Here is a 115,343-nt window from a genome sequence, read left to right on the forward strand (position 1 = left end):
ACAGAACCCTGAAGTTGTTCAAATAATTAATAAAAATCCTAATTCTTTAGTTATTAGTGATGCAATTTGGGATGAAGTAATGACCTTAAGCTATAGTCTTTCTCCTGAGATTAAATATCAATTAGTAAAGTCATCTAAAACAGCAAAAACTCCTGATAATTTTAGTAATTACTTTCTATATAAACCTTCTCAAAATTTACAAAAGCAATTCCAGGAAAATCCTAACTATAGAATAAAACCTAGTTATCAATCAGATGATCCTTGGCTTTGGGAAATCGAGAAAAAATAGACAGTTAAGAATTAATTCTAGCTGTCTTCTTAAAAACTATCAGTATAGGAGTAAAATGGCAATCAAAAAGATAATAGCCGTACTAACGACTTTAATGGGTAATAGATAGGCTCTCAGTTGTTCAATTAACTTTAGGTATCCTAAAAGTAAGTAGCTAATCCCTGCGATGAAGACAGCAATGATTAACTTAAAGACATTGGTGCGATCGGTATAAATAAGAAACTGTAAATTGTTAATATCATCAAACAGAGTCCTTTTAGCTGGTGGAATTGAAATCGTATTCCAAGTATTACCACCGTCTGTAGATTGATAGATTTCAGCTTCAGCAGATCCAAACCCATAAATTGTCTTATCAACCCCATAAGTCGGAGAAAATTGAATGGGAACAGAGGCCGAAGGAACGGTATCAATTCTTGATAAATAAATTTTATCTTCTCCAACTGGGGTAAAAGTTTTACCATCGTCAACGGTTTTAAAGGTTCCTTTTCCTTGAAGCGTTACTATAAAAGTCTGATCATTTTTGTAATTTGGTGAGATAGCGACAGCAGGAATTAAATCATTTCCTCCATAGGGTAAACTGTTTAATTTATTCCATGTTTTACCCGCATCTTTTGTGATAAAAACCCCTTGATTACTTCCTGCAATTAAGGTTTTATCTTCTTTATAATTAGGGGAAATCCCTAAACCCCACCAAACGAGATCTTTTAACGGGAGATTTTGTGTTTTAGATGTCCAAGTTTTTCCTTGATCAACACTCTGATAAATGCCATTAAAACCAGAGAAGTAAAGGGTTTTATCGGTTGAAAAATCAGGAGAAACCAACAAAGATGTAATCCTGGTGTCTAATTGTTTTAAAATAGAAAAATTATCTCCTCTATCGGTTGATTGATAAAGAGTTCCTGCATTGGTCGCAACATAAACGATTTTATCTGAACTAAGATCAGGAGAAGGAGCAAGAAATGTTCCTCTAACAAAGGTCTTCGGTACCTCTTGAAGATTAATAATTTTCCAATTTTTACCTTGATCAGATGATTTGACAATGTAGTCTCTTAAAAGTCCTAAAAATAGTGTTTTATCTTCTGCATAATTAGGAGAAAATGCGATATCAAAAAAGCGTCTCGGATCATCGACAGGAACCTTTAAACTTTTGGTAAAACGAGGCAACTCTAATCCATTTTTCATGGCAACCCATGTCTTGCCCGCATCATAGCTAATGTGGGCTGTTCCCACATAGTCAATAATTGCAAGGGTTGAATCTTTATTATAGTTAGGTGAGACGGCAATTCCAATCACAATGTGAGGGGATAAACTATTACTTTCTTGCCACGTTTCACCTCCATTAGTTGATTTGAATAAGCCATTAAATCCCGCTAAAAACAAGGTTTTATCTTGTGCAAAATTGCTAGAAATTCTAATTTCATTAAAATGGGGTGCGCTAAATTGTTTCTCATCAGCTTGATAAGATTTTGTCAATCCTTCGCTATGTTTTTTCCAAGTTTTTCCCCCATCCTGTGACCGAAATATTCCTTGATTCCAAGTGGAAATGAATAGGGTTGAATCTGTTTTATAATTGGGAGAAAAGGCAATGTCTCGAATGAGTTTATCTGATAGGTTTTGAGCTTGATCTACAAGGGAAAGTTGACCGTCAATTACTTTAAATAATCCTTGGTTTTCTGTGCCGATGAACATTGTTTTATCTGTCGTAAATTGGGGAGAAACGAAAACAGACGTTATCGGGACATTATTTTCAAATGTTAGGAATCTTTCCCAAGTTTTGCCTCCATCTTTAGATGTTTTTAAGTTACCAGAGTTATCTCCAATAAAAATCGTATTTTCTTGATCGTTAACAAAAGATATGGTGGTTATTTTAGTTTGATTTTTATTATCTAAAATTGGTATCCAAGTTTTTCCGCCGTCATCAGTTTTATAAACAGCTTGGTTACTATCCGCCGCTAAAACAACCTGATCTGAATAGGGAGAAATTGCTAGTAAATCAATTTTCGTTTTGGCTAAATCAAATCCATTATTGACCTTTTCCCAAGATTGACCCCCATCTTGAGATTTATAGATACCACCATATAAAGAAGAAGTAAATAGAACATTGTCATTTTGAGAAGATATACTAAGGGCGACTAAATTATCAAAATTATCTAACCCTTTCCATAATCTTTCCCAACTGTTTCCCCCATCTTGGGACTTAAATAAATTACCTCTAACAATGATAAATAAGGTTTGATTTTTGTCATAATTAGGAGATAATTCTAATTGATCAACCACATCATGAGGACGATGGGCAAAAACAGAAGGAATGTGAATTAAGGAACCATATATACTGAAGCTGACAACGATAAAAAACAGGAAAAAACGCCGAAGGAAACGATTAAAATGAAGCATAATATTAAACTTACATAAAATAGGGCAATTGACCTATTAAGCTGCCAATTTCATGGTTTCATCTTTTTTAATATTTGGCAAATGTCCAAGATAGCCTGACGAACCATTAATTCTGATTCTTTGCTTAACATCAAGGAAAAATATTCCCATAATTGTCTAATTTGCGTAGAATTTAATTGCTGTTTTTCTAAGAGATTAGAGAGATTTCGCACAGCAATTAATCGTTTTAAGGCATCGGCATCAGTTAAGGCTGATATCCATTGATGATATTGATTTTCTTGGTTTTTTATTTGAACATAAAAAATTTGCCAGCCTAATAATCCTAGGGTTAATAGGGTTCCTAAACCTTGTAAAATTAACCCGGTGGCTAACCAGCGATTTTGCGCCTCAGACCAAAGAGAAATGGCTATATAGCTACCCATAACCGCTAAACTACCACTTCCCACAGCGATAGCTAACTTACCCTGAGAACTTTTGACAAACTCCCGCCAATGATACCAACGACGTTGCCAGTTCCACTCTTGGAGTTGATACATAAATACCATTAAACCAATGCCAGTGGTGGTGGCTAAAACCAGTTTCCAGTTCCACGCCAACATTAAAGTTGCACCTGTTGACCCCAATAACCAGCGACCAATTTTATACAGTTTTTTTTGGGTAAGAAGATTGATGACTCCAGATTTGAAGCGAGTCAGAGAGGAGTCTGAAAGGAAGTGAGGGACTTGTTTAGACCGGAATGAAACTTGCATTACCGAGGGTGCCTAATAAACGTATGCTGATTTTTACTATATCGCTATTCTGTAGAATTACGGATAAGATATTACGAAGGTTTGACATAGGGCTTTATATAATTAAAGCAGCGATCGCATAGCATAGACTTCAAAATGGACTTAATTTTATGCCATCAAACGGCTGATTTCGACGCATTAGGGGCCGCTGTAGGACTATCCTGCCTAAAAGTTGGTAGTCGCATTGTTTTGACCGGTGGGGCCCATCCTGCGGTGAGGGATTTTTTAGCTTTACATCGAGATGAAATTGCCTTACTTGAATTAAGAAGTGTCAATGAGAAGAAAATTCGCAGTTTAATTGTGGTTGATAATCAGCAAATTGATCGCTTAGGAAAGGCGGCTGAATGGTTTAAGTTACCTCAGATTAATACTATCGAATTATACGATCATCATCTCAATACTGTTTCTGATATTCCGACCACTTTTAAACAACTGGAACCTGTTGGGGCTACCACCACTTTAATTGTGGAAAAGATGCAGCAAGAAAACATCTATCCTAACCCCATTGAGGCGACTATCATGGCTTTAGGAATTCATGTGGATACGGGGTCTTTAACCTTTCCTCAATCAACTTCACGGGATGCAAAAGCGTTGGCCTGGTTGATGGAAATGGGAGCAAATCTTAAGACTATTGCGGAATATTGTGATCCTGGTTTTTCCTTACAATTGCAACAGTTATTTACAGAATCTTTAGAAAAATTACAAACTAAAACTGTTAGAGGTTATCAGGTTGCTTGGGTTTTACTTTCTACTGAGAATTTTGTATCTGGATTATCGAATTTAGCAGAAAGATTAATCGAATTAACAGAAAGTGATGCTTTATTATTTGCCCATTCTTATCATAAACGACACAATGATAAACCCTATCCTGACGGGCGTTTAACTGTAATTGGACGGACAAAAATTGAAGGAACAAACCTCAGTCAATTATTTACTGTTTATGGAGGAGGGGGTCATAGTCAAGCGGCATCTTTAATGTTACGAGATGTGGAACCAGAAGAGATGTTAAATCAATTAGTCACAGAATTTATTGCCCAAATTCCTCAGCCCTTAACTGCTAGAGATTTAATGTCTTCTCCTGTGAGAACAATTCGTCCTGAAACAACTATAGAACAGGCCCAAAGAGTGTTATTTCGCTATGGTCATTCTGGGTTGTCTGTGGTGGATGAAAATGATTGTTTAGTGGGCATTATTTCCCGTCGAGATTTAGATTTAGCTCTACATCATGGGTTTAGTCATGCTCCCGTAAAGGGATATATGAGCAGACAGTTAAAAACCATAAATCCTGAGACTTTATTACCTGATATAGAGTCAATCATGGTAACTTATGATGTGGGAAGATTGCCTGTTATTGACGATAATAAATTAGTAGGAATTGTCACCAGAACAGATTTGTTAAGACAGATTCATCAAGAGAGAAAAGACGTTAAAGATGAAAATGGTCATCGAGTTCCCACGGTTTCTTGTTTATTACCTTCAATCCGCGATCGCTTAGCTCCTCCTATTTGGAAATTGTTGCAAAAAACAGCAAAATTAGCCCAAGAAAAAGGTTGGCATTTATATATTGTAGGTGGGGCAGTTCGAGACTTATTACTGACAGAAAAAGATGATAAAATTATGTTACAGGATATTGATTTAGTGGTAGATGGGTTTCATCGTTCTGCTGATGTAGGGGCCGGTGTAGAACTAGCTTCAACACTGCAAAAAATGTTTTCAAATGCCCGTTTATCAGTGCATGGAGAGTTTCAGACTGCAGCTTTATTATGGCATAAAGATCCGGAATTTGGGTCACTATGGATAGACATTGCAACATCGAGAACAGAATTTTATCCTTACCCTGCTGCTAACCCAGAAGTTGAAGCAAGTTCTATCCGTCAAGACTTATATAGACGCGACTTTACTATTAATGCTTTAGCGGTAAGATTAACGCCCCCAAGGGAAGGAGAATTATTAGATTTCTTTGGGGGAATTTTAGACTTGCGATCCCGTCAAATTCGGGTACTTCATGCTAATAGTTTTATTGAAGATCCTACCAGAATTTATCGTGCAGTGCGCTTTGCTGTGCGTTTAAAATTTGAGATTGACCCCCAAACAGAAGCCTATATTCGTTATGCTATAGAAAGCGGTGTTTATGAACGATTACGCCTTGAAAATCAGGTTGCTCCTGCTTTAACTACTCGCTTAAAAGCAGAACTAAAATATATTTTAGAAGCAAATTATTGGCAATCTGCCTTAAGATTATTGGCTGATTTAGATGCTTTACGCTGTTTACATTCTCAAATTACTTTAAATGAGGAAATATGGTGGCAAATTCGTTATGCTTCCCGTTGGTTAAAATATCTTGATCCTGATAATAATTTAGGACATTGGTTAATCCGTTTAGAAGTGTTGATTTCTCAAATAACCTCTAGAGAAAGAAGTAAAATAGCTGCTAATCTTCAATTGCCAAAAGATAGTATTGAAAGACTAAAACATCTATCACAAAATGAAATAGAAATCAAGACAAAGTTGCAAAAATGTCAGAAATCAAGTGAAAAAGTTAGGCTATTAAATACTTATAAATTACCCGATTTAATCCTTATAGCTGTTCAGTCTAATAAAAATATTCGCCATATTATTTGGCAATATTTAACGAAATGGTCAGATATTCATGCACCCTTAAATGGGAATGATTTGAAAACAATGGGATATCAACCAGGGCCAAAGTATAAAGCGGTTTTAAGTGAATTACTCAATAAAACCTTAGATGGAGAGATTTATAGCAAAGAAGAAGCAGAATTATTGGTTAAGGAAATGATGAATAATGAAACATGATTAACTCATTTATCCTTGTCAAATACAATTAACAACAAACCCTAAAATCACTTTCTAAACAGCAAATTACCAATTATTAAAGCTGATTTTAGGACGAACTTTGAGCCTCAGTAAAACCGCCGTAATATTATCATGACCATTATAACTATTGGCAAAATCAATTAACTTATTGAGTCCTTTTTCTAAGGATTGAGTCGAGTTCAATAAAGGTAATAGATAGGTTTCCCAGTGATCGTCTATTAAATCATTATCACATAAACCATCAGAACATAACAGAAATAAACTATCTTCATTGACCTCTAAAAATTGAATATCTGGCAAGACATAATTATTATCATGAGGCCCTAAAGCTTGAGTTAATTGATAAGCATCCGGTCGAGCATAAGCAAGTTTCGGATCAATGCCATTTTGAATCGCTCTTTGTCCCACTTCATGATCGATCGTCAGTTGTTCAATTCCCCCTTTGCGAGTCAAACAATAAACCCGACTATCTCCCACATGAGCCACCGCTACTTTAGTATTTTCAACTAACATTAAAACTAGGGTTGTCCCCATGCGTCCACTACCAGAACTCGAATTAGTTTGATTGACATCATAAAGTTTTTTATTCGCTAATAAAATTCCCTGCAAAATTGTTTCATAGTCCGGAAATTGCTCTTGCCAATGTTCTGCAAAAAAGTCTTGTAACGTCTCCACAGCCATTTTACTGGCAACTTCACCCGCCGCATGACCCCCCATACCATCGCAAACAATATATAAACCACGGCCTTTAAGAGTTGTCTCTTGATTACTTTGTTGACGATGAATCTCTGTATTCATGCCAAAATAATCTTCATTATGATGTCGTTGTCGTCCCCGATCAGTACATCCTAATTGACTAAAACCCACCAACTCCATGGGTAAAACTGCTGTGGCTAAGTCATTGCCTGTATCAGTAGCGGTTGGGGTTTCTTCTAGGCTACCACTTAGTAATTCATCGGAAAATTCTGGATGATTTTCTGATGAGAATGATGGTATTGTGGGGGATGAATCAGTGATTTTTGGAGGATCATTTTCAGGAATCATCTGTTGCTCACTGGCTAAATCTTGAAGATCTAATCTTAATTCAGTCACATTTTCAATCTCTCCACTAGCCACCCCTTGAATTAAGATCGCTAATTTTGTTGCAGAAGGATAACCTCCTTTTTCAAACCATTTTTGCCACAATTGTCCTAGGGCTTGCAATGAGGGGGGATTTTCCGAAGAATCGGGATATAATTGTCCTAACCCAAAACTTTGATCTTCATCAATTCGCAGGTTTTCTTCAATCAACAGACTTTGACAACAGTTAACAGTTGACAGTCTGCTCCAAAGGATGACAATTTGATTGAGCCAGTAAATAATTTGTAAGGTCAACAGAGATTCATTGATCAGTAAGTCTGAGATGGGTTGCCAAGGACGGCGATCAGGTAATAAAATCACCTCGATGTCATTTTCGAGCCAACCGTCATGAACTTCAGGCAAAATCGGCGCAAGGTCTTTGAGGGTAAAGTAAGGAAAGGCTAGAGCGGGAATTCCCATCTGTTCCCATAGGGGAGTAGGATCATGGGATTCAGCGTCACTCAAAAGGTCTGACGCTTGACTAAATAAGACTTGTAGGACAGGTTTTTGTAAGGGTTGACAATCAATGACTTCAGCTTGATAAAGGATATGGGTAGCTGTTGTGGCGATCGCCTTGAAGGGGGTTTCCCCTTCTCCATACCAAAGTTGATAGCGTTGTCCGAGATCCAAATATTTGCCTGAAGGGGTAAAGGGGGTTTGTTCCTCGTTGTTTGCCAAAGGTTGGGCTAAAATAGCTTGCCAAACTGTCCCAATAAAAGCCCCACATTCATTACAAGTCGCCTCATTTAAGGGAACCTTGTTTTGACACTGAGGACAAGATTTCTGAGTTAATGAGGTGCCACATTGCTGGCAAACTTGATGATTATTGGGGTTTTCTGACTGACATTGGGGACAAACAAGCATAGTTGATCAAATAGGGGTTAGGTGATAGGGGTTAAGTAATAGGCAATAAAGGCACACTCTCTATTTTTTATGATGCCCTTTTTTAAGACACAATTAAAAAATCGCTAATTTTTGCCAATAATCTCGTAATGCTTCGGCTACTTTTCCTGATAACAGCATACACCCCAAAAGATTAGGAATGGCTAGGGTTAGTAACATCATGTCACTAAAATTAACCACTGAGCCTAAATTAACCACTGAGCCAATAAAAATACAACCTAAAAAGAGAATTTTAAAGACAATTGAGCTAGGTTTCCCAAACACATAAGCCCAACATTGCTCCCCATAATAGCACCAGGTAATCATGGTAGAAAATCCAAATAAGCAGATAATTCCCACTAAAATGAAGGGAAACCAATCAATCACCTGAGAAAAGGCCATCGTGGCCAAAGTGGAACCACTGATATTTTCTCCTACTCTATCCCCATATATTCCCGTCGTCAAAATTACTAAAGCGGTCAAATTACAAATCAGAATGGTGTCAATAAATGGCTCTAAAATCGCCACAATTCCCTCTCGGATTGGTTCTTTAGTTTTAGCGACGGCATGGGCGATCGCCGCTGAACCCAACCCGGCCCCATTAGAAAAGGCACTACGTCGAATCCCCTGAACGAAAATCCCAATCATGCCCCCTTCTACTCCCGAAGGGGAAAAGGCTCCCTGAAATACTAACCCAAAGGCCGCCGGAATTGCTGTTAGATTGACCCCTAAGACCCACAAACAAGCCAAAAGATAAATTCCTACCATCAAGGGAACTAACTTGCTTGTCACCACCCCAATGCGGCTAATGCCCCCAATAATTACCAAGCCAACCAACAGAGCAACGAGCAAACCAAAGGCCCAATCATAATCTTTCATCCCAGGCACTACCGCCGCTAAAGCAGCAAAAGATTGATTGGCCTGAAACATATTGCCTCCCCCTACGGCTGAGCCTAAACCAGCGAGACTGTAAAAAATGGCCAGGCCTTGACCAAGTTTGGCCTGGCCCAATTCTTGCAACCCTTGGGAGAGGTAATACATCGGGCCGCCAATGATTGTGCCATCGGGGTAAACGATGCGATATTTGACCCCTAGGGTACATTCCACAAATTTACTGGACATTCCCAAAAATCCTGCCACCGTCATCCAAAAGACCGCTCCTGGCCCCCCTAATTGAATGGCAATGGCAACTCCGGCAATATTTCCCAATCCAACACTGGCCGATAGGGCCGTGGCCAAAGCCTGAAAGGAAGACACTTCCCCCAGCCCTTCCTCTTGAGTTAGTTCGTACTTACCCAAGGCAATCTCTAGGGCGTGTTTAAACCCTCGAATATTAATTAACCCCATGCGTAGGGTAAAAAAAATTCCCCCAGCCAGCAACCACAGGATAATCAGAGGAAAGCCACCTATATCGAAAAAAAGCACCTGTTCAATCAGGGTAACAAGACTGGAAAACAGGCGATCAATATTATCAAGGAATTGATTCACAGGGTTAACGAAGGAAGCTACTGCTCAACCAAAAGACAAAAAACACAACAATACTAATCAAGGATTGATGGGTTCCACCGATTAGATTAGACCCCTGTAATAATTGGGCGATTCCCATACCTAATCCTACTCCCAACAGTAACCCCACCAGGGTGATTAGGAGAGCGCGGCCAAATTTATTTTCTTTGCGGTTTAGAAAGTAAAGATTTGTAAAGACTCCCAAGGCAAGCAGTAGGGGTAACAAAGAGGACTGATCTGAGGAAAACCCTGCTAAGAGAGCTAACCCTAGAAAGATCCCTGTGGGCCAAACAAGTTCCTTAGAGGAAGGGGTATCAATAAACCTTTGTAACCAAGGAGGGGAATTATTAAGAGATAGGGAGGGGAGACTAGGGGGAACTTCCACTTTGCGGTCTGGAAAACGAATGCGATCGGGGACTTTGATTCTACCTTCTTGGCGCATTCTGAGGCGTTCCATAATAATCGCATCATAAGCGGCTTCGATACTTTCCACCACCTTAACGTCGTCCCGATACTCTTGACTTAAACGATTTTTGGCTTCCTGGATCTCCTCAAAGGAAGCTGCCTCAGTAATGCCCAGTTTTTCGTAGGGAGTTTGCTCGCTCATCTAAAACCTCCTGCCATAATTTCCCTCGTTAAATCACTGGATAATGAATCGGTTAATGAATTTTAAGGGGATTTACCAAAATTCTTAATTCTTGGCTTATCTTTATGCTTGAGTTCGTCAACCGAAATAGTGATTTTGACCTCGATTATAGCCTTACTCCAGTTAGTTTAGCTTGAGAACTGCAAAAGATTTCAGAATGATTCTTATCCTTGTTGAGAACTGTTACTTTTTGTCTTATCTACGTTTTGAGAGGAAGTCTCAGTCCCTTGATTTTCTTCTAGTTCTGCTTTCATTGTCACAGATTCTTCGATTTGTTGGGCTTCCCGTTTAAATTCATTCTCGAACTCTTTAGACGCATCTTGAAAACCGCGAATGGCCTTACCAAGACTGCGACCAATTTCGGGCAGTTTTTTGGGGCCAAACACTAAGAGCGCAATCACCAAGATTAACGCCATTTCAGGCAATCCAATGCCAAAAACATTCATAATTGCTCCTGATATTGATCTAATAATCCTATTTATCGGATTTTTGTGTAGATGAGAGGCAAAAAAACCCGGATAAACCGGGGTCAATGTAATTGTTTGTCTGTTTTAGGGAAGGTCATCAATTATCATCATCATGGTATTCCTGACAGAAGCAGATAAGACCAAAACCTGATAACTGATGACAGACAAGGGTATTAACCACCCCAATTTACACTAAACCCATCGAGTAATAGGGACGAGTTGTAAATTTGCAGAATGATTAACAAAAAGACCAAGAATAATCCCATGAAAACTCCCATCAGAGGGGTGGTTCCCCATCCAGGTACGACCTTTCCGTACTCAGAGTTCAGAGGTCTGAGTACATCTCCTAACCAAGTGCGTTGTGCCATAAGTTTGTAATCGTTGTCTCTAAATTTAGATGCTTTGACATTTGTCATATTATAAGAGAATCGGTATCATCTTCAAAAAATCCTATGGAACCTGCAACTGTTTTAAGTATCGCTATTGGCTCAATCCTTCTTTTAATCACGGGTTTCGCCGTTTATACCGCTTTTGGCCCTCCTTCTGCTCAATTGAGTGATCCCTTTGAAGATCACGAAGATTAAGCTGACGGTGTGTGATCGTTAGGTTTGTCAATGTTGGGTTGTCTTGATTGATTAACCCAACCACGAATAAAAGTAAAAAGTAATTAAAAATGTTTAAAGTGATTTGTTATGGGAAAAAGGCAACAATTTTCATGGGATTAATCATGACTTTGGCCAGTCTAACGCCCCTGAAAGCAATGGCACAATCGTCAATCAATCCCCTCGAAGGAGAATGGATTAAGTTAAGTTGTGATGGGGAACCTGGTATGAGTTTAACCCCTGATAAACAGGAAAAAATTAGGGCAGCTTTAGCTGAGAATGAACAACTGCAAAGTTTATTTGGAGAATTCGCCACACAAAGGTTAACGGGTAGTTTGTTGGATGGTTTTCTGGCAATGGCGCAGTATAGTTTAGGACAGTTTCGCCGTGAGTCTGAAGGAAAATCTATGGCCTTATTAACCTTGTTTTTTGATGACAAAACCTTAGACATGGTGTCTAAAGAAGTTAAGGCACAATGGCAACAGGAAATGCAACAAGCTTGTTCAAATCAGTAGGTTTTTTACTTGATCTTCACGAATCTTTTGGCACCCATTTGGGAACTTTGTTTCTGTTTTTTGTTTACAGTTCAATTTTTATCAAGAATTTATAATTGACTTACTTCAGGAATAGATTCTCCTTCAATTTGCCAAGATTCTAAATACATTTCGATTACTTCTTCACCGTTACGAATTGCTTCTTCACGGGTTTTTCCATGAGTACAAGGCATGAAAACAAGCTCAGCAAACTCTGGAATTGTTACTAGAAAAAGCTGATCTTCATCAGACCACTGAATGATCATACTATATTGACTCATTAATTGTTATCCTTCCTTATTTCTTCTAATTTAGCTAATAATGCTGTTAGCTGTTTTTCCAGATAAGGTGGTACATCGTCTCCATCTTTACCTGAAATGGTTAATGTTTTCCTCAACAGAGGATGTCGCCAACGTTCATGACTCCCTTTCCCACGCTTGGGTAAATAAATAAAGCCGTACCGTGCAATCTGAGTTTTCAACTCTCGAATTTTCCTGGGCATGGATATTCTATGATACTCTATTCTATTGTCTGACTCAACAACCATAAATAGATAATAACTGCTACCTTTAATAAAAAACTTATAATTACATCCCCAATATGATGAAACGCCGTAACTTTATCAAATACACTAGCCTAGGCATCGCGGGTTTAGGATTCACCGCTTGCAGCAATTTCGATATATTTTCCCCCAACAAGGCACAAAAAAATCTCGATCTCGGTTCTCTCGAAAAGTCTAACCTAACTCTCGGATTTGTTGCTACTCAAGATGCTGCCCCCCTAATTATTGCCCAGGAAAAGGGGCTTTTTGAGCGTTATGGCTTAACTGTCACCCTGAAGCGTTACGATACCTGGGAAGCGGTGCAAAAAGACCTCTTAGAATGGCGTTCTGATGCGGCACAACTTCCCTATTCCTTCCCCATGATGGCACAGTTAGGGGAAAAGAAAGCTCCCTTAATCTCTTTGATGAATCTTAACCTGAATGGGAGTGCGATCGCCTTAAACCAAAAAGCTTGGGAAGCGGGAATTCGTCCCTCGGTGGATTATTTTAATTTTGCTGATTTTGAAGGAGGAGTGCGAAACTATCTGAGAAATCGGGGAAAATCTGCTAAGTTTGCTGTAGATTCTAATTTTTCGATGGATGCTTATTTAACTCGTTATTGGTTGTCTGCGTTGGGAATAATGCCGGATGCTGAAGTGGAATTAGTGGAATTTCCGGCTTCTCAGATGGTTTATAAACTACAAGCAGGTATGATTGAAGGTGATAGTGTTTCTGCTCCCTGGAATCAACAAACGGTCTTAAATAAGTCAGGATTTATTACTCATATTAGTCGGGATATTTGGCAAGGACATCCTAACAAAATCTTAGCCACTATGGATGGTTGGACAAGAAAAAATCCCACAACAACAAGGGCATTAATGGCGGCATTAATTGAGGCTTGTCAATATTGCGATCGCCCTAATAATTATACAGAAGTTGCCGAAATTTTAGCCCAGCCTAACTATTTAAACTTAGATGCTAGTCTTATTCAACCAACTTTAGAAGGGAAATATTCTTACAGCAGTCAAGTTTCGGAAAAATATCAACAAAGTATTCCTGATTTTACGATTTTTCATCATCGGGAAGCTGCCTATTTAAAGAATAATGATCATGCCAATTATCCTTGGCGTTCCCATGCAGTTTGGATGTTAACTCAAATGGTTCGTTGGCATCAATTAGATAGTTCTGATTATCCTAAAGATGCGGATAAACTGTTAGATAAAATTTATCCAGTTACTTTCTATGAAGAGGTGGCCAAAGGGTTAAAAATTCCCCTGCCAAGTGATAACATGAAACAGGAACCAGTCACAGCTTTTATTGATGGCAGAGCATTTGATCCGAGTCAACCTGTCGCTTATTTGAATCAGTTTCCTATTCGTGCGAGTCGTCCTCAATTTTTCGGCTTCGCTTAACTCCCTAGGAGCAAGCAGCCATCATCGGTATAAACTTAATAATATAGCCTCTCAAATTTGTCAATGTAGAGAGGCTTTTTCTCTATGCTGCTTTTCCTATAATACCGATATTAACCGTAATTGGTAAATTATTTTTCAATTAACTTATCTATTTTTTCTTGAATCATTAATGTAAATAATGATTTGAATAACAACAAACAAAATAATCCTGCAAACCCGAAACAAACTAGGGATAATTTAAGATAAATAGTTGTCATTAAGATGGAAGCAGACAGTAATAAAAACCCGGTTAAACAAGTATAAATTAAACTCTTAATTCCTAAATTAATACGCTTTAATATTCTCTCACTTTCCAATGATCGAATGCGAAATTGTAATTCTCCTCTGTCTATTCTTTCCTCTAAACGCTTCAAAAACTTTTCCGATGTATTCGGTTTAATTAAGGTACTTTTGATCAGATCTTTTGCTTGCCTTGCTAAAGCAGTCACCAAACTTCCCCGACTACCACTTAAGGCTAAACTTTTGACAAAAGGTTGACTCGCTTCTAATAAATTATATTGGGGATCTAAGGCCCGTGCAATACCATCCAAAGTTGTCAAAGATTTGAGGATAAATGTCATTTGTGGAGGTAAACGAAAAGGTTGACTTTTGAACATTAAATATACTTCATCACTAATTTGTTCAAAGGCCCGAACATCTACAGGTTTATCTCGAAAATTATCTAAGAGAAACGCCACAATTCGCTTCACTGGGGTCATATCATTTAAAGGTTCAATTAACTCCATATAAACCAAGGTTTCAATCACTTTGTCTGTATCTTTTTTTAAGACAGCAAAAAAGGTTTGTATCATCTGATCTTTAGCAAAGGTTTTGACTTCGGCCATGGTGCCAAAATCATAAAATATCAAGTCTCCCCTTTGACTCACTGCCATATTACCAGGATGGGGATCGGATTGAAAAAATCCATCTAATAAGAGTTGTTTTAAATAAGAACAAATTCCTAATTGAATAATCCGGTCTAAGTTAATGTTATTCGCTTCTAAAGCAGCACGATCATCAATTTTAATCCCTGGTAAATATTCTAAGGTTAACACTTTCTTTGTGCTATACTTCCAGTAAACTTTAGGGACGATAATTTGAGAATAACCTCTAAAATTATTGCGAAATCTTTCGGCATTTTTCCCTTCATGAATATAATCTATTTCTTGGAATAAAAGCCCAAAAAACTCCTCATAAATTGCCTCTAAATCATACTTTTTAAAATCAGAAAAGTAACGAGTCAGAAAACGAATTAAACGATGAACTACTTCAAAATCTAAATTAAAAATTCTTTCTAACCCAGGTCGCTGTACTTTGACAACCACTTCCTCCCCTGTATATAATATAGCTCGGTGAACTTGTCCCAAACTAGCTGAGGCTAAAGGGTCGCTTTCAAAGGATTCAAATAAATCATAAACAGGTTTACCTAATTCTGCTTCAATAACTGCGATCGCTTCTTCAGAACTAAAGGGAGGCACTCGATCTTGAAGTTGACTTAATTCTTGGATATATTCTAAGGGAATTAAATCAGCACGAGTTGACAAAGACTGCCCAATTTTAATAAATGTTGGCCCTAATTGTAGCAAATTTTTAACTAGCCATTTTGCCCGTTTATGTCTTTGTCGAGATGAATTATTTCTTAGCAGTTTATCCCAAAAGAAGCCTAACAGAAATTGTAGCGTAATGGTAGAAATTTCCCATTGTCTTGTTAGGGGAGAATTATTGGAACGTTGCCAGCGCAGCGACTGAGACGATGCACTTTTCGTAAGCATAAAACCTTAGGATTGCTGTGAGGATAAAGACTGAGGGAGAATCAGTCTAAAGATAATTTTACAATGTTCAGGGGTATCTGTGGGGACACAATCAACTTTAATGGTTCCCTTGAGAAGTTTAACCCGATCTTTAATAATGCTTAAACCGAGTCCAATACCAGGAATAGCGGTATCAATAACAATTTGTTCACGATAAAAAGGATCAAAAAGATAAGTCAAATTTTTCTGAGAAATACAGTGACTAATATTAGCAATACTTATAATGATTTTAGGATCATGAATAGAATTTTCTTGATTAATGATGAGAGATACAGTAGAATCAGATAGAGAAAATTTACCGGCATTGATTAACAATTCCTGTAATACGATTCTTAAATGTTCCTCATCTGTATAAATTTCTCTCAAAGTTGTCTGGGAATTTTCTGGCTGTAACTTTTTTTCAAACTCAACCAGTAAATTAAGAGATATTCGCTTATCTTCTTGCCATTTACTACGATAAGGGGTGACAATTTCATTAATAAGAGTCTCTAGGTTAAGTAATCTTGGAGTCAGGGTAAATGTCTGAGATTTGAGATTTTTAAGTTGCAGAATTTTTTCATTGATTTCATTCAGTTTTTCCCATTGTTCTTCTAAAATATCTAATCGTTTTTGTAAGTCATCTGGTGATAATTCTCGCTTGCGTAACATGGTAATTCCCATCTTGAGTATCGCCAATGGATTACGAGTTTGATCGCTCATACTCGTAATCATATTATAAATGAGTTGTTTGTTCCATTCTAACTGTCTTTCTAATTGTTTCCTGGTTGTTTCCCACCAAAGTCTAAGGATAGGGTTTTCTTCTAATAATTGAGGAATATTACTCAAAGAAAAATTAGAATCTCGGACTGATAAATTATCATTAGATAAGTTTAATTGAATTAAATGACAGGCGATCGCTACAATATCTGCAACTTCTTTAAAAAGTTTTTTATCTGTTTGAGTCCAGGTATAATCTTGGGTTTTTCCTAGTAAAATGATGCCATTATGATTCCCTTGAAAATTCGTTGCTATTCCCAGTAAAGATTGTACATTTATTTCCTCAAACAAGCTACAGTTTAGTCTTGAATTATGATTTTGAGGACTATTAATTGATTGAATTTTTGAATCATTTAGTATTTTAGTAATTGCAGGTTGAGACATTAATTCTAAAATAATTTGAGAGGAAATTGTTAGTTGAGTTTCTTTTAAAAATGCCTTATAATTGAGAGGGTTTAACTCATCAATACCAATAATAATAAGACAAAAATCTACAGAAAAATTCTTGACAATAACCTTGGTAATTTCTTCTAAGATGATCGAGGAATCTGATGAATTTGAAATTGTTTGGATCAGGATTTTTCCTAGTTGCTTAGATTTTAAAGAATTGGGCATTTTACTGGCACTACTTTTTGAAAAGTTAGGGATAAATCAAATAATTTCTAAGACAATTATTTTGCTAATTTAATCAAAATAAAAACTATCTAAACTTAGACATTTTTATCTAAATTTTAGCTGCAAGGGATTCTTTCAGGATGATAGCATGAGCATTTACCAATATATAACCATCATCAATAATAACTGCTCAATATTCAACGGTAAATTCACGCAAGAAAACGCAAAGAAATGTAACAAAAATTAGGCTTACTTAGGAGGTATTTTTATAATCCTAAATCAACGGCAATGCGATGACTACAAGCAAAACCAGAAAAAGCGACAGCATTTAACCCCTGACCAGGAAAGGTACTATCCCCAACACAGTATAAGCCAGGAATCGCAGTACGATTGAAAGGCATTCCTAGCAACCCTAGCAACTTGTGGCGAGGAATGGGCCCATAAGTCCCCTGATCTCGTCCCAAAAAGCGTCGGTGGGTGCGAGGGGTTCCTACTTCTTGATAGTCTAACCCCTCGATTAATCCAGGAAAAATCTTCTCTAACCGTTCAATTAAATGACTCGCAGCGACTTCTTTTTTCTGGTTATAAGCTTGGGGTGAAAGACCTTGCCATTCTGTCAGCCAACTGGGGGTAAATGTATGAATAATATGATGATTTGGTGGGGCTAAACTAGGATCGAGTAGGGTAGGAATTGAGACAAAAATAGTTCCTTGTTCCTCTTCCATGGTTTCCCAATTTTCTAATAAAATGTGATGACATTCCGTTCCTGGAGGTAAAACATCATCTTTGACTCCTAAATGTAAACTCAAAAAACTAGGAGATTGTTGATAGCGTTGCTGCCATTTTTGCTCAGTTTTTGGCATCGCTTCTTTGGGTAATAATTTTTCAAAGGTATCCCAACGAGTCGCATTAGAAACAATGCGTTTTGCTCGATATTCTTGACCATTGGCTAATTTAACTCCAACGGCTTTACCTTGTTCTATTAAAATATTAGTAACACGGGCTTTATATTGAATTTCTCCCCCTGCTTTTTCCAACCCTTCTACTAACTTTTGGGCAATGTTTCCTACCCCGCCTTTTGGATAATTAATACCCCCATAATGGCGATCTGAAAAGACCATTCCAGCATTGATCATGGGAGTTTTGTCAGCAGGAACCACTGACCAACAATAACATTCCATATCAATGAATTTTAAAAGTTGAGGATCGCTGATATAACGACGGGCAATATCTCCGGCATTTTGTGGTAAATATTTCACTAATCCTAAACAAGCCAAAGGATGTTGAAAAAATACTCTCATCAAGTATCCCAACTCTTCTAAGGATAGTAATTCCATCACATTGAGACAGTTAAAGACTTGCCAACATTCATCATAAAAGCGACGAATTCCAACTTTTTCCTGGGGAAATTTATCCGTTAATTCTTGGATAAATTTTTCATAATCTTTATGAACTTTGAGATCTAAACCGTCAGGTAAATGATAATGAATTTGGACAGGATCGGCAATGGTTTCTAAACCGACATTAACCGCCTCTAAAGCGCGAGTTAAAAGGTTGGTAGTGCCTTGAGTTCCAAAGCCAAAAATCATTGATGCCCCCACATCAAACCGATATCCTTCTCGTTCAAAATATCCGGCACTTCCCCCAGGAATTAAATACCGTTCCAAGACTAACACCTTGGCCCCCTTGGCAGCGAGTTGGGTGGCAGTGACTAACCCTCCCATTCCTGAACCAATAATGATGACATCGTAGTTTTTCCTTGCGATCGCAGTTGCTGTCTCAGTCATATTTGATCATGATTTCTTAACATTTCTAGTTTATCTTTTCTGGGGGAGTTACAGGAAGAAGATAGATAACGCCAGAAACTAAAGTTAAGATCACAGACAGCCAAAAGACTATCAGAGAAAGGGTTTCCCAGGTTGAGGGCAGAGGGGCGATCAATAACGCAATGGCGGTTATCTGACTGACTGTTTTTAGTTTACCCCAGAGATTCGCCCCTTGAATGGTGTTATTTCCCGTCAGTTTGGGGTTGACACGCCATCCGGCGATCGCAATTTCTCGGCTTAAAATTAAAAAGACACCCCAGGCCGGAACTTGTTGCCAAGGGATTAAACTTAATAAGGGGCCGAGTACCAATAATTTATCCACTAAAGGGTCAAGAAATTTGCCCAATTCCGTAACTTGGTTCAATTTTCGGGCTAAATATCCATCTACCCAGTCAGTGGAAGCAGCGACGAGAAAAATAGTTAAACTAATCCAACGATGGGAAACAGTTGGGTTTTCTAAGAAGTAGAAAAGAAAAGGCAGTCCCAATAAGCGAGAGATAGTGATTATGTTAGGAAGATTCATACTTAAACCTAGAACAAAAATTAACTTTTTACCTAGAATTGATATTCTCCCATAAACTTAAGATAATATTTAATTATTAACAAGCACCCCGACAACTTAAAACCACAATAATTGTTTGAACAATTAATTTAAGATCGTAAACAACTGACCATTTCTCTTGATAATCTAAATCTAGCTTAACCACATTTTCAAAATTTATCACTGTAGATCGCCCATTCACCTGCCATTCTCCCGTTAACCCTGGCTTAACCTGTAGTCGTTGCCAATGATGAGGTTGATATTTTTCAACTTCATCAGGCGTTGGGGGACGAGTTCCCACTAAACTCATTTCTCCCGTTAAAACATTCCAAAATTGAGGAAATTCATCTAAACTGCTACGACGGAGAAATTTACCAATTTTAGTAATACGCGGATCTTTACTATTTTTAAAAATATGGCCCTTAGCTTCATTTTTAATTAAATGTTTTTGCTGATCAGCATTAATAATCATTGAACGAAATTTCCAAATTTGAAATGGTTTACCTCGTAAACCGCAACGAGTTTGACGATATAAAATAGGGCCAGGATCATCAAATTGAATAACAATAAAGATGGGAATTGCTAAAATAGCTGTTAAGATCAGTCCGATAATTGCCCCCATAATGTCAATCAGGCGTTTTGTCTTATTGTAAACAGAATGATGAACCTTGTTATCGATGAGTTGGCGATCGCCTAACCAGGGAAAGGGTAAGCCTTTCAGTAAAGATAGTTTAAATGTTTTACTCACAATGATTCAAAACCTAGTCAATCTTACCCTTAATGTTCCTCAGAATCTGGAAAAAGTAACAATCTATGGCAGAATTTCTTAAGAAAGGCTATACAATAAAAAAACGTAACAAATTTCCGTAAATTCTCTCAAAAATTGCTTAGTTTCTGATCTATCCTGTGAGTGTAAAGAATTAAACCATGAAACACCTTTTAGCCAGTTTAATCCTGTTAGAAATTATCAGTCTTCCTAGGGTTAATTTAGCCCATCAGATCGAATCAAATTCAGTAATTAATCAGAAACAAACCCATAAAAATGTTAAGGAATCCATTCAGATTGCCTTACCAGATTTCACCTTAGTTTCTCTCAATTCAGGAGGAATGACATCAGGAGATTTTATTAATTTGAATGAAAAAAGTTTGATTATTGCCTTTGGGGGTTTTACGAAAGGAATTCCTCTCTCAGAGATTAAAAGCATTAAATTTGAATCAGGGGTTTTAATCCCCCTGAATAATACGGTGATTTGTCAACCACGGGAGCCAAATTGTCGAAAATTTCCCGCAAAAGCTCGCCCCAGAGAAGGGCAACAAACTTGGTCAGATATCCCTGTAACCGCTTTGAGTTTAGTTCCTGGAGCCAAAACAGCCTTATTAAACCTACAAGATATTGTAAGCGATGAAGCCTGGCAAAATTTAATCAATCAATCTCAAGACATGGTATATATTATCGATCAAATTGACATCGCAGAATCAGGCAGTCAACTAACCATTAAAGCCACCCCTATTGCTCGAAAAAAGTAATTCGGATATAGTCATAGAAACAGACTCATACAATAAATTCAATGCTACGACTGGAAAACATCAGTAAAATTTACCCGACAGCCGAAGTTCTCAAAAATGTCTCATGGGAAGTCAACCCAGGAGAGCGCATTGGATTAGTAGGAGCCAATGGAGCCGGAAAATCAACCCAACTTAAAATTATCAAAGGAGACGTAGAGCCTACGTCGGGGAAAATTATTCGGCCTACCAGTTTACAAATTGGTTATCTCACCCAAGAATTTGAAGTTGAGCCAACCCGCACCGTTACCCAAGAATTTTGGACGGTGTTTACCCAAGCAAATCAAGTACAAGATGAATTAACCAAAGTACACCATTTGCTTGAAACAGCCGAAGGGGATGAATTAGATAAGTTAATTAAGAAATTAGACCGCTTTCAACGGGAATTTGAAGCCTTAGACGGCTATGGACTCGATGCAATTATCGGGAAAATGTTACCCGAAATGGGCTTTAAACTTGAAGATGGAGAACGTCTGGTTAGTGAGTTTAGTGGCGGTTGGCAAATGCGGATGAGTTTAGGAAAAATTCTCCTGCAAGAGCCTGATTTATTACTCTTAGATGAACCGACAAACCATCTTGATTTAGAAACAGTTGAGTGGTTAGAAAAGTATCTCAAAAATCTCAATATTCCGATGATTATTGTTTCTCATGAACGGGAATTTTTAGATCGCATTTGTACTAAAATTATTGAAACGGAACGGGGAGTTTCGACTACTTACATCGGCAATTATTCAGATTACCTACAACAAAAATCCCTAAGTCGTGAGATTCAAGAAAACACTTATCAAAGGCAACAGAAAGAACTAGAAAAACAACAAACCTTTGTTGATCGTTTCCGTGCCAGTGCAACCCGTAGTACCCAGGCAAAAAGCCGCGAAAAACAATTAGAAAAAATTGAACTTGTCGAGGCTCCAATTTCCGGCCCGAAAACCCTAAGATTTGAGTTTCCTCCTGCTCCCAAAAGTGGACGAGAGGTAGTAATCATTAAAAATTTAGCTCATGTTTATAATGAAGCGATCCTATTTTTAGGAGCTAATTTATTAGTTGAAAAGGGCGATCGCATTGCTTTATTAGGGCCCAATGGGGCAGGAAAATCCACCTTACTCCGTTTAATGATGGGGACAGAAAAACCCACGGAAGGAACGATTGAATTCGGCAAACATAATGTTATCCCTGGTTATTTTGAGCAAAACCAAGCGGAAGCCTTAGATTTATCTAAAACCGTTATGGATACGATTCATGATGAGGTTCCTGACTGGAAAAATGTGGAAGTAAGGTCATTATTAGGTCAATTTTTGTTTAGTGGTGATACGGTTTTCAAGAAAGTTGAAGGGTTAAGTGGAGGGGAAAAAGCCCGCCTTGCCTTAGTTAAAATGTTACTGGAACCCGCTAATTTATTGATTCTGGATGAGCCAACAAACCATCTTGATATTCCTGCAAAAGAAATGCTTGAAGAAGCTTTATCGAAATATGATGGCACTCTTTTGTTTGTGTCCCATGATCGTTATTTCATCTCCCAAGTTGCCAATAAAATTGTGGAAATTCGAGACGGTGAATTAATCGTTTATCCAGGCAATTATCATTATTATCTCGAAAAATTAGAAGAGGAAAAACAAAAGGCTGAACAGGAGAGATTAGTGGCTGAAAAAGAGGCTAAAGCTGAGGCAAAACGGGCCAAAGAAAAGGCAAAGAAAAGTAAAAAATAATGTTTTTTTTGGGGCAAGCACAGGAGCATTGCCCCTAGGGATTATGGTTCTACCGAACTTGCCATGTAAAATTAATAAATGAATACAGGCTAAAGCCTTATTCTATAAGCGCAAAGGCTGTCTACACAGCCTAATTTTAAGCCTGGGTAGCCAGGGTTAGTTCCTATAGCTTAACCCGATCGGGTTTAAGCCTGTAATTTTTAATCGTTTTACATCCTAGGTTCGATAGAGCCGGGATTATTTAATTAGGATTGATTTTGAACAATTCTAAACCCTGCGTGTTGATAAAAATTAGGACGGAACCAATTACGATAAAATCTTAAGGCTTCTGTTCCCTGTGTTACCCAAGCTCCTCCTAACATCATTTTATGGTTATTATCAAAAAATGGAGCAGCATTATCTTCATATAAAAAGTGGGGTTTAAACCCTGGTAATGGATTAAACGTCTCCTCTAACCATTCCCAAACATTGCCCCGTAAATCCCAAAGTCCAGAAGCACTTTCTGCGGTTTTTAATAACCCGACAGGACTGGGTGAACCAAATTTTAAATTAAGATTATAATTATGAATCGTTTCTATCTCTAATGGGGTCTGATTTTCGATTGCTCCATAGGTGGCTAAATTCCATTCTGCTTCACTCATTAAGCGTGTTTTTGACCCCTTCCAGCGACAATAGGCCATGGCTTCATAATAATTGACTTCTACGGGCCAATCTAAGGGTAATTCTAGATTATCAAACATCGCTCGATAGTGATAATTATTGTTTTCAATCTGCCAAAATTTGGGATGTTTGACATTATTTTCTTGTTTCCATTGCCAAGATTTTTCATCCCAATATTCTTGATTTTCGTAACCATTACTATTGACAAATTCCTTAAATTCTGCATTCGTAATCAGAGATTGACTGGCAAAAAATGACTCAACATTAACAAAGCGATCGCCATATTCACTATCCCAACCATAAAGAGGAAAATCTTCAGATTTCCCTAGTTTAACTGTGCCACCTTGCACTAAAATCATCTTATTATCATTAGGAACACCCTGAGAAGGTGCATATTGCCAACCTTGAGGTTGTTTCAATTTTTCGACAGGAAGTTGTCGAATTAACATAGAAGAAGTTTCAAAATGAATGCGTTGATGTTCTATGGCCATCATGAGTCCCCAAAGGGGATGATTTTGGTGAATGGGAAGGTTTAAAGGGGTATTCTTAATGACTTCTATAATGGTATGATAAGCTTGGTTACGATAGTCCCAAACTGTTTCTACTTTGGGCCAATTAATATTTGTGATCGCTGCATTAAGTTGTTCTGCATTATCTGGATCAACCCCTAATTCAAAGAGTATTTCATAGTCAGGGTTAAGACGTTTTTCTAATAACCCAACACTGATTAATTTGTTAATATAAAATACTGCTGAATGGCCTAAATAAAAAATTAATGGATTTCTTAAGGGATCGGGATTAATATAAAAAGTTTCTTCATTTTGAATACTTTTTAGCAGAATATCTTCTAATTGCCAAGTATTTTGAAAGTAAGTAAGAATTGTTTCTTCGGAACAATCATTCAGAACAAAAGGTAAGTTAGATTTGAGATTATTCATTATTTTTCTTTGCATAAATTTAGTAACAATATTGATTGATTTCAATGGGTGGGCATTGCCCACCCTACTTTATTTTATTACTTGACAGAGAATTAAACCAAACCAATTTTGAGGATCGGTAAATATTTTAATCGTTTTTAGTCCTTTAGTTTCAAGCTGTTTTTTCACTTGATTTAGATTAAATTTACGGGAAATTTCAGTCAAAATCATTTCATTTTTTTCTAGTTTAACTGTTAAGTCCAGATTTTTCAAGTTGACAACTTGTATTTGTTGAGAGATTAAATACATCTCAATTTGATTTTCTTCTGTATTATAAATTGCTTGATGAGCAAATAAATTGAGATCAAAATCTCCCTGATATTTTTGGTTTAAATGAGAGAGCATATTTAAGTTAAATGCTGCTGTTACCCCTTGACTATCATTATAAGCATCCTCTAAAATTGATTGAGGTTTTTGTAAATCAATTCCCAATAAAAAATAGTCCCCTATTTCTAAAACTTCTGTGATTTTATTTAAGAAGTGATTGCAGTCAGACGGACTAAAGTTACCAATAGAACTGCCCAAGAAAAAAATCATTCGCCCTGGCAAAGAAGTAGCTTTTAATTGGGTTAAAGCTTGATTGTAAGTGCCGACTAACCCTTGAATTTGTAAACTAGGATAGTCTTTTTGTAATTGTATAGCACTATCTTTTAAAATACTTTCGCTAACATCAATTGGCACATATTTGCATAGTTCTTCTTGAGTTTGATAAGCATCTAATAAAAGGCGCGTTTTGGTCGAACTACCACTACCTAATTCTACCAGTTCACAAGCTCCCGTAATCTGAGCAATTTCCTTCGCATATTCCTGTAAAATCCAAGCTTCTGTACGGGTTGGATAATATTCAGGTAACTCACAAATCTGCTCAAATAATTCTGAACCACGAGCATCATAGAAGTATTTTGATGGTAAAGTTTTTGGGCATTTAGTTAACCCATTCTTGACCTCTTGATCTTCTTGATTTTCTGTGTTATTGAGGGTTTCAAGGGTTGCCAAATAGGTGATTTCTAGTTGTCCTTTTGAGAGTTGGATTAACATAGATTGCTTAGCCTGATTAAAATTTACTCATACCTTTTCATTTTAGGATGAAAGGGTAACAAGATTAACAGAAATTTTGAGGTAAATATTCTTTCAGCTATCTTTAAGCATCTCAGGGATTTTATCATAAAATATGTAACAGTTCTGACAAGAAACTTTAAAATTATTGATGATAGTCCACAAAAATCAACTTATTGAAGGATTCAAAAAATCATAAATTGTGCTATGCACAAGGTTGACTATTTAAGCAAGATAACAACCTAAAAAAATTGCTATAATGAGCTTATCAAGGAAAACTTCAAAACAAAATAGATAAACTGAAAAGAAACCAGAATACAGTAAAAAAGAATTAGGTCAACTATTATGATCAGTTTTGTTGAACTGCCAAGGGATGTCATTGCTCAAGTATTAAGAAATACTTTTACATTTTTTGATGAATTATCCCCTACTTATGAAGATGTAAAAGATCTAATTGATAAAGCTGTTCAAGTCATTGATACTAATGTAAATGCCCGTTGTCGTGAGGGAAGTTGTGATATTTCCATGAGTGATTTTACCTTAGCTTTAGAAGCTAAATCACTGGATTTTGTTGCCAGGGAATTTCTCTATCTTTTAGTAGGCATCTTATCTTTTGGAACCCCTCAAGAGAAATATGTTAAACATTGTTCAATTCGAGTGATTTTTCTGTCAAACAATAGTCGGGAGTGGCTAAAAAATCAACTAATTTATCGAGGCATTGAAGCTGAAAAGGCAGAAAAAATTGCTGAATGGACAATTAGGGCTGATTGTGTTTATCGGGTAGAAATGGAAGAAAGCGCACCCCAATGGTTAAAAGATGGCGGTTTAATTGTACTTCAAGTCCTTAAAAAGTTTATTTGTCAAGAACTTGATGCAGCAGGAACGCCCATTGTTTGTCAAATTAGTTAATAATTAATCGTGGATAAGTAGGGGTAATTCATGAATTACCCCTACAGAGAGGGGCAGTAAGTAAGTTCTGTTCACTTGAAAATATTTTAAAAATTGGTTTACTTTTAGAGTAAAATTTTTACGATGAGAAAGAATTATCAAGAAGTTAAGGAAAAAGTCTAATGAGTGATCAATTTGATTATGATTTAATCATTATCGGTGCAGGAGTCGGGGGCCATGGTGCGGCTTTACACGCGGTTAAATGTGGACTGAAAACCGCGATCATCGAAGCGAAAGACATGGGAGGAACTTGTGTTAACCGAGGTTGTATTCCCTCAAAAGCCTTATTAGCAGCATCAGGAAGAGTTAGAGAATTACAAGATGCTCACCATCTTAACAGTTTAGGCATTGCCATCGGCGGGGTGCAATTTCAACGGGAAGCGATCGCGGATCATGCCACCAATTTAGTCAATAAAATTCGGGGTGATCTCACCAATAGTTTAAAACGTCTCAAGGTAGAAACTATTCACGGTTGGGGAAAAGTGGTTGATAGTCAAAAAGTCAGCGTCTTAACTGATAATGGGGAAAAAATTATCACCGCCAAAGATATTATGCTTTGTCCGGGATCAGTGCCTTTTGTGCCTCGCGGTGTTGAAATCGACCATAAAACGGTCTTTACCAGTGACGAAGCCGTAAAATTAGAAACCTTACCCCAATGGATCGCTATCATTGGCAGTGGTTATATTGGCCTGGAATTTTCTGATATTTATACCGCATTAGGGTGTGAAGTCACCATGATTGAAGCCTTAGACACCTTAATGCCAGGATTTGATCCCGAAATCTCCAAAATTGCCGAACGAGTCTTAATTAAAACCCGTGATATTGAAACCTATTCCGGTGTTTTTGCCACAAAAATAACCCCAGGCGCACCCGTTACCATTGAATTAACGGATGCCAAAACCAAAGAAGTGATCGATGTTTTACAGGTAGACGCTTGTTTAGTCGCCACAGGGCGCATTCCTGCCACCAAAAATTTAGGCTTAGAAAACATTGGGGTTGAAACCAATCGCGGTTTTATCCCTGTCAATGACAAAATGGAAGTATTACGGGATGGTCAACCTGTCCCCCATCTTTGGGCCGTCGGAGATGCAACCGGTAAAATGATGTTAGCCCATGCAGCATCAGGCCAAGGGGTGATCGCCATTGAGAATATTTGTGGACGGGAGAAAACCATAGACTATCGCAGTATTCCGGCCGCTGCTTTTACCCATCCTGAAATTAGCTATGTCGGTTTAACGGAACCCGCAGCCCTCGAATTAGGGGAAAAAGAGGGGTTTGAGGTTTCAAGCGTCAAAGCTTACTTTAAAGGCAATTCTAAAGCCCTTGCAGAAGGGGAAACCGATGGCATTGCTAAGGTGATCTACCGCAAAGATAACGGGGAAGTCTTAGGGGTGCATATTATTGGCATCCATGCCTCAGACTTAATTCAAGAAGCCGCCAATGCGATCGCCCAACGTCAAAGAGTGCAGAATTTAGCCTTTAATATCCATACTCACCCAACCCTCTCAGAAGTGTTAGATGAGGCTTATAAACGGGCTGATGTCGCTGTTTAAGATTAATGAGGCGTGAACTAACCCACCGCTACGGATCGGTATCGGTGGGGCTTCTGATCTGATGCCTTCTGCTAAAATGTCTTAACTGTGCTACATCTAGGCATATAGCATGGTGATGTCCCCGTTTTTATGGAGAAACAGGACATAAATCCCTATCATGATTTATGTAATAGGAAAGGAAGACTCATGGCCAAACAACAAACACTCTTAGGAACAGGTGAAATTATTCCAACCGCGTTACACGCAGAGATGCAACGTTCCTATTTAGAGTATGCCATGAGCGTCATTGTGGGACGGGCCCTGCCAGATGTGCGGGATGGACTCAAACCCGTTCACCGTCGCATTCTCTACGCCATGCACGAGTTAGGATTAACCCCTGATCGCCCTTTTCGTAAATGCGCTCGTGTGGTGGGAGATGTCTTGGGAAAATATCATCCCCACGGCGATCAATCGGTGTATGATGCCTTGGTTCGCATGGTACAAGACTTTTCGAGTCGTTACCCTTTATTAGCGGGTCACGGAAATTTTGGCTCGGTGGATAATGATCCCCCTGCGGCCATGCGTTATACCGAAACCAGACTTTCTCCTATTGCCGATCAAGGAATGTTGAGTGAGATCAGCGAGGCGATCGTTGATTTTAGTAGCAATTTTGATAATTCTCAACAGGAACCCGTCGTTCTCCCGGCTCAATTACCCATTTTATTACTCAATGGCTGTACTGGCATTGCTGTGGGAATGGCCACCAATATTCCGCCCCATAATTTAGGGGAAGTGGTAGATGGGTTAATTGCTTTGATTGATACTCCTGATCTATCTGATGAGAAATTATGGAAGATTATTCCTGGACCAGATTTTCCCACAGGGGGGGAAATTATCGAAACCCAGGGCATTCAAGAAGCTTATAGTAGTGGCAAAGGCATTATTCCTGTTCGGGGGGTGACACGCATTGAAACCCTCAACGTGGGACGACAACGACGCAAGGAACGAACGGCAATTATCGTCACAGAATTGCCCTATCAGGTAAATAAGTCCGCTTGGATTGAAAAAATTGCCGATTTGGTTAACCAGGGACGGTTAGAGGGTATTGCCGATCTGCGGGATGAAAGCGATCGCACGGGAATGCGGGTGGTAATTGAATTAAAGCGGGATGCAACGACGAAAGGGGTTTTAAAAGCTTTATATAAACAAACGGCTTTACAAAGTAATTTTGGGGCAATTTTATTGGCCTTAGTTGATAACCAACCTCGTCAATTATCCCTCCGTCAATTATTAGAAGAATTTTTGAAGTTTCGGGAACAAACCTTAACCCGTCAATACCGTCACGAATTACAAGAATGTCAAAATCGCTTGCATCTTTTGGAGGGGTTATTAATTTCTCTGAATAATTTAGATGCCGTGATTGATATTTTACGAAATGCGGCGGATGGCACCACAGCAAAAGTGAGATTTCAAGCAGAATTAAATATTAGTGATGCTCAAGCTAACGGGATTTTAGCTATGCCCATGCGTCGTTTAACGGGGTTAGAACGGCAAAAATTACAGGCTGAATATGAGGCGTTACAAGGGAAAATCAATGAGTTAGAAACCCTACTAAATGATCGTCAAGAGTTATTGAAAGGGTTAAAAAAAGAACTGCGATCGCTGAAACGAAAATACGGAGATGCAAGACGCACCCGTATCATTAAACCCACTCCCACCAAAGGCAAAACAACCAAAGCAGAATCAGAAAAAACGGCAATAGATAAGGCTGAAAAATCCACTCCCAAACCTGAAAAATCTCAGCCCCAACCCAGTCAACCTTTAACCCTATTTACACCCCAAACTCCTCCTAAAGATGCCATTTTAGAAATGACTCATCAGGGAACAATTGCCTGGGGTTCTCCTAATAGTAAAGTTACTGAAAACAATAGACCTATTTATAGTGAACCCATTCAAGAGAGAGAACAATTTGTGGCAATAACTGATACAGGAAAAGCTTATCCTGTGGCGGTTCAAGATGTTCCTCCGATTGATATTCAATCTATTCCCTTACTGAGTTTATTACCCAAAAGCGCACAACGAGACGCGAAGAAAGTTGTGTCTGTTTTCTTCTTACCAGAAACCACAGAAAATCAAGACTTATTATTACTGACACAACAGGGCAAAATTAAACGAATTAAACAGTCAGAATTAACCGAGTTAACCAATCGAGGTTTAGTCTTAATTAAACTCAAAGAAGGGGATTTTCTCAATTATATTTGTCCCACAACAGAAGGACAAGAAACAGCCATTGCTACCTCTGGGGGCCGTGTTTTACGGTTTCCTATTACTGATGAACAAATTCCCACTATGGGCCGTAATGCTCAAGGAAATCAAGCCCTTAAATTACGCTATAATGAGGCCATTGTTAGCTGTGTCACCCTCAATAGTAATCAAGTCCTTTTATTAGTCTCTCAATTGGGTTATGGTAAACGGTTAAGACTAACAGATTTAAGAATCACTAAATTGGGAGATATTGGCACTCAAGCTCTACAATTTACCCAGAAAAATGATAGTTTAGTCGGGATGATTTTAGCCAAAAAAGGCCAAGAATTTACCCTAATTACGACAAATCAACAAGCCTTAGTAATTCCATTTGATTCTATACCATTATGGGGCAAAGATGGGCCAGGCGATCGCTTAAACAAGCTACCGCAAAAAGAAACCATTTATGCCGTAATTTAGTAAGGGGTAGGGTGGGCAATACTCACCTTACAAACTTTTATCTTTGATCAGATAAAATGATCTCATCTAAGGAGAAATCTATGTCATTTTTATGACGATTTGAGGCTAAATAATCATTGTCAAAGGAGTCTTTTAACCCTGTAATTAAATCATATTTAGGTTGCCAATTTAATTCAGTTAAAGCTTTATGAATATCCGCAAAAAAGTGCTGCATTCTTAAGGGAAAAGCTTTCTTTTTACCAAAGTCAAATTGTTTAGGATCATAATGAACAATCTTTACTTCATCAGAGGATTTACCGGCCGCAACCGCACAAGCGCGGGCCAACCCATCAAAGGTAACATAACGCTCCCCTGAAATATTATAAATTTGCCCGATCGCTTGTTGATTTCCTAACACAGAGGCCATAGATATTACTAAGTCTTGAACATGGCCAAATTGAGTAAAATGTAAGCCGTTACCAGGAATAAGAATGGGGCGATTTCTGACAATTCTATCAAAAAACCAAGCCTCTAAATCATTATAATTTTGGGGGCCATAAATATAAGTAGGACGAATGGATGTCCAAGGAATTCCTGCTTTTTCTAAGTAAGTTTCTGTCTCAAATTTCCCTTTATGACGACTTTTAGGATCAACTTCATCCCCTTCAATATGGGGCATTTGATCGGATTTTAAATAAACCCCTGCTGAGCTAACATAAACAAAGTGTTTAATCTTATCTTTGAAGATTTCAACTAAAGGTTGAGTATCACTTAATTCCCGGCCATTGTTATCAAAAACAGCATCAAATTTTTCTGATCCTAACTTCTCTTTGAGTTGAGTTACATCAGTGCGATCGCCTTTAATTTGTTGAATACCTGGGACGGGTGCGGGTTTATTTCCTCGGTTAAATAAGACCACCTCATGACCTTGTTTAACTAATTCTTTGGTCAAATAAACCCCAATAAAACGGGTTCCCCCCATGATGAGAATACGCATGATTTCTTAAGCTCTCCTATTGTTATTTATTGCCTAAAAATTAGGCCGCATCTTTCGGGGGTAGTTTCCGAATTTCTGAATAAAACGCCGTGCGACTGTAACCATTTGCTCCTTTAATTAAACTGGAACGGAGTCTTAAATTAGGACTAGCAAACCATAACCGTTCTTCAATGTGAATATTATCCCCTTCTAAAGTCAAGGTTAGGGCTTCATCTTGTCCTAAACTATAGTTTCCTGTTGATGAAGAAAGTTGAGCATTTATTCCCCGTAAAATTCGTCCTATTTGGGGGTTATTTTCATCAGGAACTATGATAATAGTTGTGGTGCCACCTTGTTTGGCTTTTCCCCAGTCAACAGCGTTATCCCAACTGATTTTCTGTCCGATCATAGAATTGTTTGGTTTCAGCCCATACTGTTGACAAATAGCCATGACTTCTGTATGTTCAGCACTGAACAATTCTACGGTTAATTCTGATTTATGGCTCTCAGCTTTTTGCGCTTCAAATTGATAGCTACTTCGCTGAGAAAACCATTGTCCTACACATAATTCTAAAAACGTTTGTATGTCCATGAATACTTGGTTTTTGTTCTCGGTTCAATTAATAAAGTGGCGAACAGACAAACCCAATTGTACCATGAGAATTACACTAACTTCTCTGTCTCCCGTTCTAAGGATTGTAACGAAAATAGGGCGGCTTCACGCACTTGAGGATGTTCGTCTTTAGCCAAGAATTTCAGCGCGGACTTGCTTTTTTCGGTGTTTAAATTCCCTAATGCTTGGGCTAACCGTTGACGAATTAACCAGTCTTCTGAGTCTGCAAAGCGCAAAATATCATTCACCGCATCGATCGCTTTAATTTCCCCTAACGCTGCGATCGCCGCTTGTTTAACGACGGTTTCCTCACTGTCTAACGCTTGCAATAATAACTCTTGAGCGCGGATATCTCCTAAGTTGCCTAAAGAGACGGCAGCACTAAAGCGCACTAACCATTGAGTATCTTCATAAAATGCTCTTGACAGGGGTTCAAAGGCCCGTTGATCCCTTAAATATCCTAACGCACCTGCGGCATCAGCGCGAATGCCATAGTCGGGGTCATTCTCTAGGAGTTTAACAAGAATGGGGAAACATTCGTTTGTTTGTTTGACTCCCAAGGCGAAAACCGCCATTGATCGCACTTGTAGCATTTCATCGTCTAAGACTTTTTTGATCAGGGGGACAGCATCTTCTGCGGATACTTCTCGTAAGTAAGCAAGGGCCAATAGGCGATCGCGGGAATTTTCGCTTTCGAGTTGTACGGAAATTTGGTCTAAACTGAGCTTACTCATTTTTGTAACATTTTTTAACAATTGACTATTTTCATTGTAATGATTTCTCGCAAAAAGATCATGGTGCGAGGGAGATGAGGGGATGATTAACCGCAGATGAGTGTAAGATCAAGGTTTTTGCCAAACAGTAATACTTTTTCGCAATGCAGTGCGTCCAAATTTACCCATTTGTTGACTACTATTTCCTTTTCTTTGGGGCAAAATATAGATAGTAACGGGAGAAAAACCGATCTTTTCCGCTATTTCTGTAAAAAATGTATCAATCGGAATGATTTCACCACTATATTTTACCAGATCATTGACTAGAATAACATAGGCTCCTTGCTGACAAGTTCTATACATTTCTAAAATTACAAAAGTTAATTCAATTAAATAATTTTTAACCATTAAAAGAATACCTTTATTGTTAACTTCTCCTCGTTTCCATCTTGTTTCTAGAGCATTATTAATTTCTTCAAATACTTGATTAGTATTTAAGATTTTTTGACAGAATAAAAATCTATTGTGTTGTTCTAAAGAACTATATAGATTTTCTAAACTTTCTAATTTTGAGCGATTTTCAACAGTACAGGATAATTGACTTTGACGGAGTTGACGAATTTCTATTTCATCAATTCCCAAGTAAGCTAATTCTAAAGCATAGGTTCTTGTATAATCATAACGATTACAATAAGGGGGTGAAGTAATCACTCCAGAAAATTTTTCAGCTTCAATTTTAGGCAATAATTCTAAAACACTACCTTGCCGAAAATCTTGATAGCTTTTGTCATAGATAAAACTTCTGGTTTTGAGTGAATTTATATCATCAATAGTTATTTTTAAAACTTTCATGAAAGCTTCTTTGACGGTTGGCAAATCTCCTTTGTCAAAAAGCTTAATAGGCTTTTTTTCTTGCTGTAATCTTGTTTGATTTCTTTGCTTTATTTTATCAGATCTATAATCCCACCTTAAATATTGACCATCCTTTCTTGTATAGCTGATTTCTTCAAGAATACTCATTAACAACATCTTCAGTAAAATTCTTGTTTCTTGAGAAATATCAAGTATTGTAATTTGATGTGTATAAAACATTAAATCATTTTCTGTCTCTTGAGAAAAAGCAGATTGAGTAATTTTGAGATGAGGAAAATTCAGATCAACCTTTTGAGGTGTTTGAGTTTCAATTAGTTTTAAAATATTGTTTAATTCTTCTAAATTATATTTATTAATATTTGATTTTGCTTGCCAAATTAAATGACAAATAGGTAAAATTTCAAACCCAATGGCATTAATTCCTAAAGACTGAGCAACTAATAAGGTTGTTCCTGAACCGCCAAAAGGTTCTAATAATGTATCATTAGATTGAATGCCAAATTTATTAATAAGATTTTTAACTAATTCTTCTGAAAATCCTTCTTTATATCTAAACCATCCATGAATATTTTTTCCTTTATTTCCTTGATAACTCACTATTTTACGATTATATTCATTAGTTTCTTTAAAAAGATATGAATATTTATTTTCTAATAATAATCTTGCTTGATCAGAATAAATTTGATGATCAGAAAAATTAGAGATAATTACAGAAGATTTTGAGGGAGTATTATTATTAAAAGGTAAGCTAAGCTGTAAAGGGACTATGGGTTGATTAGTTGTGACTGAACAATTAACTTTAACTACTTTTTTTTTAGATCTATTTTAATGAATTTTAAAATATCGACTGCAAACTGCTGTCTAAACTCATCCTTAGAAACAATCTGAGTTAAATCATAAATATTGGTAACTAATTCATCACTTTTAAGTCTTTTATTAACTTCTTGTGTAATACAATTTGCCAAAAATATTGTTATAACTTCTGGATTTAAACGTCTTGCTTCTTCAAAACTTTTTTTAGCTGCACCATATCTTTCTAATGCTCCAGCAGTGTCTTTGCCTCCTTTAACTTCTATGACGGCAACTAATTCTCCGTTAGCATTAAGAAAAGAAATATCCGGTTCACTAGAAAATAAAATACTTGTCTGATTTTTTAATCGAATACCTGATATTAAAGCAGTTTGCTCTATCAAATTATTTAATTGAGTATTTGAGTTCCCCTCTTTATAAATTGTCGAAACAATTAAATCCTGTTCTAATAAGGTACGAATAATTAATTTTCGAGTTAAAATCTCTGCTTCCTCTCCAATTTTATTATTCCAAGAACCTTGAATTTGTGCGCCAGCAGAAGCATACATCAGTGCATAAATGTCATCTTGTGTATATTCATTAGCACTTTCTATTATCAAGCTAGAATGGGAGTTATAAAGTTGGCAAAGAATCACTGATTTATCGGCTGATAATTTTTTACCTTCTTCTATACTTTTAATTGTAAATGCTAATTTATTCACCGCTTTTTGAGGAAGCATAGCAACGCTTCGATAATAAGCTGATAATTTAGATTGTTCTTGCAAAACTCTCGGATGTGCAAAAACCGCCATCTGAGGAATTTTACTTTTTTCTAAAATCATCCATGCTGTCTCAGAAACTCCCCAATTATTTTTTTGTTCCCAGTTATAAGTGTCAGCAATTTCTATGAGTTTAAATATTTCATCATGAAAATATTTGAACCCTAAATCATATAACTTTCTATAAAAAAAAGTCGCTCTTAATCTATAATCTATTTGTAGAGATTCATGAAGAAAGTCTTGACTCATTAGGCAGATTTGATAATAGGAATTGTGGATAACTAAAGAATGCTAATAGGGTGAGTGTGACTCACCCTATTCTAATTGATTTTATGCTACCTTTAATAAACCACTATGCCTTAACAATGGTTCCGTTTTGGGTTCCCTTCCTCGGAAAGCTTTAAACACTTCCATAGGGTGTAAACTTCCCCCTAATGCTAACACCGTATCTCGGAAACGTTTACCTGTTTCTGAAACCGCTTTTTCATCTTCTAACCCTGCTTCTTCAAAGGCCGAAAAAGCATCCGCACTTAACACTTCTGCCCACTTATAACTATAATAACCTGCTGCATAACCCCCCGCAAAAATATGACCAAAAGAACATAAAAATGCGTCTTCAGGTAACGGTTTCATGACGGTTGTTTTCTCAGCAATGCGTTCCCGAACTTGGGCCGGTGTTTCGTTTCCATTGGGTTGATAACGATGGTGTAATTCTAAGTCCAAGAAACTAAAATGTAGTTGCCGTAACATAGCCGAACCACTCATATAATTACGAGCAGCAATTAACTTATTATAGTAATGTTCTGGTAGGGTTTCTCCCGTTTCATAATGCTTGGCCATGTTAAATAAAGTCGCTTTATCGTAACACCAATTCTCCATAAATTGACTGGGCAATTCTACCGCATCCCATTCTACATTATTGATTCCTGATGCCCCAGGATAATCAACTTTTGTCAACATATGTTGTAACCCATGACCGAATTCATGAAATAAGGTTGTTACTTCTTCAAAGGTCATTAAACTGGGTTTTCCATCAACAGGAGGGGTTTGATTACAAATTAAATAAGCAACGGGTAAACGGGTCGTAAATTGTTCTTCTAGGCGTATTTTTGCCCGTCCAATACAATCATTCATCCAGGCCCCTCCGCGCTTTTCTGCGGGACGACTATAGGGGTCTAAATAAAAGTGTGCGATCGCTTCTCCTGCTTCATTATTGACCTGGAAATATCGTATATCTTCTTGCCAAACGGGTACCTCTCCATCTGCTGCAATAATTGTTACCCCAAAGATACGTTTTGCTAGGGTAAATAACCCGTCTAATACTTGAGGTAAAGGAAAATAAGGGCGTAATTCTTCGGCAGTAAAATTAAACAAGATTTCCCGTTGTTTTTCTGCCCAAAAACTTACATCCCAAGGCTGTAAATCCTCAGTTTTTGCAAAGGTTTTCAGGGTCTCTAAGTCTTTAACAGCAGCATCATAACTGACTTTTCTTAACTCTTCGAGTAAGGTTTCTACTGCTTCTACATTGGGGGCCATTTTACGGGCTAAACTCACCTCTGCATAGGTGTCATAACCTAATAATTGTGATTGTTCTTTCCGCAGTTCTAAGATACGCTCAATTAAAGGATTATTGTCCAATTCTCCCCTAGATGCACGGGAAATAGAGGCTTTATAAACCTTCTCCCTTAAGTCCTTTTGGGTGCTATATTTCATGAAGGGAATATAACTAGGATAATCTAAGGTTATTACCCAAGGGCCAGCTTCAGGGGTCGCTGTTTCTTCTCCTTCTGTACGGGCAGTTTGTGCGGCTAAACTGAGTAAACTTGCGGGCAAACCTTCGACTTCTTTTTCTGTCGTTAATTTTAGTTTAAAGGCTTTAGTTGCATCTAAAACATGGTTAGAAAATTTGGTAGAAAGGTCTGCCATTTCTAATTGAATTTGGTTGAATTTTTCCCGCTTTTCGTCCGTTAACCCAACTCCTGATAATTCTGCTTCTCTGATAGCTGTTTCAACAATGCGTTTTTGAGCATTTTCTAAGCTATCCCAAACAGAACTTTCTTTTAGGGTTTTAAAAGCTTGATAAAGGGGTTTACTTTGGCTTAGCTTGTTAATAAATTCCACAACTTGGGGTTGTACAGTTTCGTAAGCTTGCCGTAATTCAGGACTATTTTTAACCCCCATTAAATGGCCGATAATTCCCCAAGTCCAAGTTAATTTTTCTTCGATTTCTGTTAGGGGTTCCACTAAACCTTCCCAACTGAGGATAACAGATGCTTCAAGATGGGTTAATTTACTGTCTAACTCTGGCAGTAATTCTGTCATTGCTGGAATGACTTGTTCTGGTTTAATTTGGTCGAAGGGGGGAAGTCCTTTTCCTATTAGTAAGGGATTATGTGTTGAGGTTGTGATGGTCATAAGATGAGTGATAAGGAATCAAAAACGACAAAAGATAAGCTCAGATAAATGCCAATATTATATCATTTTTTTAAAATTGATTAACAGGCAAGATGCCTGTCCCACGGTTTATCTAAAAAGTTTCCCATAAATAAGGATAATTTTCTGGAGTATCTGAGAGATGAGCTTTAACAGGATTCAATTGAATATATTTCCAAGTATTCAAAAATTCTCTTCTGTTCCTGATTATGCGATCATATCGTTCATCTTGCCAAATTGTCCCAATATGTTTCATTACTTTAGGAATTTGTTTAGAACTATAGCTTTTAACACTATGTAAAATACTACTTAATGACCAACATTCTAGCTTATTTTGTGAAATCAGTACCCGTGGAACAGGCATCTTGCCTGTCTCAGATGTCTCAGATAAAATTGTTTTATCTATTTTGGGTAAAGGTTGAAGCAACCAATGAACATGATCAGGCATAATAACAATAATAAAAGTCTGATACCTAGCATCTTTACAGTTGATACTTTGATCAAAAAACAAACAGCAATTTAGAACAATTTGTCTAGCATCAGTGCTTAATTTAAGTTTTTGCCAAGTCTTAAATGTCACAAAATATACTGAACCAGCTAATTCCCAATGGGGAAGATATCTTTGCTTAATGATTAATTGAGATGAATTTTGTAAAGGATTAGACATCTAGAGGAAATTTAGATATTTGATGATTTATATTAGGAGCTAAAATTGATTAACAGGCATCTTGCCTGTACCACTTCTAATTTAGAAAACTCTTTCTAAGGTTAAACTTTCCCCTGATTTTAATTGTTTTATTTGATCAGTTACATCTAACCAAGGTTGCAGTTGTCCCCGTTGAAAAGTGCGACTCATGACCACATAAATTGAGGTTTGATCACAACCTATTCCTGCATCAATAACCTGTTCCCAATTTCCTGATGTTGAGGTAAGTTCATCCGTAATTTTCCATTGTCCGTTTTCCCATAATAGGGTGCGAGAAAATTGAAAGGGAGCATCTTTTTTGCCCGTAATTAAAATCTTTTGCAGTAGTTTACGAATTAAGTTGGGAAAGAAACGCCCAAAACTATACATAACCACTCGTAAAATCATTAAATTGATGGTTGTCATTTGTTTCTGTTTTGCCCATCCTAATGCTCCTTGAATGGTGATTTTATCTTCTTCAATCTCAACTTTATAGCGTTGACTGACTAAGTGGGCAACGGCATTTTTAATCTTGTTATTTTCTTTTACTTGTAAAGAAAACTGTGTATCCGAAACCAATAATTTATCATCTCTAAATAGTTTCAATACACCGCCTTTATTTAAGGCTAAATATAACTCTGTATTGTCCCTTCTATCAATTATTATTCCCCCTTCTTCTAATTGAAAACGTCCTGATGATCTCGGCTTAATTTCTGGTCTTGCTGAAACAAAATCTCGCCAAGCTAATAAATAATTCCAGGTATGATGTCCAATGATATGATCATCAGCATAACAAGGAGCTAACCCATTTTTTAAACCCGTTAAAAATTGATCATTAATACTTAATGCTTCTGGCAACCATTTGCCTACTAATTCAAAGCCATGAGGAAAGAAATTATAAGTATTACGACTCGTATATTCTCCCCCGTATGAACCATCAGGATGCACAAATTGAGAAGCTAAAATAACTGCTTTTGCAATGGCATCCTTAAGGCGATTATTGTCAGAATTAAATTCATAAATACGAGCTAAACATGATATAGTTAAAGTATGATACCCTGGATCGCAACCTTCATATTCTTGAAACCAACCTTCAGGATTTTGCCAGGATAAAACCTGTTCTAATCTTCTCGTTTTTTGGTGATTCCATTGATCAGTATTTAACAGTCGAGAAAGTAACTCTAAACATAGCACAATTAAAGCCTGATGATTTGTTAATCTCCCACTTTCTTGATGATGAGCTAACCAATTAGCCCGTTTCACAAAAAAGTCAATTATCTGCTGATTATTTAAGCCCAATAATTGATAACTTTCCAGACAAGCAAGCAAAGAAAAAGCCGCCGCCCCTCCTGCTCTTTCAAAGGGAAAATAATCATCACAGGAACCGTCAGAATGCGCGCTTTTGGCAGCATATAAAATTCCCGCCTCTACCCAATCTTTAATAATCGGTTGTTGATAAAAAGGATTATTTGGGAGATTTGTATGATAAGCTAAAGCCAAAGGATAGACAAATTCTTGGGACATTCCACTAGGAAAATCAATGATTTTGTATTGCCAAAAATTGCGATCAAAACAGCCATAGGTAGGACTGTGAGAGTTACGATCTAGTAAAGTTAAGAGCTTGGGAATTTGGGCGATCGCTTCAGTGGCAAAAAGATCTTTATTCATTGATTTAAAGGTAGTAAAGCTTTAATATTATACCAATAGGTCAAGTTATTTTTACAACTCATCAACCTTATAAACTAAAACAGGAACCCGTTTATAAGCAGGAGTATGCGATCGCGGATCAATATGTGCTTTCATCAAAATATTAGCTTCAGGATAAAACATTAAAGCTGCACCTTGTTTAATTGCACCACAAATTATCTCAATATTCTCTAAATGTCCCCCGTCTCCTTGCACTGTTACCCGTTGATGATTACTTAACCCTGCTTTTTCCACATCATCAGGGTGCATTAAAATACAATGACGGTGAGGCATTCCTCGATAGGGATCATCAGTGTGATAAACTACAGTATTATGTTGACGATAACTGCGCCCTGTAATTAAAGCAAGCACTATTCCAGAAAAGGGAACAGACACCCCAAAATCTTCGGGTTTAGGTAAACTAATCATAGGTAGGGGAGTCTCTTGCATCATTGCTTTTCCTGATGCTGTCGGAAACTTTGGTTCTGTAAAAATGCGTCCTGAAATCGTAAATTCTTGTTTAGTTTCATCTATCTCCCCAATTTTTTCATAACCTGGGATGGTTTGAGAAATAAGTTGACGCACATATCGGGTGTCTTGTAATTTACGCCAATTTACGGGACTATCTCCCAGTAAACGATGGGCTAATTCTGTTATAAAATCGACTTCTGAGACTAAATCTGCATCTTTTAAGTGAGTTTTCCCTGCATCATTAAAGCGCACAAAATTGTTACCAGATTCCACAGTGGTTTGGTGGGGATTTTCAAACCTGGTATAAACCGGAAGAATTAAAGTATTTTGTGACCCAAGGCCATGAAAATGACCTAAATTGGGTTTTGTAGATAGATAGATAACAGTTTCAATGTTTCCTAAGGCCCGTTTTGCTTGGGTTAAATCGGGATTTGCTGCATAAAGATTACCCCCTAAACATAATAAAGTATCCACCTTCTTGTCATCTGCTGCATCTATGAGTGATCGCGCGTCATACCCAGGAATAGAATTAAGCGATCGCCCTAACAACCTTTCCAATGCGTCTTGTATGTCTTGTCGCAGGTTGTTTGTCACTCCCATTGATCCAAAACCTTGCACATTAGAATGGCCACGAATCGGCATTAATCCCGCCCCTAATTTTCCCACATTTGCGGTCATTAAGGCCGTATTCGCAATACTAAAAATGCTTTCCACTCCATTCACCTGTTGGGTTATCCCCATGGCCCAAGCAAAAACTACACCTTTTGCTTTACTGATAAGAGTAGCAGCAGTTTCAATGTCTGCTTGAGAAACACCACAAGTGTCTGTAATAGACTCCCAGGAAGTTGCTTGAGACTGTTGTAAGACAGTTTGCCAATTTTCGGTATAATTTTCGAGAAAATCTTGTTTAATTAAACCTCTTTCTATGAGAGACTTTTGTATACCGATAAACAAGGCCAGATCACTGCCAGGATGAGGTTTTAAGAATAAAGAAGCAATATCTGATCCTGAGATGAGAGACTTGACGGGAAACGCAGGAGACGCAAACTTAACTAACCCCACTTCTTCCACTGGGTTAATGACAATAACTGTCCCCCCGCGATCGCGTAATTTAATCAACTCATTCATTAACCGGGGATGGTTTGCGGGTGCATTAGAACCCACCAAAACCACACAATCTGACTCTTGTAAGCTTGCTAAACTAACAAAAGATGTAGCAGTCCCAAACACCGTTTTTAACCCCACTGCTGAGGCACGATGGCACAAATCAGAACAATCTGCTAAGTTATTAGAACCCAGCGATCGCATCATCAGTTGTAACAAATAAGCGGCTTCGTTTGATGAACGTCCCGAACTATAAGACGCAAGGCGAGCAGCCGGTTTACGAAAGGATATTTCTACCAGATCATAGACTTCATTCCAGCTAATACGTTCATAATAAGACTTTCCTGCCCGTAAAATTACAGGAAAGCTTAAGCGTCCCAGTTTATCTGCTTCTTGTGAGGTGAATTTTTGTAATGCTTCGAGAGAATGCTGTTCAAAGACATGGGGTGTAATTCCTGGTTGAAGTTCGGCAGAAATTGCCTCAACACTTTTGACACAACGTTGTAAGGTTTCTCCGACTTCGTTAGTAAAACCCCCTTTTTGTCCTCCGGTTCCCCAAGCACAAGATAAACAAGCACTTTTGTGGAGTAGGGTTTGCCAGAGTTGGGGCCCCTCATGGGAAATAGTATGACGGGCCCAATCTTCGATTAATGGTAAACCACCCCCCATTTTTCGTCCAGGATTGGGTAATTTGACCTTTTCTTCGGGTTGAACTTTGTTGCTATCTTCCATGTTCCCTAAAACCTTGCTTACTCTTGAGAACGTTTATATTATTGCAGAAAACGGAGAATTGATATACAATGCTGGAGTTGTATGCAATATTACTGGTGATGACTTGTGGAGTAAAATAAAACTCATCTTTCATCAATTTTATTATAAGTTTTTTTTATCGTCACAGAGGAGAAATAACCCAAAAGTAGCCATTTTCTTTACTTTGTGATTCTATATTTTGAAGTTAACAAATTTAATGATGTTCGTGTCAGTTGTTTGTCTTAGTTTTTGACAACAATAATTCTGCGCGTTCACTTACCTAATCCTTCTAAAAACTAAGGAGCAATTCCTCATGGCAATTCTTACTTCTTTATCTTCAATCGATATCCCGTTGGATAGTATTTTATCCGGTTATGAATGGTCAGTATCTAATGACCGAAAGATTACTTATAGCTTCTATGAAGATGACGTTTTTAAAGGGTCATATTATGGCACTGAGAAGAAGATCAAAGAAGTTAGTAATGCTGTAAAAGAAAACATAAGAGACATTTTTGGCTGGCTAGAAAATGTTATTGATATTGACTTTGTAGAAGTTACAGAGACTGATACAAATACCTTTGGTCAAATCCGTTTTATGAATTCGAGTAGTCCAAATTATGCCTATGCTAATTTTCCCTATAGTTTATCTGAAAAGATATCAGGAGACGTTTATTTTAATACCAAATATGATCGTTTAGGAGATACGAATGGTTTTCAACATGATCCTGGAAAGCATGGTTATCTAACCATTGTTCATGAATTAGGTCATGCGTTAGGATTACAACATACTTTCGACGGTGGCTTAGATGCGGCTTTAGATAATACAGATCACTCAGTAATGACTTACAATTTTACTGGGAAATCTGCGGGAACTTATATGCCCCTTGATATTAAAGCATTACAGAGTTTATATGGGGCTAAAGACTATAATACTGGGGACAATACTTATGTTTTTGGTAGTTACATTGATCAATTTACTGTTAACGGAATCTCACCCCTTATTACTAATAACAGAACCAAACAAACAATTTGGGATTCAGGGGGGAAGGATACCCTAGATTTTTCGGGATTAAATTATCAAAGTAGCGGATTTTCTCTCGACTTAAATCCTGGTGGTCTTCTTAGTATAACTTACACAACTACGACGGATTATGCTACCGCGATCGCCTATGATGTGACGATAGAAAATGTGATAAATTCTAGCAGTAATGATACAATTTATCTAAATAGTGGTGCGAATACCATTAGTGGATATCTGACCAGCAAAACCACAGGCAGTGATATTATTTACTATGGAGACAGTCAAGATACCTTAAAATTAGACTACAAATCCAAGGAAGTTACCAGTACCCAAAGTGGCCAAGATCTGATTTTGGGGTTAGGCAGTAATGGTTCAATTAAGTTAGTAAATTATTATCTTGATCCTGATAATCAGATCAATATTATTTACAGTGATATTAATGTTAATGATAGTGGTATTCCAGATAGTAGCAATAACCAACTTATCATAGAATTGGACGGAACCACCCAAACAGGAATTCTAGAATCCTATGGTAATGCTTCCGTTTACAATGGTAAAAGTTCCCCTCAAGATACCACCCAAGCAATTGTTACCTATTCCTCTGATGGTAACGAGGTGACAATTGACAATAATGGATGGAAACAGTTTTCCCTTGATGATTATAATATTACGGCCAATACTGTCTTAACTTTTGAGTTTAAAAGTACCAAGAAAGGAGAAATTCAGGGGATTGGATTTGACAATGATGATGATGTTTTTAATAATACCAATGGTCTTTTTCAACTCTACGGTAGTCAAGACTGGGGAAATCAAGCCTTTAATGATTATAAATCCAGTGATGGTTGGAAAACCTATACTATCAAGGCGGGGAACTATATTAGCGGAACTTATGATCGTTTAGTTTTCATCAATGATGATGATAAAAAAAGTGGCAATTCCAGTCAATTTCGTAATATTAAAGTTTACAACGTCGATGAATTGGCTATAACAGTTGACAAAAACACCCAAACAGGAATTCTAGAATCCTATGGTAATGCTTCCGTTTACAATGGTAAAAGTTCCCCTCAAGATACCACCCAAGCAATTGTTACCTATTCCTCTGATGGTAACGAGGTGACAATTGACAATAATGGATGGAAACAGTTTTCCCTTGATGATTATAATATTACGGCCAATACTGTCTTAACTTTTGAGTTTAAAAGTAGCAAAGAAGGAGAAATTCAGGGGATTGGTTTTGACAATAACGATGATGTTTTTGATAATACCAATGGTCTTTTTCAACTCTACGGTAGTCAAGACTGGGGAAATCAAGCCTTTAATGATTATAAATCTAGTGATGGTTGGAAAACCTATACTATCAATGTGGGGAACTATATTAACGGAACTTATGATCGTTTAGTTTTCATCAATGATGATGATAAAAACAGTGGCAATTCCAGTCAATTTCGTAATATTAAAGTTTATAACGCCAACGAATTGTCTGTCACAGTTAACGGAATCACTCAAACGACTTCTCTACAATCCTATGGTAATGCTTCCGTTTACAATGGTAAAAGTTCCCCTCAAGATACCGCCAAAGCAATTGTTACCTATTCCTCTGATGGTAACGAGGTGAAAATTGAGAATACTGGCTGGAAACATTTATACCTTAATAATTATAATATTACGGCTAATACTGTCTTAACTTTTGAGTTTAAAAGTACCAAGAAAGGAGAAATTCAGGGAATTGGTTTTGACAATAACGATGATGTTTTTGATAATCCCGATGGTCTTTTTCAACTCTACGGTAGTCAAGACTGGGGAAATCAAGCCTTTAATGATTATAAATCCAGTAATGATTGGAAAACCTATACTATCAATGTGGGAAACTATCTTAACGGAAATTATGATCGTTTAGTTTTCATCAATGATGATGATAAAAAAAGTGGCCATTCCAGTCAATTTCGTAATATTAAAATCAATGAAAGTGGGGGTGAGAATATTCTGACAAACAAGACTTTACCAGAGATGGATTTAACAGGTATTGCCAGAAATCAACCATTAGTTGGACTACAAGAATTAGTTGAGCAAGCAAAGGAAACCCCACCAACAGATACTTTGGACTTAGGGAATAAAACTCAGACCGAGTATAATCAGAATATATTGGCAAGTTTAGCCGCTATTGCGGGGTTGAATAATTCACAATCTGATGTCATCCTAGATCATAACTGTCAAACATCTTTGGATGCAATTTCTGCGGGACAAAATGGCGATACCAGTAATCATATTTTGATCTAAAATCCTCTCAATACTAAGGATTACAATATTGACAATAAGTGGGATCAGCCGTTTTTATCCCATTAGGAAACAATTTTTCTTCTACAAAATTACACCGTTGACAATGATAAATATGTAATAAAATTGATTCTGTTGGAAAGGAACATAAACCACAGGGTAAACCTGGTTTACTGTCTTTAATATTAAACCCAGGACAAGCACATTTAGGACATTGTTGATAAATAGTTTTTACCAAATTTTTGGTTGCTTGTTCAATCACTTTCATGCGTTTTGGGTTAACCATTGCTCGCATATCTGTTTCAATATGAACAGTTTTATTTTGTGATTCTTTCAAAGCATTTTCTACAATCTCAATTAATTGATTTTGAACAGTAATTCCTTTATAAATATGTTGTTTTTCGGTAGTATCAGAAGTTAACATCACCACTAAACCATGTTCAGGAAAACCTACTTTTTCGGCAAATTCTAAGGCTTCTCGTACACTTTTTATTTTTTGATGAGCATGATTAGTTTCTAAGGATAATTCTTGTCCAATAATCTCTAAATTATGCTCTAAATCTAATAATAAAACAATTTCTCGATCGCAGGAAACAAAAGGAAAAGCAGGATGAGGTATAAAACTGCCTTCACTGGCGATAGCTAAGGTTTCTCCTGTCATTTCTAAGGCTTTTTGTGCTTTATATCTTGCGGCTTCAATTTGTGTCCCTAACCGTTGAATATCGCGGGTAAATGTACCAAATTTATCGGTATTAAACTGCTCAGGTACTTGAATATTAACCCCTAATTCTGCTTCAAGAATAGGAGCAATCACCTTTTCTTTTTGGTGCATTGTTGCTACAATTAAATTGCGATTATTAAACCAATATCTAATGGACTCTTGCTGCATTTTATCTCCTATTTTATATAATAAATAAAAACAGAATATCATTGTTATAAAGGCAGGGCGGGTTGCTTTAAGTTATGTCTGAGAAGCACAGAATTTTCTTAAAAAACCACTCCTATAAGTTTAGGCGAGATTATTTATTCAAATCTTGACGACGTAATCTTAACTGAATATCTTCTAACAATTTACGATTGACTGCCATTAAATCAGCAATTAAGCCAAACATCCATAATTGAAAACCAATTAGGATTAAAATAGCCGCTAAAATCAAACTAGGAACCCTTGCTTTTTCAGGACTATTACCAAACACCCCCAAATATAATAATAACCAACGTAAACAAAGTAAAAAGCCAACACTAAAGGGAAAACTCCCCAGAATAGTAAAAAACCGGAGAGGTTTATAGGCCATAAAAATGCGAACAATGGTTAAAATTGAGCGACGAATATAAGCAGGAATACTTTTAACCAAGCGAGAGGGGCGTAAAAATTCATTAGTACGAATGGGAACCGAAGTAATTAACATTCCCTTTTGTCCCGCTTGAATAATTGTTTCTAATGTATAAGTATATTCACTAAAAACATTCATTTGTAAAGCTGCATTACGACTGATGGCACGAAACCCACTCGGTGCATCAGGAATATTAGTATTACTGGCAATTCTTACTACCCAACTGCCCAATTTTTGCAGAAACTTTTTCGCGGGAGAAAAATGTTTAATATCTTGAATTGGACGGGAACCAATGACAATTTCTGCCTCTCCCCTTAAGATAGGTTCAACTAATTTAGGAATATCTGCGGCACAATATTGATTATCTGCATCCGTATTGACAATAATATCGGCCCCTTGTTTTAAACAAGCTTCAATACCCGCCATAAACCCCTTAGCTAACCCTTGATTATGGTCAAAATTAACGATATGATCAACCCCACAAGCTTTGGCCACTGCAACAGTTTGATCGAGACTACCATCATTAATAATTAACCATTCTACCTGGTCAATCCCTGGTATTTGACGAGGCAATTCAGATAAGGTTAATCCGAGGGTTGCTTCTTCGTTATAACAAGGAATTTGAATAATTAGTTTCATGGAATTAATCCTTATCCATTTTCTTCATTGTCCATTATCCATTGTTCTTGGTCAATAGTTTGTAACCAACCCCAACGTAATATCCAAATTCCTAAAATAATTAGCAGAAGGGCCACAAAAAAACCCACCCAGATTGGAATTCCCGCCGCCGGAAGAACCCACCACCAAACCGCCACAATTTTGAGTAAATCTGAATTAACAATATCTCCTGCACCTGGGGGGCCTCCCACATTATTAAGCACATCTTGAACATTATTACTAAAAGCATCCCCTAATTGATTAAAAGCAGCAGCCCAACCATTAAATAAAGGAGAAACTAAAGGATTACCCCATAAGTCTAAAACAGCGAGTAGCTGAGCCGTGCCTTGACTTTCCATTTCGGCAAAATAACGTTGATAATAAGCCACTAAAGTCGGGGCATTAAAAAACAAACCCAAGAAAGTTAATCCTAACAATAAATCCCAGCGTTTCTTAGGAATTAAAGCCGTTAAAGCTAACAAACCAGGTAACACCGGAACCAGAAATCTTGGCCCCCAATTCCAACCCCGAAACGCCCAAAAAGCATGAAGTACCCAATAGGCTAAAAATACTCCGGCAACTAACCAAGTTTCTAGGGGTTTGATGCGTAAACCTCGACGAAATCCCCAAATTGCTAAAATAGTGGGGGGACAATACCAAAACAAGCCCCCTCCTGTCCCTGGACTTAAGAGCAGACCAATTAACCGTTCAGGCATTCCTGTTAATTGAAACCTTTCACTATCCTGGCCAGTAGTAAAGAAACTTTCAAACCGCAAAAAATTATAACAAAGATATAAAAATACACCGCCAGCCGTTCCAATTATCGGCCCCAGAATTATCCGCCAAGGATACTTTTTCAAGAAAAAATAAGCTGAAAAAATCGGCCCCAAAATAATTCCTGCGGGTTTAGCCAGAATAGAAATTCCTGACAAGATACTGGCCCCTGCGTGTTCCCGGTAATCATTGCCCATACCCCAATACAACATTAAAGCTGTGACAAAAGCCAGTACAGGTTCCGCAAAAAACTCCCGTGAATAAACAAGGGCAATCGTCCCAAAAGCAAAGGCTAAGGCAGCCAAATAAGCCCCCTTTTTACTACTACCTAATCGTAAGGCAATTAACGCCACTAAAGAGGCTGTGATGGCAGTTAAAATTACTGATAAAAGTAAGGCGCAAACTGTGGCAGCATAGCGAGTCGGAACATTAAATAAAGTGCCTAAAAATAAGCCAATTGCCACAAAGGGGGCTGCTAAAATCGAGATTAAAGGGTAACGCATAGCAAAGGTTTGTCCTCCCCTTCCCACAATTCCTGCTGCCCCTTCAGGCAGTGCAAAACTCCCTTTGGTGACTAAAGAATGGGATACCCAAAACATTTCTGTGCCATCAATTCCCCAAATACCAGGTTTGAGAAAGGCTAAATAAATGAGTCCAATACCAACCCCTAGGGCGATACTCATCTTAAAAATTTGTCGATTTGATGTTTCTTGATTCATAGGGGAACGTTTAGGAAGTGTGGGAGGTGTGGGAAGTGTGGGAGGCAATTATTACTACTTACTTCCTCCTTTTTAGCAGTGTCTACAATGGGTCAGCCTTTGAATGTGTATGCCATTGTTCCCTCCTGCCGAATTCAAGGTTGAGTAGGACGATTAATTGTCCAAAAAGGAAAAGTTTGACTAGGGTTAATAGTAACGCCATTGACTCCATTTTGGGCAAACGCATATTCTTTGGTTTGCCAGAGGGGAATATAGGGGACATCTTCAGCGAGAATTGTTTGGATTTCTGCGAAGATTTTCTGGCGTTTTTGGGGATCGGATTCTTGGCGTTGTTGAGCAATTAATTGATTAATTTGTTCATTGTAATAAAAAGAACCTTGGGCTTGGGAACCCCCTTCAGTGCAACCTTTTTCCGAGGAACCTTTGGCACAGTCTAGGAAGGGATAAATATAATTATCTGCATCTAAAAAGTCGGGATACCAGTTAGAAAGGGTTGATTGATATAAGCCTTGGCTCAAATTTTTAAAGAAGGCTGCTGAGGCAATACTATTGGGTTCAAATTTCAACATTCCCCCCAAATCTCGATCAGCTAAATTTTTGAGAATGGCGGCCACTTGACTAGCATTAACGGAACCGGAAGTGTGCCAAATTTCAACGGTAGCGGGATTTTGGGCGGAAAACCCGGCATCTTTAAGCAACTTTTGGGCTTCTTCTTTGTTGTTATCCCCATAACGATCTTTAAAGACGGGTTTAGATGCTTCAAAAGTCGTAGGAATCAGACTATATAAGGGTTCGCCTTGACCTTTTAAAATACGATCATTGAGTAATTTACGATCCATAACAGAGGCGATCGCTTGACGGACGGGTTTTTGTTTGACAAATTCTGCATTAACATTTAAGGACATAAAAGCAGTAGCCGTTCCTGGGGTTTCGATCACTTGTCCTTTCCCTGCGGTTGCGTCTTTCTGTAACTGTTCTATTTGTTCAGCAGTTAAAGATTGATAGGCCACATCAACAGCTTGAGTGCGAAAGGCATTGAAGAGGTTAGCGGGGTTAGTAGGATAAATTTGGAGGTCAACTCCTTTATTTTTCGGTTTTTCTCCCCAATAGTTCTCAAAAGCCTCTAATTGAACGGAATCACTGCTAAATTTAGTTAACTTATAAGGGCCAGTACCAATGAGATTATCGGGTTTAAACTTGCCTTGGCCTATCTCATAAGCTTGAGGAGACACGGCACAAGCACCAGGAAAGGCTAGAAGGGCAGGGAAAGCGGAGAAAGGTTCTTTTAGGGTAATAGTCAGTTCAGAGTCTCCTGTCGCCTTTACTGTGTCGATAGTGTCAGCTAACAGGAAGGAAGGTTTACCCCCATTTTTCATAAACCGTTCTAAAGAAAAGGCCATGGCCTCGGCATTAAAAGGGGTTCCATCATGAAAGGTAACACCTTGTTTGAGGGGAATGGTATAGGTTAGCCCATCCGCACTCACTTTAGGCATTTCTGTGGCTAATTGGGGCTTTAAATTGGTGGTTCCCAGTTCGTAGGTGTAGAGGGTATCACTGAGATTATAAATTACCATAAGTCCCGCCATTTCGTAGCTATCGGCGGGGTCAATGGTACGGGGTTGGGAAATTGTGCCAATGGTAATGCGATCGCTTTTCGTCTGAGAGGTGGGGGGTGGGGTTGTGTTTTGTTGTTGGTTACAAGCAACCGTTAGCACAAAACAAAGGCTAAACAGTGTGATAAAAGTTCCTATCTGACGTAATCTTAATCGTTTCCAAGGCCAAGAAAACCCGTTAATCATCGTATTCTATCGTTAGGGTACACGCTACTTTTTGCTGACTGACTAAAACAGTATAAGGTTTCTAGGGAATTTTGACTCCTGTGTTAATTGAGGGAGAAAACATGGGAATACTGAATTCAGACGATTAAATCACAATTGTTATACGGGACTTTAGGGAAACTGTAAGTATGTCTGACTCAGTTAATTCTACTAATGGAAAACTGGACTATTCTTTGTTGTTACTGACTCATTTAATTTCTGCTGATCAGCAGATTCATAATAAGGAGTTACAATATTTACAGCAAATCGAAAATTCTCTGATGATAGACCCATTGACAAGGGAAGAAAAGGAGAAGATTTTATCTCAAGATGAAACGATGTTATCGGTTGAAGCGGTAGCGAAACAAGTATTAAAAAGTCAACGAGATCGCTTGCTCAAACAATTATTAACTCTTACTCATATTGATGAGTTCTATTCGCCTCTAGAACATCAGATGATTGAGAAAATAGGAAAAATATGGGGGTTGGATGAGCTAAAAATACAATATTTACTTGATAGTTATTCTTCTCAGTTTTCTCATCAAGTATTTTCTGAAGATAGAACAGATTTAAAAGGCATCTTAGGGAATGATCCAGCTTATCATAAGGCCCTCGATCAATGTGCTGAAATTGCCAAAGAAGATTATAAATTTACTAAATCAGCCTTAAAGCAAACTCAAACCATTCTTGAACAGTTAAGACAGGGAATAAAAAGACAGCTTAAGTCTCATCAAAGTTATGATGAGCGAGGACAAGGAACAACTGAAAAGGAAGTAATTAAACAATTAGAAGGAACTGAAGAATTATTAAATAATGAAATTATCAAAGCAACGAATCAAGTTGTTGAGTCTCTCCATGCAAAAGAACGGGCCCTTAAATATTTTACCATAGCTTTTATGGGCAGAACTAAGGCCGGTAAAAGTACCCTTCATGCCATTATGACTGGGGAAGGTTGGGAGGGAATAGGAGTGGGTAAACAGCGTACAACTCGTTTAAATCGTGTCTATGAATGGCAAAATATTCGGATTATTGATACTCCTGGAATTGGCGCACCTGGGGGTAAAAGTGATGAAGAAATTGCTCAAACTGTTATTGATGAAGCTGATGTTATTTGTTATGTTGTCACCAATGATAGTATTCAAGAAACAGAATTTCAGTTTCTCCAACAGTTAAAAGAAAAGGCAAAACCTCTGATTGTTTTACTCAATATTAAACACAATTTACGAGATGATCGACGGTTACAACATTTTCTACAAAATCCTGATAAAGTTTTTGCTAAAGAGGGAAAAAATGGCTTAGAAGGACATATTTCAAGAATTCGCCGCTATGCAAAAGAGCATTATAGTAATGATTATTTTCCTATTATTCCTGTCATGTTATTAGCGGCGCAAATATCTCAGGAAACTTATGATAAGAAGTAACAAGAAGCACTGTTAAAAGCGAGTCAAATAGACAAATTTTTTACAGCTATTCGTGAATCAGTGATTGAGTATGGAGTTATCAGGCGATCGCAGACTTTATTAGGCTCAACTGTGGGAAGTATTGAACAACCAAATCAATGGGTAAATCAACAATTACAAGCTTATCAAAAACAGATTAAGATTATCACAAGTCAGTCAAAAACTATTGAAAGAGATCTGAACAAATCTCAGAAAGATACTAGGAATTTTTTACAACAACGAATTGAAGAAATTTTTCAAAAAGCATTTGAAGTAATTCCTTCTTTTGCCGAAAATTATTGGGATGCTGATCAAAATAAATTACAGAAAGAATGGGAAAGAAAACTGAATGAAATTAAATTTGATCAACAACTCAAAAATGTTTATCAACAAGCTAATCAAAAATTCAATCAAGAGGTTAAAGAAACATTAGAAGAAATTGGACAGGAATTAAAAATTATTGCTAACTTAAAAGGTAATAAATTTCAATTAAATCAACAAGATTCTGAAACTTTTACGAAAGATTTATTAAAAATAGGAGGAGGTGTATTAGGAGTAGCAGGTACAGTAATCGCATTATTTATTCCTCCTGTTGGTATTATTATGGGAATTGGTGGTGCTTTGATTAATTTATCCGGTGGATGGTTTAAATCGAGAGATCAGAAAAGAAAAGAAGCTGTACAAAATATCCGTATTGCTTTAGAAAGTCAACTTAAATCACAACAGGAAGACATGATTAAACAATCGCAAAATGAGTTTGATGATAGCTGTTCTGATATTGTAAAAAAAATCAATAATTACTTCCAATCTTTAAAGCAAGCATTAGAAGAAATTGATGCACAATTTCAACAAGCAAGTAACAATTTAGAAAAACCTTATGATTTTCTAAATCGTGCTTATGGTAAACGAATTATTGATTATTGTCTAAAAGAATATCAACCTTTAACTGAAGCTAATATCAACACAGATTTAGCTAAGTTTGAACGAATATTTGGTAATAAAATAGAAATTAAAACCAAAAAATTTTTTGATTTTAAAATTAGCCAATCTAAACTTGAACAAATTTTACAAGAAGAAATTACCATCACCACTTTAACTGGAGAATCATTACTAATGTGATTTGATTTCTTGTTTTTTCTTCTTTAAATTTTAACTTAACTCAAGCTTTTCCCTAACCAAAATCACTCACTTTCTATTCACTAACTGAGGAAAATTCCATGACTGCTAATTCAACTTTTAAAGCTGCTGCGATCGCTCATCATTTTGAGACAACAATCACTAAATTTCGTGACCTCTTAAATACTACAAATCAAGTAGAAATCAAACAAAAACTTGATCAAGAATTAAAACAACATCAAGAACAAAGTTTTCTAACTGTTGCTTTTGTGGGACAATATAGCGCAGGTAAATCTACCATTATTTCTGCATTGACGGGACGACGAGACATTAAAATTGATGCTGATATTGCTACAGATAAAACCACATCCTATGATTGGAATGGGATTAAAGTAATTGATACTCCTGGACTTTTTACAGACCGCAAAGATCACGATCAAATTACTTATGAAGCTATTCATAAAGCAGATTTATTGATTTTTTGCCTCACTTATATGCTGTTTGATTCTATCACAGTAGAAAACTTTAAAAAATTAGCTTATGATCAAGGATATGCGTGGAAAATGATGCTTGTCATCAATAAAATGTCAGATGAAGCAGGAGACGAACAAGAAAAAATAACCAACTATAGTCAAAGTTTAGCAGAAGCATTGAAACCCAATTCCCTTGATAAGTTTCCTGTCTGTTTTATTGATGCAAAAGACTATTGTGATGGAATTGATGAAAAAGATGATTTGAGTTTAGAAATTAGTCGTTTTTCTACCTTTATTGATCAATTAAATAACTTTGTACAAGATAAAGGTTCCCTTGCTCGTTTTGATACCCCCGTCAGAATTTCTCTTAGTTATGTTGATGAACTACAATTACAGTTAATGCGAGACTCTGATGAAGATTCTGCCTTTTTTCAAATTCTTGATCAATTATCTCGTAAAGTTGGCAAAGAGCGCAATAATTTACGCACTCAAGTACAAAGTATTATTCTAAGACTGACATCAGTGATTTGTACTGAAGGCAATAACTTAGCAGCCGCAGTTGGAGATGAAAATTTTGAAACTTTAAACTTACAAGCTGAATTAAATGTTCAGAAATACTACGAAAAAGCAGAAAGTGAATTACAAGAAACTTTTGAGAATGCCATTCAAGAAATTCGTGATGCAGTCAAGGAACTATTAGAATCTGACTTAGCTCAAACCTTTTTTACTTACCTCGAAAATACTTTCTCTCTCAATCAAAAAAATCCTAATAATGGGATTAATGTTCAACAACTCAAAAATCAATTCAAGGGTCTAGAAATAATTGCCATAACCGCAGGAATTAAACTCTCACAAATGGCAACTCGAAGCTTTATGAATACTGCTAAGTCAGGATTCCTTCGTGGAATAGATGTAGCAGGAGGTGAACTACATCAAGGAGTTTTAGCCGTCGGAAAATTTGTCGGATTTAAGTTTAAACCTTGGCAAGCTGTGGGGGTTGCCAAAAATATTGGCAATGCTGCTAAATTTCTTGGCCCAGTTTTAGGAATTGTTGCTTTAGGAATGGATGTCTTAGAAATGCAGCAAGAAATGCAACGAGAAAAACAAATGTCTGATTATCGTCGTGAGATTACCAGTACCTTTCAATCTGTTGCTAAAGACTTAGAACATCAAATCCAAAACCAACTCCATGAATTTGAGCAACAAGTTTATCATGAAATAGAGAAACAAATTAACCAAGTCCGTCAACAACAAGAAGAAGCAGTATCTACTTCTAATGTAAATGTTAAACAATTAACAGCAATTCGCCAAGAATTTAACTCAATTTTACAGGAAATTAGTGACACAGTGAGTTAACCGTTAATAACATTAGCCAAGTTAAAAATGTAGAGACGTTTCATGAAACGTCTCTACTACAACATGATAAAAATTTATGTTTGAGCGTTTAATTTACTGTCAATTTTAGCTAGAATAACTGTAAGTATAGAAAATCGTGGCCATGACACAAACAATCACCCCAGAACAAACTTTATTAGAACAATTTAAAACCCTCACCCCTCAACAGCAACAGGAAGTGATTAACTTTATTGAGTTTTTGCAGTTCAAAGCTGAAAAATCAGAAACTCATCAAGAAGAAAAACAAATTTCCGCTTTAGAGTCAGCAGGGGACTTAGTAGGATGTCTTGACAGTGGAAAGGGAGATTTATCTTTAAAAAAGAAAGAATTTAAAAAGAAAACTTTAAAATAATATGCAAAGTAAAATTATTCTAGATACGGGAGTTTTAGTGGCTATTCTCGACAAAAGTGATGATTTTCATCCTTGGGCAGTTCAACAATGGGAAAATCTTGCTAAACCTTTATTAACTTGTGAAGCAGTTATTACCGAATCTTGTTTTATTTTACAGGATGTTTATGGCGGTGAAGACGCAATTATGAAATTAATTGAACGTGGAACAATTACTATTGATTTTTGTTTGAATACAGAAATTAAATCGATTCGAGAATTAATGAACCGTTATCAATCTGTCCCCATGTCTTTCGCTGATGCTTGTTTAGTGAGAATGAGCGAATTAATTAACAACAGTATTATTTTAACCTTAGATAGTGACTTTTATATTTATCGTAAGCATAGAAAAGAAACAATTAATTTAATAATTCCTAATTAATTTAAGAATCAATTAATCTAATCATTCCCAAACCAAACCCTTTAATCAATCTATAGACAACTCCTAACTTAGTAAGCCCAAAGGGTTTATTATTTCAGAAAAAAATTCTACCATAGAGAACGTAAACCTTATTATTGGCATTATGGACATCACCGCCTTACTTTCCCAAGACACCCTCTTAGTTGCCCTCCTCTACCTAAGTTTAAGTGTTCTCTACTTGCTGGTAATGCCTGGATTAGTTTATTTTTACCTCAATAGTCGCTGGTATGTGGTTAGTTCCTTTGAACGGGCCTTTATGTACTTCCTGATGTTCTTCTTCTTCCCTGGAATGCTTCTATTAAGTCCATTTTTGAATTTTCGCCCCAAACGTCGTCAATTAAACCCCTAAAACACTATCATGAGACGTATTGATGTCATTGCCATTAGTTTAGGGATATTCGTGGCAGGAGGGGTCATTTACCTGTTTTTTCAAGCAGTCGGACTTGATAACCTCTCCGCAGGTATCTGGAGTCAAGCATTATTAGTCGCAGGTGTTCTTGGTTGGACGCTTACCTATCTATTTCGGGTAATGACTAAAAATATGACTTACAATCAACAACTGAAAGACTATGAAGATGCAGTCCTGCAAAAACGACTCGATGAAATGACCCCCGAAGAACTGGAAAAACTGCAAAAAGAGATCGAACAAGAACAATAAATCTTAAGGATGGGGGAATGGGGCCAAACTCAGGTTAAATTGATAATTGATCATTGACCTTGAATAATTACTAATGACATCGGTTTCTGAGTGTTTTCAATCCCTACGCGATCGCGGACAATGCGCCCTCATTCCCTTTATTACTGCAGGTGATCCCGATCTCGAAACAACGGCTAAGGCCTTGCGTCTTCTGGATGCGTCAGGAGCCGATATAATCGAATTAGGGGTTCCTTATTCCGATCCTTTGGCAGATGGCCCCGTCATTCAAGCGGCCGCTACCCGTGCCTTAGGTCGAGGAGTAACCTTAGAAGATGTCTTAACCCTGGTCAAAGACGTACAACCAGATATTAAAGCCCCGATCATTCTCTTTACTTACTATAACCCTATTTTTTATCGGGGAATTGAAGCCTTTTTACAGCAAATTAAAGCTGCTGGAGTCCAAGGGTTAGTCGTGCCAGATCTCCCCCTAGAAGAAGCTGAAACCCTCCTTAAACCCGCCTCAGAGATAGGAATAGAAGTCACCCTCTTAGTCGCCCCTACCAGTCCCCTAGAACGTATTCAAGCGATCGCCCTTCAGTCCCAAGGATTTATTTATTTAGTCAGTGTCACAGGTGTAACCGGAATGCGGACTCAAGTGGCCACCAGGGTCGAAGAATTAATCGTTAGTCTTCGCAGCGTTACCGATAAACCCATTGGGGTTGGATTTGGCATTTCTGAGCCGCAACACGCCTTACAGGTCAAGAATTGGGGGGCTGATGCGGTAATTGTCGGTAGTGCTTGCGTAAAACGGTTAGCCCAAGGAACCCCCGAAGAAGGGTTAAAAGCGGTGGCTGAATTTTGTCAGAGTTTGAAACAAGCAATTAATTAGTTGTTTGGTGGGTTTTCTAGGGGAATTGTCCCCCTGATTTCATAAAAATAATCTGTTCCCATTACAGCGACTAACAGTTCCGCGATTTGTGTTCCGGCCGCTGCTTCTGATACCTCAGCAAAACCATATTTATCTGAGATTTCCCAATTTTTGGCAGTTGGGGAACGTCGGCACTTAAATCGGCCTAATCCATAGGCAATTTCAGGAGAAGAATGATAACCATTGACTTGGCCATTCTTGTTTGATTGCTGACAAAGTTCACGAATTTCTGGGTACAGATGCACCGGGATAGAAGTCACATCCCCACGACGCAATAACCAATGGAAGAAGAGTTGCCAATGCCAAGGAAGCCCCAAGGCTAAAAAACAGATAAAAACTAACACAAGTAGGGAAGTTCCCCCAAGCCAGTAAACCGATTTTAGCTGGCTTTGTCGTTGCTTTTGCTGAAGTTTTTCGCTTAAATCCAGGTGTTTAAGTGTCATTAACCTTGCTGTGGGTTAGCTTATGAGGAATAAGTCTTTCCATTGTAGAAACCTCTGGTTAAAAAATGACCAAGAGACCACATCCCTCATTTGAAAACCCACTGGTCAGAGATCCCCCATTAGCATTACACTAGAAGTTTGCAAAATGATGTTGACGTGGATTATTGAAAGTAGCTGTGGGAAAAATTATCATTGCGGGTAACTGGAAAATGCACAAAACCCAGGCCGAGGCCCTGGAGTTTTTGACGGTATTAAAATCCAAGCTAGAAGATACGGACGAAGCGCGGGAAGTAGTCCTCTGTGTTCCCTTCACCGTCTTAAGTATCCTCTCTAAAAGTCTCCATGGGGGACTGGTTCGCTTGGGGGCCCAAAACATCCACTGGGAAGACCAAGGGGCCTATACGGGAGAGATTTCTGGGGCTATGTTAACAGAATTGAGTGTTGATTATGTTGTTGTTGGTCACAGTGAACGCCGTCAATATTTTGGGGAAACGGACGAAACTGCGAATTTACGGGTCATAGCCGCTCAACGTCATGGGTTAAACCCGATTCTTTGTGTGGGAGAAACGAAACAGCAACGGGACGCAGGGGAAGCAGAAAGCGTCATCATTAACCAGTTGAAACGAGGTTTAGTTGATGTGGACCAGAGCAAGTTAGTCATTGCTTATGAACCGATCTGGGCCATTGGGACGGGTGATACTTGCGAAGCATCAGAAGCTAATCGCATTATTGGGATTATTCGGGATCAATTATCGAATAAAAATGTAACAATTCAATATGGTGGTTCTGTTAAACCTGATAATATTGATGAGATTATGGCTCAATCAGAAATTGATGGGGTTCTCGTTGGAGGTGCGAGTTTAGATCCAGTGGGATTTGCTCGTATTATTAATTATCAATAGCCTTGAGAATGGTAGGGGTCAACATCAGTTGGCCTTTATTTTTTTGTTTTTAATTGATAATTGAAAAATGCACAATTTAATGATTCGTGGTCATTGTTTTGAGTGGGGAAAACGCACTTATTTAATGGGAATTTTAAATGTTACCCCTGATAGTTTTAGTGATGGGGGTGAATTTAATAGCCTAGAAACCGCTTTAAATCAAGCTGAAACGATGATTAATGTAGGGGTAGATATTATTGATATTGGGGGACAATCTACCCGGCCTGGTGCAGAAGAAATTTCCTTGGAAGAAGAGTTAAATCGGGTAATTCCTGTTATTAAAGTTTTGCGTAAAACCCGTTTGATTCCTATTTCTATTGATACCACAAGAGCAGCAGTTGCAAAGGCTGCAGTTGAAGCAGGAGCGGATATTGTTAATGATATTTCTGGGGGAACTTTCGATAATAAAATGTTTTCTACTGTAGCAAGTTTAGATGTTCCTTTAATTTTAATGCACATTCGGGGAACTCCTAAAACAATGCAAAATAATACTAATTATCAGGACTTGCTTGCTGAGATTTATCAATGGTTACAAACTCAACTAGAGAAAGCCATAAAAATTGGAATAGATCAACGTAAATTAATTATTGATCCTGGTATTGGTTTTGCTAAAAACCACCAACAAAATATCGAATTATTACGGCATTTATCTGAATTTAAAGAGTTACAATGCCCGGTTTTAGTTGGGGTTTCTCGTAAGAGTTTTCTTGGACACATTCTACAACAAAATGACCCTAAAAAACGAGTCTGGGGAACAGCGGCCGCTTGTTGTGCTGCGATCGCGGGACAAGCTGACATCCTACGGGTTCATGATGTCAAAGAAATCAGGGATTTGATCCAGGTAGCGGATGCAATTTGGCGCAGTTGAGTATTTATAGCATGAAAAGCTTAATTATGCTATATTTTTCTGTTTTTTTAGAATTTCTATTGATTGAGTGTATAGAAAAAAACAACTTTTTTTAAATTCAGGGAAAATATAAATAAATTGCTATGTTTTGGGTTTTTTGTTTCCCTTTAGCCATTATAGTTTAAAAGGTGCTGAGTGACCCCCACCTACTTTAAATTCTATTCAAAAGATTAAACCGTCAAACAGGAGTAATTTAATGGAAAAAATCAAGATAGAAAAAGCGACGACAAAACCAACAGAATCTTTAAAAAAGCTAGATATTTTTAAGGCTTGGACAATAGAAGATAGTGAGAATTTATATCGAATTAATGAGTGGGGAAATCCCTATTTTTCGATTAATGCTGCGGGTCATATTATGGTTTCTCCTCAAGGCGAACGCGGCAGTGCTTTAGATTTATATCATCTCATTGAAGGGTTACGTCAACGCAATATTGGTTTACCTTTATTGATTCGTTTTTCTGATATTCTAGCAGATCGTCTCGAACGATTACAAGCCTGTTTTAATCGCTCAATTGCTCGTTACAATTATGCCAATGTTTATCGGGGTGTTTATCCAATTAAATGTAATCAGCATCGCCATATTATTGAAGCTATTGTTAACTCTGGGAAGCCCTATAAATTAGGCTTAGAAGCAGGTTCTAAACCAGAATTGATGATTGCTTTGGCCACATTAGATCCCCAAGAAAATACACAAAATGATCCCGCTTTATTGATTTGTAATGGATATAAAGATCGAGAATATTTAGAAACGGCTTTATTAGGGAAGCGTTTGGGCCATTATCCTATTATTGTCATTGAACAGTTAAAAGAACTGTATTTAACCCTAAAAATTAGTCGTAATTTAAACATTAAACCCATTTTAGGGGTTCGGGTTAAATTGTGTACAAAAGGATCGGGACGTTGGGGAAATTCAACAGGCGATCGCGCTAAATTTGGCTTAACTATTCCTGAAATTTTAACAGTTATTAAGCATTTACAAGCTCTAGAAATGTTGGACTGTTTACAGTTGTTACATTTTCATATTGGTTCTCAAATTGCTTCCATTGGTGTGATTAAAAATGCCATGCGTGAAGCCTCACAAATCTATGTACAATTAGCCCAAGCTGGCGCGAATATGAAATATTTAGATGTGGGGGGTGGCTTAGCCGTTGATTATGATGGTTCTAAAACGAATTTTTATGCGTCTAAGAACTACAATATGCAAAATTATGCTAATGATATTGTTGCTGCCATACAAGAAGCTTGTGATGGGGCAAATATTGCCGTTCCTACCTTAATTACTGAAAGTGGACGGGCTATGGCAGCACATCATTCTATCCTAGTTTTTGATGTGTTAAGTACCCATGATGTCTCTACCACCCCACCTCCTGCAATGGAAGAGAAAGAAAACTTAATTATTCGTAATCTTTGGGAAACTTATGAATCCATTAGCCTCAAAAATTACCAAGAAACTTATCATGATGCTTTACAATTTAAAGAGGAAGCCATTAGTCTATTTAACTTTGGCTATTTAACCTTACAAGAAAGGGCGAGGGCTGAACAATTATATTGGGCTTGTTGTGGCAAAATAATGAGTCTTATTTGTCATCAAGATTATGTTCCCGATGATCTTGAAGATTTAGAAAAAATATTGGCATCGATTTATTATGTAAATCTCTCTGTTTTTCAATCAGCACCGGATTCTTGGGCCATTGATCAACTCTTTCCTATTATGCCAATTCATCGCTTAGAAGAAGAACCTAAACAACGAGGAATTTTAGCTGATTTAACTTGTGATAGTGATGGTAAAATTGACCAGTTTATTGATCGAGAGGATGTTAAATCCGTTTTGGAATTGCATTCATTAAACATCAAAGAAATTCCTGAATTGCAACCCCAAGCTCCTGAACTATCAAGCTGTTTAAGTATTGCAGAACCCTATTATTTGGGTATGTTCTTAATTGGAGCTTATCAAGAAATAATGGGTAACTTCCACAATCTTTTTGGGGATATTAATGTAGTTCATATTAGCATGAATCCCAAAGGTTATCAAATTGAACATATTGTTAAAGGAGATACAATCAAGCAGGTTTTAGGTTATGTTCAATATGATGGAGATGATTTATTAGAAGCCATCCGCAGACAAACAGAACAAGGGTTACAAGACAACAAAATCACCTTAGAAGAATCGCAACAGCTATTAAAAGATTATGAGGATAGTTTGACTCATTACACTTATTTAGTGGCAGATGAAATCTTTTAGTTAGGTTACGGATGTAGGGGCGATTCATGAATTGCCTCTACATAATTTTTGTTCAGGGCTATTTCATTCTTTAGACTAATATTAATTCTTCTGCTATCTCAAAATTTGCTGTCACATTCTGCACATCATCTAAAGATTCTAAAGCATCCATTAACCGGAGTAAAAATTTTGCTTGATCTGGATCATTTATTTCTATATTATTATTAGGAATCCATCGTAATTCTGCTTCTGTTACGTTAAAATTCTTGTCTTTTAAACTCTGGGTTAATATATCTAAATTTGATACAGACGTAAACACTTCTGCTCCTATCTCTTCCTCATCTGCAAATAATTCATAACTGTCTGCTTCCCCTTCCAGGGAAGCTTCTAATAGGGACTCTTCATTAATTTTGCCTTCTAATCTTACCACCCCTTTTTGGTCAAACATCCAACTCACACAACCCGTTTCTCCTAAATTTCCCCCATTTTTATTAAAGGCTGAACGTAAGTCTGCAGCAGTGCGATTTCTATTGTCAGTAAAGGCTTCTATCAGAATAGCAACTCCCCCTGAGCCATAGCCTTCATAGCGGATTTCTTCATAGATAGTATCATCATTTTCATAGGTTCCTGCCCCTTTAGCAATCGCCCGTTCAATATTATCATTGGGAATACCAGCAGCTTTGGCTTTTTCTATGGCAGTGCGTAGTTGAAAGTTGCCTGTGGGGTCAGGAATTCCATGTCTGGCGGCAACAATAATGCCACGGGATAATTGAGCGAAAGTTTTGCCTTTTTTCGCGTCTACTCTTTCTTTTTGGCGTTTAATATTAGCCCACTTACTATGTCCTGCCATTGCGATTATTCTAACGGGTTGACTTAATCATATTTTACTATATTTAGAGTTGATATTGCTCTTGAATCACCATTAACTTTTGGCTGGCTTCTGCGGAATTTTGGGCTGTTTTAGCAAATTCCATAAACCGTTTTAATTCTTTTCGTAATAGGTTTCGCTCTACTTCCCAGGTTTGACGATCTAAATTGGGTGGCATAACTATCATATCATAAATAATGGCTTGTTTTTTATTAGGATGGGGTCGTAAAACTCGGCCTCTTCGCTGTATAAATTGGTGGGGGTTTCCCGTACTAGCTAAAATCACGGCTTGTTGGATTTCTGGAATGTCTACCCCTTCATCTAAACAACGAATTGCTACTAACCCTTGTAAGTCTCCTCTCTCAAATTGTTGGCGAATTTTTTCCCGTTCTTCTAATGGTGTTTCTGCGGTATAAGTATTGACACGATAGCCTAATTCTACACCTAAAATTCGGGTAACGGCTTCAATTTGTCTTTGATAATTAAGGGTTCCATTGTCTAAATAACCATCCCCACAATAAAAAAGTGTATGTTTGGTTTCTCTGCGAGTTTGCATCAAGTCTCGTAGGGCGGTTAATTTATTTTCTGCTGTCCCAATTAACCGCGATCGCTGCATTAAAAGTGCAGTTAAATTTTCATTGTTTCTCATACTATCATTTTTTCCTAATGCCCAACCAATTCTTTGGGTCAATTTCGCATAGGTAAAGGCTTCTGATTCTGTTAATTCTACAAAGATGGGATAATATAAATAAGAGACTAGGGCTTTCTTTTTAATGGCATCTGACAGAGTAAATTCCGGTTTAATAACGTCTCCAAAGTAATTTAATAAAGCATCGGTTCCTTCTTCATCAAAGTATCTTTCTGGAGTAGCAGATAAAGCTAATCTTAAGCCAATATTTCGAGGTAAACTTATTTCAAAACGAGGGGAACCTAAATGATGAGCTTCATCACCAACAATTAAGGTTTTATCGGGAAAAAATTTTACTTGAGATTGAAAACCTTGATTAATCAAAGTAGAATTAGTGGTTATAATTGTTAAAAATAATTTATTTTGAGTTTGAATATTATATAATTCTACTGACAGTTTACTTTGCCAATTATGAACATTTTCAAAGGCTAAAATTGGCTTAAGATTGAATTTCTGACATTCCCTTTCCCACTGAATGACTAAATGACGATAGGGACAAACCACTAATAAAACTTGTAGTCCAATTTTTTCATATAATTCGGTGGTAATGGCTAAAGCAGTAATAGTTTTACCACTTCCTGTTGCCATTTTTAGCGTTCCCCTTCCCTTATTTTTAAACCAATTAATGACGGCTTCTTTTTGATAGTCTCTTAATTGCATTGATGCTGGAATTTTAGGAATTCCACTAGGAGAAACTTGATAAAAACTGCTTTTCTCCGCAACTCGATAATGACGCGATCGCTTTTCATATTCTTTAACTAATTTATCCCAATCAATCGTTAAATTTATTAGGTTATATTCGTCCATATTATAGGTATTATTATAATTAAATTTTGACTAATGTAGAGGCCATTCATGAATTGCCTCTACCCCTTAATGTAACACAGACTTCCAGTCTGTCACAAGCGTCTTAATTGTGTTACAAAAACATCTCTACAACTGATTAATTTACCCCTCCCACAACCCTCATTAATAAACCATTGACAATACTCAGAAAAACTGAGCCAAACATAGCACTCCAAAAACCATAGCGTAAGCGAAAACCTTGCACTAAAGCAGCAGCTAAACCAAAGACAATGGCATTAATAACAAATAAAAATAACCCTAATGTTATAATGGTTAAGGGAATGGTTAAAAACACTAAAACTGGTTTAACTAAAGCGTTTAAAATTCCAAAAACAATCGCTGCAACTAATGCTTTCCAAAAATCATCCACTTCAACGCCAATGGGTAATTGAGCAATAATTAATAAACTGATAGCAGTGACGAGCCAAGCAATTAATAAATCCATGATACTATCTCCTCAAACAGAAGTTTAACCCTTATTATAATGGTAAATCTTTATGAGTAAAGGATTTGGCATTTTCACCGGAATAAGTGGCTGCAATGTGACCATTTCCTGTTATTTTATACTTATAAGTCACCAACCCTTCTAATCCGACAGGGCCTCTTGGGGGCATTTTTTGGGTACTAATTCCTACCTCGGCCCCAAACCCATAACGAAACCCATCAGCAAAACGGGTTGAACAGTTATGATAGACTCCCGCAGCATCAATTTGGTTCATGAATATTTGAGCATTATTACTATCTTCAGTCACAATAGCATCGGTATGTTTTGAACCATAAATATTGATGTGATTAATAGCTTTTTCTAAGGAGTCTACTATCTTAATTGATAAGATTAAATCACTATACTCTGTTTTCCAGTCTTCTTCCGTTGCGGGTGTAATATTAAGATATTTTAGAGTGAGTTGATCTCCTCTTAATTCGACTTGGTGGGTTGCCAAAGCTTTGGCTATTTGTGGTAAAAATTCTGGGGCAATATCTTGATGCACTAATAGGGTTTCTATAGCATTACAAGCAGCAGGATATTGAGTTTTAGAATCAACTGTGATAGAAATTGCCTTTTCTAATTCGGCTTTTTTATCGATATATAAGTGACAAATTCCATCCGCATGACCTAACACGGGAATATTAGTATTTTCTTGAATAAATTCAACAAATTCATTTGATCCTCTGGGGATAATTAGATCTACATAATCATCTAATTTTAAAAGGCTATGAATTTCTTCACGGGTGGTTAATAATTGTACTGCATCAGGATTAATTTTAGTATTACTTAAAGCTTCTCGAATCACCTTAACTAAAGTTTGACAAGAATTAATTGCCTCTTTACCGCCTTTTAATATGACCCCGTTCCCCGATTTTATCGCTAAACTGGTAATCTGAATTAAAGCTTCGGGACGGGCTTCAAAAATAATTCCTAAGACTCCTAAAGGGCAGCTTATCCGTTTTAAAATCAAACCCTCATCTAATTCTCTGTGCAGGGAAATACTACCCAGAGGATCAGTTAATTTGATAACATCTCTAACCCCTTTTATCGTGGCGTTTAGTTTAGTTTTACCGAGTTTTAAACGGTTATACAAAGGTTTAGGAATCCCGGCGGTTTCTGCGGCTTGACAGTCAGTTTCATTGGCTTGAATAATTTCCTGATAATTGCTTTCTAAAGCTTGGGCGATCGCTTCTATGGCTTGGTTGCGATCGCTTGTTGAAAGTAGGCCCAATTGACGGGCAGCTTCACGGGTTTTTTGAGCAATTTCTGTTAAAGATAATGATTGAGAAGGAGTGACTACCATCGGTCATTAAGATAGTTATTTTTGTGATTTATTAATTGTAACAAGTGACGTTAATTATTGATTTATTTTGCAGACATTCTTAACAAGTAAGATAATTATCATGATTGAATTAGCGATTGGGGAAAAATGTGACAATAAAGGCTATGATAGTCACTAAAGAATCTTGATGACTTGATCTTTAGTTCTCAACAATAGAATTAAAGCAAATTCAAAAAATATTGGCGATGGCTGCTTCCGATTTGATTACCTGGCTAAAAGAACGCACCACCCTGGCTTTATTGAGTACAGAGGTGCTAGAGGCGATCGCGCTTCAGATGAAATTAATTACCATTGAAGCTTCACAAACCCTAGCGGTAGAAGGAACTTCCCCCGAAGGACTATATATTCTCAAATCTGGACGGATTCAAAGTTACGGCAAAGTCAGACCAGAGGTTGGCTTACTCCCAGGGAAAGTGATTAACTTGAGAGCCTTAATTTTAGAGCAATCCGCATCAGAAACCCTCAAAACACTGACTGAGTGCGAATTATGGTGGATTGCCACCCCCGATTTTAAATCATTGCTGGAGCAATATCCAGACATCACTCAAGCTTTCTCCCAACAATTGGCGAAAGAGGTAGAACAATTGTCTGCTGCCTTGAGTTTTGAACAGGAACGACAGACCATTTTACGTCCCTATTTAGTCCCCAAAGTGAAGCGGGGGGTGATTGGCAAAAGTCGCTATGCTGTTAAATTGCGCTCCCAGATTCAATGTATGGCAGATAATCGCCAACCTGTGTTGATTTTTGGCGAAGCGGGCTTACAAAAAGACAATCTGGCGGCCTTAATCCATTTTAGTTCCCCTTTCCGTCGAGAGCCAATTATCCAAGTCAATTGTTCCCAATTGCAAGGGCGTGGTGCCGAGCTATTCGGACGAACAGGAGGAAAATTAAGCTTGCTCGAAGCATTAGGGGAAGGAACGATTATTTTAACCAATCTTCAAGAACTGACACCAGAATTATTAAAATCCATTGCCGAATTACTCTCCACGGGAACCTATCAACCTGTCAGCCGCCAAGGAGAGGCTCAAGGGACTCGCAAAACGAGTCAGGCGCGAATCATCATCATTTCTGAGAAAAAGCTCCCCAGCATTGATGGACTGGTGAAAAATATTATTAAAGTTCCCCCCCTGCGAGTCCGCAAAACCGACATCGAGGACTCAGTTAATTACTACATTAGTTTAATTTGTCGGGGGAGGGGCATTGCCAAAGTAAGTCTGAGTGATGAAGCATTACGGAGGCTGCAAGCTTATGATTTTCCCAATAACTTAAGAGAACTCGAAAATCTCATTCAACGGGCGATTGTACAGTTACAAGGGTATCCAGAGATTACCGAAGAAATTATCTGGCCATCCCAAAGCAAAAAACAGCAATTTCGCTTCAATCTTCTCAATGCCTATCCTAGTTTGCGTCACTTTTTGCGGAGTGAATGGTATCCTGAACGCCTAAATTATGGTTTTACCCTGACTGTCTTTGCTGCGGTCAATATTATCCTCTTTGTCGGGCCGCAAACGCGAGAGCAAAACTTTGCTTTAAATCTTTTTTGGGCCTGGTGGTGGCCCCTGGTATTAATTGGATTTCCCTTTGTGGGACGGCTTTGGTGTGCTGTTTGTCCCTTTATGATTTATGGAGAAGTTACTCAAAAAATCTCCCTTTGGTTATTTCCGCGACAACTCCAAAAATGGCCCCGTCAAGCGGCTGAAAAATCCGGTGGTTGGTTTTTATGGGGTTTATTTACCTTAATTCTCTTGTGGGAAGAACTCTGGGATTTAAAAAATACCGCCTATCTTTCTTCTTGTTTGTTGCTTTTGATTACCGCAGGAGCGATGATTTGTTCAACTATTTTTGAACGCCGCTTTTGGTGTCGTTATTTATGCCCGATTGGTGGCATGAATGGACTGTTTGCCAAACTGTCAATGACAGAATTACGAGCGCAACAGGGAACTTGTTCTGCCGAGTGTAGCACCTATCAATGTTATAAAGGCGGCCCGCAAAAAGGAGAAGGCTTAGAAACGGAGGGTTGCCCCTTATATTCCCATCCGGCCCAACTTGTAGAAAATCGAGATTGTGTGTTATGTATGACCTGTTTAAAAGCCTGTCCTCATCGTTCTGTGGAGTTGAATTTACGCCCTCCTGGAATTGAATTATGGACAACCCATGTTCCTCGAACTCATGAAGTTGCTTTGCTGTTTCTTTTATTAGATGCTATTTTTTTACATCGTTTACCCCAGGTGCAAGCTCAATTGGGAATTTCTGGGGATTTAAATCGATTTGGGATACATTTGGCCATGGCGGTTCTGGCCTTGAGTCTGCCTGTCCTATTCCCTGTAATAATCCATCAAATGATGAGAGTTTTCGTGAAGTTTCAATCAAACCTCAAAATTCGCTCTTTTAAGGAATTAGCCTATGGCTATTTGCCCTTAGTCTTAGCGGGAAATTTGGCTTATTATTTACAAATGGGACTAGGGGAAGCGGGCAGAATTTTACCCTTAACCTTAGCTAACTTTGGGTTTTCAGGAGAAGGGTTGCCTATTTTTGTTGCCCATCCTGCGGTAATTGCTTTCTTACAATCCACCCTTTTAATTTTTGGTGTGCTTTTGTCGATTGTTTTGACGCAAAAAATCGCTAAACTGCCTTTTCGATACTTACTTTTTCAACATTTATGTACGGCAATTTTTGCATTTTGTTTAGGGAAAATCATTCTTACTTAACAAAAATTTCTGGTTCTGGAGTTAAGGAAAAATAAATCATTTTTGACTCTCAAGTTAATCGCTCTAATAACGTTTAATATGGTTTAAGGGAGCTTAGCCCTGGTAGCGATGTTCTCCCTTATAATACCAGGGTGCAAAAATTTACCCTCAAGGACAATTATGGAAATTGCAGCAACTACTATTGATAAAGTTTTGACCGATTTAGCCGCACAACCTAATCCTCGTTGGACAAATTTAGATCTCGACAAACAAAGAAAACAGATTCAAGCTGAATTAAACTCTTGTGGCCCCAAAGATGGCATGATGCGAGTCATGACAAGAATGCCCTTTCAGGAAGCACCAGATTTAGGAAACATTGATTGGGAATCAGAATTAGCAACTTTTCAACCCATTGAATATCCTCAATATTACTGTCAGCCTTTTCATAGTGTTTTAGGAGGATGGTTGTCAGAAATTGCCGCAGTTGGTAATCGAGTTGCAATGGAAGCGGTTTTAGAAAATGCCCATCCACAAAAATCATTGGGAGTAAGAGAAGAAATCGCCCAATTATTTCCTGAAAATGCTCGCCATATTTTAGACTTGGGAGCAGGAGTTTCAGATGATGGAGCAGCTATTGCTCGTCGTCTTCCGAATGCTACGGTAACGGCTTGGGAGGTTTCTCCTTTCATGATTATTGTCGGCCGCCTTCAACAAAAGGATATTCCCAATCTACATTGGAAACATGGTTTAGTAGAAAAAACTGACTTGCCAGATAATTCAGTTGATGGGATCAATATGACTTATCTTCTCCATGAATGTCCTGATGAAATTAAGCAATTAATCCTAGCGGAATGCTGGCGCATTCTCTCTCCAGGTGGTTTGCTTGTCGTCACAGATTCACTCCCTGGCGACTTGTATTCATACAGAGGCTTTTTTGAACCCTATAAAGAGCAATGGCTCAAAATTGACCCAGATAAATTACTTCAAGAAACAGGCTTCATCAATATTAAAGCTTATCAGTTTGCCTATTCTACTTGGACTCGTGTTGGGAGTAAACCTATCTAAAAACGAACAAAACTTGTAGGCCGATGCACTGCCTAAGATAGCTTCTAGATAAGAGTTTTAGTCTTTTGGTTGGCAGTGCCTCGCTCTACGTTTATTTATGTCCGACTACTTATTATCTGTCATTAAACCCCAACATTAAAGAAAATAGTTGCACGACGAATTCCTTGTTCGCTGCCTTCACTACTTAAGGTAAAAGATCGGAGATTTTTTAATAAAGGTTTAACCCCAAATTCTACAACTCGCGCAATGGGTAACTTCTTCGTTAAAATTGGCTCACTTTCCTGCCAATTTACATAGAAATAACCGTCATTTTCTGGGGATAATCCTGCAATAATGTTCTGAAATTCTTCCGTATTAACTAACTTTAGAGAATCAGAAGAAATTGCCTGAGACATGGCTTCTACTGAGGTAGAAAAGATGACATAATCATCAATTTCTCCATAAACACCGCTAACTTGTGCTTCCAAACGGGCTAAACTATTTTTATCAGTTTTAACTGCCGTTCTTAGCTTTGTCCAAACCGTAACTGTCTGCCCTGACAAAGATAAATTACCCGCACTATAACCCTTACTTTCTGCCAATTCATCAAATTGTTTTAACACCTCATTGATATCGACATCAGGAACTTTTTGAGCCACAAAAATCCAATCCGGTTCACCCCCATCATGATCAGGCACTAAGCCTAAACTAAATTCCCCTTGCACCCAAGGAAACACATCTTTAGTTAAATTCAATCCTAAAGGTTCTTGGAGATAGCTTATTGAACGATTTAAGACCTGTTGTAAGGGACTATCAATATCTAATCCTGTTTCAATTTGCTGCCATAATTGATTTAAGTCTGTTCCCGTTGCTGTTAATAAAGTCGTAGCTGGAAGATAAGCTAATGCTCCCACTGGGGCCGATAAAGCAGGGAGACGATCCCTTTCTCCTGAGACTCCAATTAAGGCAGTTTGGGCCACTAACCCCTCAGATTTGATGGAAAAGGCAATAGTTAGGGTTTGAGTGATTTCTGGTAATTCAGGAATAGGTAAATTAGCTAACCAAGCAGAAAGGGCCGGAAAGTTAGTATATACCAACCCAATTTTGGGATCAGTAATTGTCTTTAAAGCATCTTGATAACCCGTTGCATTTTTTAAGTTTAAATCAGGAACCTGAACATTATTAATCGCTTGCCTTAGGACAGCAGGATCATTAGCAAAAAGTACCATATTTCCTACCACAGAACTCGCAGATAAGGGCGTATTTTGGGTCAGGTTAGGGTTACGTTGGTTGATTAAATTAACCCCTTTATAGGATTCAAAAATCAAGTCAGATGTTCCCGCGATCGCTTCCTTAGAATAGGCGGTTTGCAGGAATTCTTTAGCTAATTGTTGATCTTTAGTAGAAACTGCTAATAAATATCCTGGTTTAACTCCATTATCAGGATCATGATCGAAGTCCAAAGAAGTCACCGCGAGGGTAATTTCTTCCCCTAACCAGGGTTGAATTTGAGTTTGATAATCTAATCCTGTTTTTGCTAAGAGCGTTTTTTCTAGGGTTAATAATTCTTGATGCGATCGCCGTCGATTTTGAGGAGAAGCGATCAATCGAGCGAGAGAATCTAAGCGATCAGGATTCACTAACAAAGATACCATGACAGGGGCTTGTTTCGGCACAAAAATGGCTGCCGTGGGTTCTTTTGTAACCCCTCCCTGTAACAAGTTTAGGGGACTTTCCCTCAAGATCCAAGAGAGACTCCCACCCGCAAGGGAGAGAAGCAGAATAACGCTAAGGGTGAGGGTGATGAAAAAAGGACGAAACTTCACTGTTACCTGTAGGGAATGACTAACTACCATTATTCATTGTGACATTCTGTGTCCGAAACCGAGAGAAGATTCTGGAAAAGATTTAAACTTAATAATCTGTTAAGGTATATTCTAATAATTCATTTTCCTGGTTGTAAAATTATGTATCAAGATCAATCCCTTCCAGTTATTACTGTTGAAGAACTCTCTACCCGTTTAGCTAATGACGGGACTGGGTTACAATTAATAGATGTGCGAGAACCCGAAGAAGTTGCAATCGCCTATATCGAAGGTTTTGAGGTACTTCCTCTTAGTCAATTTGCTCAATGGTCAGAAGAAATTGACAGCCGTTTTGATCCCAATAAAGAGACCTTTGTGATCTGTCATCATGGAATGCGATCTGCTCAAATGTGTCTTTGGTTACTCAACAATGGCTTTAGTAATGTTAAAAATATAAGAGGAGGCATTGCGGCTTATTCTTTGCGAGTTGATAGCAGTATTCCTCAATATTAATCCCTGAGCATTGATTCGGATGCTGGAAATCTTTTGAAAGGCTTCTCCTGCTTGGTTAATTGGAGTTATACTAGCAGAAAAATTTTAATTAACCCAGACATTTTTTGAATAATTTACCCCTTAATCTGAGCATGATGGTTCCAACTTCTTTAAATAAACGTTATCAAAACATTTTACGGGCAACGGTTAAACATTATATTGTCACCGCGGAACCTGTAGGATCAAAAACCCTCCTTGAAGAATACAATTTTAGTGTTAGTTCGGCGACAATTCGTAATACATTAGGACAACTCGAAAAAGCAGGATTTTTGTATCAACCTTATACCTCTGCGGGACGTATTCCCTCAGATTGTGGTTATCGAATTTATGTTGATAATTTAATGACCCTAGATGAAAAAATTGGGCAAAAAATTGAACGACAACTAAGTCAAAAATTGAAGTGGGAAACCTATAATTTTGAAACAGCTTTACAAAGAGCAACCCAAATCTTGGCAAATTTAAGCGGTTATATTGCTTTAATTACCTTACCCCAAACTTCTCCTCATCAATTACGTCATCTTCAGTTAATCCAAGCATCAGAAAAACAAGTAATGTTAATTGTGGTGACGGATAGTTATCAAACTCAATCAATTTTAATTGATCTTCCTACGGCTTTTGTCAAAGACAATGATGATTGGTTAGCGGAGGAACTACAAATTCTTTCTAACTTTCTAAATCATCAATTAAAAGGTAAGTCTCTATTAGAATTCACTCATTTAGATTGGCAAAAAATAGATCAAGAATTTCTAGAATATACCGACTTTCTGAAAACCCTATTAAAACAGTTACAAAAATATTTGAAATCTTCAATGTCTACCCCGATTATGATTCATGGGGTGTCAGAAGTTTTGCGACAACCCGAATTTTCTCAATTGCAACAAGTACAGATGTTAATTCATCTCTTAGAAGAAGAGAAAGATCAACTCTTACCCTTAATTTTTGATGTCCCCGAAACTGATATTTTAAATAAACGAGTTAGTGTTAGAATCGGAGCAGAAAATCCTTTAGAATCAATGCGTCCTTGTACCTTGATTTCTGCTAACTATTGTCAAGGAGATACCCCTGTTGGTAGTGTAGGGATTATTGGTCCCACTAGAATGTTATATGAGCATACTATCCCTTTGGTAGAATCAACTGCTGATTATTTATCAGAAGCATTAAGCTAAGGACTTAATGATGAATAAATTCTCAAATTTCTTAACTCTTATAACCAAGTTGAAACTGACCGTAAAGAGGGAGGAATTGGGGTGTCTTGATCAAATTCTAACATAACTTCTGAATCTCCTAAATATCCCGATTGAGCAAAAGATAAAAGCATCCGACATAGGGCTATCCAAACCCCTTGGTCGAATTCCCAATCACATCCTTTTCTTGCATAACAACTAATAGATTTTAACGCCCAAAAATAACTATTTCTGACCATAGAACCCCCCTTTTTATAAGGAGGTAAATCTTCTTGATGAATAAATAAGATATCATCTTTTAAATAAACTCTCATGACTTAAAATAATTAAATATTATAGAGACGCTGTCTACAACGTCTCTACATAATAATCTATTTAAACCAGATTGTATATTAACGATGATTTTTCCGAGGATGTTCTCTATCCTCAGAATGTTGATGAGATGAAGATCGAATATCCCGTTTATGGTTTTTATCTTGACTACTATTACGACGAATAGAACCCATCCCAGGATGAGTAATAATTGTCTGGTTAATTGTTTGGTAGACTTGGTTATTTTCTCCACTTACTGTTGCCTCTAAATTACCAGTTTGACTGGTAGTATTTTGAGCAAAAATAGGCATATTAGTCAAGCCAAAATAAGTAAGAATTACTAAGCAAAACGGACTAATCTTGTTAACCATAAGTTTATCTAACTCCAATTCTGATTTGTTGATTCAGGAAACCATTACCACTGGTTTGTTGACTCACCTGCGTATTATTGCCATTCAATTCAATCATCACTGAAGCATCAGCAGGAGAGTAGTTTCCAGTGATAACAATTTCTTGTTCACCTCGACGTAAATAATTAGACAAATTCACTTGACTTCCTTGACCACTTAACCCTTGAATTACTTGTCCATTGAGTTTAATTTGTCCTTGAAGATTAGCCTCATTTGACGTGCGAATTGTTAGCCAAAGAGGTTGACTTAACTCATTAGCATTGATCTCAATTGAAGTTGATTGAATTGAGCTTTGAGCCTGAGCAGTAATCTCAATTTTTTGCTGTACACCTGACATTATTATTAATAAAAATACAGTTGAAAAAACAGCTAGAGCAAAGGTTTTAAACCGCATCATCTTACCTCACATTCAAACAACTATTTATAGGGAAAACGATCTACAGGATTATCAACATCTACCTGAACATTGGAGCGAATTTGTACCGTTGAACTATTAACGGCTGTCGGGTTTACTCGACTTCCTTTTTGAACATGATGAACACTACGGTTTTGCTCAACAGTACCAGGGCCAATATGTCCTTGAACCCCTGTCGTAATGCTAGAATTTCCCCGACATCCTGGCTCACTTTCCATGGTAATATCATTAGTCCGTTGCGTCGGTTTTTTTGATCCACTGATGTTATATTGTATCGAAACATCACCTTGAACACATTGGGCCTTTGCTGACTCTATTAACCAAGATTCAAAGACGAGAAAATATAATAGTAAATTCCCAAAAAATACCATTAACTTCATTGTGAACACTCCTCTAAAAACAGTGAAAATATGAATTCTCAAATACTGAGTAAATTAAGCATTTGATTCATCCAGTGGAGGCTTTCCAGTGCATTGTTTGCCCTCCTGATAAACAATAAAACACAGGAAATTAATCAATTATTTCCTGTGCTATACTGGGAAAAGGTAAAAAAAGCAGAAAGGGACAGGTGAAAATTAGGGTGGTGGAAGTCGTCAAACTCACCATTGGCCCTGTCCTTTTTTAGTTCAGCACAGCGATAGAGAATAAAGAATCTATTGACCCTTATTTTTTGTAGTTGCTTCTGATTTCGTTCCGTTGAATTGTGGTTTGTCGAAAACGGCTATTACGTCCACTTTGAATAGCATCTTGAACCGTTGTTTGAACAGAGCCATAATTATCATCTACATCGGAGGGTTTTTTGTGATAAGTTCCTCGATGAATTTGGGTACTTTGTTGTATCCCTTGATGTCCTTCGCCGTCTTGAATAATGTAGTTTCCTGAGTCTTGGATAATTGCTTGATCAGCCATCGCAGGAACAGTTAAAACGCCAAGAGTAGTTAAGCTTAATAAGCAAATAACAACATTTTTCATGATTATTTTATCACTCCACACTAGGTTTTTTGGTTTTTCATTTTGCCCACTTTTGGGCTGTCTGCTATCAATTTACTGAATTGTTTTAGTGATGTCAGTCCCAAAGAAAAGGGAATGATTCAAGCAATTCCAGGAATTTATGGAGAAAATTAAACTTAATAAGTAGAAATAAGTGTCAAAACATAGAAAAAAGTAGAAAATTTATCATCAAATTAAATCCCGAAAAATAAGACAATTAATGGATAAATTAAAACCCTTAAAAAGTTGTTTAAACTAACAGGTTGACAAATTTGCATTTTTTTGGTACTCTGTAATTTAGGATGGGCCAGGTGTGTGTGTTAAAACGCAGGTTCACCGGTGGCAGTGATCGCCATAAAATTCAACCCTGATCTTCAGGAATCTAAAAAGTTAAGATAAATGAACAGAATTCCCCAGTAAATCCGTCTCTATGGGACTATAGGCTACGGACTGATCAGTGATGGTGGAGTTACTTGACCCAATGCAAACCAGCGAGGTTAAACGAGAAAGCGCGGTTTCCCCTAATACCTGCACCTTAGCGGCCATTGATATTGGTACGAACTCAATTCACATGGTCATCGTGGAAATTGACAAAACCCTGCCCGCTTTTACCATTGTGTCACGGGAAAAGGATACAGTGAGGCTAGGGGAACGGGACATCAAAACCGGAAATTTGACCGAAGAAGCAATAGAACGGGCGATCGCCTCTCTAAAACGCTGTAAAGACCTAGCTACCAGCCTCAATGTTGATCATATCATTGCCGCCGCCACCAGTGCCACCAGAGAAGCCCCCAATGGGTTAGACTTTATCTGGAAAGTTCAGGCAGAAGTTGGTATTATCGTTAACTTAATTTCAGGATATGAAGAGGCCCGTCGCATCTATTTAGGGGTCTTATCAGGAATGGATTTTAACGAACAACCCCACGTTATTATTGATATTGGGGGCGGTTCCACAGAAATTATCTTAGCAGACTCCCACGAACCCCGTTGTTTAAGTAGTACCAAAGTCGGTGCAGTTCGTTTAACCGCAGAATTTGTGACAACTGACCCCATTAATGAGGCAGAATTTCTTAATTTACAGGCCTATGTACGGGGAATGTTAGAACGTCCCATTGATGAGTTACGCAGCAAACTAAATGACAATGAAATACCCAAATTAGTCGGTACGTCAGGCACCATTGAAACTTTAGTAACAATTCATGCGGCCCAAACCTTAAATGAGATTCCTAGTCCCTTACAAGGGTATTATATCAGTCATCAAGACCTCAAAGATTTGGTGAAAAAATTTGCTTCTTTGTCTTATGAAGAACGGATCAATATTCCAGGAATGTCTGAAAAACGGGCCGAAATTATTTTAGCTGGTGCAGTCATTCTTTTAGAAGCAATGACAATGTTAGAATTAGAAAAGATTACAATTTGTGAAAGGGCCTTGCGAGAGGGAATGATAGTTGATTGGATGTTAACCCATGGGTTAATTGAAAATCGCCTGAGTTTTCAAGCAGAAGTTCGTCAACGCAATGTTTATAAAATTGCTCGTAAATATCAAGTTGATCTTCCTCATGGGGAACGGGTGGCTGATTTTGCTATTAGTTTATTTGATCAATTATTTGGCATATTTCATAATTGGGGAAAAATTGAACGGGAATTATTATGGTCAGCAGCAATCTTGCATAATTGCGGTATTTATATTAGTCATTCATCTCATCATAAACATTCCTATTATTTAATTCGCAATGCAGAATTATTAGGGTTTACGGAAGTAGAAATCGAAACCATAGCTAATATTGCTCGTTATCATCGTAAAAGTTCCCCTAAGAAAAAACATGAAGACTATAGTAAATTACCGGATAATTATCGTAAACAAGTTAAACAACTCAGTGCCATTTTACGGTTAGCAGTAGCTTTAGATCGGCGACAAATTGGAGCAATTCAAAGTATTGATTGTAAATACGATCCAGAATATAAAAAGCTACATTTACATTTAATTCCTGCCTATCCTAATGATGATTGTGCCTTAGAATTATGGAATTTAAGTTATAAAAAAGTTGTCTTTGAAGAACTTTTTGGGGTTAAGATGGTAGCAACTTTAGAATCAAGATAAATTCTATAATTAATGAATTCTCATACTTAAATCTAACCAAGGTGATCGCGTAATGGTTGCACTACTGGAAATATAATCAACCCCTGTTTCTGCTACTTCTCTGATGGTTTCTAAGGTAATATTCCCTGATGCTTCAATTTTGACCCATTCATTATCATTTCTAATTATCGAAACAGCTTGTTTCATTAAATCGACTTTCATGTTATCTAACATGATAATATCTGCCCCATATTTTAGAGCTTCTGCTACTTCTTGAAGATTACTGGTTTCCACTTCAATAGTTAAGGGGTAAGGAATCGTTTTACGAACCCGTTTAATGGCCTCTTGAATACTGCCCGCCGCTTTGATATGATTATCTTTAATCATGGCCCCATCATCTAACCCCATGCGATGATTAATCGCACCCCCGACCGAAGTTGCATATTTTTCTAGTATCCTTAAACCTGGGGTGGTTTTACGGGTATCCACTAACTGGGTGGGTAAATCGGCAATCGTATTCACATATTGCCGCGTCATAGTTGCAATACCACTCAGTCGCATTCCTAAATTTAAGGCGACTCTCTCCCCAGTCAATAAGGCATCTAATGGCCCCTCAATCTTAGCAATAACCTGGCCAGCTTGGACAGTTTCCCCTTCTTTTACCACAGGGGTAAAAGTAACACCAGGATTTAATAATTGAAATACCCTAGCAGCGACAGGTAAACCGGCGATCGCCCCCGATGCTTTAGCGATCCATTCTCCCGATCCCAAATCTGACAGCAATAATCCGTCAGTAGTGCGATCGCCGCGACCAATATCTTCTTGTAACCAACTAACAAGTAAGGGGTCTAAAATAATAGCAGCAGGTAAAATCATTCTTTTATTTTCGATGATCACAGCCCTTTTCTGTCTGGTTGCTCAGTAATTTTTTAATCATTGTGATAAAACTATACATAATGAGAGAGACTCAATACCTGATAATGCTCACCATGAATCATAACGAATAGCTAAAGTAATTGTCTAGTCTTGATCAGTGCCATTAAGTAAAGATTACAATTTCATCAATTAACTTCAATTTAATTTACAAATCAGCCCTAATACTCCCAAGCAAAGATAAAGTTTTTATTGTGACCAAAACCCCATAACGATTGGTTCTATGGCTCTCCATCCGTAAATTTGAGCTAAACTTGTTAGTAGACGATAGCTTGCCCTTGGCTTTTTTTCTGACTCATTCTCACCTGAAATCCTTTGACAATAAGCTTTAGAGAAATTGCTCCTGACAAAAAGTACAGAAATATCAGTCTTGGTATTATTCATAAAACTCATTAATGATTGCGAAATTAGGATAATTATTCTAGAGAAATAAGGAAGCATCCCCAAAAAGTATAAAGACACAGGTCTAGTAAAATGTTCATTATAAACAGATTATAAACACAAGAATTAAATACTATGAAGGCTGTGAGAAGTGTTGACGACCTAAAAAAATGTAATGTTTAGTTAGTGACTTGTGAATCAGAAGTTTCTCTATCTAATAAACTGACTAATTTAAGTCAGAATCAAATCCCTGTTGTGTGAGTGATAAGTCAATGAATTCTGATGATCAAGATCCTCTCATCATGGTATGTTCGCAAGGTTAATATTTAAGCAAGCGAATTAATAGCATGGTAGTTTCTTGATTGATTTGTCGCCCTCCTCCATAAAGTGCCATGTCCTATACAATTTCTGATAGTTGTTCCGTCTGTGAAAGCTGTCAAATCGACTGTCCGACTAATGCCATTAAGACAGATAATGGTGAATATTGGATCGATCAAACACTCTGTAATAATTGCGAAGGTTATTATGCAGAACCCCAGTGTGTTATTCAATGTCCCATTAGCAGTCCTAGTCCAACACAAGCGAAAAAAGGACGATATAAAACTGTAGCCAGAGTCTCTACATCTCCCGAACTATTTATTAATGGAAAAAGTACCCCATTTGCCTCATCAATGGTGATCTGGGAAGGCTGTAGTGTTTTAACCCGTGCTACTGCTTTGCCTTGGGAAAAAGACAGCCAGGGATACCTATATTATGAGCGATCTGTCAAACAAGGGAGAGGTAAAATTGTCTTTCGCTTAAATGATACTTTAGATTTTTCATGCCAAACAATTGAATATTTATCCGACCCATCTAAACTAGAATTAATTGATATTAGAGCCGCTTGTTTGCATCTTTTATTTGCCGCTTATGCTACCACATTAGAGAAACCTTGGGAAGAAGAATTTATCATTAGCGATCAACAAATCGAGGGATATTTAGGCTTAGATAAACGTAAAGATTTAAGTAAAGCCAGCAAACTGACCCTAATTAAGACTTTAGTGCAACAACCCTGTCAATTACTAGCTGCGATAGACTGGCCACAGCAAGGAAAAGTTAAAGGATTTACTGTTCCTGAAAGTCCCCTTTGGCACTTATTAGACATTAAACATCATTTTCAAACCGATGATTCCGGTTGCCAACATCTGACAGGTTTAACCTTTACCTTAAAAGCCGGAATTTGGGCCCAATACTTCTTAAATAAACAAGCTTACAGTCAACGCATTGCCTTCTATCAATATGGTTCCTTACCCCACTTTGTCTTAAATACCGTCATGAGTATTTGGCAACAACATCAAGGGGCTGTAAGGATCATGTTGTGGTTGCTCTTCAAAAGTAAAATGGGCAGAAAACAATGTATTACCGTTCCCACCCTCATGCGAGTTGCCTACGGGCAAGAGAAGATGGCCCAAGCAGACATTCAACGAGAGCAACGTAAACGGCTATTACGCGCCTTTGAAAGTGATTTAGAAGTATTAAATCATTATGGGATCAAAGCCGTTTTTGACCCCGTTTCTTATCCATCAACCATTCAACCCCTCTGGGTAAAATTAGCCGAACTTCCTGATGATGCCGAGGAAGCCCTGGAATTTTGGATTAATGATGGCTCTCAAGAACATCGCTTAACGGATGCAGGGCCGAGGGGTAAATGGAATTGGTTAATGAAAGCCAGAATTTTAAACTTTGAACTCCCTGCGGAATGGGAAGAACAACTGGCAAAATTTGAGCAGAAAAAACAACGCAAAAGTAATCGCAAAACTCGTGTTAAAAAATCACCCGAATTATCCGCCGAGGAAATTCTCGCCGCGAGACAAAGCAAAGGGTTAAGTCAAAGAGCTTTAGCGGAAAAAATAGGTAAAAGCCAAAGTTGGATTCGAGACTTAGAGAATGGAAGATTTTCCGCTAAACCAGAAGATCGAGCCATTTTACAAAATGTCTTAGAACTCTCTTAACTCAACAATTTTTGTTGAAACCCTTGAGCTTTTTGGGGATCAGGTATTTTTTGCGCCAAGGCCTTAACAAATTCATCCGCAGAAGCATTGGGATTTTTTTTCCAAGTTTTTTGACAAATAATCGAAGCCATTGGCCCAATTAATTCGGCTAATTCTGCTTGACAACGCGCCACAAAACTCGGAGCAAGGACATCTTGAGTAGCCGCAAAGGAGGGAGATTGCGGTTTCGGGGGTAGGGGTAAGGGAGGAACCGTTGGGGGGGCCGTACGAGTGGGAATTTCTCCCTCGTTAATCACATCCTGAGAGGGAAAATTATTGAGAAAACTATCAGATCCGTAGAGATGATGATAAATTTGTTCTAACTGGCTGAGAATAATTCCGGCTGATTGAGGCCGCTCATTGGGTAAGCGGGCCATGATGTGATCCAATAAATCCGCAAATTCAGGAGCTAAATCGGGAACTGCCCCACGCCAGTTTAATTGATCCACATGAGCATCATAAAAATCGCTGGGATGTTTCCCCGCAAGCAGATAAACCATGGTACGTCCGAGGGCAAAAAAATCCGATTGAGGAACGGCTTGACCATTCAGTTGTTCCAGGGGGCTATATCCCGCCGAAAACAGCCCTGTCACCTGACCACTAGATTGTTTAGATAAATAGGTTGCCGTGACTTCTCTGGCCGTCCCAAAATCAATCAAGACTAATTGTCCGGTAGAACGGAGCATGACATTGGAAGGTTTAATATCTCGGTGGAAAAAATTATGACGATGAATCTCCTGTAAAATCCGTAACAGTTGCATCAGCCATTGAATCGCCACTTTTTGGGAGATACATTTTCCCCGTTGCATAATGTATTGATTGAGATTCAGTCCTTCAATTTTCTCCATCACCAAACAGTAGAGAGGGGTGCTACTATTTTTGAGATAAAACAGAAAATGAGCATCCGGCTCTACTTTCGGAATTCCTGGATGATTGAAACGACTTAAAAATTGGGCCTCTCGCTCAAATAGTTCTACATACTTGGGGTGATTATGAATGAGAACTTTTAAGACTTTAACAGCCTGATGGCCTTCACCAAAATGAGTGGGATCACTGTCTTGGACTTCATAAGTTTTCCCAAATCCCCCGCCCCCTAATTCTTTTAATACACGATAGCGTCCCTCAAGCAGTAACTCCGAGCCACAGCTTTGACAAAAGAGGGATGTGTCCTGATTCTCAGGATTAGAACAGTGAGGGTTAATGCAGAGGCTCATCTGGAGTTGCCATGGGTTAACCTTATTTTTAGTGTAAACCGCCAAATCAGTTATACACTGAATTTTTAAGATTTCACCACGAAAACAGAACAAGTTGCCTCAGCTACCACTTGGTCGCTCACTGATCTTTCAATTACCCGTGTGACTCCTTGGAGGCCACGAGTCCCGATTACAATCAGATCCGCGTTATAAATATTGGCCAGTCGGATAATTTCTTCTGCTGGATCACCATTGACAATTTCCATTTGACTGCCTGATACTTGACCTTGATAGGCTTGAAGTTGTTGTTCTACCTGTTGGTATCTCAAGGACTGCAATTGATGGGGCTGTTCAGGATGACTCTCCACCTCATTATCAGATGAGGGCAAAACATGGGCAAGGATTATTTTGCTGTGGGATGGGATGTAGAGCGCATCCAAGGCCTGGATGACCGGCTCTGATGTGGTCGAGCAGTCCAGGGCCACTAAAATTGTTTTAACCACTACAATCTGCTACACAAAATGAATACAATACAATATACTATCAGGAAATTGCTCTAAGATTTTAGGGGTTGTAGGACTTTTTCTAACCATTTTTCGACTTTTTGATAATAGCGATCGCTTTTGGGTAAGTGGGACAAGGCGCGGTAATAATCAGCGATCGCACAATTCCAGTCTCCTCTAACATAATAAGTATAGCCTCGCTCGGCATAAATTCGCCCTTGATATTGCTCCCCCATAATTAAGGCAATTTCTAAGGTTTCAATGGCTAATTCATATTCATTGAGTTCCCTTAAGGTAATGCCTTGGTTAATCCAAACTCTTTGATTATAAGGGTTGATATCTAAAGCAGCTTCATAATCGTTGATCGCCTTGATCAGATTACCTTGAATTGCATAACAGTTAGCACGATTATTATAGGCTCGATCTAAACGAGGATTGAGGGCGATCGCTTCATTAAAATCGGCCATGGCCGCCCCATACTGACCCATTTTGAGGAACATTAACCCGCGATTATTATAATCAATCGCACTGTCTGGCTGACGGTTAATTAGTTGGTTGAGTAAACTAATGGCCCCTTGATAATCTTTTTGATGGGCTTTTTCTTTAATTTTGATTCTTAATTGTAAACTAGAAAGGGAAGCAGTGGAACTTTCACACATTAACCTCATAGCAGACCAGTCCTTCTGCTGTAACGAGGTGGCAGGGTTGCGGGATCTTTTTGACTGGAAATACTCAAGGGCATTTTGGTTCATGACAGCCTTTCTCACTTTCTTAAAATTACTGTACTCAATAGTTTGATTGTTAATGGTGCAAAATGTGTCACTCACTTAACTGTCTTGAAAATTTTTTTTGATAATTAGTGTTCTGAATGGGACTACAGATGGGTCTTTGGCCATTCCGTAAAATCTTCCTTAAATTTTCCTTAAATTTCTGCATCATTATTCTTATCATAGATAAATATCAATTGTTAATTATTATCTTGTGTTAGTTCATTCATGGATATGGGGTTACAGATCACTGATAAGATCGGGTTAAACCCTTCAAATCATGATGAATTCAGAGAGTTGACCTCAGCTTATGTCTACTGTTAGTTTACTGCCTAATGCCCCCGATGTTTCTGCTGATGATTATTGTGTCTTTGGGTTAGCCACCTGCTTTTTGAAAGATGAGGGAGAGTTTCATCAAGTGCGGGTCATTGAACCCATTCCTTCTGCCGCTTTAGAAGCCATTTTCAAAGGAATTACCACGTCCTATGAATTAGCTTGTGCTAAATCTCTTGGGGAAGTTTTAGGTCATGAAAGTTTGATAAAACCTGCTGAATTTCCTGAAGATGCCCAGTTTTGTGATAACTTTACTGAGCGAACTATTGCTGCTGTGAGAACTTATCAAAATCGTCTCGAAGCAAAGTCTCTAATTCCACTGGGAACTGTCAAGAATGACTTTAATTTTTCCTTGGAGAAAAAGCGGGTACTTAATGCGGTTAATGTTGTTAAGACAGAAGATAATGTTAAACAGCATTCCCACACCCATCAGGTTCTTTAATCTGTTAATGAATCATAATGAGGGCGCAAGGCTTGCGCCCCTAAAAACCAGACAAATTTTGTAACAATTAAGACAAATTCCCCCTGATTGACCTAAAGGCAGAAGAAAATATCATAAGTTGCCCATAATCTATCACCATCACCCATTTCCTTGCTAACCTATAAAGATACCCAAGGAGTCGAACGGAATCATTAATGCAAACCCAAGATAAAATTACTCAAGGACAAAACCTTAAGCCTTCCACCCTCACCGATAGCATTACCGCGAGTCAAAACTATTTACTTTCTCTACAATATCCTGATGGTTACTGGTGGGCAGAATTAGAGTCTAACATAACTCTCACGGCTGAAACCGTCCTCGTGCATAAAATTTGGGGAACAGACAAAACTCGTCCCCTGCATAAAGTTGAAGCTTATTTACGTCGTCAACAGAGGGAACATGGGGGCTGGGAACTCTTCTATGGGGACGGAGGGGAAATTAGTACCTCCGTCGAAGCTTACATGGCTTTGCGTTTATTGGGAGTCCCTCAAGATGATCCTGCCTTAATTCGTGCTAAAGAGTTTATTATTAGTAAGGGTGGTATTAGTAAAACCCGCATTTTTACTAAGTTTCATTTAGCTTTAATTGGTTGTTATGATTGGCAGGGAATTCCGTCTATTCCTTCTTGGATTATGCTATTTCCTGATAGCTTCCCCTTCACTATCTATGAAATGGCAAGTTGGGCGCGAGAAAGTACAGTTCCCCTGATTATTGTCTTTAATGATAAACCTGTTTTTTCAGTTGATCCTATCTTTAATCTCAATGAATTATACGCTGAAGGCATCGAAAATGTAACCTATAGTTTACCCCGTAATGATAATTGGGGTGACATCTTTCTATTATTTGATAAAGTGTTTAAATTTGCAGAAAATGTGGATTTAGTTCCTTTCCGCAAAAAGAGTTTAAAAGCGGCTGAACGCTGGATCTTAAATCATCAACAAGAAAGCGGTGATTGGGGTGGAATTATGCCCCCAATGTTGAACTCTTTAATTGCTTTTCGTGTCTTAAACTATGATGTAGCTGATCCTTCAGTTCAACGAGGATTTGAAGCAATTGACCGCTTTTCTATAGAAGAAGAAGAAACCTATCGTTTACAAGCTTGTGTCTCTCCGGTATGGGATACGGCTTGGGCAATACGGGCTTTGACGGAATCAGGTCTACCCAAAGATAATTTTTCCTTAGTTAAAGCCGGAAACTGGTTATTAGATAAACAATGTCTAGACTATGGAGATTGGGCGATTAAAAATAAGTTAGGAAAACCTGGAGGTTGGGCCTTTGAATTTGTTAACCGTTTCTATCCCGATATTGATGATTCAGGGGTAGTGGTTATGGCCCTTAATGGGATAGAATTACCCGATGAAGCCCGCAAAAAAGCCGCCATTGATCGCTGTCTGCAATGGATAGAAACTATGCAATGTAAACCTGGGGGTTGGGCCGCTTTTGATGTAGATAATGATCAAAATTGGTTAAATGAAGTCCCTTATGGGGATTTAAAGGCTATGATTGATCCTAACACGGCTGATGTTACTGCTAGAGTAATCGAAATGGTGGGATCTTGTGGTTTAAAAATGACGAGCGATCGCGTTACAAAAGCCCTTAATTATTTATACCAAGAACAGGAAGAAGATGGTAGTTGGTTCGGTAGATGGGGGGTTAATTATCTTTATGGCACCAGTGGGGTATTATCAGCTTTAGCGGTGATGGAAGTGGATAACCATCGTTCCCAACTAGAAAAAGGGGTGAATTGGTTAATTAGCTGTCAAAATAAAGATGGTGGTTGGGGCGAAACCTGTTGGAGTTATAATGATTCTAGCCTCAAAGGTAAAGGGGTCAGTACCGCTTCTCAGACAGCTTGGGCCATTATTGGGTTATTAGATGCGGGAGAAGGGTTAGGAACCTTTGCTACGGATGTTATTCAACGAGGAATTGACTATTTATTAACAACGCAAACATCCGAGGGAACTTGGGAAGAAGCGGAGTTTACAGGAACAGGGTTTCCTTGTCATTTCTATATCCGTTATCATTTATATCGTCATTATTTTCCCTTAATTGCCCTAAGTCGCTATCAAAAATTAAGCGATCGCTGGTAAGGTTTTTGAAGATGACAATGGGTTAAATTCCGTAGAAAACCAACCAATTAAGTAGGGGTCAACGGCCGTTGCCCCCTACACAATTATGGATAATATTTGACAAATTATTTAACAATTAAGGCTAATAAAAATGAGGTATACTTTAGAAGTAGAGAGAATGATGATGTTAAATTCAGTAACGATTTATGACGGTAAACCCTTTTGATTTTAGCCATTATTATACTTATCAAGAACTCTTAGATTATTTGCATCAGATGGCTGATGCTTATCCCCAATTGATGCAACTGAAAATTATTGGCAAAAGTTACGCTGAAAGAGATATTCCTATTGCTATTCTTACTAACCAAAATACCGGAAATTATCTAGAAAAACCTGGCTATTGGATCGACGCGAATACCCATGCAGGTGAAGTCACAGGATCGGCAGTTGCTTGTTATATTCTCTATCATTTATTAACTCAGTATCAAACGGAAAAAATTGCCACTCGTCTTCTCGATAATTACACTATTTATATATTACCACGAATTGCCATTGATGGGGCGGAAAAATATTTAACAACACCCTATCGTTTGCGTTCGAGTATTCGCCCTTATCCCTATCCTGATGAACAAGATGGACTCCATCAAGAAGATGTTAATGGGGATGGATTAATCTTACAAATGCGAATCAAAGATGACTGTGGGGCGTGGAAAATTTCTGACCAAGAACCCCGCTTAATGGTAAAGCGAGAACCACAAGAATTTGAGGGTACTTATTACAATATTTTACCTGAAGGTTTGATCCTTAATTATGATGGTTATGAGGTGAAATTAGCACCTACCTTGGAAGGGATGGATTTTAACCGCAATTATCCCTATCTTTGGTCACCAGAAGGGGAACAAAGAGGGGCCGGAGATTTCCCCTTTTCTGAACCAGAAACCCGCGCAGAAGCAGAGTTTTGGCAGCAGAATCGTAACATTAATGGCTTTATTAGTTATCATACTTATTCTGCGGTAATATTACGGCCTTATAGTACCCATGCGGATGAACATTTTCCCGTTGCTGACTTAGAGATTTATAAACTTTTAGGGGAGAAAGGAAAGGCAATAACTGGATATGAATGTGTCTCTGTTTATCATGATTTTCGTTACCATCCTAAAGATGTTACCTATGGGGTGATGGATGATTATGCTTATGATCATTTTGGTTGGTTTGGGTTTACCATTGAGTTGTGGGATGCTCCGAGAGAAGCAGGAGTTAAAAAAGAAAATTATACTGATTGGTCGGGTAAACATCCGATTGAAGATGACTTAAAATTGTTTAAATGGAATGATGAACAATTAGAAGTAAAAGGGTTTATTGATTGGCAATCTTTTAATCATCCCCAGTTAGGAGACGTGGAAATTGGGGGATGGAATTTTAAGGAAATGTGGCAAAATGCCCCGATTCAATATTTACCAGAAATCTGTGAAAAGCAGTGTCAATTTTCTTTAATGAATGCCTTACTTTCCCCCTTATTAGCTATTTCTAAGACTAAAATAAATCATCAAGGGGCGGATATTTATCATCTGGTGGTTGAATTAGAAAACCAGGGATTTTTTCCCACTTATACCAGTAAAAAAGCCTTAGAACGTAAAGCGGTTCGTCCCATAGAAGTAATCTTATCCTTACCGGAAGATGTGAGGTTAATTAGTGGACAATTAGAACAAGAAATTAAGCATTTAGAAGGTCGTTCTAATAAAGCTTATAATACCTTTGCTAAAGGGACTGATTATCGTCGTCATTTAGAATGGGTAATTCAAGGGCCTGTGAATAGTATAATTGAGGTTAAAGCTTGTTCAGAACGGGCAGGAACAGTTAAATGTTCTTTAAAATTAATCTCTTAAAGTGACTTTTAAAGCATAAGAGGAGAATCGTAAAAATGGTTAAATTAGCAACTAAACTATATTCATTTGAAGAATATCTAACCTATGATGATGGAACAGATAACAAGTATGAATTAGTCAATGGAGAGTTAAAAGTTATGCCGACTGCTAGTGGTTTTCATGCTTTAATTTTGCATTTTATCTTTAAGATGTTAGAGCAAGAAATTGAGCGAATTAAACAGCAATGGAAAGTGATGCCTGGTATAGTAGGGGTAAGAACAGCGAAGACTAAATCAAGGATTCCTGATTTAGTCATTTTATCGGAAAGTCAATGTCAAGAAATTCGGGAAATGACGACTGCTGTATTAGAATCTCCGCCGCTTCTAGCAGTAGAAATTGTTAGTCCTGGGAATGCTGATGATGACTACCGTTATAAGCGTTCTGAATATGCCGTTAGAGAAATTCCTGAATATTGGATTATTGATCCAGATGCTAAAAAGGTGTCTATTTTATTGTTAGTTTCTGGGTTTTATGAAGCTACTGAATTCACAGAAGAACAGGAAATTAAGTCTGAGCTTTTTCCAGATTTAAAGTTAAGTATTAAACAAATTTTTGAAGTATAATTTTAATATTCTTAATATTACAGAGACAGACTAAAGTCTGATCCTAAATACACAAAGCCTCCCTGCGGAGGCTAAATAAAAAACCCGCGTAGGCGGGTTTTGTTTGTCTAGCTAAACCCTTAAGGGTTTAACTTCAAAAAATCTCTCTAAATCTCTTCAGGATCAACAGGGAAATAAAACTCAATTTTTTGATCTATTAAATGTTGATTATTGGCTAAGATTTCTTTTTTAAAGTTCCAAGCTAATACATAATAGATGTCAGGCAATTCTATTAATTCTTTTTCGATCACAATAGGAATGTGCATTCCAGGGGAATAAAGTCCCCGTCTTAGTTCATTTTTCTCGACTAAACAATCAAGATATTGTGTCCCTACCCCAAAATAATTTAACATGGTATTCCCCTTAACGGGTGCGCCAAATCCCCAGATAATTTTCCCTTCTTGTTTAGCCTGATCTAAGTAGGCCAAATTATCAATCTTCATCTGTTCAATGCGTTTAGCAAAGTCTAAATAAGTCGATAATTCGTTACTCTTTTCATCCACTTCTGCCTGACGCATTTTTTGCAAGCGATCGCTTGGTTCTTTTTGATATTTATGAGTAACAAAACCAATAATTGAACCACCATGAATGGGAGATAAATAAGCATCAAACATGGATAAACCATGACGATTAAGTAACACTTCAATGGTGTTTAAGTTATAATATAATAAGTGTTCATGATAAATTTGATCAAAAGCTAAATTATCAACAATTCGCTTCATATAAAGAAATTGTACGACAAAAACTCCATCATTTTCTAAAGCTTCCCGAATGCCTTCGGTGACAGAATGTAATTCTTCTAAATGGAAAAATACCCCGGCTGCATTAATGGCATGAAACTTACGCTCAAGCTGTTTTACTACGTCTAAATTAAAGAAATCATTAACTGTCGGAACCCCTGCATCAGTGGCAATTTTTGCCGTTGTTTTTGAAGATTCTACCCCTAAAACATCATAGCCTAATGCTTGAAAATGTTTCAGTTGTGTCCCATCATTTGAACCAATATCTAAAACCGATTTATTTGGAGTATCTTTAAAGAAGCGATCATCGACTTCCTGGGCAACATTTTTAAAGTGTTCACTCAGGGATTTTGTCACACCAGATAGATAGGTATGATCCCCAAACATGATTTCTTTTTTAACAGTATAATCTAACTGCACTGTCCCACAATTATGACAGTAGAGAACCCGCAAGGGATAAAAAGGTTCTTTTCCTAATTCTTCGGGTTTTAGGAAATGATTACACCAGGGTTGATGTCCTAAATCAATGGCTAATTCTAAATTAGTGGAATCACAGACACGACAATTCATAGACATTCAAAAATTCTAATTATGTTAACATTGGAAGCAGATCAATTATAACCTTTGTTAAGAACATTAATTTTTAAGATTCTGCTTCTTTAAAGTCTTGATGAGTAAACCAAAATAAACCACCATTAAGCCAAACACTGTTATCTTCTTGCCAGTCTTCTAAAATAGCAGAAAATGCTGATTCTAATTCAGGTTTAAAAGACATATACATGGCTGGCATTAATACTTTAATACGATGGGCTGCTGCTAGGAGATAAACGCCTAACATATATTGTTCATTCCAGTACCAATTTTTAAAACTATCAGGATAATCATAGGGAAGTACAATATCATGAATTCCGATAATTACCCCTGGTTTTAGTATCGGTAAAACATCCATCATAAATACTGTTACATCAGAATTCATAAAGGATCGATGACTACCATCTAGAAAGACAATATCTCCTGCTTCTAACTGAGAAAAAATACTCAAATCACAAGTTTCTAAGCCAGCACGAATCACCCGATCGCATACTGCGTCAACTTCAGCGCGAGGCTCAGGATCAATGGATATAATTGATGTTGCTAAATTGTGATCTTTAATTGCTCTTGCTGTAAATAAGGTACTGGCACCAGAGCCTATTTCTAAGTATATTTTGGGCTTTTTATCAGCAACAAAGTAATAAATTAAGGCAGCATCAAAGGCATTCAGTGGCGTTTTTAACCAACCAGGTTCCCCCGGATTTTCGTGATCAAAATTGGTGTTAATTTTATCAAAAAATGGTTTGAAAGAGGCTAATTTTTGGAGGTTTTCACAATGTTCATCAAAATTTTTCTGGCAAAGTTCACTTAATCCTGGATGAATAGGTTTTGTATAGCCCCACCGAGGCTGATAATCTCTGGAAGGAGGGTATTCTAGGGCAATATAATGTTTGCCTGTGTAAGCATTGAGTTGAGGGATTAATTTTTCAGGAGAAGAGAGAACATTAACAGATTTTTCAATATCAATGATAGATTGTCTGTTCTGTTCAACGTAGTCTTGTAATTGTTGTATTGAAAATTTTAATTGACTATTAGACTGCTGAACACTACCAATTAAATCATTGGTATCAACTAGAGATTGATTAATCATATTTTCAATTTCTAGTAAGCCTAAGCTTCGTCTTCTTAAATTTTTTAACCAATCTTTGAATTTGTTCATAGCCTCACCAATAAAAAATAACTACTTTTGGGAAGATAAGGGAGTATCACCTAAACTTTTCTGAAGAATTTTCTCCGATAGTAATAGTTTGTTTCGGCCGATTTGGCCGCCGATTATAATACTCTTCTCCAAACCCTAATTTTTCCCGGACTAAATATAGGGGACGACGTTTATCTTCCCGATAAATACGACCAATATATTCACCAATTACCCCTAAAAAGACTAATTGAATTCCACCGATAAACAGAATAGCAATGAAAGATAAAGTCCATCCAGGAACCCAACTTAAAGTAAATAATCGTACAAATAAGGCATAAATAATGCCAATGATAGAGAGTGCAAAAGCCAACAAACCAGCCCAAATTGCCAGTCTTAAAGGAACTAAAGAAAAGGATAAAATACCGTCAAAGGCAAAGCGAATCATTTTGAACAGTGGATATTTGCTAACACCCGCTAAACGGCGACTCCGTTGATAGGGAACAGCAATTTGACTAAAGCCTACCCAGCTTACCATTCCCCTCAAAAAGCGATCGCGTTCTGGCATAATTTTTAAGGCTTCAACAACGCGCCGATCCATTAAGCGAAAATCCCCTGTATCTAAGGGAATTGGCACATCAGAGAGACAATTCATGAGACGATAAAAAAGTTTCGCACTCCAAAGCTTAAAAGGGGTTTCTCCTTGTCTATCGATACGAACCCCATAGGCCACATCATAGCCTTGATACCATTGATTGAGCATTTCTTCAATGACTTCTGGGGGGTCTTGTAAATCCGCATCAATTAACACCACTGCCTCCCCACAGACATGATCGAGTCCTGCGGTAACTGCCATCTGATGACCAAAGTTTCGGGATAAGAGAACTGCTTTAACTCGTTGATCGTTGTGTTGTAATTGCTTTAGCAGTTCAGCCGTTTTATCCTGACTACCATCATCAATATAAATTAATTCAAATTGAGGAGTTAACTGTTCTAAAACAGCCACAAGACGGCGATGAGTTTCATTAATGACTTCTTCTTCGTTGTAGCAGGGGATGACAATTGAAATAAACACAAGGTTATTTCCTCAATTAACGGCTGAAAGATTGATAAGGTATTGCCCTAAAATATAACACTCTTAACTGTTCTTAGGTGTACAGAGTAAGGTATGTTCGATCATCTCCATTTGATAGCCTAAAGATTTTAAGAAAGGTTTTACTTCTAATAAGGCGGATTTACCTGTTTTAACATCAGCATGAATATCAATACAAAGATAGGGCGTATACTTTTCTAAGGTAGATTTTGCACCATATAGGGCATATAATTCAAATCCTTCAATATCAATTTTAATCGCTTTCGGCTGTAAGTTATTAGCTTCTACATAATCATCAATAGTGGTCACAGGAACTAAATAACTGATATGCTGACGACTAAGATTTACATCCGGTGCATTTAGGGTTGAAAAATCTGAGGCCCAAGAGATATCTTGATCCGATGTATATTCAATAAATTCCGCTTCTCCAGGGCGATCGCTAATAGCAGCTTGCACAACTTTAATGTTTTCAATGTTGTTTAATACTAACATTTCTTGTAGTAATTTTTGGGTTTTTTTCGCGGGTTCAAAGGCATAGATTCGCCCTTTTCTCCCCACTGCTTTAGCTAAAGGTAAGGTGATAACGCCATAGGCCGCCCCAATATCTAAAACCACATCCCCATAGTCAATTTTTGAACATAACCAATTAACACAATGAGTCTCAATTAAGAAATGGAATTTTTCTTCTTTTCCCAAGACAAGACAATGTTGATACATTTTCAGGGGTTCAATTGGGGCTAAAATATCGACTTCGTTAAGACGACATTTAATCCATCCACCTGAATAAATTTGGTTGAGAAATTGTTGGGTTAAATCTCGTTTTTGGGCGTGTAAAACCCGATCAATGTCAGTTAATACGTCAATAATACCAATTACTCCTCGCAGTTTCGTAATGAGATAATCCTTAATGTCCATACTTAGCAAAATTTTCCATAAATGGCCTACCAACACTCATTTGAAGTTATATAGACTCCTGAGTGCCGTCATAAAGTTCCTGACAGACAGATGTGAAATTAATGTGCTATCATACCCCAGGTTTGTTAAAATGTCTATCCTTTAAGTATTTTTCTGTTTTTTAATTCTCTCTACTTAAAAAATTGATGACCTGGCCAACTCTAAAATTCAGCAAAATTTCTAGCTTATATTTTTATCTATTACTAATCATAATATATTTTTTATTGGGGATATATTTAATCACGCAAACCTCAATTACTTCTGATGAATCTGCTTATATTGGGGCAGCTTATTCTTATACTCAAGGAATTGGACTTAATCAAGAGCATCCTCTATTTATTAAGTTGGTAAATTCTGCAATTATTAATCTATTTTTTAGTGATTATACAATAACAATTCCTCCCATTAATATCGTGCCTGGAGAAGAGAATAGTGAGGCACGTCTTGCGGCTTTTAATGTGGGCTATCAATTTTTAATGATGCGGCCAGAAAATTTTGATAAAATTCTTTTTTCTCTACGAATTTGTTACTTGTTATTTAATAGTTTATTTTTGATATTTTTATATATTTATACATTTCTTTTAAAAACAATAGATGCTAAAGTATCTTTTTCTTTGGGGATTTTATTTGTTTTCTCTCCTAGCTTTTATGGTCATAACTTTCTGATTGCTTTTGATGTTTTAGTGAGTGTTTATTCTTTACTGACAATTATCTCGTTGATGGGAATTATTAAAACTTTATTTTCGCCTCAACCCAAACATTTGTTAAATCAATTTATTTTATTTACTTTTATTTGTTTTGTTGCAATTAATGCTAAATTTAGCAATTTAATTTTAGTCCCTATTATTGTAATAAGTATTTTAACCTTATCCTTATATTTAATTAAAATTGGTAAGAGAATATTAGGAATTAAAGTTATTATTCTATCATGCTTAAGTGGGTTGGCTCAACTGTTTTCAATCATTTTAATGTATGCTTTGTCATTTAGAAATCTTCCAAATCAATCAATTCTTGAGAACTTTAACCGCTATAGCCAAGGAATAAAGATGAATTTAAGCACTGCGGGAGGAGTTCGTGAGCCTTTTTGGAACGGTCAATTTGTCTCGATTACTTCTCTTGAATATTTAGGTAAAATATTTTGGTTTAAAGAAAATCCAGGATTATTTATATTAGGAAGTTTCTTAATTATTCTTGGTTTGTACAAAATCATAACTGAACGACAGCAATTAATCAATTTTTTTAGAAACTGGAAACAACCACAAAACCTAGGCAAATTAGGAATAATTATCTTAGGCATCTCTTATCCTCTATGCTACTTTATTTTAACCCATAAAAGTCGCTTTATTATCGGTTATCGTTATTTTTATCCTTTAATTATTTTTCTGTATTTCGGAATTTCTCTATTAACAACACTCATGAAACAAAAATGGCAACAATATGTAATCATTAGTAGTCTTAGTTTATATATTTGTTTAGGATGGCTTGGGGTTTCACAATCTCTTAGTTATGTTAATCCTTTATGGACGCAAGAAAAGTGGCAACTGACGGATGATTCAACCATTAATTGGGGACAAGAAACCCAACATGGGGTACAATATCTCCTAACTCATCGTCTTCTACCGGAAAAGAACACTGATGTTATTACCCATCAAACCTTTGGTGTTAATATCAATTTTATCCAATATTTAGACCTTCTTGGACGACAACAAAATTATCCTCTTGATATTCAATCCTATTATGCTCATCCTCCTTTTAATGCAACTAAATCAGACATTAATCAACTATCCGAAAAATATCTACTAATTGATAGTTCAGTTAAACAACAAATTGTTGCTAATGCTCAAAAAAATCCGATTGCTGCGAAAAATTTAGAATTTATCCAAACCCATCAACCTCTTTACTCTCATAACGATATTATCTTCATTTATCAACTCAAATTTAACACAACGCCTTAATGAAGTCCTTTAAATTTAAAGTCTGGAAATCCTTTAATTTCTGGTTACTCAACGAGAGTCATCACTTATTAGTTATCTTACTGTATGGAATTATTGCCTTTAGCTTAATGGCCCCAATGGCCTCAAATTCCGTGATTTTTTCCACTGGAGAAACAGTCCCCCATTTAGCTTATATTATTCAAGGACGGATGGCCTTAGAAGAAGGACAATTTCCGTTACGGGTTGCTCCCTATGAAAACAACGGTTGGCGTTATGGGAGTTTTCAATTTTATAGCCAAATTCCCTATACTTTAGGTGGCCTAATCTACAAATTTCTGACCCCTTATAACCCTTACATAGCACTAAAAATGATGCTTTGGGGTTCATTAGTCATCGGGGGATTTTTCATCTATCGTCTGAGTTTGTGGCTCACCCGTAGTCAACCTGGAGCCATTTTAGCCGGACTTTCTTATTTATCGGCCCCTTATTTTCTTAATACAATTCATGCTCGCGGTGCTTTTCCAGAAGCCATTGCTCAAGGTATTTTACCCATTGTTTTATATTACGTTATCAAAACCTATAGTAACCCGAAACCCCAATATATTTTACTGAGTAGCATTGCTTGGTTTGCCTTAGCAACAACTCACATTATTACCTTTATTTATGGTTCCCTATTTTTAGGAATTTTAGGGCTATTAATCATTGTAAAAACACCAAAAACCCGTGCTTTAATCAATCCATTAATTCGAGTCACAGTGGGCTATATTTTGGGGTGGTTACTAGGTTTTTATTATCTCATGCCCGTAGTTCTAGAATCCCAATATGTGAGTATGCGGTTTTATGTTGATCAAGTGAGTCCCTATATGACCAACTGGATGACTCCCTTGGCTAACTTACTCTCTCCTACGGCACTTTCCCCCTCACCCAGAGACGAAGGCATTACCTACGGCTTAACTCCTGCGGTGGGTTGGATTTTTCTCGTTGCTTGGGGAGTTGTTGTTTATGATTACTATTCAGCCAAACCCTTGCCCCCTCGTTTGAATCCGACTAGCTCTTATCTATTTGGCCTTATTTGGATTTTTCCCCTTGTACTCTTCATTACTTGGAGTCCCATCGATTTTTGGGCATTTTTACCGAAATCCTTGTGGGTGACACAATTTACCTTCCGATTTCTGACTCATATTATGTGGTGTGGGGCCTTATTAACGGGTTATGCGATCGCCTTACTCTTTCCCCGAAGGTTCTCTAGTCGTCATTTGTTAATCGGAATTTTCCTGATAGTTATGGTTAGTCGCCCTTGGCTGCCAATTCCGAGGGGAACCATTACCGTAGATCAAGTGGTTGAAAATCCCCAATTTAGTAAATCAGGAGCCATTGATTATCTGAATCGCAGTGTTATTAAAACCTTATATGGCAAGGCTCAACTACCCTTGTTGAGTAATACCTGGATTCCCAGTTATAACAGTTGGGAGTCTTTTGATCGGAAGTTTTTGCCCGTAATTGGAGAAAATGAACCAAATTGGCGAATTTTACCCCTGTGGCAAGAGACAGATAAACCTGTTTTGGTGATAGAAGGTAAGGTGACTCCAGAAACGGTGTCCGATGCCACCACCTTATCCGTTGTCGTCTTACAGAGATATTCCGACGAAAACAAACAAATTTTAGGAGAAATTCCCCTTAATCAACCCAGGTTAAATTGGCGTGTCCCCTTTGATCTTACTAAGTTGAATCAGTTAGATCTAGCTCCCAAAGAGTTTCGTCTACAATTCGTGGTTAAGGGCAATATTGATAATAACCAACGTCCTCAGATTGAAGTAGATAACCTGTTTTTTGAGGGAATATCCCCCGAAAACACCGTAATTCCCCTTGAGACAACCAAAGATAAATGTACTCAACAAGGAATTAAAACTTTGTGTGAGGTATCTGTCGGAGAAAAGGCTCAAGTCGTTCAACTTCCTGTACTTTACTATTCTAGAATGCAACAAATCAAAATCAATGGTCAATTAGTCGAGTATTTTCCTGTCAATTATTATGACTATAATTTAGTGGGTGTTAGACTGAAACCCGGTAACTATCAAATTCAAGCTATATTTACAGGATTAGTTTGGGCAAACTGGATTAGTTTTTTCGCTTGGCTAAGTGTCATTATTATGGGCATGAAACTTTTTTGGGGAGGCAAGAAGCAGGAGGCAGACGTTAAAGTTTAGATTGTTCTACTGATTTAAAAACCATTCTGAGACAAGAATTTCAGCTTTAAGGATCATCATTCAATGAAATTAACCAAAAACTTGCAACCCATTTCTCATTTTTTTGAATCCCATAAAAACAATTTATCAATTTTAGTTCTTTATGGCGTAATTGCTATTAGCTTAATGGCCCCAATGGCTTCCTCTCAAGTCATTGCCCCTTATCCTGATACTCCTTCTCATGTTGGTTATATTGTCCAAGGACGTATGGCTTTAGAAGAAGGTCAATTTCCCCTACGGGTTGCCCCAGTTGAAGATAATGGATGGCGTTATCCTGGCTTTCAATTTTATAGTCAATTCCCCTATTTTTTTGGGGCATTAATTTATAAATTTCTCTTGCCTTATAATCCTTATGATGCCTATAAGTTAGTAGTTTGGACAGCTTTATTAGTAGGTGCATTTTATATTTATCGCTTGAGCTTAAAACTAACTGAATCCCAAATCCCCGCAATTTTAGCAGGTATTTCTTATATGTCTGCTCCTTATTTTCTCAATAATATTCATGCCCGTGGAGCTTTTACAGAAGCCATTGCTCAAGGGATTTTACCCATTGCTCTTTACTATGTTATTCAATGCTACAACACAGGTAAAAAACGAGACATTATCCTTAGTGGCTTAAGTTGGTTTTTATTAGCGATAACCCATATTATTACCTTTGTTTACGGAACTCTTTTTATTGGGCTTTTAGGCTTAATTGTCATCTTACAAACTCGAACCACTGATTTTAAATTATCTCGACTCATTCCCGTCGGTAAAGCTTATGGTTTAGCTTGGTTGTTAGCCATTTATTTCCTGGCCCCAGTCGTCTTAGTTTCTCGTAATCTTTCAATCAACAAACAAATCAAAGCGATTAACCCATTTGACACCAGATGGTACACTCCCCTAAGTAATCTTCTTTCCCCAACTTCTTTACCTCCTGCTCCTACAGAAACAGGTTTAGCTCCTACCTATGGCTTACATCCAGCGATTGGTTGGGTTTTTCTAGCCGCTTGGGGTGTGGCTATTTATTATTATTATTTCTCTCGTTCTATTCCGGCCAAACTAGAACCAACGCGCCCCTATTTAATCGGATTACTTTGGGTATTTATCGTCGCTTTATTTGTCACTTGGAGTCCGATTAATTTTTGGATAATCTTGCCCCGTCAATTTTGGGTTGCTCAATTTACATTTCGGTTTTTAACCCATGTAATGTGGGCTGGTGCTTTATTAACTGCCTATGCAAGTATCCTGATTTTTCGCCGACGTTTTGATCGTCGTCACCTCATTCTTGGCATTCTAATTATTGTTTTAGCGAGTCGTCCCTGGTTGCCAATTCCTCGGAGTACAGCAACGGTTGAAGACTTATTAAAAGAACCATTATTTCGCTATTCTGGTGCTTTAGATTATCTTTATCGTACCCCAGTTAAAAAGTTATATGGCAAGACAGATTTATTATTATCTCATCCTGACTGGATTCCTGGGTATAGTACCTGGGATACATTTGTTAATCATCCCTTAATTTTAGAAGCAGAATTATATTATCCGGTATGGCAGAAAAATGAAAAACCAGTGCTACATCTTCAAGGAGAAATACCGTTAGACAATATTGCGGATAAAGCATCTTTAGAAGTTCAAGTTAATGGTCAAAGAGTTGATATCATTGATCTTGTTGATCGTCAATTAGATTGGCAAGTTCCTTTTGATAAAGTTGCGGTTAATGATGAGAATTTTGGTCTAAAATTTCTAGTTAATGGTGCAACTAAAGATGGTCAATTTTTCAGAATTCGGGTTAACAAACTCTGGTTAGAAGGATTATCCCCTGAACATACCACAATTCCCGTCAGTGAAACCCAAGAAAAATGCTCACAACAAGGAGTTAAAACGGTTTGTGAGATAACAGTTAAGCAAGATGCTCAAATCGTTCAATTGCCTGTTTTATACTATAAAGGAATGCAAAAAATTTGGGTAGATGGGCAAAGAGTAGACTATTTTCCTGTGTATTACCGAGATTATAATTTAGTGGGGTTAGATCTCAAACCAGGAACCTATAAAATTGAAGTAACCTTTCATGGTTTAGCTTGGGCAAATTGGATTAGTGGGTTAGCTTGGTTAGGATTAATTGGTGTAATTTTTAGCCCAATTATTCAACGAAAATTAAATAAATAGTTAAGTAAGGTGAGCAATGCTCACCCTAGGATTTAATCTTAACTACTTGATAAATTTCTTCCCCATTAATATCCTTAAAATGCTCAAGGGGTTGCGGTTTATATCCTTTACCGATTATGGTTTCTAATTGCTGGGTTGTAGTAATATAAAGACACTGTGAATTGAAGGAACTAATTTCATTCAAATTTTCCACTTTCCACCGTCCCATATCTAATCGATCAACTGCTATATCAACCCCTAACTTTTGATAGTAATTAGGGTCTAATTTTCCATAAAAAGGAACAAAAATATAGATATGTTCTCCATACACATTGGTATCAATTACAATACAATCAGATGAGGTTTTATCCCCATAAGTGATCACTGATCCCATGGTTGGCAACCAAGCATGAGTCAACCAGCGAGGATAGTCAATAAAATAGCGATCGCTATAAAGTACCAAAGAAATTGAAATAATTAATAACACAATAAAATTGACAATAAATCTTGGATAAAATTTAATTAAATCAACTATTTTAGTGATGCCATAACCTGAAATAATAGCCAATAAAGGTGCGCCAATAATTGCTCTGAGAGAATGAATTTCTGAGGTTAAAGCAGCAGGTAATGGATATAATATTAACCAAATCAAAAAAATAATATTTTCTTTTCGCTTTTCTTTAATCAGATAAAATAGTCCCAAAGGAATTGTAATCATCTCAAAGTAGTAAAGTTCCCCTCTATGTTGAGGTAAATGACGAGGATTAAGATCGCCTTTAAAAAATAAAAATTCAGGACTAAAATGAGAAAAATAAACTTTAATTATTGTTAACCAATTACTTGATAAAATAACATCATTGGCTCTGGTCATTCCTTGAGGAGAGATATAGAAAATAAGTTGAGGAATAAAGAATAGTAAAAATAAAATACTTGCTAACAATGTATAAAATTTATGTTGCCAGAGAAATTGATAAAAAATGAAAATTAATCCTATTAAAAAAAGAGGTACGAATACCCTAGCAGACTGATAAGTAAAAATACTAATAGAAAATAATAAACCCGATAGGGGTAAATATTTAGGCTGTTTTAAACTCTTGAAAAAGAAAAGTAAACTTAAACAAAACAAACAAGGAAATAAGATAGCTCTAAAAGCAATACGGCTAAATTGAATATGCCAAGGATAAATCGCTAATAATAAAGCAGAAGATAGAGCAACACGCCGATTAAAAACCTCTTTAACTAGATAATATATAATCAAAACTGTTAGGGTTCCAATCATCGCTGAAGTCATTCTAGCGGCAAACTCATTTAACCCCAAAATTTTAATAAAAGGAACCATTAAGTATATATATAAACCTTCTCGATAATCATTAGCTGATTTAAACACTAAGGGTAAAAAATGACCATATTGATCTTTACCTGTACGGAGAATCGAATAAGCATCATAAGCATTAGATGCTTCATCAGGAAAAAAACCATTCGGAATTTTATCTAAAAAAACTATCCGTATAAAAGCAGCAATTATTGTAATAATACTAAGCTTTAAAACTTGCATATTTTGGCATTTATTTTTGATAAGTTTCACCCCAAAGTAAAATTAAATTTAATTCTAGCTTTGTTTTTTAAGTTCAACTAATCTATATTGTTGGACACCACTGATATCTCTAGTTGAATAAATTAACTTTTCTTGGTATTTTTTAGATAAAACTTCACCATCTTTTCCCTTGATGATGTTATTATTTTCAGGATTGGGGCCATTATAAAGAAGATAAAGACAGTTAGTATTTAGTTCATCAATTTTCTTTTCTAAATTTTCGACCTTCCATCTTCCCATATCTAATTTATTTTCAACAACATCAATACCAAGCTTTTGATAGTCTGCTGGAGGCATTTTAGTAAAAAACGGAATCATGATGTAAGCATATTCACCATAGGCATTACTGCTATAAACAATACAATCATAAGAGGTTTTATCTGCATAAGTGATGGTTTCTTCTAAAGTCGATAACCAAACATCAGAATGCCACCGAGGATATTCAACAAAATATCGCTGAGCATAAATTGCTAAATTGGCAAAGATAACTGAGATCATAAGAAAAGTGAAAACCATTTTGATTTTACCTTTGCAGAAGTCAATTAATTGAATCGTTCCATAACCTGATAAAATAGCAAATAACGGGGTTGCTGCTAAAGTTCTGACGGCACTATAAGGAGAAATAAAAGCAGCAGGAATAGGATATAAAAACAGCCATAAAAATAATATCCACTTGCTAGAATTTTTATCCCTAATTAGTTGCATAATTCCAATAATTAATAAAGGAATTTGAAAAGAATATAGTTCTCCAGTCCTATCAATGGTGTGACGAGGAATAGGATCGCCTTTAAAAAATAGGAAATCAGGACTAAAATAGGATAAATAATCACTAATGATTTTATTGATATCTGTTTGAATCCCGACAGCATCTGCTCTGGCCATGCCTTCAGGAGAGAGTTGATAAATGAGTTGAGGGATAAAAATAGCCAGAAATGCCAAAAATCCTAGGACAGTATAGTTTTTATTTTTCCAAAGATGTTCCCAATAAATAACCCCTAATCCTAGCATGAACAAAGGAATAAAGACCCTAGCTGAATTATAAGTATAGATACTAATTCCAAGCATTAAACTAGATAAAATTAGCCATTTAGGTTGTTTAAAACTTTTAACAAAAAATAGTAAGCTCAAAGAAAATAAACAAGGCAGTAAAATCGCCCTAAAGGTGGTGCGACTAAAATGAATATGCCAGGGTAATATTGCTAAAAATAAGGCAGATAATAAACCAATTCTTTGATTAAAAATCTCTTTGCCAAGATGATAAACGATAAAAACCGTTAGAGTTCCAAGGATAGCAGAAGTGATTCTCGCTCCAAAAGGATTTAGTCCAAAAACTTTAATGAAGGGAACCATAAGGTACATATATAACCCTTCACGGTAATCATTCGCTGATTTGAAATACCAAGGCAAAAATTCCCCATATTGATCCCGTAAGGTATGAAGAATAGAATAGGCATCATAAGCATTTGACGCTTCATCTGTAAAAAAACCATTAGGAATTGTTCCTAAAAACATTACCCTTAGCAACAAGGCAAGGATTAAGATAATAGGAAGATAGGGAATGTTAATATTTTTAAACTTCAGCATTAGTTAAAGTTGCCTTGTAATAATTGATAAAAATAAACTATTGTAAGATTTTTCTCCCCTGACATTTATCTTCAATATATTCTGGACTCATCTCAAATTCTGACTGAAGTGAATATTGACGGGGGGGATGAAAATATGAACTATAAAAAAAGCTATGGGGAGCCTTACCAACTAAACAGATTTTATCGCCATCTTTGATCTTGTTGAAAGTCTCTTCTTGAACATTAACCTCCATGTACTTAGATAGAGACTCATAAGCAGGATAGGTAAAGAAACCATTAGTTTTGTGGACGAAAATTAGGATAAATGATGTTGCCACTAAGGCGAAATTTCTCGGATTAATAAATTTTTGAGAATATTGTTCAACCAGACGACATAGTAGATAACAATTTAAGGCAACAAAAACCATCATCCAGTACATATAATATCTTAGTTCATAGGCTTGAGGTAATAAAGGAGTCAGTCCAGTCATAAGAACCATAATGATAATGGCAGTTTTTGATTCCTTATTACTATGTTTCCAGCACAAATATATAAATAAAATCAAATTAAAGATAACATATCCCCCAAAATATCCCCCTAAACCAAACTTTTCTTCATCCCAAGAAATAAAGTCCATTGCTAATGTCCAAGGCCAAGGTCTTCGCTTATCAAAGACATCAATTTCTAGAATAGATCGTCCCCAACGTAAATGAGGGGGCAGTTTTCTAATATTTTCGTGCATGAAGTCAGGGGGGGCTTCATTATGGTTAAGAACAACTCCTGCAATTGTCACCTTAACGGGATAAAAAGGATTAGCATAAAGCACTGTATTCTTGATGGGAGTAATAAAAATAACAACACTTGCTAATAAACAAAGGAACAAGGTTCTTGAGGCACGAATTAATTTATTTTTATAATTACCCTTGAGTTGCCAATATTTACTAACAATTTTCGGTAAAAGCAATAAAAGGGCTATAAAAACAACAGGAATTAACTGAAATTTAGTATTAGCTGCTGCCCCTGCTGATAGAAAAATTAGTAGAAAAGTTTTATTGTTAAATTCAAGTTTATTGATATATAAAAGATAGGTAGTTAAAATAAGAATAGAAACACCAACATTGCCAGGTAAATCAATATAACTTCTAGCAGCGTGCATCTGAACCATTGGCACTGCTAAAAGAGTAAGAGAAGCAAGATAAAAAGGTATTTTGAGATAAAAACGCAAATAAGCAATAAATATTAACAAGCTAGAATAAGCCAGTAGGTTCGTGGCTTCTGGTCTTTTAAACATAACCCAGAATAAACCTTGTAACCAATTAGCTAACAGAGGAAATCCCAGAAAACGATGTTCTATATTATATTCAAAAGTATACTGTTCTGGGGTAATAATTCCCCAAAGTCTCGCAGCAAAGGGAAGATGATACATATAAGCATCTCCTCCGTAATTACCATCAAAAAAGCTAATTAAGAAAATTGAAAAAAGAATTGATATGGAAAAGAATGTCAAGATTGTTTTGACATTCATAAACTTGAGGACAGCCACCAGCATTTTCTCTAGTTTACTCAATTCTCTCGATTCTGAATCAATGGTTCGTAACCAATTAAAACTGATTAGAAAAATACCCGTCACACCGAAAACAAGTCTGACACTTCTTAATAATGAAGCATCAGCATAACCGATATAACCAATGATTCCTAATGCTAAAGTCAAGGCAATTAAACTTGTTCCCAAAACAAAAAATTGATTACCTTTTAACCGATAAAGACTAGGAATACTTTTAAAGGAAGGATAGCCTATGTAGGTCAAAAAGGCAAAGCCTAATAATACTATCCCTAGTATCAAACTAATTAATGGAATTAACATGATTTTAATCGCTAATCTCCCTGAGTCAGTAAGTTAGATATAAAGATTCGTGGGCAAATCTTGAAAATCAGAAATTTGAGTAATTTTTGCCCCCTGAACCGATAAGGTTTCATCACGAGTTCCATGAAGAAAATCAAAATATAAATCAACCTTTGAGGTTTCAGAAAGATGAATAACCCAGTCACGATAACTAGAGGCTAACAAGTTGCTATAGGCATGATAACGGAAGATCGGTTTATTGCCCACCTTAACACCACAAGTTAGGTCGTTATCTGTTCCTTGAGCCGTAAAAGCAACATCAATTAAATATCTTCCCCTATCAAGAATTAAAGGGGTTCTTAACCCAATTGAGCCATCAGGTTTAGACTGAAAATCAGCAGCCTCTAAAGTGGCAAAATCTTTGAAAGTAAAAGGAGGATTATAAGCTACTTCAGACAAGCGATCTTGGTGAATATAGAGATTATTGCGAATGCCTACTCCTGGGGGATAATCCTGGGGACTTTCAACTACTTGATAAGTGTTTAAATCTATGGCAATATAACCTTCTGCTCTTAAAAAATCGAGGCAATTCGTATCATCAGGCTGAGTTTCTAAAATTAAATGAGGTTTGGCTGATTTAATCGTATTGGCCATTCCTTTGATGGCATCAAATTCCGCCCCTTCAATATCCATTTTTGCCAGATTAGGCACTAAACCTGTATGTTTAACAAAATCATCTAAACAGATGGTTGAAACCTCATAAGCTGCCGTTTCATTAGGTTGATTATTGTAGATACTGTCATTAAGATGACTACCTAAATAAATAGGCACTTTGGCATAGGATTTATAATAAACAGCAGCATGAAATAATTGCACATTACTGCAACCACTTAACACTAAATTTCGCTGGCATTTATCCACAATTCGAGGGCTTGCTTCAAAGGAACAAACCACCCCTTTTGGCCCTACCATACGAGACATAATAGTAGTTAATCCGCCAAAATTGGCCCCAACATCAAAGACAACATCTCCAGGGCGACAAAGATCCCGTAATGCTAATTGAACAGGGGGTTCCCAGAAGTTTTCTTGATACCAAGGAGCGATACCATAAAGTCGAACATCTTCTAGTTTGCGATCAACTTCTAAAAGTTGATCAATTTCAGGAGCTAAGGCTCTAGCCAAACGAATTTTGAGCCAATTTTTCAAGTTATTAATCATTAGCTTTTTCTACCTCAGTTAACCAAAGAAATGCGTGTTGTTCATGACGGTTATCGTTAAAAATACGATAATTAGGAGCGAGTTCAGGACTCATCTCAGGACTCATCTTAGGATTCCAATAAGCCTGATGTTCTTGTTGAATTTGATTGGCAATTTTCCGAGTTTGTACAACCTGGCTTAAGGGAGAAAAGCGCGACAATTTCGGAATCCAATCTAGGGATCGATAGGCTTTCAATAAAGTCTCGATGCCTTTAAAATATTGCAAGGCTTTTGATTCAGGATGCACCTCTTTTAAATGTAAACTTAAGTTGTAAGCATACTCTAAATCCGTACTGGTGTGAGTGCAATAAGACTTACGATAACCTAAAGTTGAGTAAATTAATTTTTCAAGATCTTCGACATTTCTATTAGCAAAAGCATAACGAACTCCTGCTAAGGTTCGATGTAAATACCAAGCCCGCATATCTTCCATTTCTGCGGCGGGACTTTGGGTGGTTCTTTCATCAGGATAGTTCCAAAATACCCCTAAAGTTTGGTCAACAACTTTACTTTTAATGAAGGGTAACATCCGACTCTTAAATTCTGTATCCCCTGCTCCTCGGAAACTGCCATCATAGTAACCGAAACGATCATGAATGGAGCGACGATATAAGGCTCCTACCCAAGATAAATAACAAGTTTCTAAGTATACTAAATCCTGATGATAATTACTACGATTGTACGGCATAACATCATTAACCCAACTGCCGTTTTTATCAACACTGGTGACTAAACTATGACCAATTACCCAATCAAGTTCAGGATCTTTATCTAATTCAGCCGCCAGTATTTCTAAACAACCAGGTAAAATGGTTTCATCTACTCCTAAAAAGGATAAAAAACTTCCTCTTGATAGGTCAATTCCTCGGTTCCAAGCTGTCTGAATGGTTTCTCTTTGTTTAGATCTTGCGTAAACAATGGGCAGATTTAATTCAGAAGCTAATTGTTGAAAAACTTGGTATTCATCCCCTGGAGAACCACTATCCATTAAGATAATTTCTGCGTCTCCCCGTTGCATTAGGGTTTGATGTTGTAGGGTTCTCAAAAATAAGGGAAGTTTATCAGCCGCGTTATATAAAGAGACAATTACACTAACGCGATAGGCAGATTGATCGCGGCGATCATCAATGAATTCATAGTCCCGTTGTGGGTTTAATAAATTATCCGAGACACTCTGTTTAATTAATTCATAACACCGCGTTTCTCGTTCGGCAGGTTTACCATACATAGCCTCAATAACTTGAGCTTCACGACGAAAACCTTGATTATTTAAAGCCCGCATTACATAGGAAAGATCCCCAAATAAATCTTTATCTAAGAGGCGTATTCCTCTGAGTTTATAGGTAGCTGAAACCAGTTCATTACCCCGTATCTCTTCAATTCTAGCAATTTCTCGCCATAAACGAACCCGATCTATGCGGTAGCCATTACCTAAGCGATCCTGTAAACTTTGATTTTCTCCCCCAAAGGCTGAGCCTAATTTCCAGCATTCTTTGACTTTATTGCCTAGGTCTTTTTGGGTTAATTCTGACGCATTAAAAGTGAATTTATAGCGTTTAACTAATTTGGGAGCTTTTAAAGTTTGAGCATTGCGAGGTTCTTCTAAAGGCTTTCTTAGTTGCTCCTTTGTTTCTCCAATGGTGGCTTTAATTTGTTTATAAAGAGGTTTAATCTGGGACTTGATTTGGGATTTAATCCCTTTAATTGCAGGTAATTTTGAGAGACTAAATCCGACTTGTCCCGCTTCCCAATAATTAATCAATTGAGCATACCATTGACCTAATTCTTCATTAATTTCTGTATCAGACATTAATGGCTGATTGTAAATTTCCTCTAAAAAGAGATCAGATGTTTCTAAATTAGAAGAAAGGAGTGTATCGACTAAATGTTCCCTATATTCTTGATAATTATCGAGAATTTTTTGAATCTTAGGTAAAGAAGTATAGATATCATTGATGTCAATTTTTACAAAAGGAACATCAGGGAAACTTTCCTCTAAAAAGCGACAAACCCCTGCACCATTGCCAATGGCCGTCGGACAACCTGAAAATAGAGATTCTAAGGCAACTAAATTTAACGTATCGTATCGTGAAGGCAGAAAAGTAATAGATTTACTAGCAAATAATTCTACTAATTCTGAGGGAGTCATGGGGGGAAGCATCTTCAGATCTTTCTGTCGATGATTAATCATCTCCGCTAAATACTTTTGAGATGATTTAGTATTATTGTAATTGTAACTATGGGGGCCAATAATACGCGCTTGACTATAGCTTTTTCTAGGAATCCACCATGCCATATCAATGAAAATATCAGGGCCTTTTCTCTTTTCTGTCCTTCCGATAAAATTGAGACTGGGAGCAACTTCTGAGGGTAAACCTCTGGTGGGTTTTGGTAGATCAATAAAGTGAAGGGGATTATAATAATGGGAATCAAAATCAGAATATTCTCGCCATTCATCTAAATAGCTTTTACTAATTCCATAACGGAGATCTACCGCCTTATATTGCATTTTTTCTTGTAGATCTAGAGGAATATTAGCCAACCCAAAATCAAACCAATCTAGACGGAGAGTTTGAGAGATTTTTCCGTGCATTGACAAAGCAATGCGATTAAAGGTAATACCATAATGTTTAAGGGCAGGCCGTAAAAATATGCCCCATTGTTCATAGTCAGGGACATCAATGACATCAAACTGTTGATTGGCAGCAGAAGCGGCGATATTGCTGGCCATAACAAAGGCCCGTTCTACCCATTTTGGCGGTGTCACCTCGAAGAAATTTTTAAAATCAGTTAAGAGAAACTGTTCTTGATAAGAAAGGGCGTGAGCATTACTAGGCCGAGAGGTATTTCGTGGTTCTTTTTCAGCAATATAATAAAAGTCTATTTGGGGATTTTTTTTGATAATACTGCGATAAAAGGTTTGACCACCGCCAACCTTACTAAATAAATCGAAATCAGCAATAAGGACTTTCATAAGATATTAACTAATCACCTTGTTATATTGGGGCCTTGGTTCCCACGCTTAATCAATTTTCTTATCTAAAACTAGGGGTGGCATTCGTAAAATCTTATGCACAATAGTACATTAAGTCAACTCATGAATGGTCAGTAATTTTAATAGTTTACCTCATTATAGTTTACAATAACTAATCATGTTTTTTGCGACCCAACTTAGAAAAGAAGGCTATCATGACAGACTGATGCTGCTTTTGACGGTTTAATTTGCAGATAAGTTCCCTAACTCACCCTATTTTGCTCCTTCAATCAGATCTTTATATTTACGGTATAAGTTACGATAATCATAGTTTTGGCTAAATTGTTGGGCATTTTCTCCAATATTTACCCGTTGTTCAGGATTATTCAAAAGTTGAGCAATGAGAGAAGGATATTCTTCTAAGCGATCGCAAATAATTCCTTCTTTTCCAGACATCACAGGATAACCCCGAAAGGCAACAGTTGTTCCGAGAATGACTTTTTCATAGGCCATTGCTTCGACGGTTTTTAAGGATGTTCCTGTGCCTGAAAGAAGAGGCAAAACAATTAAGTCCGCTTGTTTATATAATATTGAGAGCAGGGAATTTTCTACTTTTCCTAGGGAAATAAAATTATCTTTTTCTTCGGGTTCCCAACAACTACCTACAATGACAAACTGACAAGCAAGTTCGGCATAACTTTGAGAAAAATCTTCAGCCATTTTGCGAATAATTTTGACTGCTTCTATATTAGGTTGATGCTGACTTCCCACAAATAAACAAAAGGGTTGATTGAGTTGTTTAAAAGGGCTTTCTGATAACAATATATCGGTAGATTGATAATCAGAATCTTGCTCTAAATCAACTGGGTTAGGAATAACAGTCGCCGCTAATTCATACTTTTGTAAAAAAGCCTGATCATTGGCAGAAACACAAATCACATGATCTCCTTGTTTTAGGGACTTAATTTCTTCTGTTAGGGCAATTTTTCCCATTAACGTAGAAGGATCAAGTTGTTGTGCTAAAATATCATGGGCTGTGATGATTAACTGAGTATCACATTGATGACAAATATCTGCCACTGTTAACGCCCAAAAAGGATATTCTAAAACGATAGTATCTGCCCATCCTGCTAAGGTTTTCACCCAGTTAATAAACCCTGAATCAAAGCGATATTGATAATATATCCAAGGCAACCAATGATTAAATTCTTGTGAAGTTTCTGGGGATTTATTCTGTTCATCTAAGTCAAAATTTAGGGCATCAAACCAAGATTGATAGGCATCAGCATAAATATCTTTTACTAAACAATAATCTTGATAGGACTGTTGATAATAGGTATAATGTACCTCACCCTGTCGAAAATCTTTTGCTTCTCCTGTGGTGAATACCCAAACTTGATAGGATTGTGATTTTAAATAATCAATTAGTAGTCCCACCCGTTTACTTGCTCCACTTTTTCGCTCTAAAATATCTCCCCAAGGGTATAAAATGGCTACCTTTTTACCTGTTTCTTTTAAGGATAAAGCCCGTTCATTAAGGGTTGAGGTAAAGACAGAATCCATTATCTTAAAATACTCAGTTTTCGATGAATCTTGACCAAAAGAAATAACATATTTATCAGGATTTTTTACTGTTTCTTCTAGTTTTTCAAGTTCATTATCATAATGAGTTATTAACACATTACATTGATTCAATAACTGGCATTCTAATTGATACTCACTCAAGTCAATTTCTCGATGATTATTGAGAGCATATTGATAGGATTTAATGGTAGAAACTTCACAAATAATTGAAGACTGAGTTACATTAAATTTATCAATAAGACTGTAACTAACAATTGAATTCAATATAATAATATCAAATTGATTTGTTTGTAATAATTGAGTTAGATCTGAGGGTATAATTAAGTTATATGTATCAACTAAATCTCTTTTAAAGCTCGTTTCTTGATTCAAGAACTCTTGAATATAGTCTTTAGGATTAATGTTATACGGTATTAGATCAGGCGATCCATAATTAACAATCCATCTTTGTTTTAAGGGGAATTCCTGAAAAATATCATCAATTACTGGATATAATTGATGATAAAAAGGCTCATAATTATCACCTTTCCATTGCTCATTGTTGGCAAAAAATAGTCCATAAACATCATAACCACAAAGTCCTAAATATTCAATCTGATTAATAAAAGATGGTAAAATCAGATTTTTATCTAAGAAAAAATCACTTTCTAAAATCAAAAGAACCTTCGGAACTAATAAAGGAACAGGTTGAGATGCTGTCTCATTATTGACTTCAAATATTACTTGTTCTTCTACAGTATCAATATTAGTTAAATGATTAGTGTTAGAAAGTAAAACATTGACCAAACTATCTGGTGAATTTTTTTCACCCCAACCCTTAGAGAATGCTTTTGCTGCTTCCGAAAATTGGGGTAAATTTTTAATAATTCTAATTACCCCTTCAGCAATTTTATCAGGTTTTTCATAAATACTTGCTCTTGACAAATCGACTTGCTTTGCCAACCAACTATTACTAGGAACAACAACAGGTTTTCCTGCTGCTAATGCTTCTGTTAATACCCCTGAAGTTCGGACATTATAACTATTAGGATCATAAGGTAAAATCAAAAGATCAGCTTCCCCTAAAAGTTGATAATAATCATCAGCAGACATTGCTTGTTTAATTAGGGTTACTTTCTGCTGTGGATATCTTTCTAATTCTAGACGTGCTTGAGGTATTAAACCCTCCCCTCCTTCAATACTAAAATTCGATTGAATCGTCAATTTTATTTGGCCAGGTTGAATATAATCTTTCCATAAAGATTGAACAACATCAGGTAAATAATGATAACCTTTTTCGGGCCTTGCATCTCCTAAATAAACAACATTTATAGGTCTATTTAGATTTGATTTTTCGGTTAATTCCTTTAACTTCTCCTGTCGAAATGGAATAGGAATTTGACTAAAAATAACTTTACTTAGGGTATTATGTCGTTGAACTAGATCAATAGTATCTGTATAAAACTGTATAATATTTGGCCATAATTGAGACTCATAGCATTGATCGAGAATTGTTTTTAACCCCATTCCTTTTGCATAAATAACCAAAGGATCTTCAATATCTCGACGCAAAAGAATATGAAAGCGAGGCAGTTGAGAGCGATCACTTGATGCTAAAAAATGATAAACTTCTTCAACTTGTTCAATGCCAATAGTATGAATAAAAACTTCATCTTCTGTGGTAAGTTTAATCTCTTTTAAAACCTGAGACAAGCTATCTTGAAAACTTCTAACTTTTTGGGTTAATAATTTAAGTAATGCTTGATTTATCTTTCTAAAAATAACAATAATCAGATATCTTAATACCCCCCAAATAATCTTAAAAACTCCCCATAAAGTATTAGACAATGGAATAGAACGAAGCAACTCAATATCTTGTTTAATCCAGTGACCTAATCTTGAGGTACTTCCTTGAACTTTTTCTAAAAAAAGCTTAAGTTTAGGTTGAGTTAATTCCCAATACATGAAATAAAATGTTAGTTTAGCACTAATTTTAACTGATAATTTTCCTAAAGGATTATCATTTAAAACCTCAAGTATTTTTTTGAATTTATCATTCCAGTTGCCCAAACTTTTAGAAGAAATAGGGTTATTAAACCAATCGACTTCAAAAGCTGAAATGATCTGAATATTATCAGGATATAATGATTTTGGAAAGGTATGATTAGCAACGATTATAGGGTGATAACCTTGCCTAGCAGCAGCTTCAGCGACAGATATACTACACTCATAATGATGTCCTTGAAGATTACAGAGTGAGTGATCGATAATAATAAATTTTTTCATAAGTGATGAGTAAATTGAGATTTTTATAATTATTAATCAGTGTATTGGTATCGTTTAAGAATATCCCCAAACAAATTATTTAAAGTCTCAATTGTTGAGCTTTTTAGCTTTTCCTTGTGATCTCCAGGGATCACTTTTCTGATATGGTTATCTGGGTTTTCTTCCGTTGGGCGGATATCATATTTACTCGCTATTTGTTTAATAGTTTCTTGAGGAATGTTGAAGTTAAGGAAATCAAGCATATCAATAATCCATTTTTCCTTATTAAAGATCACATCTTCATAACGAAAAGTTTTCAAATCTTGATTAAAATCTAAGTAATTATGATAATCATTCCAATTTTTTAGAAAGAATGATGCTTCCCTAACAACATATTCATCAATCGTCATTTCTAAAGCTTGTTGACGAGCAGATAACATCATACTTTTCTTTAATCCTTTTTCGGGAATAGCATGACTATAGGCGATGGAAAAAAAGCGACTCACCACAAGATCTCTGGGATCTCTAACCAATAGAATCTTCTTACTACGTTTTAAAACTAAATTATCTCTCATAAAAGGAGGAATGACTCGGAAACCTAGATAACAATAACCATCTTGAATAATCTTAGATAATTCATTTTCATTAACCCACTGATCCAAAGTAATTCCTTCTGAAAAAGCACTGCTAGGTATATCAACCCGTGGAATATCCAGATAATTAGTGATATCAATCATAATTTGATTCAATAATACACTTCCCGCTTTATGTAAAGAAAAAACAAAAAATGCAGGATAAGAGCTAGGAGATGCTAAATCTAAGGTTAGAATTTGTTTAGATGCTAAAGAAATTTCTACTTTCATCAGTTAAGTATTTTCAATTTGACTAATAAGAATTAAAGTATCCGACAACTAATTCGCTTCAATTGGTAAACCTAAAGCTTTTTTTACTTTAAACCAAAGTGAGCGCAATTTCCCAAATTTGCTGATTTTCATCCCTTCAATTTCTGAGGTTAGGGAAAGAGACGATAAAAAATACTGTTACTGATGAAACATTTATTCAAGATTGTCAGTCCTCACCCTAGGTCAACTCAGTGAATCTGGGACTGCAGATGGGCATCTGGCAGCATTTCTAGATAAAGTTTTTCAGCCAGACTTGACAAATGCTCAATTATTTGGGCATCATACTTATCAAACTCAAGTTTACCATTCAATCAATGCTAAAGCAAGAAGATGTAAAGTTCTCGGTGATAACGGTTTGTAAGAATGCCGAGAAATTCATAGACAAGGCAATACAGAGTGTTGTTAATCAAACTTACTCTAATATAGAATACATTATTATTGATGGTAGTTCTCAAGATAGCACAATAGAAATTATTGAAAAATATCTAGGGAAAGTTAGTAAATTTATTAGTGAACCTGATCAGGGTATTTATTCAGCAATGAATAAGGCTATCAGGTATTCAACCGGTGATTTTCTCTGTTTTTTAAATGCTGATGATTATTTTGTTGATAATAATGTTATTACTGATGTTGCCAACTATGTCAGTGAAAATACCTCTTGTGATTTCATTTATGGAGATTTAGAAGTTCGTTATCCTTCAGGGCGTTTAATTTGTGTCAATCCTCCCTCTCCCGAAAATGTTCTTGATGAATTAGTGTGTGGTTGTCTTCCTCATCAAGCGAGTTTTTCCAAAGCCGATCTTTTTTTCTCAACCATAGGATTTTTTAATGAAAACTACAAAATATCATCAGACTATGAATGGTTTCTGAGACTTACACAAGATGAAACAGTTAAATTAAGTTATTATCCTAGGTTAATCAGTTCTTATTATTTCGGGGGAGTATCCAGTCAAATTAAAATTTCTGTTCCTGAATCTTATCGCATCCAAAATCAACATCCACTTTATCAAACCCCCTATTGGATGAAAAGAAGGATTTTGAAGTATCAAGAGTTTGTGATTAACTTAAGACAATGGTTAACTGCTACTGAAGAAAGTCGAGATTATGTTCA

At 37.0% G+C, this 115,343-nt stretch carries 91 protein-coding genes (2 of these 91 running past the window's edge); 36 read left to right on the forward strand and 55 right to left on the reverse strand.

All coding sequences use genetic code 11. The features are described from left to right. Positions 1–289 carry the end of a glycosyltransferase family 39 protein gene (locus VB715_RS11010; RefSeq protein WP_323301251.1) on the forward strand. The gene continues 1,301 nt to the left of window position 1, outside the view, so only the last 289 of its 1,590 coding nucleotides appear in the window; its start codon lies off the left edge, out of view; the stop codon is at positions 287–289. A 39-nt stretch (positions 290–328) separates the two neighbouring features. On the opposite strand, the gene VB715_RS11015 is transcribed toward VB715_RS11010, so the two are convergent. Further along, entirely contained in the window at positions 329–2,683 is a 2,355-nt protein-coding gene (locus VB715_RS11015; RefSeq protein WP_323301252.1) for a WD40/YVTN/BNR-like repeat-containing protein, read from the reverse strand. Between the two features lie 50 nt (positions 2,684–2,733). Next, positions 2,734–3,432: a hypothetical protein gene (locus VB715_RS11020; RefSeq protein WP_323301253.1), complete on the reverse strand. Its 699-nt coding sequence runs from the start codon at positions 3,430–3,432 to the stop codon at positions 2,734–2,736. A gap of 135 nt (positions 3,433–3,567) precedes the next feature. On the opposite strand from VB715_RS11020, the gene VB715_RS11025 reads away from it, so the two are divergent. Then, entirely contained in the window at positions 3,568–6,285 is a 2,718-nt protein-coding gene (locus tag VB715_RS11025) for a CBS domain-containing protein (protein WP_323301254.1), read from the forward strand. Between the two features lie 66 nt (positions 6,286–6,351). On the opposite strand, the gene VB715_RS11030 is transcribed toward VB715_RS11025, so the two are convergent. The 5 genes from VB715_RS11030 to psbH all read right to left on the reverse strand — a co-directional run bounded on the left by VB715_RS11030 (position 6,352) and on the right by psbH (position 11,294). Further along, on the reverse strand, positions 6,352–8,289 hold the full coding sequence (locus VB715_RS11030) for a serine/threonine phosphatase (protein ID WP_323301255.1): 1,938 nt from the start codon (positions 8,287–8,289) through the stop codon (positions 6,352–6,354). 93 nt (positions 8,290–8,382) lie between these two features. Next, the gene (locus VB715_RS11035; RefSeq protein ID WP_323301256.1) at positions 8,383–9,795 is read right to left on the reverse strand and encodes an alanine/glycine:cation symporter family protein; all 1,413 of its coding nucleotides are present in this window, start codon (positions 9,793–9,795) and stop codon (positions 8,383–8,385) included. A gap of 4 nt (positions 9,796–9,799) precedes the next feature. Further along, the gene (locus VB715_RS11040; protein ID WP_323301257.1) at positions 9,800–10,420 is read right to left on the reverse strand and encodes a CPP1-like family protein; all 621 of its coding nucleotides are present in this window, start codon (positions 10,418–10,420) and stop codon (positions 9,800–9,802) included. Between the two features lie 203 nt (positions 10,421–10,623). Further along, positions 10,624–10,905 carry a TatA/E family twin arginine-targeting protein translocase gene (locus VB715_RS11045; RefSeq protein WP_323301258.1) on the reverse strand — a complete coding sequence of 94 codons (282 nt, stop codon included), beginning with the start codon at positions 10,903–10,905 and terminating at the stop codon, positions 10,624–10,626. A 194-nt stretch (positions 10,906–11,099) separates the two neighbouring features. Then, on the reverse strand, positions 11,100–11,294 hold the full coding sequence (gene psbH / locus VB715_RS11050; RefSeq protein WP_323301259.1) for a photosystem II reaction center phosphoprotein PsbH: 195 nt from the start codon (positions 11,292–11,294) through the stop codon (positions 11,100–11,102). Between the two features lie 84 nt (positions 11,295–11,378). Here psbH and psbN point away from each other — a divergent pair, with 84 nt between their 5' ends. Both psbN and VB715_RS11060 read left to right on the forward strand, forming a co-directional pair. Next, on the forward strand, positions 11,379–11,510 hold the full coding sequence (gene psbN / locus VB715_RS11055) for a photosystem II reaction center protein PsbN (RefSeq protein WP_323290479.1): 132 nt from the start codon (positions 11,379–11,381) through the stop codon (positions 11,508–11,510). 89 nt (positions 11,511–11,599) lie between these two features. Beyond that, positions 11,600–12,043: a hypothetical protein gene (locus tag VB715_RS11060; RefSeq protein WP_323301260.1), complete on the forward strand. Its 444-nt coding sequence runs from the start codon at positions 11,600–11,602 to the stop codon at positions 12,041–12,043. An 89-nt stretch (positions 12,044–12,132) separates the two neighbouring features. On the opposite strand, the gene VB715_RS11065 is transcribed toward VB715_RS11060, so the two are convergent. Both VB715_RS11065 and VB715_RS11070 read right to left on the reverse strand, forming a co-directional pair. Further along, complete coding sequence (locus tag VB715_RS11065) at positions 12,133–12,342, reverse strand: type II toxin-antitoxin system HicB family antitoxin (RefSeq protein WP_323301261.1); 210 nt, start codon at positions 12,340–12,342, stop codon at positions 12,133–12,135. Next, the gene (locus VB715_RS11070; protein ID WP_323301262.1) at positions 12,342–12,563 is read right to left on the reverse strand and encodes a type II toxin-antitoxin system HicA family toxin; all 222 of its coding nucleotides are present in this window, start codon (positions 12,561–12,563) and stop codon (positions 12,342–12,344) included. The genes VB715_RS11065 and VB715_RS11070 overlap by 1 nt, the downstream gene beginning before the upstream one ends. Before the next feature lie 98 nt (positions 12,564–12,661). Here VB715_RS11070 and VB715_RS11075 point away from each other — a divergent pair, with 98 nt between their 5' ends. Beyond that, entirely contained in the window at positions 12,662–14,014 is a 1,353-nt protein-coding gene (locus VB715_RS11075) for a CmpA/NrtA family ABC transporter substrate-binding protein (RefSeq protein ID WP_323301263.1), read from the forward strand. Between the two features lie 128 nt (positions 14,015–14,142). Here VB715_RS11075 and VB715_RS11080 read toward each other — a convergent pair whose 3' ends face one another. From VB715_RS11080 to VB715_RS11100, 5 genes are all read right to left on the reverse strand, one after another. Continuing rightward, the gene (locus VB715_RS11080; protein WP_323301264.1) at positions 14,143–15,825 is read right to left on the reverse strand and encodes an AarF/ABC1/UbiB kinase family protein; all 1,683 of its coding nucleotides are present in this window, start codon (positions 15,823–15,825) and stop codon (positions 14,143–14,145) included. Positions 15,826–15,831: 6 nt separating this feature from the next. Continuing rightward, positions 15,832–17,235, reverse strand: coding sequence for a GAF domain-containing sensor histidine kinase (locus VB715_RS11085; protein WP_323301265.1), 1,404 nt, complete (start codon positions 17,233–17,235; stop codon positions 15,832–15,834). Positions 17,236–17,501: 266 nt separating this feature from the next. After that, positions 17,502–19,022, reverse strand: coding sequence for a carotenoid isomerase (gene crtH / locus VB715_RS11090; protein ID WP_323301266.1), 1,521 nt, complete (start codon positions 19,020–19,022; stop codon positions 17,502–17,504). A gap of 25 nt (positions 19,023–19,047) precedes the next feature. Beyond that, positions 19,048–19,584 carry a CDP-diacylglycerol--glycerol-3-phosphate 3-phosphatidyltransferase gene (pgsA, locus tag VB715_RS11095; protein ID WP_323301267.1) on the reverse strand — a complete coding sequence of 179 codons (537 nt, stop codon included), beginning with the start codon at positions 19,582–19,584 and terminating at the stop codon, positions 19,048–19,050. Positions 19,585–19,660: 76 nt separating this feature from the next. Continuing rightward, positions 19,661–20,323 (reverse strand): sugar transferase, encoded by a 663-nt coding sequence (locus VB715_RS11100; RefSeq protein WP_323301347.1) that lies wholly within the window; start codon positions 20,321–20,323, stop codon positions 19,661–19,663. A gap of 206 nt (positions 20,324–20,529) precedes the next feature. Between VB715_RS11100 and VB715_RS11105 the strand changes: the two genes are divergently transcribed. Beyond that, positions 20,530–21,129, forward strand: coding sequence for a hypothetical protein (locus VB715_RS11105; RefSeq protein WP_323301268.1), 600 nt, complete (start codon positions 20,530–20,532; stop codon positions 21,127–21,129). Positions 21,130–21,170: 41 nt separating this feature from the next. Further along, entirely contained in the window at positions 21,171–22,871 is a 1,701-nt protein-coding gene (locus tag VB715_RS11110; RefSeq protein ID WP_323301269.1) for an ABC-F family ATP-binding cassette domain-containing protein, read from the forward strand. 245 nt (positions 22,872–23,116) lie between these two features. Here the strand turns inward: VB715_RS11110 and ovoA are convergent, their stop codons facing one another. Together ovoA and egtD are read right to left on the reverse strand one after the other, a co-directional pair. Continuing rightward, a complete protein-coding gene (gene ovoA, locus VB715_RS11115) occupies positions 23,117–24,469 on the reverse strand; it encodes a 5-histidylcysteine sulfoxide synthase (RefSeq protein WP_323301270.1) in 1,353 nt (450 codons plus the stop codon). 69 nt (positions 24,470–24,538) lie between these two features. Further along, positions 24,539–25,546 (reverse strand): L-histidine N(alpha)-methyltransferase, encoded by a 1,008-nt coding sequence (egtD, locus tag VB715_RS11120; RefSeq protein WP_323301271.1) that lies wholly within the window; start codon positions 25,544–25,546, stop codon positions 24,539–24,541. Between the two features lie 363 nt (positions 25,547–25,909). Between egtD and VB715_RS11125 the strand changes: the two genes are divergently transcribed. From VB715_RS11125 to VB715_RS11135, 3 genes are all read left to right on the forward strand, one after another. Further along, positions 25,910–26,473 carry a hypothetical protein gene (locus tag VB715_RS11125; protein WP_323301272.1) on the forward strand — a complete coding sequence of 188 codons (564 nt, stop codon included), beginning with the start codon at positions 25,910–25,912 and terminating at the stop codon, positions 26,471–26,473. A gap of 161 nt (positions 26,474–26,634) precedes the next feature. After that, complete coding sequence (lpdA, locus tag VB715_RS11130; RefSeq protein ID WP_323301273.1) at positions 26,635–28,065, forward strand: dihydrolipoyl dehydrogenase; 1,431 nt, start codon at positions 26,635–26,637, stop codon at positions 28,063–28,065. 186 nt (positions 28,066–28,251) lie between these two features. Then, on the forward strand, positions 28,252–30,768 hold the full coding sequence (locus VB715_RS11135; RefSeq protein ID WP_323301274.1) for a DNA topoisomerase (ATP-hydrolyzing): 2,517 nt from the start codon (positions 28,252–28,254) through the stop codon (positions 30,766–30,768). Between the two features lie 37 nt (positions 30,769–30,805). On the opposite strand, the gene VB715_RS11140 is transcribed toward VB715_RS11135, so the two are convergent. The 9 genes from VB715_RS11140 to VB715_RS11180 form a co-directional block, all read right to left on the reverse strand. Then, complete coding sequence (locus VB715_RS11140) at positions 30,806–31,744, reverse strand: NAD-dependent epimerase/dehydratase family protein (RefSeq protein ID WP_323301275.1); 939 nt, start codon at positions 31,742–31,744, stop codon at positions 30,806–30,808. Positions 31,745–31,784: 40 nt separating this feature from the next. Further along, positions 31,785–32,315: a phycobiliprotein lyase gene (locus tag VB715_RS11145; protein ID WP_323301276.1), complete on the reverse strand. Its 531-nt coding sequence runs from the start codon at positions 32,313–32,315 to the stop codon at positions 31,785–31,787. Positions 32,316–32,386: 71 nt separating this feature from the next. Continuing rightward, positions 32,387–33,070, reverse strand: a complete 684-nt coding sequence (locus VB715_RS11150; RefSeq protein ID WP_323301277.1) for a HEAT repeat domain-containing protein — start codon at positions 33,068–33,070, stop codon at positions 32,387–32,389. A 108-nt stretch (positions 33,071–33,178) separates the two neighbouring features. Beyond that, the gene (locus VB715_RS11155) at positions 33,179–34,519 is read right to left on the reverse strand and encodes a DNA methyltransferase (protein WP_323301278.1); all 1,341 of its coding nucleotides are present in this window, start codon (positions 34,517–34,519) and stop codon (positions 33,179–33,181) included. A gap of 206 nt (positions 34,520–34,725) precedes the next feature. Then, positions 34,726–35,739 carry an XcyI family restriction endonuclease gene (locus VB715_RS11160; protein WP_323301279.1) on the reverse strand — a complete coding sequence of 338 codons (1,014 nt, stop codon included), beginning with the start codon at positions 35,737–35,739 and terminating at the stop codon, positions 34,726–34,728. An 81-nt stretch (positions 35,740–35,820) separates the two neighbouring features. Further along, the gene (locus VB715_RS11165) at positions 35,821–37,905 is read right to left on the reverse strand and encodes a M3 family metallopeptidase (protein WP_323301280.1); all 2,085 of its coding nucleotides are present in this window, start codon (positions 37,903–37,905) and stop codon (positions 35,821–35,823) included. Positions 37,906–38,017: 112 nt separating this feature from the next. Continuing rightward, complete coding sequence (locus VB715_RS11170) at positions 38,018–38,590, reverse strand: transposase (protein ID WP_323301281.1); 573 nt, start codon at positions 38,588–38,590, stop codon at positions 38,018–38,020. 81 nt (positions 38,591–38,671) lie between these two features. After that, entirely contained in the window at positions 38,672–40,276 is a 1,605-nt protein-coding gene (locus tag VB715_RS11175) for a hypothetical protein (protein WP_323301282.1), read from the reverse strand. 51 nt (positions 40,277–40,327) lie between these two features. Continuing rightward, the gene (locus tag VB715_RS11180; protein ID WP_416336927.1) at positions 40,328–42,601 is read right to left on the reverse strand and encodes an FdhF/YdeP family oxidoreductase; all 2,274 of its coding nucleotides are present in this window, start codon (positions 42,599–42,601) and stop codon (positions 40,328–40,330) included. Between the two features lie 331 nt (positions 42,602–42,932). Here VB715_RS11180 and VB715_RS11185 point away from each other — a divergent pair, with 331 nt between their 5' ends. Next, positions 42,933–45,917, forward strand: a complete 2,985-nt coding sequence (locus tag VB715_RS11185; RefSeq protein ID WP_323301283.1) for a M10 family metallopeptidase — start codon at positions 42,933–42,935, stop codon at positions 45,915–45,917. A gap of 13 nt (positions 45,918–45,930) precedes the next feature. Here VB715_RS11185 and VB715_RS11190 read toward each other — a convergent pair whose 3' ends face one another. The 4 genes from VB715_RS11190 to VB715_RS11205 all read right to left on the reverse strand — a co-directional run bounded on the left by VB715_RS11190 (position 45,931) and on the right by VB715_RS11205 (position 51,197). Then, on the reverse strand, positions 45,931–46,803 hold the full coding sequence (locus VB715_RS11190; RefSeq protein WP_323301284.1) for a DUF6671 family protein: 873 nt from the start codon (positions 46,801–46,803) through the stop codon (positions 45,931–45,933). 130 nt (positions 46,804–46,933) lie between these two features. Further along, on the reverse strand, positions 46,934–47,887 hold the full coding sequence (locus VB715_RS11195) for a glycosyltransferase family 2 protein (RefSeq protein WP_323301285.1): 954 nt from the start codon (positions 47,885–47,887) through the stop codon (positions 46,934–46,936). Between the two features lie 11 nt (positions 47,888–47,898). Then, positions 47,899–49,446 carry a hypothetical protein gene (locus VB715_RS11200; RefSeq protein WP_323301286.1) on the reverse strand — a complete coding sequence of 516 codons (1,548 nt, stop codon included), beginning with the start codon at positions 49,444–49,446 and terminating at the stop codon, positions 47,899–47,901. 86 nt (positions 49,447–49,532) lie between these two features. Then, positions 49,533–51,197 (reverse strand): ABC transporter substrate-binding protein, encoded by a 1,665-nt coding sequence (locus VB715_RS11205; protein ID WP_323301287.1) that lies wholly within the window; start codon positions 51,195–51,197, stop codon positions 49,533–49,535. A 167-nt stretch (positions 51,198–51,364) separates the two neighbouring features. Between VB715_RS11205 and VB715_RS11210 the strand changes: the two genes are divergently transcribed. From VB715_RS11210 to trpA, 8 genes are all read left to right on the forward strand, one after another. Continuing rightward, a complete protein-coding gene (locus tag VB715_RS11210; RefSeq protein ID WP_323301288.1) occupies positions 51,365–52,636 on the forward strand; it encodes a GTPase in 1,272 nt (423 codons plus the stop codon). 111 nt (positions 52,637–52,747) lie between these two features. Further along, positions 52,748–53,773: a hypothetical protein gene (locus VB715_RS11215; RefSeq protein WP_323301289.1), complete on the forward strand. Its 1,026-nt coding sequence runs from the start codon at positions 52,748–52,750 to the stop codon at positions 53,771–53,773. A gap of 98 nt (positions 53,774–53,871) precedes the next feature. Continuing rightward, positions 53,872–55,599, forward strand: a complete 1,728-nt coding sequence (locus VB715_RS11220; protein ID WP_323301290.1) for a GTPase — start codon at positions 53,872–53,874, stop codon at positions 55,597–55,599. A 142-nt stretch (positions 55,600–55,741) separates the two neighbouring features. Beyond that, positions 55,742–55,990, forward strand: a complete 249-nt coding sequence (locus VB715_RS11225) for a DUF2281 domain-containing protein (protein WP_323301291.1) — start codon at positions 55,742–55,744, stop codon at positions 55,988–55,990. Position 55,991: 1 nt separating this feature from the next. Beyond that, a complete protein-coding gene (locus tag VB715_RS11230; protein ID WP_323301292.1) occupies positions 55,992–56,408 on the forward strand; it encodes a type II toxin-antitoxin system VapC family toxin in 417 nt (138 codons plus the stop codon). 142 nt (positions 56,409–56,550) lie between these two features. Further along, positions 56,551–56,796: an NAD(P)H-quinone oxidoreductase subunit L gene (gene ndhL / locus VB715_RS11235; RefSeq protein ID WP_416336928.1), complete on the forward strand. Its 246-nt coding sequence runs from the start codon at positions 56,551–56,553 to the stop codon at positions 56,794–56,796. 9 nt (positions 56,797–56,805) lie between these two features. Beyond that, a complete protein-coding gene (locus VB715_RS11240; protein ID WP_323301293.1) occupies positions 56,806–57,105 on the forward strand; it encodes a DUF3007 family protein in 300 nt (99 codons plus the stop codon). A gap of 73 nt (positions 57,106–57,178) precedes the next feature. Continuing rightward, positions 57,179–57,973 carry a tryptophan synthase subunit alpha gene (gene trpA, locus VB715_RS11245; RefSeq protein WP_323301294.1) on the forward strand — a complete coding sequence of 265 codons (795 nt, stop codon included), beginning with the start codon at positions 57,179–57,181 and terminating at the stop codon, positions 57,971–57,973. On the opposite strand, the gene VB715_RS11250 is transcribed toward trpA, so the two are convergent. Then, complete coding sequence (locus tag VB715_RS11250) at positions 57,970–58,455, reverse strand: hypothetical protein (RefSeq protein WP_323301295.1); 486 nt, start codon at positions 58,453–58,455, stop codon at positions 57,970–57,972. The genes trpA and VB715_RS11250 overlap by 4 nt on opposite strands. A 176-nt stretch (positions 58,456–58,631) precedes the next feature. Here VB715_RS11250 and tpiA point away from each other — a divergent pair, with 176 nt between their 5' ends. From tpiA to speA, 3 genes are all read left to right on the forward strand, one after another. Continuing rightward, entirely contained in the window at positions 58,632–59,357 is a 726-nt protein-coding gene (gene tpiA, locus VB715_RS11255; RefSeq protein WP_323301296.1) for a triose-phosphate isomerase, read from the forward strand. A gap of 67 nt (positions 59,358–59,424) precedes the next feature. Further along, a complete protein-coding gene (folP, locus tag VB715_RS11260; RefSeq protein WP_323301297.1) occupies positions 59,425–60,264 on the forward strand; it encodes a dihydropteroate synthase in 840 nt (279 codons plus the stop codon). 235 nt (positions 60,265–60,499) lie between these two features. Continuing rightward, positions 60,500–62,545: a biosynthetic arginine decarboxylase gene (gene speA, locus VB715_RS11265; RefSeq protein ID WP_323301298.1), complete on the forward strand. Its 2,046-nt coding sequence runs from the start codon at positions 60,500–60,502 to the stop codon at positions 62,543–62,545. Between the two features lie 70 nt (positions 62,546–62,615). Here the strand turns inward: speA and VB715_RS11270 are convergent, their stop codons facing one another. The 4 genes from VB715_RS11270 to VB715_RS11285 form a co-directional block, all read right to left on the reverse strand. After that, complete coding sequence (locus VB715_RS11270) at positions 62,616–63,374, reverse strand: YebC/PmpR family DNA-binding transcriptional regulator (protein ID WP_323301299.1); 759 nt, start codon at positions 63,372–63,374, stop codon at positions 62,616–62,618. Positions 63,375–63,417: 43 nt separating this feature from the next. After that, a complete protein-coding gene (locus VB715_RS11275; protein ID WP_323301300.1) occupies positions 63,418–64,887 on the reverse strand; it encodes a DNA phosphorothioation system restriction enzyme in 1,470 nt (489 codons plus the stop codon). Positions 64,888–65,023: 136 nt separating this feature from the next. Further along, the gene (locus VB715_RS11280) at positions 65,024–65,371 is read right to left on the reverse strand and encodes a phage holin family protein (protein WP_323301301.1); all 348 of its coding nucleotides are present in this window, start codon (positions 65,369–65,371) and stop codon (positions 65,024–65,026) included. A 34-nt stretch (positions 65,372–65,405) separates the two neighbouring features. Beyond that, entirely contained in the window at positions 65,406–66,716 is a 1,311-nt protein-coding gene (locus tag VB715_RS11285) for a glutamate-5-semialdehyde dehydrogenase (RefSeq protein ID WP_323301302.1), read from the reverse strand. Positions 66,717–66,940: 224 nt separating this feature from the next. Here VB715_RS11285 and VB715_RS11290 point away from each other — a divergent pair, with 224 nt between their 5' ends. Further along, entirely contained in the window at positions 66,941–69,463 is a 2,523-nt protein-coding gene (locus VB715_RS11290; RefSeq protein WP_323301303.1) for a sigma 54-interacting transcriptional regulator, read from the forward strand. A gap of 159 nt (positions 69,464–69,622) precedes the next feature. Beyond that, positions 69,623–70,507: a class I SAM-dependent methyltransferase gene (locus VB715_RS11295; RefSeq protein ID WP_323301304.1), complete on the forward strand. Its 885-nt coding sequence runs from the start codon at positions 69,623–69,625 to the stop codon at positions 70,505–70,507. Positions 70,508–70,629: 122 nt separating this feature from the next. Here VB715_RS11295 and VB715_RS11300 read toward each other — a convergent pair whose 3' ends face one another. Continuing rightward, the gene (locus VB715_RS11300; protein ID WP_323301350.1) at positions 70,630–72,312 is read right to left on the reverse strand and encodes a DUF3352 domain-containing protein; all 1,683 of its coding nucleotides are present in this window, start codon (positions 72,310–72,312) and stop codon (positions 70,630–70,632) included. A 141-nt stretch (positions 72,313–72,453) separates the two neighbouring features. Here VB715_RS11300 and VB715_RS11305 point away from each other — a divergent pair, with 141 nt between their 5' ends. Together VB715_RS11305 and hrcA are read left to right on the forward strand one after the other, a co-directional pair. Continuing rightward, positions 72,454–72,804 (forward strand): rhodanese-like domain-containing protein, encoded by a 351-nt coding sequence (locus tag VB715_RS11305; RefSeq protein ID WP_323301305.1) that lies wholly within the window; start codon positions 72,454–72,456, stop codon positions 72,802–72,804. Positions 72,805–72,935: 131 nt separating this feature from the next. Next, entirely contained in the window at positions 72,936–74,009 is a 1,074-nt protein-coding gene (gene hrcA, locus VB715_RS11310; protein ID WP_323301306.1) for a heat-inducible transcriptional repressor HrcA, read from the forward strand. Positions 74,010–74,047: 38 nt separating this feature from the next. Here hrcA and VB715_RS11315 read toward each other — a convergent pair whose 3' ends face one another. The 5 genes from VB715_RS11315 to VB715_RS11335 all read right to left on the reverse strand — a co-directional run bounded on the left by VB715_RS11315 (position 74,048) and on the right by VB715_RS11335 (position 76,136). Beyond that, a complete protein-coding gene (locus VB715_RS11315; RefSeq protein WP_323301307.1) occupies positions 74,048–74,341 on the reverse strand; it encodes a hypothetical protein in 294 nt (97 codons plus the stop codon). Positions 74,342–74,419: 78 nt separating this feature from the next. Next, positions 74,420–74,710 carry a hypothetical protein gene (locus VB715_RS11320; protein ID WP_323301308.1) on the reverse strand — a complete coding sequence of 97 codons (291 nt, stop codon included), beginning with the start codon at positions 74,708–74,710 and terminating at the stop codon, positions 74,420–74,422. A 4-nt stretch (positions 74,711–74,714) separates the two neighbouring features. Continuing rightward, a complete protein-coding gene (locus VB715_RS11325) occupies positions 74,715–75,086 on the reverse strand; it encodes a hypothetical protein (protein ID WP_323301309.1) in 372 nt (123 codons plus the stop codon). Between the two features lie 80 nt (positions 75,087–75,166). Beyond that, a complete protein-coding gene (locus tag VB715_RS11330) occupies positions 75,167–75,544 on the reverse strand; it encodes a hypothetical protein (protein WP_323301310.1) in 378 nt (125 codons plus the stop codon). 283 nt (positions 75,545–75,827) lie between these two features. Further along, entirely contained in the window at positions 75,828–76,136 is a 309-nt protein-coding gene (locus VB715_RS11335; RefSeq protein ID WP_323301311.1) for a hypothetical protein, read from the reverse strand. 499 nt (positions 76,137–76,635) lie between these two features. Here VB715_RS11335 and VB715_RS11340 point away from each other — a divergent pair, with 499 nt between their 5' ends. Further along, entirely contained in the window at positions 76,636–78,255 is a 1,620-nt protein-coding gene (locus tag VB715_RS11340; protein WP_323301312.1) for a Ppx/GppA phosphatase family protein, read from the forward strand. 9 nt (positions 78,256–78,264) lie between these two features. Here the strand turns inward: VB715_RS11340 and nadC are convergent, their stop codons facing one another. After that, on the reverse strand, positions 78,265–79,110 hold the full coding sequence (gene nadC, locus VB715_RS11345) for a carboxylating nicotinate-nucleotide diphosphorylase (protein WP_416336929.1): 846 nt from the start codon (positions 79,108–79,110) through the stop codon (positions 78,265–78,267). Positions 79,111–79,940: 830 nt separating this feature from the next. Here nadC and VB715_RS11350 point away from each other — a divergent pair. Continuing rightward, positions 79,941–81,539, forward strand: a complete 1,599-nt coding sequence (locus VB715_RS11350; protein WP_323301313.1) for a helix-turn-helix domain-containing protein — start codon at positions 79,941–79,943, stop codon at positions 81,537–81,539. Here VB715_RS11350 and VB715_RS11355 read toward each other — a convergent pair. The 3 genes from VB715_RS11355 to VB715_RS11365 all read right to left on the reverse strand — a co-directional run bounded on the left by VB715_RS11355 (position 81,536) and on the right by VB715_RS11365 (position 84,026). Then, a complete protein-coding gene (locus VB715_RS11355) occupies positions 81,536–82,792 on the reverse strand; it encodes a serine/threonine-protein kinase (protein ID WP_323301314.1) in 1,257 nt (418 codons plus the stop codon). The two genes, VB715_RS11350 and VB715_RS11355, sit on opposite strands and share 4 nt — an antisense overlap. 65 nt (positions 82,793–82,857) lie before the next feature. Beyond that, the gene (locus VB715_RS11360; protein WP_323301315.1) at positions 82,858–83,274 is read right to left on the reverse strand and encodes a universal stress protein; all 417 of its coding nucleotides are present in this window, start codon (positions 83,272–83,274) and stop codon (positions 82,858–82,860) included. Between the two features lie 53 nt (positions 83,275–83,327). Then, entirely contained in the window at positions 83,328–84,026 is a 699-nt protein-coding gene (locus VB715_RS11365) for a tetratricopeptide repeat protein (protein ID WP_323301316.1), read from the reverse strand. A 325-nt stretch (positions 84,027–84,351) separates the two neighbouring features. On the opposite strand from VB715_RS11365, the gene VB715_RS11370 reads away from it, so the two are divergent. The 4 genes from VB715_RS11370 (at position 84,352) to VB715_RS11385 (ending at position 89,412) form a co-directional block, all read left to right on the forward strand. Next, on the forward strand, positions 84,352–84,816 hold the full coding sequence (locus VB715_RS11370; protein ID WP_323301317.1) for a hypothetical protein: 465 nt from the start codon (positions 84,352–84,354) through the stop codon (positions 84,814–84,816). 194 nt (positions 84,817–85,010) lie between these two features. Continuing rightward, positions 85,011–86,945, forward strand: a complete 1,935-nt coding sequence (gene shc / locus VB715_RS11375) for a squalene--hopene cyclase (protein ID WP_323301318.1) — start codon at positions 85,011–85,013, stop codon at positions 86,943–86,945. Between the two features lie 185 nt (positions 86,946–87,130). Then, positions 87,131–88,810, forward strand: coding sequence for a M14 family metallopeptidase (locus VB715_RS11380; RefSeq protein WP_323301319.1), 1,680 nt, complete (start codon positions 87,131–87,133; stop codon positions 88,808–88,810). A 35-nt stretch (positions 88,811–88,845) separates the two neighbouring features. Beyond that, the gene (locus VB715_RS11385; protein ID WP_323301320.1) at positions 88,846–89,412 is read left to right on the forward strand and encodes a Uma2 family endonuclease; all 567 of its coding nucleotides are present in this window, start codon (positions 88,846–88,848) and stop codon (positions 89,410–89,412) included. A gap of 146 nt (positions 89,413–89,558) precedes the next feature. Here VB715_RS11385 and VB715_RS11390 read toward each other — a convergent pair whose 3' ends face one another. From VB715_RS11390 to VB715_RS11405, 4 genes are all read right to left on the reverse strand, one after another. Continuing rightward, entirely contained in the window at positions 89,559–90,767 is a 1,209-nt protein-coding gene (locus VB715_RS11390; protein ID WP_323301321.1) for a class I SAM-dependent methyltransferase, read from the reverse strand. A 67-nt stretch (positions 90,768–90,834) separates the two neighbouring features. Continuing rightward, entirely contained in the window at positions 90,835–91,941 is a 1,107-nt protein-coding gene (locus VB715_RS11395) for a class I SAM-dependent methyltransferase (RefSeq protein WP_323301322.1), read from the reverse strand. Between the two features lie 46 nt (positions 91,942–91,987). After that, positions 91,988–92,992: a glycosyltransferase family 2 protein gene (locus VB715_RS11400; RefSeq protein WP_323301323.1), complete on the reverse strand. Its 1,005-nt coding sequence runs from the start codon at positions 92,990–92,992 to the stop codon at positions 91,988–91,990. A 63-nt stretch (positions 92,993–93,055) separates the two neighbouring features. Continuing rightward, complete coding sequence (locus tag VB715_RS11405; protein WP_323301324.1) at positions 93,056–93,925, reverse strand: FkbM family methyltransferase; 870 nt, start codon at positions 93,923–93,925, stop codon at positions 93,056–93,058. A 185-nt stretch (positions 93,926–94,110) separates the two neighbouring features. Here VB715_RS11405 and VB715_RS11410 point away from each other — a divergent pair, with 185 nt between their 5' ends. The 3 genes from VB715_RS11410 to VB715_RS11420 all read left to right on the forward strand — a co-directional run bounded on the left by VB715_RS11410 (position 94,111) and on the right by VB715_RS11420 (position 100,289). After that, complete coding sequence (locus VB715_RS11410; protein WP_323301325.1) at positions 94,111–95,919, forward strand: hypothetical protein; 1,809 nt, start codon at positions 94,111–94,113, stop codon at positions 95,917–95,919. Then, complete coding sequence (locus VB715_RS11415; RefSeq protein WP_323301326.1) at positions 95,919–98,105, forward strand: 6-pyruvoyl-tetrahydropterin synthase-related protein; 2,187 nt, start codon at positions 95,919–95,921, stop codon at positions 98,103–98,105. The genes VB715_RS11410 and VB715_RS11415 overlap by 1 nt, the downstream gene beginning before the upstream one ends. Before the next feature lie 63 nt (positions 98,106–98,168). Further along, entirely contained in the window at positions 98,169–100,289 is a 2,121-nt protein-coding gene (locus VB715_RS11420; RefSeq protein WP_323301327.1) for a 6-pyruvoyl-tetrahydropterin synthase-related protein, read from the forward strand. A 25-nt stretch (positions 100,290–100,314) separates the two neighbouring features. Here the strand turns inward: VB715_RS11420 and VB715_RS11425 are convergent, their stop codons facing one another. The 7 genes from VB715_RS11425 to VB715_RS11455 form a co-directional block, all read right to left on the reverse strand. After that, positions 100,315–101,823, reverse strand: a complete 1,509-nt coding sequence (locus tag VB715_RS11425) for an ArnT family glycosyltransferase (protein WP_323301328.1) — start codon at positions 101,821–101,823, stop codon at positions 100,315–100,317. A gap of 54 nt (positions 101,824–101,877) precedes the next feature. Then, positions 101,878–103,446: an ArnT family glycosyltransferase gene (locus tag VB715_RS11430; protein WP_323301329.1), complete on the reverse strand. Its 1,569-nt coding sequence runs from the start codon at positions 103,444–103,446 to the stop codon at positions 101,878–101,880. A 37-nt stretch (positions 103,447–103,483) separates the two neighbouring features. After that, the gene (locus tag VB715_RS11435) at positions 103,484–105,292 is read right to left on the reverse strand and encodes a hypothetical protein (RefSeq protein ID WP_323301330.1); all 1,809 of its coding nucleotides are present in this window, start codon (positions 105,290–105,292) and stop codon (positions 103,484–103,486) included. Positions 105,293–105,325: 33 nt separating this feature from the next. Further along, positions 105,326–106,489 (reverse strand): FkbM family methyltransferase, encoded by a 1,164-nt coding sequence (locus VB715_RS11440; protein ID WP_323301331.1) that lies wholly within the window; start codon positions 106,487–106,489, stop codon positions 105,326–105,328. After that, complete coding sequence (locus VB715_RS11445) at positions 106,482–109,502, reverse strand: glycosyltransferase (protein ID WP_323301332.1); 3,021 nt, start codon at positions 109,500–109,502, stop codon at positions 106,482–106,484. The genes VB715_RS11440 and VB715_RS11445 overlap by 8 nt, the downstream gene beginning before the upstream one ends. 273 nt (positions 109,503–109,775) lie before the next feature. Continuing rightward, positions 109,776–113,351, reverse strand: coding sequence for a glycosyltransferase (locus VB715_RS11450; RefSeq protein WP_323301333.1), 3,576 nt, complete (start codon positions 113,349–113,351; stop codon positions 109,776–109,778). A gap of 32 nt (positions 113,352–113,383) precedes the next feature. Beyond that, positions 113,384–114,193 (reverse strand): sulfotransferase domain-containing protein, encoded by an 810-nt coding sequence (locus VB715_RS11455; protein WP_323301334.1) that lies wholly within the window; start codon positions 114,191–114,193, stop codon positions 113,384–113,386. A 353-nt stretch (positions 114,194–114,546) separates the two neighbouring features. Between VB715_RS11455 and VB715_RS11460 the strand changes: the two genes are divergently transcribed. Beyond that, a protein-coding gene (locus tag VB715_RS11460; RefSeq protein WP_323301335.1) for a glycosyltransferase family 2 protein crosses the window boundary here: on the forward strand, positions 114,547–115,343 show its 5' portion. Its footprint extends 91 nt past the window's final position; 797 of the gene's 888 nt are visible here — the first part of the coding sequence; it begins with the start codon at positions 114,547–114,549; its stop codon lies off the right edge, out of view.

The sequence above is a fragment of the Crocosphaera sp. UHCC 0190 genome, from assembly GCF_034932065.1.
Taxonomy (GTDB): Bacteria; Cyanobacteriota; Cyanobacteriia; order Cyanobacteriales; family Microcystaceae; genus UHCC-0190.

Coding starts and splice junctions, on each gene's coding strand:
- VB715_RS11015 (WP_323301252.1), bottom strand. CDS start 2,683: ATGCTTCATTTTAATCGTTTCCTTCGGCGTTTTTTCCTGTTTTTTATC.
- VB715_RS11020 (WP_323301253.1), bottom strand. CDS start 3,432: ATGCAAGTTTCATTCCGGTCTAAACAAGTCCCTCACTTCCTTTCAGAC.
- VB715_RS11025 (WP_323301254.1), top strand. CDS start 3,568: ATGGACTTAATTTTATGCCATCAAACGGCTGATTTCGACGCATTAGGG.
- VB715_RS11030 (WP_323301255.1), bottom strand. CDS start 8,289: ATGCTTGTTTGTCCCCAATGTCAGTCAGAAAACCCCAATAATCATCAA.
- VB715_RS11040 (WP_323301257.1), bottom strand. CDS start 10,420: ATGAGCGAGCAAACTCCCTACGAAAAACTGGGCATTACTGAGGCAGCT.
- VB715_RS11045 (WP_323301258.1), bottom strand. CDS start 10,905: ATGAATGTTTTTGGCATTGGATTGCCTGAAATGGCGTTAATCTTGGTG.
- psbH (WP_323301259.1), bottom strand. CDS start 11,294: ATGGCACAACGCACTTGGTTAGGAGATGTACTCAGACCTCTGAACTCT.
- psbN (WP_323290479.1), top strand. CDS start 11,379: ATGGAACCTGCAACTGTTTTAAGTATCGCTATTGGCTCAATCCTTCTT.
- VB715_RS11060 (WP_323301260.1), top strand. CDS start 11,600: ATGTTTAAAGTGATTTGTTATGGGAAAAAGGCAACAATTTTCATGGGA.
- VB715_RS11065 (WP_323301261.1), bottom strand. CDS start 12,342: ATGAGTCAATATAGTATGATCATTCAGTGGTCTGATGAAGATCAGCTT.
- VB715_RS11070 (WP_323301262.1), bottom strand. CDS start 12,563: ATGCCCAGGAAAATTCGAGAGTTGAAAACTCAGATTGCACGGTACGGC.
- VB715_RS11075 (WP_323301263.1), top strand. CDS start 12,662: ATGATGAAACGCCGTAACTTTATCAAATACACTAGCCTAGGCATCGCG.
- VB715_RS11080 (WP_323301264.1), bottom strand. CDS start 15,825: ATGCTTACGAAAAGTGCATCGTCTCAGTCGCTGCGCTGGCAACGTTCC.
- VB715_RS11085 (WP_323301265.1), bottom strand. CDS start 17,235: ATGCCCAATTCTTTAAAATCTAAGCAACTAGGAAAAATCCTGATCCAA.
- crtH (WP_323301266.1), bottom strand. CDS start 19,022: ATGACTGAGACAGCAACTGCGATCGCAAGGAAAAACTACGATGTCATC.
- pgsA (WP_323301267.1), bottom strand. CDS start 19,584: ATGAATCTTCCTAACATAATCACTATCTCTCGCTTATTGGGACTGCCT.
- VB715_RS11105 (WP_323301268.1), top strand. CDS start 20,530: ATGAAACACCTTTTAGCCAGTTTAATCCTGTTAGAAATTATCAGTCTT.
- VB715_RS11110 (WP_323301269.1), top strand. CDS start 21,171: ATGCTACGACTGGAAAACATCAGTAAAATTTACCCGACAGCCGAAGTT.
- ovoA (WP_323301270.1), bottom strand. CDS start 24,469: ATGAATAATCTCAAATCTAACTTACCTTTTGTTCTGAATGATTGTTCC.
- egtD (WP_323301271.1), bottom strand. CDS start 25,546: ATGTTAATCCAACTCTCAAAAGGACAACTAGAAATCACCTATTTGGCA.
- VB715_RS11125 (WP_323301272.1), top strand. CDS start 25,910: ATGATCAGTTTTGTTGAACTGCCAAGGGATGTCATTGCTCAAGTATTA.
- lpdA (WP_323301273.1), top strand. CDS start 26,635: ATGAGTGATCAATTTGATTATGATTTAATCATTATCGGTGCAGGAGTC.
- VB715_RS11135 (WP_323301274.1), top strand. CDS start 28,252: ATGGCCAAACAACAAACACTCTTAGGAACAGGTGAAATTATTCCAACC.
- VB715_RS11140 (WP_323301275.1), bottom strand. CDS start 31,744: ATGCGTATTCTCATCATGGGGGGAACCCGTTTTATTGGGGTTTATTTG.
- VB715_RS11145 (WP_323301276.1), bottom strand. CDS start 32,315: ATGGACATACAAACGTTTTTAGAATTATGTGTAGGACAATGGTTTTCT.
- VB715_RS11150 (WP_323301277.1), bottom strand. CDS start 33,070: ATGAGTAAGCTCAGTTTAGACCAAATTTCCGTACAACTCGAAAGCGAA.
- VB715_RS11160 (WP_323301279.1), bottom strand. CDS start 35,739: ATGAGTCAAGACTTTCTTCATGAATCTCTACAAATAGATTATAGATTA.
- VB715_RS11165 (WP_323301280.1), bottom strand. CDS start 37,905: ATGACCATCACAACCTCAACACATAATCCCTTACTAATAGGAAAAGGA.
- VB715_RS11170 (WP_323301281.1), bottom strand. CDS start 38,590: ATGTCTAATCCTTTACAAAATTCATCTCAATTAATCATTAAGCAAAGA.
- VB715_RS11175 (WP_323301282.1), bottom strand. CDS start 40,276: ATGAATAAAGATCTTTTTGCCACTGAAGCGATCGCCCAAATTCCCAAG.
- VB715_RS11180 (WP_416336927.1), bottom strand. CDS start 42,601: ATGGAAGATAGCAACAAAGTTCAACCCGAAGAAAAGGTCAAATTACCC.
- VB715_RS11185 (WP_323301283.1), top strand. CDS start 42,933: ATGGCAATTCTTACTTCTTTATCTTCAATCGATATCCCGTTGGATAGT.
- VB715_RS11190 (WP_323301284.1), bottom strand. CDS start 46,803: ATGCAGCAAGAGTCCATTAGATATTGGTTTAATAATCGCAATTTAATT.
- VB715_RS11195 (WP_323301285.1), bottom strand. CDS start 47,887: ATGAAACTAATTATTCAAATTCCTTGTTATAACGAAGAAGCAACCCTC.
- VB715_RS11205 (WP_323301287.1), bottom strand. CDS start 51,197: ATGATTAACGGGTTTTCTTGGCCTTGGAAACGATTAAGATTACGTCAG.
- VB715_RS11210 (WP_323301288.1), top strand. CDS start 51,365: ATGTCTGACTCAGTTAATTCTACTAATGGAAAACTGGACTATTCTTTG.
- VB715_RS11220 (WP_323301290.1), top strand. CDS start 53,872: ATGACTGCTAATTCAACTTTTAAAGCTGCTGCGATCGCTCATCATTTT.
- VB715_RS11225 (WP_323301291.1), top strand. CDS start 55,742: ATGACACAAACAATCACCCCAGAACAAACTTTATTAGAACAATTTAAA.
- VB715_RS11230 (WP_323301292.1), top strand. CDS start 55,992: ATGCAAAGTAAAATTATTCTAGATACGGGAGTTTTAGTGGCTATTCTC.
- ndhL (WP_416336928.1), top strand. CDS start 56,551: ATGGACATCACCGCCTTACTTTCCCAAGACACCCTCTTAGTTGCCCTC.
- VB715_RS11240 (WP_323301293.1), top strand. CDS start 56,806: ATGAGACGTATTGATGTCATTGCCATTAGTTTAGGGATATTCGTGGCA.
- trpA (WP_323301294.1), top strand. CDS start 57,179: ATGACATCGGTTTCTGAGTGTTTTCAATCCCTACGCGATCGCGGACAA.
- VB715_RS11250 (WP_323301295.1), bottom strand. CDS start 58,455: ATGACACTTAAACACCTGGATTTAAGCGAAAAACTTCAGCAAAAGCAA.
- folP (WP_323301297.1), top strand. CDS start 59,425: ATGCACAATTTAATGATTCGTGGTCATTGTTTTGAGTGGGGAAAACGC.
- speA (WP_323301298.1), top strand. CDS start 60,500: ATGGAAAAAATCAAGATAGAAAAAGCGACGACAAAACCAACAGAATCT.
- VB715_RS11270 (WP_323301299.1), bottom strand. CDS start 63,374: ATGGCAGGACATAGTAAGTGGGCTAATATTAAACGCCAAAAAGAAAGA.
- VB715_RS11275 (WP_323301300.1), bottom strand. CDS start 64,887: ATGGACGAATATAACCTAATAAATTTAACGATTGATTGGGATAAATTA.
- VB715_RS11280 (WP_323301301.1), bottom strand. CDS start 65,371: ATGGATTTATTAATTGCTTGGCTCGTCACTGCTATCAGTTTATTAATT.
- VB715_RS11285 (WP_323301302.1), bottom strand. CDS start 66,716: ATGGTAGTCACTCCTTCTCAATCATTATCTTTAACAGAAATTGCTCAA.
- VB715_RS11290 (WP_323301303.1), top strand. CDS start 66,941: ATGGCTGCTTCCGATTTGATTACCTGGCTAAAAGAACGCACCACCCTG.
- VB715_RS11295 (WP_323301304.1), top strand. CDS start 69,623: ATGGAAATTGCAGCAACTACTATTGATAAAGTTTTGACCGATTTAGCC.
- VB715_RS11305 (WP_323301305.1), top strand. CDS start 72,454: ATGTATCAAGATCAATCCCTTCCAGTTATTACTGTTGAAGAACTCTCT.
- hrcA (WP_323301306.1), top strand. CDS start 72,936: ATGATGGTTCCAACTTCTTTAAATAAACGTTATCAAAACATTTTACGG.
- VB715_RS11315 (WP_323301307.1), bottom strand. CDS start 74,341: ATGAGAGTTTATTTAAAAGATGATATCTTATTTATTCATCAAGAAGAT.
- VB715_RS11320 (WP_323301308.1), bottom strand. CDS start 74,710: ATGGTTAACAAGATTAGTCCGTTTTGCTTAGTAATTCTTACTTATTTT.
- VB715_RS11325 (WP_323301309.1), bottom strand. CDS start 75,086: ATGTCAGGTGTACAGCAAAAAATTGAGATTACTGCTCAGGCTCAAAGC.
- VB715_RS11330 (WP_323301310.1), bottom strand. CDS start 75,544: ATGAAGTTAATGGTATTTTTTGGGAATTTACTATTATATTTTCTCGTC.
- VB715_RS11335 (WP_323301311.1), bottom strand. CDS start 76,136: ATGAAAAATGTTGTTATTTGCTTATTAAGCTTAACTACTCTTGGCGTT.
- VB715_RS11340 (WP_323301312.1), top strand. CDS start 76,636: ATGCAAACCAGCGAGGTTAAACGAGAAAGCGCGGTTTCCCCTAATACC.
- nadC (WP_416336929.1), bottom strand. CDS start 79,110: ATGATTTTACCTGCTGCTATTATTTTAGACCCCTTACTTGTTAGTTGG.
- VB715_RS11350 (WP_323301313.1), top strand. CDS start 79,941: ATGTCCTATACAATTTCTGATAGTTGTTCCGTCTGTGAAAGCTGTCAA.
- VB715_RS11355 (WP_323301314.1), bottom strand. CDS start 82,792: ATGAGCCTCTGCATTAACCCTCACTGTTCTAATCCTGAGAATCAGGAC.
- VB715_RS11365 (WP_323301316.1), bottom strand. CDS start 84,026: ATGAACCAAAATGCCCTTGAGTATTTCCAGTCAAAAAGATCCCGCAAC.
- VB715_RS11370 (WP_323301317.1), top strand. CDS start 84,352: ATGTCTACTGTTAGTTTACTGCCTAATGCCCCCGATGTTTCTGCTGAT.
- shc (WP_323301318.1), top strand. CDS start 85,011: ATGCAAACCCAAGATAAAATTACTCAAGGACAAAACCTTAAGCCTTCC.
- VB715_RS11380 (WP_323301319.1), top strand. CDS start 87,131: ATGACGGTAAACCCTTTTGATTTTAGCCATTATTATACTTATCAAGAA.
- VB715_RS11385 (WP_323301320.1), top strand. CDS start 88,846: ATGGTTAAATTAGCAACTAAACTATATTCATTTGAAGAATATCTAACC.
- VB715_RS11390 (WP_323301321.1), bottom strand. CDS start 90,767: ATGTCTATGAATTGTCGTGTCTGTGATTCCACTAATTTAGAATTAGCC.
- VB715_RS11395 (WP_323301322.1), bottom strand. CDS start 91,941: ATGAACAAATTCAAAGATTGGTTAAAAAATTTAAGAAGACGAAGCTTA.
- VB715_RS11405 (WP_323301324.1), bottom strand. CDS start 93,925: ATGGACATTAAGGATTATCTCATTACGAAACTGCGAGGAGTAATTGGT.
- VB715_RS11410 (WP_323301325.1), top strand. CDS start 94,111: ATGACCTGGCCAACTCTAAAATTCAGCAAAATTTCTAGCTTATATTTT.
- VB715_RS11415 (WP_323301326.1), top strand. CDS start 95,919: ATGAAGTCCTTTAAATTTAAAGTCTGGAAATCCTTTAATTTCTGGTTA.
- VB715_RS11420 (WP_323301327.1), top strand. CDS start 98,169: ATGAAATTAACCAAAAACTTGCAACCCATTTCTCATTTTTTTGAATCC.
- VB715_RS11425 (WP_323301328.1), bottom strand. CDS start 101,823: ATGCAAGTTTTAAAGCTTAGTATTATTACAATAATTGCTGCTTTTATA.
- VB715_RS11430 (WP_323301329.1), bottom strand. CDS start 103,446: ATGCTGAAGTTTAAAAATATTAACATTCCCTATCTTCCTATTATCTTA.
- VB715_RS11435 (WP_323301330.1), bottom strand. CDS start 105,292: ATGTTAATTCCATTAATTAGTTTGATACTAGGGATAGTATTATTAGGC.
- VB715_RS11440 (WP_323301331.1), bottom strand. CDS start 106,489: ATGATTAATAACTTGAAAAATTGGCTCAAAATTCGTTTGGCTAGAGCC.
- VB715_RS11445 (WP_323301332.1), bottom strand. CDS start 109,502: ATGAAAGTCCTTATTGCTGATTTCGATTTATTTAGTAAGGTTGGCGGT.
- VB715_RS11450 (WP_323301333.1), bottom strand. CDS start 113,351: ATGAAAAAATTTATTATTATCGATCACTCACTCTGTAATCTTCAAGGA.
- VB715_RS11455 (WP_323301334.1), bottom strand. CDS start 114,193: ATGAAAGTAGAAATTTCTTTAGCATCTAAACAAATTCTAACCTTAGAT.